The 81,630-nt window shown below is 68.1% G+C and carries 74 protein-coding genes, 2 tRNA genes and 2 rRNA genes (1 of these 78 running past the window's edge); 31 read left to right on the top strand and 47 right to left on the bottom strand.

Annotated elements, in window-relative coordinates:
• Nucleotides 1-133: 133 nt before the first annotated feature.
• Nucleotides 134-658: a hypothetical protein gene (locus tag AB4Y68_RS04755; RefSeq protein ID WP_441454362.1), complete on the bottom strand. Its 525-nt coding sequence runs from the start codon at nt 656-658 to the stop codon at nt 134-136.
• A 250-nt stretch (nt 659-908) separates the two neighbouring features.
• Here AB4Y68_RS04755 and AB4Y68_RS04760 point away from each other — a divergent pair, with 250 nt between their 5' ends.
• The 3 genes from AB4Y68_RS04760 (at nt 909) to AB4Y68_RS04770 (ending at nt 6,585) form a co-directional block, all read left to right on the top strand.
• Nucleotides 909-5,666, top strand: coding sequence for a DUF3320 domain-containing protein (locus AB4Y68_RS04760; protein ID WP_441454363.1), 4,758 nt, complete (start codon nt 909-911; stop codon nt 5,664-5,666).
• Nucleotides 5,667-5,788: 122 nt separating this feature from the next.
• Entirely contained in the window at nt 5,789-6,412 is a 624-nt protein-coding gene (locus AB4Y68_RS04765; protein WP_441454364.1) for a WYL domain-containing protein, read from the top strand.
• A gap of 61 nt (nt 6,413-6,473) precedes the next feature.
• Nucleotides 6,474-6,585, top strand: a tRNA-Arg gene (locus AB4Y68_RS04770).
• A gap of 408 nt (nt 6,586-6,993) precedes the next feature.
• On the opposite strand, the gene AB4Y68_RS04775 is transcribed toward AB4Y68_RS04770, so the two are convergent.
• Nucleotides 6,994-8,349 carry a peptidoglycan DD-metalloendopeptidase family protein gene (locus AB4Y68_RS04775; protein ID WP_441454365.1) on the bottom strand — a complete coding sequence of 452 codons (1,356 nt, stop codon included), beginning with the start codon at nt 8,347-8,349 and terminating at the stop codon, nt 6,994-6,996.
• Between the two features lie 331 nt (nt 8,350-8,680).
• Here AB4Y68_RS04775 and AB4Y68_RS04780 point away from each other — a divergent pair, with 331 nt between their 5' ends.
• From AB4Y68_RS04780 to AB4Y68_RS04820, 9 genes are all read left to right on the top strand, one after another.
• Entirely contained in the window at nt 8,681-11,869 is a 3,189-nt protein-coding gene (locus AB4Y68_RS04780; RefSeq protein WP_441454366.1) for an intermembrane phospholipid transport protein YdbH family protein, read from the top strand.
• 88 nt (nt 11,870-11,957) lie between these two features.
• Nucleotides 11,958-12,146, top strand: coding sequence for a YnbE family lipoprotein (locus AB4Y68_RS04785; protein ID WP_431566299.1), 189 nt, complete (start codon nt 11,958-11,960; stop codon nt 12,144-12,146).
• Between the two features lie 20 nt (nt 12,147-12,166).
• Entirely contained in the window at nt 12,167-12,526 is a 360-nt protein-coding gene (locus AB4Y68_RS04790; RefSeq protein ID WP_441454367.1) for a YdbL family protein, read from the top strand.
• 9 nt (nt 12,527-12,535) lie between these two features.
• Nucleotides 12,536-12,835, top strand: coding sequence for a hypothetical protein (locus AB4Y68_RS04795; RefSeq protein WP_441454368.1), 300 nt, complete (start codon nt 12,536-12,538; stop codon nt 12,833-12,835).
• Nucleotides 12,836-12,852: 17 nt separating this feature from the next.
• Nucleotides 12,853-13,305, top strand: a complete 453-nt coding sequence (locus tag AB4Y68_RS04800; RefSeq protein WP_441454369.1) for a COG3650 family protein — start codon at nt 12,853-12,855, stop codon at nt 13,303-13,305.
• 79 nt (nt 13,306-13,384) lie between these two features.
• Nucleotides 13,385-14,518 (top strand): acyltransferase family protein, encoded by a 1,134-nt coding sequence (locus AB4Y68_RS04805; protein ID WP_441454370.1) that lies wholly within the window; start codon nt 13,385-13,387, stop codon nt 14,516-14,518.
• Nucleotides 14,519-14,552: 34 nt separating this feature from the next.
• Complete coding sequence (locus AB4Y68_RS04810) at nt 14,553-15,080, top strand: CHAP domain-containing protein (RefSeq protein ID WP_441454371.1); 528 nt, start codon at nt 14,553-14,555, stop codon at nt 15,078-15,080.
• Between the two features lie 55 nt (nt 15,081-15,135).
• Nucleotides 15,136-15,996: a tryptophan 2,3-dioxygenase gene (locus AB4Y68_RS04815; protein WP_441454372.1), complete on the top strand. Its 861-nt coding sequence runs from the start codon at nt 15,136-15,138 to the stop codon at nt 15,994-15,996.
• Between the two features lie 118 nt (nt 15,997-16,114).
• Nucleotides 16,115-16,600, top strand: coding sequence for a PA2169 family four-helix-bundle protein (locus tag AB4Y68_RS04820; protein ID WP_441454373.1), 486 nt, complete (start codon nt 16,115-16,117; stop codon nt 16,598-16,600).
• A 110-nt stretch (nt 16,601-16,710) separates the two neighbouring features.
• Here AB4Y68_RS04820 and rplS read toward each other — a convergent pair whose 3' ends face one another.
• The 4 genes from rplS to AB4Y68_RS04840 all read right to left on the bottom strand — a co-directional run bounded on the left by rplS (nt 16,711) and on the right by AB4Y68_RS04840 (nt 21,497).
• The gene (gene rplS / locus AB4Y68_RS04825) at nt 16,711-17,133 is read right to left on the bottom strand and encodes a 50S ribosomal protein L19 (protein WP_431564349.1); all 423 of its coding nucleotides are present in this window, start codon (nt 17,131-17,133) and stop codon (nt 16,711-16,713) included.
• Nucleotide 17,134: 1 nt separating this feature from the next.
• Nucleotides 17,135-17,887, bottom strand: a complete 753-nt coding sequence (gene trmD, locus AB4Y68_RS04830) for a tRNA (guanosine(37)-N1)-methyltransferase TrmD (RefSeq protein WP_441454374.1) — start codon at nt 17,885-17,887, stop codon at nt 17,135-17,137.
• 38 nt (nt 17,888-17,925) lie between these two features.
• Nucleotides 17,926-19,767, bottom strand: coding sequence for a DUF885 domain-containing protein (locus AB4Y68_RS04835; RefSeq protein ID WP_441454375.1), 1,842 nt, complete (start codon nt 19,765-19,767; stop codon nt 17,926-17,928).
• Nucleotides 19,768-19,832: 65 nt separating this feature from the next.
• Entirely contained in the window at nt 19,833-21,497 is a 1,665-nt protein-coding gene (locus tag AB4Y68_RS04840) for a thiamine pyrophosphate-binding protein (protein WP_441454376.1), read from the bottom strand.
• Nucleotides 21,498-21,596: 99 nt separating this feature from the next.
• Here AB4Y68_RS04840 and AB4Y68_RS04845 point away from each other — a divergent pair, with 99 nt between their 5' ends.
• Nucleotides 21,597-21,734, top strand: coding sequence for an entericidin A/B family lipoprotein (locus AB4Y68_RS04845; RefSeq protein ID WP_441454377.1), 138 nt, complete (start codon nt 21,597-21,599; stop codon nt 21,732-21,734).
• 35 nt (nt 21,735-21,769) lie between these two features.
• Here AB4Y68_RS04845 and truA read toward each other — a convergent pair whose 3' ends face one another.
• The 6 genes from truA to AB4Y68_RS04875 all read right to left on the bottom strand — a co-directional run bounded on the left by truA (nt 21,770) and on the right by AB4Y68_RS04875 (nt 25,011).
• Nucleotides 21,770-22,519 carry a tRNA pseudouridine(38-40) synthase TruA gene (gene truA, locus AB4Y68_RS04850; protein ID WP_441454378.1) on the bottom strand — a complete coding sequence of 250 codons (750 nt, stop codon included), beginning with the start codon at nt 22,517-22,519 and terminating at the stop codon, nt 21,770-21,772.
• Entirely contained in the window at nt 22,519-23,493 is a 975-nt protein-coding gene (fmt, locus tag AB4Y68_RS04855; RefSeq protein ID WP_441454379.1) for a methionyl-tRNA formyltransferase, read from the bottom strand. Before fmt ends, truA begins: the two co-directional genes overlap by 1 nt.
• A gap of 27 nt (nt 23,494-23,520) precedes the next feature.
• On the bottom strand, nt 23,521-23,736 hold the full coding sequence (locus AB4Y68_RS04860; protein WP_441454380.1) for a hypothetical protein: 216 nt from the start codon (nt 23,734-23,736) through the stop codon (nt 23,521-23,523).
• A complete protein-coding gene (locus tag AB4Y68_RS04865) occupies nt 23,736-24,317 on the bottom strand; it encodes a peptide deformylase (RefSeq protein ID WP_441454381.1) in 582 nt (193 codons plus the stop codon). Before AB4Y68_RS04865 ends, AB4Y68_RS04860 begins: the two co-directional genes overlap by 1 nt.
• An 82-nt stretch (nt 24,318-24,399) precedes the next feature.
• Nucleotides 24,400-24,741 (bottom strand): acyl-CoA thioesterase, encoded by a 342-nt coding sequence (locus tag AB4Y68_RS04870; RefSeq protein WP_441454438.1) that lies wholly within the window; start codon nt 24,739-24,741, stop codon nt 24,400-24,402.
• 193 nt (nt 24,742-24,934) lie between these two features.
• Nucleotides 24,935-25,011 (bottom strand) — tRNA-Arg (locus tag AB4Y68_RS04875).
• 137 nt (nt 25,012-25,148) lie between these two features.
• Between AB4Y68_RS04875 and AB4Y68_RS04880 the strand changes: the two genes are divergently transcribed.
• On the top strand, nt 25,149-26,438 hold the full coding sequence (locus AB4Y68_RS04880; RefSeq protein WP_441454382.1) for a hypothetical protein: 1,290 nt from the start codon (nt 25,149-25,151) through the stop codon (nt 26,436-26,438).
• 63 nt (nt 26,439-26,501) lie between these two features.
• On the top strand, nt 26,502-26,801 hold the full coding sequence (locus AB4Y68_RS04885) for a hypothetical protein (protein WP_441454383.1): 300 nt from the start codon (nt 26,502-26,504) through the stop codon (nt 26,799-26,801).
• A gap of 19 nt (nt 26,802-26,820) precedes the next feature.
• Here the strand turns inward: AB4Y68_RS04885 and AB4Y68_RS04890 are convergent, their stop codons facing one another.
• Both AB4Y68_RS04890 and AB4Y68_RS04895 read right to left on the bottom strand, forming a co-directional pair.
• A complete protein-coding gene (locus AB4Y68_RS04890) occupies nt 26,821-28,074 on the bottom strand; it encodes an MFS transporter (RefSeq protein ID WP_441454439.1) in 1,254 nt (417 codons plus the stop codon).
• A gap of 47 nt (nt 28,075-28,121) precedes the next feature.
• Nucleotides 28,122-28,598 (bottom strand): cupin domain-containing protein, encoded by a 477-nt coding sequence (locus AB4Y68_RS04895; RefSeq protein WP_441454384.1) that lies wholly within the window; start codon nt 28,596-28,598, stop codon nt 28,122-28,124.
• 48 nt (nt 28,599-28,646) lie between these two features.
• On the opposite strand from AB4Y68_RS04895, the gene dapE reads away from it, so the two are divergent.
• The gene (gene dapE, locus AB4Y68_RS04900) at nt 28,647-29,840 is read left to right on the top strand and encodes a succinyl-diaminopimelate desuccinylase (RefSeq protein ID WP_441454385.1); all 1,194 of its coding nucleotides are present in this window, start codon (nt 28,647-28,649) and stop codon (nt 29,838-29,840) included.
• Here the strand turns inward: dapE and AB4Y68_RS04905 are convergent.
• The 3 genes from AB4Y68_RS04905 to AB4Y68_RS04915 are packed head-to-tail and all read right to left on the bottom strand — an operon-like array spanning nt 29,837 to nt 30,559.
• Nucleotides 29,837-30,040, bottom strand: coding sequence for a hypothetical protein (locus tag AB4Y68_RS04905; protein WP_441454386.1), 204 nt, complete (start codon nt 30,038-30,040; stop codon nt 29,837-29,839). The genes dapE and AB4Y68_RS04905 overlap by 4 nt on opposite strands.
• Before the next feature lie 3 nt (nt 30,041-30,043).
• Nucleotides 30,044-30,385: a RidA family protein gene (locus AB4Y68_RS04910; RefSeq protein ID WP_441454387.1), complete on the bottom strand. Its 342-nt coding sequence runs from the start codon at nt 30,383-30,385 to the stop codon at nt 30,044-30,046.
• 30 nt (nt 30,386-30,415) lie between these two features.
• Nucleotides 30,416-30,559 (bottom strand): hypothetical protein, encoded by a 144-nt coding sequence (locus tag AB4Y68_RS04915; protein WP_441454388.1) that lies wholly within the window; start codon nt 30,557-30,559, stop codon nt 30,416-30,418.
• A gap of 153 nt (nt 30,560-30,712) precedes the next feature.
• Here AB4Y68_RS04915 and AB4Y68_RS04920 point away from each other — a divergent pair, with 153 nt between their 5' ends.
• Nucleotides 30,713-31,087 (top strand): hypothetical protein, encoded by a 375-nt coding sequence (locus tag AB4Y68_RS04920; protein WP_441454389.1) that lies wholly within the window; start codon nt 30,713-30,715, stop codon nt 31,085-31,087.
• A 29-nt stretch (nt 31,088-31,116) separates the two neighbouring features.
• Nucleotides 31,117-31,548 (top strand): SRPBCC family protein, encoded by a 432-nt coding sequence (locus tag AB4Y68_RS04925; protein WP_441454390.1) that lies wholly within the window; start codon nt 31,117-31,119, stop codon nt 31,546-31,548.
• 29 nt (nt 31,549-31,577) lie between these two features.
• Here AB4Y68_RS04925 and AB4Y68_RS04930 read toward each other — a convergent pair whose 3' ends face one another.
• The 9 genes from AB4Y68_RS04930 to AB4Y68_RS04970 all read right to left on the bottom strand — a co-directional run bounded on the left by AB4Y68_RS04930 (nt 31,578) and on the right by AB4Y68_RS04970 (nt 40,857).
• A complete protein-coding gene (locus tag AB4Y68_RS04930; RefSeq protein WP_441454391.1) occupies nt 31,578-32,570 on the bottom strand; it encodes a type II secretion system F family protein in 993 nt (330 codons plus the stop codon).
• A gap of 13 nt (nt 32,571-32,583) precedes the next feature.
• A complete protein-coding gene (locus AB4Y68_RS04935) occupies nt 32,584-33,558 on the bottom strand; it encodes a type II secretion system F family protein (protein ID WP_441454392.1) in 975 nt (324 codons plus the stop codon).
• An 8-nt stretch (nt 33,559-33,566) separates the two neighbouring features.
• On the bottom strand, nt 33,567-35,141 hold the full coding sequence (locus AB4Y68_RS04940) for a CpaF family protein (protein ID WP_441454393.1): 1,575 nt from the start codon (nt 35,139-35,141) through the stop codon (nt 33,567-33,569).
• Nucleotides 35,142-35,145: 4 nt separating this feature from the next.
• Nucleotides 35,146-36,732, bottom strand: a complete 1,587-nt coding sequence (locus tag AB4Y68_RS04945; RefSeq protein WP_441454394.1) for an AAA family ATPase — start codon at nt 36,730-36,732, stop codon at nt 35,146-35,148.
• Between the two features lie 5 nt (nt 36,733-36,737).
• Nucleotides 36,738-37,430 carry a CpaD family pilus assembly protein gene (locus tag AB4Y68_RS04950; protein WP_441454395.1) on the bottom strand — a complete coding sequence of 231 codons (693 nt, stop codon included), beginning with the start codon at nt 37,428-37,430 and terminating at the stop codon, nt 36,738-36,740.
• A 5-nt stretch (nt 37,431-37,435) separates the two neighbouring features.
• A complete protein-coding gene (locus tag AB4Y68_RS04955; protein ID WP_441454396.1) occupies nt 37,436-38,977 on the bottom strand; it encodes a type II and III secretion system protein family protein in 1,542 nt (513 codons plus the stop codon).
• A gap of 11 nt (nt 38,978-38,988) precedes the next feature.
• The gene (gene cpaB, locus AB4Y68_RS04960; RefSeq protein ID WP_441454397.1) at nt 38,989-39,945 is read right to left on the bottom strand and encodes a Flp pilus assembly protein CpaB; all 957 of its coding nucleotides are present in this window, start codon (nt 39,943-39,945) and stop codon (nt 38,989-38,991) included.
• A 104-nt stretch (nt 39,946-40,049) separates the two neighbouring features.
• Nucleotides 40,050-40,562 (bottom strand): A24 family peptidase, encoded by a 513-nt coding sequence (locus tag AB4Y68_RS04965; RefSeq protein WP_441454398.1) that lies wholly within the window; start codon nt 40,560-40,562, stop codon nt 40,050-40,052.
• A 124-nt stretch (nt 40,563-40,686) separates the two neighbouring features.
• Nucleotides 40,687-40,857, bottom strand: a complete 171-nt coding sequence (locus AB4Y68_RS04970; protein WP_331033946.1) for a Flp family type IVb pilin — start codon at nt 40,855-40,857, stop codon at nt 40,687-40,689.
• Between the two features lie 287 nt (nt 40,858-41,144).
• Between AB4Y68_RS04970 and AB4Y68_RS04975 the strand changes: the two genes are divergently transcribed.
• Genes AB4Y68_RS04975 through AB4Y68_RS04985 form a run of 3 tightly spaced genes read left to right on the top strand, consistent with a single transcriptional unit; the run spans nt 41,145 to nt 42,667 of the window.
• Nucleotides 41,145-41,558, top strand: coding sequence for a pilus assembly protein N-terminal domain-containing protein (locus tag AB4Y68_RS04975; protein WP_441454399.1), 414 nt, complete (start codon nt 41,145-41,147; stop codon nt 41,556-41,558).
• Between the two features lie 3 nt (nt 41,559-41,561).
• Complete coding sequence (locus tag AB4Y68_RS04980; RefSeq protein ID WP_441454400.1) at nt 41,562-42,113, top strand: TadE/TadG family type IV pilus assembly protein; 552 nt, start codon at nt 41,562-41,564, stop codon at nt 42,111-42,113.
• Nucleotides 42,110-42,667 carry a TadE/TadG family type IV pilus assembly protein gene (locus tag AB4Y68_RS04985; RefSeq protein WP_441454401.1) on the top strand — a complete coding sequence of 186 codons (558 nt, stop codon included), beginning with the start codon at nt 42,110-42,112 and terminating at the stop codon, nt 42,665-42,667. Before AB4Y68_RS04980 ends, AB4Y68_RS04985 begins: the two co-directional genes overlap by 4 nt.
• On the opposite strand, the gene AB4Y68_RS04990 is transcribed toward AB4Y68_RS04985, so the two are convergent.
• Genes AB4Y68_RS04990 through AB4Y68_RS05005 form a run of 4 tightly spaced genes read right to left on the bottom strand, consistent with a single transcriptional unit; the run spans nt 42,664 to nt 45,748 of the window.
• Nucleotides 42,664-43,986: an anthranilate synthase component I family protein gene (locus AB4Y68_RS04990; RefSeq protein WP_441454402.1), complete on the bottom strand. Its 1,323-nt coding sequence runs from the start codon at nt 43,984-43,986 to the stop codon at nt 42,664-42,666. The two genes, AB4Y68_RS04985 and AB4Y68_RS04990, sit on opposite strands and share 4 nt — an antisense overlap.
• Entirely contained in the window at nt 43,983-44,759 is a 777-nt protein-coding gene (locus AB4Y68_RS04995; RefSeq protein ID WP_441454403.1) for a tyrosine-protein phosphatase, read from the bottom strand. Before AB4Y68_RS04995 ends, AB4Y68_RS04990 begins: the two co-directional genes overlap by 4 nt.
• 42 nt (nt 44,760-44,801) lie before the next feature.
• The gene (locus AB4Y68_RS05000) at nt 44,802-45,119 is read right to left on the bottom strand and encodes a winged helix-turn-helix domain-containing protein (RefSeq protein WP_441454404.1); all 318 of its coding nucleotides are present in this window, start codon (nt 45,117-45,119) and stop codon (nt 44,802-44,804) included.
• A gap of 2 nt (nt 45,120-45,121) precedes the next feature.
• A complete protein-coding gene (locus tag AB4Y68_RS05005; protein ID WP_441454405.1) occupies nt 45,122-45,748 on the bottom strand; it encodes a hypothetical protein in 627 nt (208 codons plus the stop codon).
• Nucleotides 45,749-45,849: 101 nt separating this feature from the next.
• Here AB4Y68_RS05005 and AB4Y68_RS05010 point away from each other — a divergent pair, with 101 nt between their 5' ends.
• Nucleotides 45,850-46,596 (top strand): SAM-dependent methyltransferase, encoded by a 747-nt coding sequence (locus tag AB4Y68_RS05010; RefSeq protein WP_441454406.1) that lies wholly within the window; start codon nt 45,850-45,852, stop codon nt 46,594-46,596.
• A gap of 78 nt (nt 46,597-46,674) precedes the next feature.
• Here the strand turns inward: AB4Y68_RS05010 and AB4Y68_RS05015 are convergent, their stop codons facing one another.
• The 3 genes from AB4Y68_RS05015 to AB4Y68_RS05025 all read right to left on the bottom strand — a co-directional run bounded on the left by AB4Y68_RS05015 (nt 46,675) and on the right by AB4Y68_RS05025 (nt 51,296).
• Nucleotides 46,675-48,120 (bottom strand): AMP nucleosidase, encoded by a 1,446-nt coding sequence (locus AB4Y68_RS05015; protein ID WP_441454407.1) that lies wholly within the window; start codon nt 48,118-48,120, stop codon nt 46,675-46,677.
• A gap of 86 nt (nt 48,121-48,206) precedes the next feature.
• Nucleotides 48,207-49,070, bottom strand: a complete 864-nt coding sequence (locus tag AB4Y68_RS05020) for an alpha/beta hydrolase (RefSeq protein ID WP_441454408.1) — start codon at nt 49,068-49,070, stop codon at nt 48,207-48,209.
• Between the two features lie 120 nt (nt 49,071-49,190).
• Entirely contained in the window at nt 49,191-51,296 is a 2,106-nt protein-coding gene (locus AB4Y68_RS05025; RefSeq protein ID WP_441454409.1) for a prolyl oligopeptidase family serine peptidase, read from the bottom strand.
• Between the two features lie 136 nt (nt 51,297-51,432).
• On the opposite strand from AB4Y68_RS05025, the gene AB4Y68_RS05030 reads away from it, so the two are divergent.
• The 7 genes from AB4Y68_RS05030 to trxA all read left to right on the top strand — a co-directional run bounded on the left by AB4Y68_RS05030 (nt 51,433) and on the right by trxA (nt 61,725).
• Nucleotides 51,433-52,272 carry a 1-acyl-sn-glycerol-3-phosphate acyltransferase gene (locus AB4Y68_RS05030; RefSeq protein WP_441454410.1) on the top strand — a complete coding sequence of 280 codons (840 nt, stop codon included), beginning with the start codon at nt 51,433-51,435 and terminating at the stop codon, nt 52,270-52,272.
• Entirely contained in the window at nt 52,269-52,772 is a 504-nt protein-coding gene (gene tsaE / locus AB4Y68_RS05035; protein WP_441454411.1) for a tRNA (adenosine(37)-N6)-threonylcarbamoyltransferase complex ATPase subunit type 1 TsaE, read from the top strand. The genes AB4Y68_RS05030 and tsaE overlap by 4 nt, the downstream gene beginning before the upstream one ends.
• Nucleotides 52,765-53,853 (top strand): N-acetylmuramate/N-acetylglucosamine kinase AmgK, encoded by a 1,089-nt coding sequence (amgK, locus tag AB4Y68_RS05040; RefSeq protein WP_441454412.1) that lies wholly within the window; start codon nt 52,765-52,767, stop codon nt 53,851-53,853. Before tsaE ends, amgK begins: the two co-directional genes overlap by 8 nt.
• Nucleotides 53,854-54,043: 190 nt before the next feature.
• A complete protein-coding gene (gene murU, locus AB4Y68_RS05045; protein WP_441454413.1) occupies nt 54,044-54,757 on the top strand; it encodes an N-acetylmuramate alpha-1-phosphate uridylyltransferase MurU in 714 nt (237 codons plus the stop codon).
• 2 nt (nt 54,758-54,759) lie between these two features.
• Nucleotides 54,760-57,837, top strand: a complete 3,078-nt coding sequence (addB, locus tag AB4Y68_RS05050; protein ID WP_441454414.1) for a double-strand break repair protein AddB — start codon at nt 54,760-54,762, stop codon at nt 57,835-57,837.
• Nucleotides 57,834-61,268: a double-strand break repair helicase AddA gene (gene addA, locus AB4Y68_RS05055; protein ID WP_441454415.1), complete on the top strand. Its 3,435-nt coding sequence runs from the start codon at nt 57,834-57,836 to the stop codon at nt 61,266-61,268. The genes addB and addA overlap by 4 nt, the downstream gene beginning before the upstream one ends.
• A gap of 124 nt (nt 61,269-61,392) precedes the next feature.
• Nucleotides 61,393-61,725, top strand: coding sequence for a thioredoxin TrxA (gene trxA, locus AB4Y68_RS05060; protein ID WP_114816818.1), 333 nt, complete (start codon nt 61,393-61,395; stop codon nt 61,723-61,725).
• 221 nt (nt 61,726-61,946) lie between these two features.
• Here trxA and AB4Y68_RS05065 read toward each other — a convergent pair whose 3' ends face one another.
• From AB4Y68_RS05065 to AB4Y68_RS05100, 8 genes are all read right to left on the bottom strand, one after another.
• Nucleotides 61,947-63,233 carry a bifunctional folylpolyglutamate synthase/dihydrofolate synthase gene (locus tag AB4Y68_RS05065; protein WP_441454416.1) on the bottom strand — a complete coding sequence of 429 codons (1,287 nt, stop codon included), beginning with the start codon at nt 63,231-63,233 and terminating at the stop codon, nt 61,947-61,949.
• An 8-nt stretch (nt 63,234-63,241) separates the two neighbouring features.
• Nucleotides 63,242-64,132: an acetyl-CoA carboxylase carboxyltransferase subunit beta gene (locus AB4Y68_RS05070; RefSeq protein WP_441454417.1), complete on the bottom strand. Its 891-nt coding sequence runs from the start codon at nt 64,130-64,132 to the stop codon at nt 63,242-63,244.
• A gap of 10 nt (nt 64,133-64,142) precedes the next feature.
• The gene (gene trpA / locus AB4Y68_RS05075; protein WP_441454418.1) at nt 64,143-64,985 is read right to left on the bottom strand and encodes a tryptophan synthase subunit alpha; all 843 of its coding nucleotides are present in this window, start codon (nt 64,983-64,985) and stop codon (nt 64,143-64,145) included.
• Entirely contained in the window at nt 64,982-65,473 is a 492-nt protein-coding gene (locus tag AB4Y68_RS05080; RefSeq protein ID WP_441454419.1) for a hypothetical protein, read from the bottom strand. Before AB4Y68_RS05080 ends, trpA begins: the two co-directional genes overlap by 4 nt.
• A 2-nt stretch (nt 65,474-65,475) precedes the next feature.
• Nucleotides 65,476-66,690, bottom strand: coding sequence for a tryptophan synthase subunit beta (gene trpB, locus AB4Y68_RS05085; RefSeq protein ID WP_441454420.1), 1,215 nt, complete (start codon nt 66,688-66,690; stop codon nt 65,476-65,478).
• Nucleotides 66,691-66,722: 32 nt separating this feature from the next.
• The gene (locus tag AB4Y68_RS05090; protein WP_441454421.1) at nt 66,723-67,361 is read right to left on the bottom strand and encodes a phosphoribosylanthranilate isomerase; all 639 of its coding nucleotides are present in this window, start codon (nt 67,359-67,361) and stop codon (nt 66,723-66,725) included.
• A gap of 158 nt (nt 67,362-67,519) precedes the next feature.
• Nucleotides 67,520-68,254, bottom strand: a complete 735-nt coding sequence (locus AB4Y68_RS05095) for a pseudouridine synthase (RefSeq protein ID WP_441454422.1) — start codon at nt 68,252-68,254, stop codon at nt 67,520-67,522.
• Nucleotides 68,255-68,393: 139 nt separating this feature from the next.
• Nucleotides 68,394-69,293 (bottom strand): class I SAM-dependent methyltransferase, encoded by a 900-nt coding sequence (locus AB4Y68_RS05100; RefSeq protein ID WP_441454440.1) that lies wholly within the window; start codon nt 69,291-69,293, stop codon nt 68,394-68,396.
• A gap of 1,122 nt (nt 69,294-70,415) precedes the next feature.
• On the opposite strand from AB4Y68_RS05100, the gene recQ reads away from it, so the two are divergent.
• Nucleotides 70,416-72,290, top strand: a complete 1,875-nt coding sequence (gene recQ / locus AB4Y68_RS05105; protein WP_441454423.1) for a DNA helicase RecQ — start codon at nt 70,416-70,418, stop codon at nt 72,288-72,290.
• Nucleotides 72,291-72,294: 4 nt separating this feature from the next.
• On the opposite strand, the gene AB4Y68_RS05110 is transcribed toward recQ, so the two are convergent.
• Nucleotides 72,295-73,173 (bottom strand): alpha/beta fold hydrolase, encoded by an 879-nt coding sequence (locus tag AB4Y68_RS05110; RefSeq protein WP_441454424.1) that lies wholly within the window; start codon nt 73,171-73,173, stop codon nt 72,295-72,297.
• 101 nt (nt 73,174-73,274) lie between these two features.
• On the opposite strand from AB4Y68_RS05110, the gene AB4Y68_RS05115 reads away from it, so the two are divergent.
• Nucleotides 73,275-73,718 (top strand): hypothetical protein, encoded by a 444-nt coding sequence (locus AB4Y68_RS05115; RefSeq protein WP_441454425.1) that lies wholly within the window; start codon nt 73,275-73,277, stop codon nt 73,716-73,718.
• A gap of 148 nt (nt 73,719-73,866) precedes the next feature.
• Here the strand turns inward: AB4Y68_RS05115 and AB4Y68_RS05120 are convergent, their stop codons facing one another.
• From AB4Y68_RS05120 to AB4Y68_RS05140, 5 genes are all read right to left on the bottom strand, one after another.
• The gene (locus AB4Y68_RS05120; RefSeq protein WP_441454426.1) at nt 73,867-75,501 is read right to left on the bottom strand and encodes an alkaline phosphatase D family protein; all 1,635 of its coding nucleotides are present in this window, start codon (nt 75,499-75,501) and stop codon (nt 73,867-73,869) included.
• Between the two features lie 118 nt (nt 75,502-75,619).
• Nucleotides 75,620-78,676, bottom strand: a complete 3,057-nt coding sequence (locus tag AB4Y68_RS05125; protein ID WP_441454427.1) for a TonB-dependent receptor — start codon at nt 78,674-78,676, stop codon at nt 75,620-75,622.
• A 121-nt stretch (nt 78,677-78,797) separates the two neighbouring features.
• Complete coding sequence (locus AB4Y68_RS05130) at nt 78,798-80,063, bottom strand: hypothetical protein (RefSeq protein ID WP_441454428.1); 1,266 nt, start codon at nt 80,061-80,063, stop codon at nt 78,798-78,800.
• A 486-nt stretch (nt 80,064-80,549) separates the two neighbouring features.
• A 5S ribosomal RNA gene (gene rrf, locus AB4Y68_RS05135) occupies nt 80,550-80,664 on the bottom strand.
• Nucleotides 80,665-80,744: 80 nt separating this feature from the next.
• Nucleotides 80,745-81,630: ribosomal RNA gene (locus tag AB4Y68_RS05140) — 23S ribosomal RNA — on the bottom strand (it continues 1,901 nt past the right edge of the window).

Consider the following 81,630-nt stretch of genomic DNA (forward strand, 5'->3'; position numbering starts at 1 on the left):
AGCAAGCAAAGAACCGAGCTTGAGACGGGCGAAGACATATCCCCCGCGTCAGTTTGCGAACGCGGCGGCTTTGACTCAAACTTGGACGTTCACGACCGATCAGTGCGAGGCGACCGTGCCTTCGAGACCAGCCCTAAAGAAGGTCCGCCATCTGCCTTTCTAGGTCAGCCTCAGCATCGGCTAGCGTCCGGGAGGCATATTCAAGCACTACTTGGGCCGCGTAGCCCTGCACAGGAACCGCCCCCACGAAGATGCTTTCGACTCCATCAGGGAGGCGGGCTCCCTCCTCAGCGTCCCAGTTGTAGCAGTAGTAGCGCTCATTGTTGTTGAGAGCGCTCATCCAATCTTGCACCTCAGACCAGATAGAGCCCTCCATGAGAAAATCGGTCTTCTTGGGTCTGCCATATTTTTGTGAGAGTTGCTCCGCGACACGATCTGCAGCTCCCCTGGTAACGGTGCCAAAGTTGTCATTTTCTATTTCAGCACCTACCCCCTTGATCCAAACAATGCCCAGACGCGGCGAAGCCCGAACGACATATCTGTTAAACAACGGGTGCGGCGCAGGCGCCTCTACAATATAGCCACCTTGGCCTAGATCGCTGAGGACCGAGAGGCTATCGAGGGGTGCGCCGAAGGCAATCCCGAAGGGCGAAAACATTGGCTTGGCTCCATCAGTATTTAATTTCGGGTCGATCGAAAGCGGTGATCAAGCAAAGAAGCGCGCCTTGGCAGCTTCTGCAAGTTAATCGACGATTGCCTTGGGCGAACGTCGCAGGACAGCTTACCGACGCCCCCGGCGCTCAGGCTGCGTAGCAGCTCCAATCACGACGGCCATGAGACGCAGACTCGCGTCCCGATCTGGAATGATTGTAGGGTTTGATCACAACAACCCTCGGGGATGCACCGACATGGCCGACGGCGACGTCATCAGCTCTATTCGCGACCGTCTGCTGAAGGAGCGCAACGCGCTTCTCGACCTGTCGACCCGCAACCGGCTGCTGAACACCCCGCTGCGGACCAAGAACAACCGCGCGATCGAAATCGTCGATGAAAAATCGGCCGAAGTCTTCCGCCTTCTGACCTCAAACAAGGCCCTCAGCTTCGTGCCCGGTGCCCAACTGAGCGAGGCGGACCGCGCCGAACTCGATCCCGACGATGACGTCACGGGCGGCATTCCGCAGCCGGAGGACGACGCGGTCGATGATCAGGGACGCGCCTCGCGTCACACGGACACGCGGCTCCAGACCCGCTTGACCTCTGAAGGCCTTCAGAAGCGGCTATTCGACGTCTGGTACGACGCCCAGACCCTGGAGCAGGAACAGGGCGTCAACATTCTTTACCTGGCGCTCGGTCTGCTGCGCTGGTTCGACAGCGACACGTCAGACGTTGCACGGCACGCCCCGCTAGTCCTTCTTCCGGTGAAACTGGAGCGCACCAGCGCCGCCGACAAGTTCAAGCTGCGCTGGAGGGACGAACCACCGTCGCCAAACCTGACACTTCAGGCCAAGATGAAGGCTGAGTTCGCCCTCACCATCGAAGACTTCAAAGACGAGGATGAGGTCGATCTGGCGGGGTACTGCGCCCGACTCGCTGAGACCGTTTCCAACAACAAGCGCTGGGAGGTCCTGCCCGACGCCATGGTGCTCGGCTTCTTCTCCTTCTCGAAATTTTTGATGTATCGGGACCTCGATCCCGACAACTGGCCCAGCGACGCGGGAATCGACACCCGCGAAATGATCAGCGCCCTACTGCGGGACGGCTTCCCGGAAAGCACCCCGCTTGTCGGCGACGACGACGCTATCGACGACATTATCCGTCCGTTGGAACTCCACCACGTCGTCGACGCCGACAGTTCACAGACCGTGGTCATCGCCGAAGCCGCTGGCGGACGCTCCCTTGTGGTGAAAGGGCCTCCCGGCACCGGCAAGTCGCAGACGATTACCAACATCATCGCCGCCGCAGTCGCGCGTGGAAAGAAGGTCCTTTTCGTTGCCGAAAAAATGGCAGCGCTGGATGTCGTGCACCGGCGGTTGCGCCAGGTCGGCCTCGGTCCGCTGACGCTGGAACTGCATTCGAACAAGGTCAACAAACGGACGGTTCTGGAGGAACTGAAACGCACCCGTGACGCTCAGCACAAGCCAGCGCGCGGCGACCTGAGCGTGATCGACAAGTTGGGCGAGACCAGCAGCGTGCTCAATACGTTCGCCCGACGTCTGCACCAGCCACTGAAACCGAGCGGTCTGACCCCCCAGTCGATTCTGGGCCTTCTGGCGCGCTCGCAAGAATCGACGGCGCCCTCGGGCTACGTGCTGACAGGCACCGATCAATGGGATCGCGAGGCCGTGGCGACACGGCGCGCGATGATTGTCGACGTCGCCGAGCGATCGCGTGCGCTTGGACCGGTCCCTGCCAACGTCTGGCGCGGCGTCCGGCGCGACGCCCTCGACCCCGTCGAACGTCAGGCGCTAGGTGACCGCATTCAAGCGCTGACTGTCTCAAAGACCGACGCAGAGCGGCACGCCGATGTCGCGACTGAGATTCTTTCGGCCCCCTCCCCCCACACAGCAGCCGACCTGCACCGATCTCTGGCGTTCCTGGCTCTCACGCCGCTGCCAGGAGGCCTGGATCGATCGGCCCTGACCTCTGCGCCTTGGAGCGATCTCGACGATCTCCAGCGCCTAATCGACGCCGGCCGCGCCTATGTCACCGCCTGGACGAGCGCCGAACAGACCTTCAACGAGGCCGGCAGGATTGCCGATCTTACCCCCATTCGCACGGCGATCGTGACCAAGGGTTCCGGTCTCCTGCGCTTCCTCGACGGGACCTACCGCGCCCAGATCGCCTTGCTGCGCTCCTACGTGACGACTGCTCTGCCGAAAACCTCTGCCGAGCGCCTGGCTCTGGTCGATCAGATGACAGCGGCCCAGAACGCCAAGGCCGCCTTCGCCGCCTCCGAACCGGCCGGGGTCGCGTTTGGCGCCACCTGGAAAGGAGAGAGATCGGACTGGAGCCAACTCGACGCCATCCTGACTTGGCGTCGCGCCCACACGGACCTGCCCCCGATTGCGTGGACGCGCCTGACTGAGGCAGCCGACATCACGCCTATCGAGAAGGCGCGTATCGGCCTGGTGAAGGCATTGCCGGACTTCGAGACGCGCCTCGGCGCCGTTTCCGCCGAGCTCGACCTTGATGTGAAGCGAGCGTTCGGCGTCAGCGCTCCCCCGGCGATCCCGCTTGCAACCCTGGCGACCCGCCTGACCGAGTGGCTGGGCGACCTTGAGGGCCTGAGCCGGTTCATCGCCTTCGCCTCGCGGGCAAGGGCGCTCTCCGACCTCGGCGCAGGAGCCCTGGTTGATGGCCTCCATGAAGGCGCTCTGGATCACAAGACGCTCGGCCCCGCCTTTGAGCGGGCCTATGCCGAAGTCCTGCGGGTCACCCTGTTTACGGCATGGCCGGAGCTGCGGGCCTTCGACGGCGACGGTCATAACAATCAGGTCGCCGCGTTCCGACAACTCGACAAGGCGCGCATTGACCTGGCGCAGGAACAGATCGTCGCCGCCCACGCCGAGGGCCGTCCGCGCGGGGCGAGTGGCATTGGACCGCTGGGTATCCTGAATGCCGAGATGGCCAAAAAGCGAGGCCACCTGCCCATCCGCGTCCTTCTGGACAAAGCTGGGCCTGCGATCCAGCAACTGAAGCCGGTCTTCATGATGAGTCCGTTGTCCGTGGCCCAGTTCCTGAAGCCCGGCGGCACTCAGTTCGACCTACTGGTCATGGATGAGGCCAGCCAGATTGAACCCGTGGACTCGCTGGGCGCCATCGCGCGCGTCAACCAGATCGTCGTCGTAGGCGACGAACGCCAGCTTCCGCCTACCGCCTTCTTCAAGAAGCTGACGGGCGAGGAAGACCCCGAGGAAAGCGACGACGGCATCACCATCCAGGCCAAGGATGCGGAGAGCATCCTCGAACTCTGCCTAGCCAAGGGCGTGCCGCACCGCATGCTGAGTTGGCACTACCGCTCCAAGCACCAGTCGCTGATCGCGGTCTCGAACCGGGAGTTCTACGAGAACAAGCTGTTCATCGTGCCCAGCCCCTATGACGCCGTCGCCGGCATGGGACTGAAGTTCAACCTGATGAAGGACTCCGCCTACGATCGAGGCGGCACGCGGACAAACGCCAAGGAGGCGAAGGCGATCGCGGAGGCGGCGATCCACCACGCGCGCACCAACCCAGAGCAGACCCTGGGGGTCGCGACGTTCTCGGTGGCCCAACGCCAGGCCGTTCTGAAGGAACTGGAACTGCTTCGTCGCGCCAACCCAGACGTCGAGGACTTCTTCAGCGGTGCATCGAACGAGCCCTTCTTCGTCAAGAACCTGGAAAACATCCAGGGCGACGAGCGCGATGTGATCTTCATCTCGGTGGGCTACGGCAAAACCGAGACGGGCTATCTGGCTCACGCCTTCGGCCCGCTCAGCGGCGAAGGCGGTGAGCGACGGCTGAACGTCCTGATCTCGCGAGCCAAGCTGCGGTGCGAGGTCTTCTGCAACTTCACCGGCGCCGACATCGATCTGGAGCGCTCCAGAGCCAGAGGCGTAGCCGCGCTGAAGCTGTTCCTGACGTTTGCCGAGACCGGCAACTTCGGCCTCGGCGAAGTGACCGGCGAGGACTTCGACAGCGAATTTGAGATTCAGGTCAGCGAACGGCTCCAAGCGCTCGGATACGATGTGAAACGCCAGATCGGCGCCTCCGGCTTCCGGGTTGATCTGGCGGTTTCGGACCCCGACAAGCCAGGCCGCTTCACCCTGGGCATCGAGTGCGACGGCGCCCAGTTCCACTCATCGCGGTCTGCTCGCGACCGAGACCGGTTGCGCCAGCAGGTTCTGGAGTCCCACGGCTGGATCATCCACCGCGTGTGGAGCGCCGACTGGTATCTGCGCCCCCAGGCTGAGTTGAAGAAGATCGAAGACGCCATCGCCGCCGCCCGAGCCGAATGGTCGGCGCGCGATGAGGATGGCTACAAACCGGCGCGTGCCGTGCCTGTGTCGTTCGAAGCCGAGCAGATCGACGACGACACGGACCTCATTACAGCGGTGATGGAGACCGGCTCTGCGTTCGTGCACGACCGCAACATGTATGTGGAAGCCGACTTCCCGGTGAACCGCAGCGTCGAACCCCATGAGACGTCGCTGGCTCAAATGGCAGCCTACGTCGTCAAGGTCGTCGAGGCCGAAGGGCCGGTCCATCTCGACGAAATCATCGCCCGGATTCGCATCCTTTGGGGCCTAGGTCGTGCTGGCTCGCGCATTCGCGCAGCGGTCGAGCGCGCCGCCTCAGCGGCGGCGCAGCACGGCCTGATCGAAGGCGAGACGTTCTACGCCATGCCGGGTCAGGCCATCGTCGTCAGAGATCGTTCGATGGTCGGGTCGCTCAGCCTTCGGAAGCCCGGAGCCCTGCCTCCAACCGAGATCGACGCAGCCCTCCAGGTGATCGTAGATGCGAATTTCGGAGCAGGCCGCGACGACCTAGTCCTTGCAGCGTCTCGCGCATTTGGATTTGCATCGACCAGCGCACAGTTGCGGGAGGTCCTGCACGAGGGGGTTGCCCGGTTGGAAGAGCGCGGCGTCTTCATCGTCAAAGGAGACTTGATCGTGAGGGCCGCAGCGTGAGTTGGTTGGGGCTGGATCACTTCGTAACCGTCAAAGCGGCCTTAGGGACACGCGCCGCCGCCGCGCGTTTCCTTAAGGTAGGAGGGCGACGTTCCGCTGCATCTGGTGAAGACAGCGACGATATGGGCACGGCGAGCGACGCAGCGGATTCGCCGCCGATCGTCTTCCACATTGTCTACGAAGACACTGCCGGCAGCGTTTCCCAGCGGATCGTCACCGTACGCAAGGTCGAGATCAGCAGAACCGGCCACATGCTGCTCTGTTTCTGCCACCTCCGACAGCGTGTGCGCCGATTTGCCCTGGACCGAGTCCAGGAGGTGTTCGACGCATCGACCGGCGAAGTTCACGCCGAGCCCAAGGCCTTTTTCCTGGGCCACCCGCTGCTGTCGCAGCCCGAAACTCATGAAGACCGGGCGTTTCGTCTCTGCTCTGATGACCTAACCATCCTCACGGCTGTCGGCGCAGCAGACGGCCGCTTCGACCCGGACGAGCAAGATCAATTGCTGATCCATGTCTTCGACCGTTACGAGGACGGCCCGCTGGATGAAGGACTGTTGAGGCGTCGCCTGTCGCTGCTCACCCCTGACCATGCCAGCTTCTACAAGTCGCTGGCCCGCATCCCTCAGACCGACACCCGTCTTCTGCGCCGATCGCTGAGGAGGATCGTTGAGTCCGATGGAATCCTCGATCCGGCCGAACTCGCGTTCGTGGACACGATCGAGGCCAGTCTCCGTCGGGAAGTCTAGGGCAGCCAGACGCTTCACCTCAACTCGCGAGAGCCGTTTGGAACACTCGAGCCCCTAGACCGCGAGCAACCGCTGCCTTTACAATCGCTCGTCACTAAGCGACTGAAAAGAAACAAATTTGCCTCAGACTACGAATCTGAGGGTCGGACGTTCGAATCGTTCCGGGCGCGCCATTTCTTCTTTCCTTGCATCAGACGTTTCATGAGGCGGACCCGCCCGGGCCCGCCTTTAGCCATGCGCGCTAGCGCCCCTTGACGGATCACGCCTTAAGATTGTTGCCTGGCAGAGGCGAGGCCTGACCATGAGGCGACTCCTGCCTTTCTGACGCCTGATCGTGATCGACGCGGCGTCGCTGAAGGCGCGACGAATTCAGGGGACGGGTCGGCGCTAGCGCCAGCGCGCGAGCCGAGCCACGCCGAGAGCGCGGCCCGCGCCACAGCCTCGGGCAATCTGGCGGACACCAGCGCGTTTTAGGTGGCCAAGGGCGGCTATGTCGCCGACGCCCGCCTCGCCCTCAAAGGACCGCTTCGGTCCCCGGCGGCGCGACGCCCAGCGCCACGCGCCATGTTCTTAAGCGGCCGTCAGCCTTCGACGGAACGCAGGCCCGACACCGAAGCCTGCTGCACCACCGGGCGGCGCTGGCCGCCGGCGGCGATGATCCGGTCGATGCGCGCCTTTTCGGCGCGGAAGGCGGCCAGATCCGAGCCCTCCAGAACGGTGCCCTCCTGGGTCTTCACGCCGGCCGGATTGATCCGCTGACCGCCGCGCCACAGTTCGTAGTGCAGGTGCGGGCCGGTCGAGGCGCCGGTCGAGCCGACATAGGCGACGATCTGGCCCTGGCTGACGCGCTGACCGGCGCGAATGCCCGAGCCGTAGCGCGACAGGTGGCCGTAGCCGCTTTCCAGACCGTTGGAATGACGGATGCGCAGCCAGTTGCCGTAGCCGCCCCAGCGACGGGCTTCGACAACCACGCCGTCGGCGGGCGCCACGATGGGCGTGCCGGTCGTCGCCGCGAAATCCATCCCCTGGTGCATCTTGCGATAGCCCGAGATGGGGTGGGTGCGGACGCCGAAATTGGAGCTGACCCGGCGGAAGCTCTGCAACGGGGTGCGCATCATGGCCGAACGGGTGTTCTTGCCGGTGGCGTCGAAATATTCCGCCGCCTTAGCGCCGGGGCGCTGATAGCGGTAGAAGGCGTGGCCCTTGAGCTCGGCGTAGAGCAGTTCGCCGGTCTCGACCGTGCGGCCCGCCTCGGTCACCGAACGGTCGAAGACCAGGGTGAATTCGTCAGAGGCCTTCACGTCGCGCTGCATGTCAAACTTGTGCGCGAACAACTGGCTGGCGCGGCGCACGACCGTCGAGGTGGCGCCCAGTTCGCGGGCGCTGGCCGACAGGGAACGCTGGACCTTGTCGTTGGCGACCACGGTTTCGTGCGTCACGTTTTCGTCGAGAGCGCGCAGGCGCAGGGCCCCGTCGAAGCTGCGCGACACGGTCAGCTGGCTGGCCGGGCCGGTGCGCATGGTCAGGCCGATCAGGCGGGCGTCGCCGCGGCCGCCGCGCGGCTTGGACACCGCCGTCTCGAATTTCAGACCGGCGCGCAGGTCCTTGAGGTCGAAGGCGCTGGCGATGGTGGCGGCGACGGCGCTGGCTTCCTCGGCGCCGATGCCGGTGCGGCGCACAGCCTGTTCGAAGGTTTCGCCGCGGCGGATTTGAACGGGGATGGCCTCGGGGGCCGTCAGACCGGCGGGCGCGCCGGCGGCGGCGTAGGCCTGGGTCTCGAGATAGGCGAACTGTTCGGACGTCAGCGCGGGAACTTCCTCGGCGCGCGCCGGTTCATAGGCTTGACCCGCCATCAGGGCGATGGCCACGGCTGCGGCCGTCGTCAGGAGATGCGGCGCGAGCCGCATGGGCTGGCGGCGCGGATCGAACTGAGCCATCGGTCCCCGGCAATCGACGACGCCTCGCAGCGCCAAACCACTCGAATCATGGATCGCGTCCAGGTCCCCCCGGAAACGCGAAGCGAGCGATATAGCCCGTCCGTCCCAACTTGGGAAGCGCGCAGGTTACAATTGGTTAACTTGGCCGGGTGAACGCTGAGTATTCCACCGTTTTCCCAGGATCTCCCGACATCAACGGCCCTTTTCTTGCCTTGCTCGACTGAACAGTGACTGAAGCGACACGCCCCAGTGTTCATGCGGCCACAACTGTTGTCCGCGAGCAATCTGTGGCGTTGTTGCCCCTCCTTCCGCCGCCGAACGCCGAGCGCCTTTGACCGACGACACTCCTGCTCCCCAGCCCCAGCCCCAGCCTCAGGCCCGCCGTCGCCCGGACTCCGTCGCCCGGACGATGCTGATCGTTCTGCTGATCGGCGTCCTGCTGCTCGTTGTCCTGGCCGCCGCCCTCTATCTGAACCGGCGCGCCGCCGCCCGCGAACTGCTGACCGACTGGCTGGACCGCAAGGGAATCGACGCGGACGTCGAGGTCGAACAGCTCGAGATGGACGGCTTCGTCGGCAAGATCGTCATCGGCGACCCGCGCAATCCTGACTTCAAGGTCGAACGCGTCGAGGTCGACTACGCCCTGGGCATGCCCTGGTCCAAGACCGGCCTGGGCGTGACCCCCAGCCGCATCCGCCTGATCCGCCCGCTGGCCAGGGCCAGTTGGACAAAGGGCCAACTGTCGTTCGGTTCGCTGGACCCCCTGATCAAGGATTTCCTGGCCAAGCCGCCGCGTCCCGACATGCCCGGCCCGCTGGTCATCGTCGAGGGCGGCCGCGCCCGCATCGACACCGAATACGGCCCGGTGCAGGTCCTGGCCGACGCCCGCGTCGACGACGGCAAGCTGATGCAGTTGTCCGCGCGCCTGCCCGCCGCCTCGCTGAAGAGCGGCGAGACCGAAGCGCGAGGCCTGAGCGCCGTCGTCGACCTGACCACCGTCGGCGACCGCGTCGCCCTAAAGATCGAGGCGGAGGCCGAGCGCTTCTCCCTGAACGGCGGCGGCGGAACGACCGCCCGGCTAAACCTGACCGGCGACCTGCCCTATCCTGACTTCAAGGCCCGTCGCGGCGACGGGCGCGCCGTCATCGTCGCCCGCCTGACCGCCGACGCCCTCAAGGCCGGCGGGATCGAGGGACGCAAGACCGAAGCCTCGCTCGACTTCGACGGCCGGACCGAAGGCTGGACCCAGACCTTCCGCGTCGACGGCAAGGGTCGGACGCGTGTTCGCGCCCAACGCCTGACGGGTCAGGGGTTGGAGGCGCGCGGCGCCGACATCGCCCTGAGCCGGGCCGACGTCACCGTGGCGCGCGGCGAACGCGGCCTGGAATGGCGGATCGCCTCTCCCGCCGCCATCACCCTCGACAGCGGAGCCTCGGGCGGGACGCGGCTGAGCCAGGCCACCCTGTCGTCCGGCGGCCTGATCGCGGGCGGTCGCGGCGACGCCTTCGAGATCGAGGGACCTCTGGCGCTGACGGCGGGACGGCTGGCCGCGGGCGACCTGACCCTGAACGACGCGCGCGGGCGGTTGGCGCTGGACGTCGTGCGCGACGGCGTGACCCGGATCACCGCCACCGGGGCGCTGGGCGCGTCGCGCGCCGCCTGGACCGTTTTCGGCGCGCCGGCGGCGGACGACCTGCCTGAACTGGCCGAGCTGAAACGGGCGCTGGGCGCCTTCGCCGTGGATGCGCCGGGGCTGAAGCTGGCCACCGGCAGCGCCGGGACGGAGCTGACCCTGACCCGCCCGATCACGGCCCGTCCGGCCAACGGCGGCGTACTGACCCTGACCCCCGCGCCGACGCCCCTGTTCGCGGCCGAGCCGGATCAGGCGGGCGGGGGCGCCCTGAGCCTTACCGCGCAGCGCGGCGGGGGCCTGCCCGAAGCCCACTTCGCCGTGCCGTCGTGGAGCCTGACGAAGGGCGGCTTCCGCGCCCGGCTGGACGGCAAGGCGGCGCTGGACTTCGGGCCGGGCCGCAACATCGCCCTGTCGACCCAGGGGGAACTGGCGTCCGGCGACGGGCGGCTGACCTATACGACCCAGGACTGCATCCCCGTCAGCGTCGAACGGCTGGAGTTGGGCGAGAACGACGTGACGGATGTGGCGGGCCGGTTCTGCCCCGCCCACGCCCCGCTGATCACGGTCGCGGACAGGAGTTGGCGCGCCGAGGGCACGCTGGCCGACGTCGCCGCCTCCGCCCCCTTCCTGGCCATGCGTTTCGCCGACGCCCAAGGCCGGCTGGTCGTGGACGGCAAGCCTTCCGGCCTGTCGATGACGGCGACCGTCGCCCGGGCCCAGGTCGCCGACACCACCGATCCTCAACGCTTCCTGCCGCTGGCCGCGACCGGCGAGGCGCGACTGGCCGGCGACGTGTGGAGCGGCGGGTTCGACCTGACCCGTCTGGGCCATGCGGTGGGCCGCGTCGACCTGCGTCACGACAGCAAGGCCGAGGCCGGCGGCGTGACCATCAGCGCGCCCGACCTGACCTTCACCGCCCAGGGGCTTCAGCCCGACGACCTCAGCCCGCTGGCGGCCGACTATCTTAAGTCGCCGGTCGAAGGCTCGGCCGCCTTCGCGGGCCGCTTCGACTGGTCCCGGACCGCCACGACCAGTTCGGGCCTGCTGACCACGCCCGGCCTCGACTTCACCAGCCCGGCCGGCAAGGTGAAGGGGCTAAAGGGCCGGGTCGAGTTCACCAGCCTGACGCCGCTGATCACCGCGCCCGATCAGGTGCTGACGGTCGATCGGCTGGAGTCGGTCACGCCCCTGACCGATCTGGCGCTGCGCTTCGCTCTGGACGAGAAGGCGCTGAATCTGTCCGGCGGCAAGATCCAGGCGGCGGGCGGCCGCATCAGCATCGAACCGCTCAGCATTCCGCTGACGCCCGGCCAGCCCTGGGGCGGGGTGATCGTGGTCGAACAGGTTCAGCTCAACGACCTGCTGAAGAGCGCCAACCTGCAGGAAAAGGCCAAGCTGGATTCCGTCGTGTCGGGCCGCCTGCCCTTCACCTACGCCCCCGATGTCGGCTGGCGCATCACGGGCGGCGTCCTGAACGCGGTCCGCCCCGGTCGTCTGTCGATCCAGCCCGAGGTCTTCGACGACCTGGAGGCCGCGGGCGCGACCGAAGGCGCCGCCGCCCTGCCGCCCAACACCATGCAGGATCTGGCCTATCAGGCGATGCAGGACCTGGCGATCAGCGACCTGAGCGCCGAGGTCAACAGTCTGGACGCAGGGCGTCTGGGCGTTCGCTTCCACATCCATGGCCGCCACGATCCGCCGGAACGCCAGCAACTGCGCCTGAGTTGGATGGACGTGATCCGCCGCGACTTCCTCAAGAAGAAGCTGCCCCTGCCCTCCGACACGCCGATCGACCTGACGCTGGACACCACCTGGAACGCCAACCAGATCGTGTCCGACCTGATGGAATACGCGCGCCGAGGCGAAACGCCCCCAATCGCCCCTTGAGATACGGCGCCGCTTTGTTCAGAACCCATTCACCCGCGGCGGCGTTAGATCGTCACGACCTTAACCGCCGCCTTCGGAGATCGGCCCCATGATCAGCAAGCGTGAGATCGCCGTCGTTCTCGGCCTCGCCGCCGTCAGCGTGGCCGCCTGCTCGCCTACGGTGAACATCAAATTCAGCGAGCCGCTGCAGATCTACGCCAAGCTGGACGCCGACATTCGCATCAAGCTCGACCAGGAACTGCAGAACCTCCTGCGCGAAAACCCCAACCTGTTCTGACCGAAAGAAAGGGGCTGAACATGAACCATCGCAAGCTCTTCGTCGCCGTCGCCGCCGTCGCCGCTCTCGGCGTGGCCGCCGGCGCCGCCGTGGCCCAGACCGCCTCGCAAAAGGCCCTGGTCGATCAGGCCAAGGCCGCCGGCGCGGTCGGCGAGCAGGCCGACGGCTATCTCGGCGTCCGCACCTCGGTGACCCCAGACACCCAGACCGCCGTCAGCGCCACCAATGCCGGCCGCCGCCAGGCCTACGCCCGCAGCGCCGCCGACGCCGGCACCACGGCCGAGGTCGCGGGCGCCCGCATGTTCGAGACCCAGCTGCTGCCGCGCATCAGCTCGGGCCAGTGGTACAAGAACGCCGCGGGCCAGTGGGTCCAGCGCTGATCTGATGCGATGAGAACGCTGCGGGTCAGGGGTCGGGCGGGACGTTTCCTGCTGGCCCTCGGCCTGGCGGCCGCCATCGCCGCCGTCGCGGTTCTGGGCTTGGCCGGATACTGGCGGCTGATCGGCGGCGGACCCATGTCCGTCCACGGCTGGATCGCCATGGGTTTCGGCGTGCTCAGCACGGTCGGCTTGGCCTGGGGACTGATGACCCTGGCCTTTCGTTCCGATCGCGAGGGCTGGGACGACCGGGTCGACAATCGACTGGACCCCGGCCGGGATGAGGCCGAAGACGACGACCTCCACTACTGATCCTCTCGGAGCCCGTCATGCGTTTCGCCCTGCTGCTCTCCGCCCTGTCGACCGCCGCCGCGCTGGCGGCCTGTTCGCAACCCGCTGGAAAAGCCCCGATCGCGCCGAAAGAGGCGCGCGCCCTGGCCGGGGTCGATCTGGACCAGCCGTTGCGCGTGCTGGGGACCGAACCCTTCTGGGCCGTCGACATCACCCCGCAGGGCTTGACCTATTCCGGCGTCGACCGCCCCGAGCAGAAGGCCGCCAACTCCGGCCCGACGCTGCAAGGGACAGTCGCGGTCTGGACGACCCAAACCGAAGCCAGGGCCCCGCTGGTCGTCACCCTGATGGCCACGGACTGTTCCGACGGCATGAGCGACCGCACCTATCCCCTGACCGCCAAGGTCGAGATCGGCGGCGAGACCCTGACCGGCTGCGCGGCCTCCAGCGCGGCGATCGAAAAGGCCGGCGAATCCGGCCGCGTCGAATAGGGCGTCTGGCGCCGAGTTTGCTCCTAAGGCCACAGGCCGCTTAACGCTTCCCAAAGCGGCGTCGTTTCATGGTGGCCGCATGACCCCGGTTCAGACGCCTATCGATCTTCGCCCGCTGACCGCCCTTCGGTTCATGGCGGCCCTTTGGGTGGCCCTCTACACCTTCTGGCCCAACCTCGACGTCGGTTTCATCCCGAACCTGACGGCCAAGGGCTATCTGGGCGTCGAGCTGTTCTTCGTCCTGTCGGGCTTCATCCTCAGCCACGTCTATCTGCACGCCTTCGCCGAGAAGCGCTTCTCCTATCGCGGCTTCCTGTGGGCGCGGATCGCGCGGGTCTATCCGCTGCATATCGTCACCCTGCTGGGCGTCATGGCCCTGGGTCTAGCGGCGACAGCCGTTGGGATGAGCATCGACGGCGGCGTCCTGAGCTGGAAGACCCTGCCCGCTCATCTGCTGATGGTCCACGCCTGGGGCTTCGCCAATTCGGCGGGCTGGAACCACCCGTCCTGGTCGATCTCGGCCGAGTGGTTCGCCTATCTGGCCTTCCCCCTGTTCGCCCTGGCCGCCTGGCCGCTGAGGAAACGGCCCTGGGTCGCCACGGCGGGCGCGGCGGTCTTCCTGATGGGGCTCTACGCGGCGTTTGAGCGTCTGGCGGGCTTCCCCCTGACCGAGGCCACCTTCCGCTGGGGCGCGCTGCGCATCGTCCCCTGCTTCACCTTTGGCTGCGCCCTCTACCTGGTCTATCGCCGCGCGCCCCTGCCGCGCGCAGGGCTGATGGCCCTCACGGCCGCCGCCGTCATGATCGCCAGCGCCTCGGTCCTGGCCTGGGACGCGATCACGGTTCTGGCCGCCGGCCTGCTGATCCTGGCCCTGGCCTCCCTGCCCAACGGCCGGGCCGGCGGGCTGGCCTCCAGGCCCGCCGTCTACCTCGGAGAGATCAGCTATTCGGTCTACATGGTCTGCGCCCCGTGGCAGATCCTGGCGGTCAATCTGGCCGCGCGCGCGACCGGAGCCGAGGACAAGCGGCTTCACGTTCTCGTGTGGCTGGGGATAGTTCTAGGCTTGATCGCCGCTGCGGCGGCCACCTATCACCTGATCGAACGCCCGGCCCGCAAGGCGCTGCGCGGGATGGCCGAACGACGCCGCGCGCCTGTGGATGAGGCGGAGAAACAGTCCGAAACGGTTCTTCAACCTTCGGACGCTATCGTCTAAGGCTTGGTCCGCGTTTTAGTCGGGAGCACGCCAGATGATGAAACGGCTCACAGCCGCCGCAGTTGCGGCGACCTTGGGATTCTTCGCCCTCGGCTCCGCGCCGGCCAAGGCCGACGACTCCTACTGGCAGTGCGTGACCTTCGCCCGCATGTTCTCGGGCATCCAGCTCTTCGGCGACGCCTGGACCTGGTGGAGCCAGGCGGTGAACAGCTTCCGCACCGGCCGCGCCCCCGAAACCGGCTCGGTTCTGGTCTTCCAGCCCAGCGGCCGGATGGACAAGGGCCACGTCGCCGTCGTTTCCGACATCCTGACCGACCGCGTCATCCGCGTGACCCACGCCAACTGGGGCGGCAGCCGCGGCAAGGTCGAGGAGAACGTCACCGTGGTCGACGTCTCCCCCTCGGGCGACTGGAGCCGGGTCAAGGTCTGGTACAATCCGATGAATGCCCTGGGCACCACCGTCTATCCGACCTATGGCTTCGTCTACAAAGGCGCGCGCGACGCCTTCGACAACGGCCGCCAGATGGCCGCCAACGCCGCCGAGGCCCGCGCCGGCAACTGAGTTTTCGGCGCCGTTCGGGCTGGCCCTCGGGGACCGATCCGGCGATAGATGGCGGATGACCGACGCCCCCGACGACATTCGCGGCCCAGATATTCGTGGAAGGGCCATCGAGACCGCCAAGCACGAGCCGACCGGCATCACCTACGCCGGCTACCTGTCGCTCGACGTGCTGCTGAGCGCCCAGCATCCGCGCTCCGACCAGCATGACGAAATGCTGTTCGTCATCATCCACCAAACCAAGGAACTGTGGCTCAAGCAGATCCTGCACGAACTGGCCCTGGCCCAGACGCTGGTGCGGTCGGGCGATCTGGTCCCAGCCTACAAGAGCCTAGCGCGGATCAGCCGCATTCAGGCGGTGATGACCCAGAGCTGGGACATCCTGGCCACGATGACCCCCTCCGACTATCTGAAATTCCGCGGCGACCTGGGGTCCAGTTCGGGTTTCCAGAGCGACCAGTTCCGTCGCCTGGAGACCATGCTGGGGCTGAAGGACCCGCGCTTCCTTCGCTTCCACGCCGAACGCCCCGAAGCCTACGCGGCGCTGCAGGCGGCCATCGAGGCCCCCAGCCTCTATGACGACGCCCTGCTGCAACTGTCGAAGGCGGGCCTGCCGGTCCCGGCCGAGGTGCTGAACCGCGACGTCAGCCAGACCTATGAGCCGTCCGAGGGCGTCGAGGCCGCCTGGCTGGAGGTCTATCGCGACACCGAGCGCTGGTGGCCCCTGTATCAGTTGGCCGAAAAGCTGGTCGATCTGGACGACGCCCTGCTGACCTGGCGGCACAAGCATGTGGTGACGGTCGAACGTATCATCGGCCGCCGTCAGGGCACGGGCGGCACCGACGGCGTCGGCTATCTGGTCGAGACGCTGAAGCGCCGCTGCTTCCCCGAACTGTGGTCGCTGCGCACCAAGCTGTAACGGGCGCGAAATCGGTTTGGACGCGTCGCGTCCAAGCTCAGATATTCGCGCCAGCATCATGGCCGCAACCTTCGCTGCGGGCGTGGGTTTATCCCAGCGTCAGCCACGGAGGCCTCTGGTGAACACCCCCAACAGCCACGACGTCAAGGTTCTGAACGCTCTGGCCGCCGGCGCCGTCGACAGCGCCGACGGCTACGCCGAGGCCGCCGCCGTAACCGAGGACGCCCGCTATCGCGACCTGTTCGCGCGCCGCAGCGAGGAACGGCGCCGGATCGCGACCGAGCTTCAGGACGCCGTGCACGGCCTGGGCGGCCAGCCGGAGGACGACAGCTCCATCCTGGCCAAGGCCCAGCGCGCCTTCACGGACATCAAACACGCCCTGGTCCGCGACGAGGCGACCGCCCTGCACTCGGTCGAGCGCGGCGAGGAGCATCTCCATGCCCGGTTCGAACACGCCCTGGCCGATGAATCCCTGTCGGCCACCACGAAGGAAACCATCCGCCGCGCCTACGCTGCGGTGAAGGTCGGCCAGGACCAGATGCAGGACCTGAGACGCAGCCTCGAAGGCCAGCACGACGCGGATAATCCGCTGTTCCCGCAGTAGCGCTCAAGCAGCAAGCCGCCGCGCGGCGCGCGCTAGCGCCCTAAAAAGAAAAAGGCCCCGGCGTTTCCGCCAGGGCCTCGATCATTTCAGCGCAGAGCCGAAGCTTGGGATTAAGCCTCGTCGCCCTTGTCGGCCGAACCGGTGACCGGAACAGCAGCACCCTTGGCCGGGCGAGCGATCTGACGCTCGGCGATCCGGGCCGACTTACCGCGACGGTCGCGCAGGTAGTAGAGCTTGGCGCGACGGACGACGCCGCGACGCTTCACTTCGATGGAGTCAATGTTCGGCGACAGGATCGGGAAGCGACGCTCCACGCCTTCACCGAAGGAAATCTTGCGGACCGTGAAGGTCTCGTTGATGCCGCCGCTGTCGCGGGCGATGCAGACGCCTTCGAACGCCTGGATGCGTTCGCGCTCGCCTTCCTTGATCTTCACGTGGACGCGCAGGGTGTCGCCCGGTTGGAAGTCAGGGATGGTCTTGCCTTCGAGCAGGCGGGCTTTTTCTTCGGCAGCGATCTGCTGGACGATGTTCATTCTATTCTCCTCGGGCTTTTGCGCCCTTTGCCTTTGATTTGGCGGAGCCAGGCTCCGCAGTCGTCTTTGCAAGATGCGCCGCCCAGAGATCCGGGCGCCGTTCCTGCGTGGTCGTTTCCCGCTGCGCCTCTCGCCATTGCGCGATCTTCTTGTGATCGCCCGACAGCAGCACCTCGGGAATATCGTGCCCCTCGAACGTCCGCGGTCGCGTGTACTGCGGGTGTTCCAGAAGACCATCCTCGAAACTCTCGGACGACAGGCTGTCTGCCGCGCCAAGCACTCCGGGGATCAGTCGTACGCACGCCTCGATCGCCACCATGGCCGCCGCCTCGCCGCCGGCGAGAACCGCGTCTCCGACGGAGACCTCCTCGAACCCGCGGGCGTCAAGCACCCGCTGGTCCACCCCCTCGAAACGACCGCAAAGCACGACGATTCCGTCGGCCTTGGCCCATTCCTTCACTCGCGCCTGCGTCAGGGGTCGACCGCGTGCGCTCATGTACAAAAGCGGCCGAGGCGGGCCCTCTAGACTATCTAAAGCCCGGGCCACCACGTCCGCTTTAAGCACCTGTCCAGGGCCGCCACCCGCGGGGGTGTCGTCCAGGAAGCCGCGCTTATCTTCGGAAAACGCCCGAATGTCCAGCGTCTGCAGGTCCCACAGCCCCTTCTCGCGCCAGGCGGTGCCGATCAGCGACACGCCGAGCGGCCCGGGAAAGGCCTCGGGGAACATGGTCAGGACGGTGGCGGTAAAGGGCATGGCGGCCCTTTACCGCTCTAAAGCCGCAAACGCGAGCCTCAGGCGCTCGGCTTGCCGCCCCCCGCTGCGATCCAGGCGTTGACCTGATCGGCCAGGACGTCCAGCGGCACCGAGCCGGAGCCGAGGACGACGGCGTGGAAGTCCTTGATGTCGAAGCGGTCGCCCAGGGTCGCCTCGGCCTTGTGGCGCAGTTCCTCGATCTTCAGCTCGCCGATCTTGTAGCTGGTCGCCTGGCCGGGGTTGGTGATGTAGCGCTCGACCTCCTTGCCGATGTCGCGTTCCGACAGCAGCGAGTTCTGGCGGAAATAGTCCATCGCCTGTTCGCGGCTCCAGCGCTTGGCGTGCAGGCCCGTGTCCGTGACCAGGCGCACCGCGCGCCACAGCTCGGTCGAGAGGCGGCCGAAGTCGGAATAGGGGTCCTGATAGAAGCCCATCTCCTTGCCCAGTTGTTCGGCGTACAGGCCCCAGCCCTCGGCGTAGGCGCCGTAGCCGCCGAAGCGACGGAAGCGCGGCAGGCCCTCGATCTCCTGGGCGTAGGCGATCTGGAAGTGATGCCCCGGCGCGCCCTCGTGATAGCTGATGCCCTCGATCTGGGGCTTCAGCACCTGGGTCATGTCGGACAGGTTGACGTAGTAGATGCCCGGGCGTGAACCGTCCGGCGCCGGGGCGTTGTAGAAGGCGATGGAGGCGGTCGCCTCGCGGAACGGCTCGACCGCGCGGACCTCCAGCGCCGCCTTGGGCAGGGTCGAGAACCACTGCGGGGCCACCGCCATGACCTGGGCGATGAAGCCGCGCGCGTCGGTCAGATACTGCTCCTTGCCCTCCGGCGTGTTGGGGTACTGGAAGCGCGGATCGGTCTTCAGGAAGACGAAGAAGTCCTGGAGCGAGCCGGTAAAGCCGATCTTGGCCTTGACGGTTTCCATCTCGGCCTGGATGCGGCCCACCTCGTCCAGACCGATCTGGTGGATCTGGTCGGCGGTCAGGTCGGTCGTGGTCGAGAGCTGCAGGCGGGCGTTGTAATAGGCCTCGCCGTTCGGCAGCCGCCAGACGCCCGCGTCGCTGTCGGCCATCGGCTGGACCTCGGCCAGGGCCGTTAGCACGGTGTCGAAGCCGCGCTTGTAGGGGCCGGTCAGGGCGGCGCGGGCCGAGGCCAGCAGTCGTTCTTTCGTCGCCTGATCGGCGTCCAGCGCCCCGACCTTCTTCTGGAAATCGGCCCAGACCGGGTTGTCGGCGCCATTGTCGAAGGGCGCGCCCGTGATCACCGCGCGGGTGTTCTCGATCGAGGGCGCGAAGACGAAGCGCGGCGAGACCACGCCCTCGGCGGCCCGCGCCTTCAGCGTCGTCGCCACCTGACCCATGTAGCGTTCGGCCTCGCCGATGCGGGCGACATAGGCCTCGGCGTCCGAGACGCTGCCGATGCGATGGTTGTTGATCAGGAAGACCGGCAGGCCGGTCGTCGGATTGCCGTTGGCCGCGAACTGGAAGTTCCAATCGCGCCACTGGTTCGACAGGCGCGCCTGCTGCACGCCGTATTCGAACAGCCGCCAGGACAGCCTGCTCTGGGCGTTCAGCTTGGCCGGGTCGAACTCGGCCTTCATCCGGGTCAGTTGCCCCTCTTGCAGCGCCAGGGCGCGCTCCGACGCCGCGTCGGACACGTCGTCCAGCTTGTCGTAGTCGGTCTTCAGGCCCAGCGACGTCATCGACTGCGGGCTGAGGGCGATCCGTTCCTGGAAGGCCTGGTCGAAGAAGGCGTTGAGACGCACGTCCTCGCTCTGGGCCTGAGCAGACGCCGACGCGGGCGCGACGGCCTGAGCCATGGCGACGGGTGCTGTGGCGCAAAGCGCCAGAACGGCGACGGACGAGATCAGAAAACGACGCATGAAACCCCCTCGGAACTGCGAGGCGACACTGTTCCCGCATAGAACGGGATGCGCAAGTTTTCCGATCAGCCGCCGCGCAGGTCCGTGATCGTCCGGCCCGGCGCGATCTGCTCGGCCTCGGTGATCAGGTGCACCAGGGCCGGACGCCCGCCGGCCGCCGCCGCGCGGGCCGCCGCCAGGGCCGCCGGGAAGTCCTCGGTCCGGTCGCAGCGCACGCCCAAGGCGCCGAAGGCCTCGGCGTACTTGACGAAGTCGGGGTTCTTCAACTCGGTGGCGATGACGCGGGTCGGGTACTCCCGCTCCTGGTGCATGCGAATGGTGCCGAAGGTGCCGTTGTCCACGACCACGACGATGACGCCGAGGCCGTACTGGGCGGCGGTGGCCATCTCGTTGGCGCTCATCATGAAGTCGCCGTCGCCGGCGATACAGACCACTTCGCGCGCCGGATCGACCGCCTTGGCCCCCAGAGCCGCCGGATAGCCGTAGCCCATGGCGCCCGAGGTCGGGGCCAGTTGGGTGCGTCTGGCCTGATGGCGATGGAAACGGTGCAGCCAGGCGGCGAAATTGCCCGCGCCATTGGTCAGGACGGCGTCTTCCGGCAGGGCCTCGGCCAGATGGGCGATGACCTCGCTCATGTTCACCGCGCTGTTCACCTCTATAGGCGAGGAGAAGGCGATAAAGTCGGCATGGGCGGCGGCGGCCTGGTCGTTCCAGGCTCGGCCCGGATCGATGCTCGACAGGGCCAGGGCCGCCAGCGAGTTGTCGGCGGCCGCAGACAGGGCGGGCGACCAGACGCGCCCCAGTTCTTCCGCTCCCGGATGAATGTGGACCAGGGTCTCGGCCGTCTTCGTCCGGTTCAGCAGGGTGTAGCCCTGGGTGGGGTTTTCGCCGAGGCGCGCGCCGACGGCGATGATCAGGTCGGCGTCCTTGATGCGCGCGACCAGTTTCGGGTTCGGGCCGAGACCGAGATCGCCCGCATATCCCGGATGGTCGTTGCGGATCAGATCCTTGCGGCGGAAGGACAGGGCGACCGGCAGGCCCAGCCGCTCGGCCCAGGCGGAGATCGCGTCGGTGGCGGCGTCGCTCCAGCCCGAGCCGCCCAGCACCAGAACCGGGCGCTCGGCCCCCGACAGGCGGTCGCGCACCTGTTCGACGAAGGCCGGGTCCAGCGCGGCCTTGGCGGCGACGACCGGGCGGACCGGCGCCGGGCCGCCCTCTTCGTGCAGGATGTCTTCGGGCAGGGCCACGACCACGGGGCCCATGCGGCCCTGCAGCGCGGTGGCGAAGGCGCGCTCGACCACCTCGACGGTGCGCTGCGGGCTTTCGATCTCCGTCGCCCACTTGGCCAGGCCGCCGAAGACTTCGCGGTAGTCCACCTCCTGGAAGGCGCCGCGTCCCCGGTCGGTCAGCGCGATCTGGCCGACGAACAGGATCATCGGCGTCGAATCCTGATGCGCCGTATGCACCCCGATCGAGGCGTGGGTCGCGCCCGGTCCGCGCGTGACCATGCAGACGCCCGGCTTGCCCGTCAGCTTGCCATAGGCCTCGGCCATGTTGGCGGCGCCGGCCTCGTGACGGCAGACGATGACCTCGATCTTGTCGCGCACGTCGGCCAGCGCGTCGAGCACAGCGAGATAGCTCTCGCCCGGCACGCAGAAGACCTTGTCGATCCCGTTCATCACCAGGGTGTCGACCAGACGGCGGGCGGCGGTTCCGAGAGCTTGCGTCATGCTTTCGCCGTTAGCAGATTGAAGGATGAATTGGCCATGCAACCTTATGGTCAAGCTTCACGTTGAAGCGGTCAAATCATCTCTCTCGGGGAAACCACCATGCGCAAGCTCATCGCCCTCGGCGTCATCGCCGCCGCCCTGGCGACCACCGCCTGCAACACCGTCGCCGGCGTCGGCCGCGACCTGCAAGCCGCCGGTCAGGCCGTGACCTCCAGCTCCAACTCGGCCCGCAACTAAAGCCGCGCCCCAGACGGCGGAGGGTGGCAGTCGGCTCAGGCCTCGGCCTCATAGGTGACGCCCGTCAGATAGAGACCGTCTGACGGCGCCACCGGGCCGCACCGCGCGCGATCCTTCGCCGCCAGCGCCTCGGCCAGATCGGTCACGGCCCAGCGGCCCAGACCGACCTCGGCCAGACTGCCCGCCATCGAGCGCACCTGACGATGCAGGAAGCTGCGGGCCTCGAACACCAGATGCACCTCTTCGCCGACCCGGCTGACGCGGGCCACATCCAGCGTCTTCACCGGGCTGGCCGACTGGCACTGGGCGTCGCGGAAGGTGGTGAAGTCGTGCAACCCCACCAGGGCCTGCGCCGCCGCCTGCATGGCCTCAGCGTCCAGCGGCTTCTTCACATGCCAGACCCGGCCCCGGTCCAACGCCGGACGGCCCGGACGGTTGAGGATGCGATACAGATACTTGCGCCCGTTGGCGGTGAAGCGGGCGTGCCAGTCGTCGCTGACGGGGGCGCAGTCCAGCACGGCCACCGCCTCGTGCATCAGATGGGCGTTCAGGGCGTTCATCACCGTCCGCGCCGGCCAGTCCCGCTCCAGATCGACGTGGCAGGTCTGGCCCGTGGCGTGGACGCCGGTGTCGGTGCGCCCGGCGGCGGCGATCCGCACGGTCTGGCCGGTGAAGGCCGCTGCCGCCGTCTCGATCGCGCCCTGCACCGTCGGCTGGCCGGTCTGCGCCTGAAAGCCGTTGTAGGCCGAGCCGTCGTATTCGACCGTGAAGCGGTAGCGGGGCATTATGCTTTGGGGCCGCGGTCAGAAGGCTCCGCCTTCTCGACCCGACGCGGCCCGCTGAGAATGGTTCCGGAAGGAACCGGGAAGCCGCGCAGCATTTCCTCGGCGGACTGCGCCGCCTTGCCGGGGCGCTGCACGCGGGTCAGGCGCACCGCGCCGGTTCCGCAGGCGACCGTCAGGGCGTCGTCCAGCACCTGACCGGGTGCGCCCTGCCCTTCGGCCAGAGCCGACATCAGCGCCTTCACGCGGACCGGCTCGCCGTCCGCCTCGACCTCGAACCAGGCCCCCGGGAAGGGCGACAGGCCGCGAATGTGGGCATCCACCTCGGCGGCGGGACGGGTCCAGTCGATGCGCGCCTCGGCGGGAGTGATCTTCCTGGCGTAGGTCGGCTCGCCGGTCTGTTCGGTCTCGGTGAAGCCGCCGCGTTCGATGGCGGCCAGGGCGCGCGGCCAGAGGGCGGCGCCGAGATGCGCCATCCGCGCGGTCAGCGAGGCGGCGGTGTCGTCGGGATAGATGTCCATGACCTCGGACAGGATGATCGCGCCCTCGTCCAGGCCTTCGCTCATCCGCATGATCTGGGCGCCGGTTTGGCGGTCGCCGGCCATGATGGCGCGCTGGATCGGGGCGGCTCCGCGCCAGCGCGGCAGCAGCGAACCGTGCAGGTTGAAGCACCCCAGACGAGGCGCCTCCAGCACCTCGGGCTTGAGAATCTGGCCGTAGGCGACGACGCAGGCGGCGTCGAGATCCAGGCTTCTGAAGGTGTCGATGGCTTCCGGCGCCTTCATGCTCTCGGGCGTGAAGACCGGCAGGCCCATGGCCTCGGCGAAGGCCTGGACCGGCGACGGCGTCAGCTTCTGCCCCCGGCCCCTGGGGCGCGGCGGCTGCGAATAGACGGCGACGATCTCGTGTCCCGAGGCAATCAGCTCGGCCAGCGACGGCACGGCGAAGTCGGGGGTTCCCATGAAGGCTAGGCGCATGGCCACGCCTTTAGCCGCTGGGGCGGCTTACTGCCAGCGCGTATAGACGCCGCCGCCCTCGTCCCACTCGCCGCCCGCATCCAGGGCGTCGTCGAAATCGAGCAGACGGTCCAACAGCAGACCCGCCACCACGCCCAGCGCGCCGACGGCGACGATGGTGGCCAGACTGGCCACGCCGACCTTCTGATTGCGGGTCAGGCGACGACGGCCGCGCGGGTCGATGATCGTGGTCTTGCGGGCCATCAGGCGGCGAGCCTCGCGTTCTTCTTGACCTTGGCGACGGCCCGTTCGCGACGCAGGCGCGACAGGTGGTCGATGAACAGAACGCCGTTCAGGTGATCCAGTTCGTGCTGGAAACAGACGGCGTAGAGACCCTCGATCTCTTCCTCGATCTGCTTGCCGGCGTAGTCCAGGTAGCGGACGCGGACGCGGCTCGGGCGTTCGACGGCGTCGAAATATTCCGGCACCGACAGGCAGCCCTCCTCGTAGGCGAACAGCTCGTCCGAGGCCCAGATCACTTCCGGATTGACGAAGTAGCGCGGGTTGCGGCGGGCCAGTTGCAGGTCTTCGCTCTCCTCGGCCTCGGGGTCTTCCGACGCGCCCTCGACCGGCTTGTCGCCCAGGTCCATGACCACGACGCGCTTCAACTCGCCGATCTGGGCGGCGGCCAGGCCGATGCCCGGCGCGTCGTACATCGTCTCCAGCATGTCATCCATGAGGGCGCGCAGATCGTCGGTGACGCCGCCCTCCACGGGCGGCGCGACGGCCTTGAGGATCGCCAGATCGGCGGCGTTATCGATGGTCAGGATGCGACGAATAGCCATGGCCCGCAGGTAGGGTGCGAGCAGCCGAACGTCAAGAATTACCGAGTGCGGCGCTTGGTCTTGGCCCCGTGCCGCACGGACCTCAGACCGGCTGCAACGGGCGCGGCTTGCGCTCGGAATCGATCGCCACATAGGTGAAGACGCCCTCGGTCACGCGGACGGACTGGACCTCGGGCTGGCCGCGCGAGCGCTTCCACGCCTCGACATGGACGCGGATCGAGGTGCGGCCGGTGTGGATGACGCGGGCGTAGATCGAGACCTCGTCGCCGACCGAGACCGGCTGGTGGAAAACCATGCCGTCCAGGGCCACGGTGGCGCAGCGGCCGTTGGCGCGCTCGAACGCCGGGGTCGCGCCGGCCAAGTCCATCTGGGCCAGCAGCCAGCCGCCGAAGATGTCGCCCTCGGGATTGGTGTCGGCGGGCATGGCGATGACGCGGCCGACCGGCTGGCCTTCGGGCAGGAGAACGGGGGCGGGGGTCTGTTCGGCGTCGGACACGATGGGGCCTTGGAGGTCTTGGGGGAGGAGCCTCCTCCCATGCGCCCGCGCCCCGGGTCAGGCAAGACCGCAGCCTGAAGGCAGCGCGCATGGCTCAAATGGCGACGATGTTTGGAGAGAATGGCGCACCCGAGAGGATTCGAACCTCTGACCCCTGCCTTCGGAGGGCAGTACTCTATCCAGCTGAGCTACGGGTGCGTCTGCGGCTCTTGGCCGGACGGCGGTGCTTACAGCATGGGGGGGGCAGCCTCAATCCCTGAATCTCCGCGCCGGTTCCCTTCTTGGCGGCGCGCCGTCGAGCGCCTAGCGTCGCGGCCTGGAGAGAGGGAGTTTCCATGCGCAACCTGACGATCGCCGCCGTGATGAGCGCGGGCCTGACCCTGCTGGCCGCCTGCGCCGCCGCGCCCAAGCCGGCGCCCGACAGTCTGGACGCCGTGGCCCGCGACTATGTCGCCCTGACCCTGGAGATCGGCGAGCGCGAGCCGGGCTATGTCGACGCCTATTACGGCCCGCCGGAATGGGCCGAGGCGGCCAAGGCCAACCCCCGCGCCCTGCCCCAGCTGGCCGAAGGCGCCGCCGCCCTGTCTCATCGGCTGGACGCCCTGCCGACCGCCGGACTGGACGCCCAGAGCCGTCAGCGCCGTGCCTATCTGCTGGCCCACGTCTCGGCGGCTTCGGCGCGTCTGCGGATGCTGGGCGGCGAGAAGATGAGCTTCGCCGACGAGGCCGAGGCCCAGTTCGGCGTGCGGCCGGAACTGCGCCCCCTGTCCAGCTATGATCCCGTGCTGGCGCGCATCGACGCCCTGATCCCCGGCGAGGGGCCGCTGGCCGATCGCGTCGCCGCCTTCCGCGCCCGCTACGTCATTCCCAAGGATCGGCTGGAGCCGGTGATGCGGGCCGCCATCAACGAGTGCAAGGCGCGCACGGTGCGCCACATGACCCTGCCCGCCAACGAGACCTTCACCCTGGAGTTCGTCACCGGCAAGCCGTGGTCGGGCTACAACTGGTACAAGGGCGCGGCCTTCAGCCTGATCCAGGTCAACACGGACCTGCCCATCTACATCGACCGCGCCGTCGATCTGGGCTGCCACGAAGGATACCCCGGCCACCACGTCTATAACGCCCTGCTGGAACAGACCTTTGTGAAACAGAAGGGCTGGGTCGAGATGAGCGTCTATCCCCTGTTCAGCCCCATGTCCTTCATCGCCGAGGGCAGCGCCAACTACGGCATCGACCTGGCCTTCCCCGGCCACGAACGGACCGCGTTCGAGGCGCGGGTCCTCTATCCGCTGGCCGGTCTGGACCCGACGACGGCCGAGGCCCAGACGCAGCTTCTGGCCCTGACGCGCGAACTGGCGCGGGCCGAGTACACCATTGCCGATGACTACCTGGCGGGCCGCATCGACCGCGAGACGGCCCTGAACCAGCTGCAGAAATACAATCTGGTCGCGCGCGACCGGGCCGCCCAGCGGCTGAGCTTCATCGAGACCTACCGCTCCTACATCATCAACTACGGCCTGGGCCGCGACATGGTGCAGGCCTGGGTCGAACGTCAGGGGTCGGATCACTGGAAGGGGATGGAGACCCTGCTGGCCAGCCAGACCCTGCCGATCGATCTGCAATAGCCAAGGCAACCCGGCCCGCACTGCTGCGTTGACCGCCAGGGTTCACATCACCGAGAGGCCGCCATGTCCATCCGCACCCTGAGCGCCGTCGCCGCCGTCGCCGTCCTGACCCTGGGCGCCGCCGCCTGCACCCAAGCCGACCAGAAGAAGGCCGAGAGCCACGCCAAGGCCGCTGGCGAGAAGGCCTCCAACGCCGCAGCTGAGACGGGCAAGGCGGTCGAAACCGGCGCCGAAAAGGCGGCGCACGCCGTCGAGACCGGCGCCGCAAAGGTCGAAAACAAGCTGGAAGGCAAACCGACCGACGCCGCCCGCGAAGGCCATGCCGGCGCGGCCCCGGCCCACCCCGCTCTGACCCGACACTGAGCCGTCCTGGCCGAAACGGTCAGGTCAGCTTGTTCGCCTTCCTCAGACTGGGGAAGGCCCTGGCCCAGATGCCGGTCGCGGCCAGCGCGCCGACGCCGCCGAACACCGCCGCCCCGATGGGGCCGAGCAGGCGCACCATGACGCCGGAATAGGCCTCGCCCAGTTCGTTGGAGGCGCCGATGAACAGCATGGAGACCGACGACACCCGGCCGCGCATGTGATCGGGCGTGGCCAGCTGGATCAGGGTCTGGCGGATATTGACGCTGATCATGTCGGCGGCCCCGCCGACGAAGAGGACAGCGCCCGACAGCCAGACGCTCTTGGACAGGCCGAAGGCCAGGGTGCAGACGCCGAACACCGCCACGGCCGCGAACATCCAACGCCCGCCGTGGCGGCGGATGGGGAAACGGCTGAGATAGAGGGCCATCAGCAGGGCCCCGACCCCGAACGAGGCGCGCAGCAGGCCGAAGCCCTGCGGCCCGACGTGCAGGATGTCGCGCGCGAAGATCGGCGTCAGCAGGGCCACGCCCGCCAGCAGCACCACGACCAGATCCAGCGAAATGGCGCCCAGAACGATCTTGGTCTTCCAGACATAGGCCAGACCTTCCTTGACCAGCTCCAGCGGCCCCACGCCCGTCTCGACGAATTTCGGCTTGCCCGAGGTGCGGATCAGCACGAAGCAGGCGATGGCGACGAAGAACAGCGCCATGGCCGAGGCGTAGGCCAAAGGCACCGCCATCCCCACGATCACCCCGCCCAGGGCCGGGCCGGCGATGGCCCCGGTCTGGAAGGCGATGGACTGGGCCGCGATGGCCGGCGGCAGAGCCTTGCGCCCCACCACCATGGGCAGGAAGGCCTGACTGGCCGGGGCGAGGAAGGCCCGCGCCGCGCCGAAGACGGCGGCCACCGCCAGCAGGCCCCACAACGGCGGCGCGCCATGGATCGCCATGGCGAGGAAGGCGAGCGCGCACAGGCTCTCGACCACGATGGACAGGGTCACGGTGTGCTTGCGGTCGCGCCGGTCGGCCATGGCCCCGGCGGGCAGGGTGAAGGCCAGCAGCGGCAGGAACTGGCACAGGCCCACCAAGCCCAGATAGAGGCTGGCCTCGGCGATCGGATGGTCACGTCGGGCGATCTCATAGACCTGCCACAACAGGGCCGAGGACTGGATCTGGATGCCCAGGACCGCCGCCACCCGGCCCAGCCACAGCAGGCGGAAATCCCGCAGCCCCCACGGGCTGGACGGACCCCCGTCATGGGTCTCGGGCGGCAAGGGCGGCTGGGGCGGAACCGTCGGGGCGGTGTCTATGCTGTCGGTCGTCACGTTCTTCGGGGCGTCTTCGGATAGGGGGTTCCGTCGCGGTGGAAGTAGCGGTCGGCGCCCTTCGGCAGGATCATGTCGATGTCGGGATAGTCGCAGGCGTCCTCGGCCGGGCGGCGCGATCCGACCTCCAGCAAGACCGCCTCACGGTCGCTGCGGTTCTCGATCTTGTGGCCGTTGGGCACGCCCGCCTTGAAGCCGGCGCAGTCGCCGGCGACCAGCACGGTCTCGCCGTCCTCTTCGACCAGAACCACCTCGCCCTCGACCACCCAGACGAACTCGTCCTCGGCGGCGTGCCAGTGACGCTGGCTGGACCAGGCCCCGGTGGGTAGGCGCAGCAGGTTGACCCCGAACTGGTCCAGACCGACCGCGTCGCCCAGCCGCCAGCGGCGGCGCGGCTTGCACGGACCGGCGAATTCGTCCGGGTATCCGGTTCCATGCCCGGTGGGCGCGGTTTCGATGTCGATCTTCGGCACGGTTCGGGCCTTCTCGCGGATGCGGGATATGCCTAAAGCATAGAGCCCATGAGCGCCGCATCACATTCCGTCATTGATCCTGTCGAACTGACCCGCGACCTGATCCGCATTCCCTCCGTCACGCCCGCCGACGAAGGGGCCATGGACGTGCTGGAGCGGACCCTGACCGGCCTCGGCTTCACCTGCCGTCGCATGGTGTTCGAGGGGCCGACGCGCGTGGGCCGCGACGCCCGGATCGAGAACCTCTACGCCCGGCGCGGCACGGCCTCGCCCAACCTCTGCTTCGCGGGCCACACCGACGTGGTGCCGACCGGCGACGTCGCCGCCTGGACCGCCGCCCCCTTCGAGGGCGAGACCCGCGACGGCGTCCTGTACGGTCGCGGCGCCGTGGACATGAAGGGCGGCATCGCCGCCTGGGTCGCCGCCGTCTCGCGCATCCTCGCGGAAGGCGACGTTCCCGGCTCCCTCTCCTTCCTGATCACCGGCGACGAGGAAGGCCCGGCCCTGCACGGCACCAAGCGGGTGGTCGAAGCCCTGATGGCCGAGGGCGAGGTCATCGACGCCTGCGTCGTCGGCGAGCCGTCGTCGGCCCACCACCTCGGCGACATGATCAAGGTCGGACGGCGCGGCTCGCTGAACACCTGGATCACCGTCCACGGCAAGCAGGGCCACGTCGCCTATCCCGACCGCGCCGCGAACCCGGCGCCGGTGATCGCCCGGCTGCTGGCTCGACTGGACGCCCACGTCCTCGACGACGGCTATCCGGAGTTTCCGCCCTCCAACCTCGAGATCACCACCATCGACGTGGGCAATCCGGCGACCAACATCATCCCGGCCGAGGCCAGGGCCCGGTTGAACATCCGTTTCAACCCGAGCCATACCGGCGACAGCCTCAGCGACTGGCTGAACCGCGAGGCGGGCGAGATGCAGGCGGCCACAGGCCTACGCATCGAACTGGAGCACCTGTGCTCGGGCGAGGCCTTCCTGACCAAACCCGGCCCCTTCGTCACGGCGGTTCAGGACGCGGTCGAGGCCGAAATCGGCCGCCGTCCCGTCGCCTCGACCACCGGCGGCACCTCGGACGCCCGCTTCATCCGCGCCCTGTGCCCGGTGCTGGAGCTGGGCCTGGTCGGCCAGACCATGCACCAGATCGACGAGCGCGTGCCCGAGGCCGAACTGCGCGCCCTGGCCGACGCCTATCAGCGAGTGATCGAGACGGTGTTGGCGCGGCTGGCGGTCTAGGCTTCGCCCGCCGCCTCCAGCCGAGCGATGCGGCGATCCATGTCGGCGACCTGATCCTTCAGCCGCTGGGCTTCCGAGGCCATGTCGACGGGCGTGCCGTCCTCATACTTCAGTTGCGCGCCCTTCTCGATCAGGTCGAGGCGGAAGAGGGCGGTGACGCGGGTCGCCTTGAACCGCTCCAGTTCGCTTTCCTTTGACATGGCTCAGCGCGCCGCCACGACGATGATCTCGACCAGATAGTCGGGCGTCGCCAGCTTCGCCTCGCTGGTGGCGCGAGCGGGCGGGTTGGCGGGATCGACCCAGGCGTCCCAGACCGCGTTCATGGCCTCAAAGTCGGCGATATCCGCCAGCCAGATGGTGGCGCTCAGAATCTTGGACTTGTCGCTTCCGGCCTGCGCCAACAGGGCGTCGATCTCGGTCAGGGCCGTGCGGGTCTGGGCTGTGACATCGTCGCCCGGCTCGCCGACCTGCCCGGCCAGATAGACGGTGTTCCCGTGGATCACGGCTTCGCTCATGCGAGGGTTGGGCTGGATGCGGGTGATCATGGGGCGCGCTCCTGAACTCGAGCGACCGCCTTAGCCCAGCATCATCTCCATCGCCAGCAGGGCGGCGGCGAAGACCGCCGCGAACGACAGGCCGAAGACCAACAGGACGCGCATGGGACGACGCCCGGAACGCCCCGGCCTGGCGGACGGCAGATTGATCGGCAGACGCGACATCGACAGACCCTCGTCAGAAGGAGAAGGATGCGCCCTCATGCCTACCCTTTGATAAACAGAAACAATCAGTTTCGTCTGGCCGTTTGTGAAGTTCCTGTGGCGCAGACCGGCGCCGCTTGTACAAGCCGTCGAGAACACCGATCCTCAGGCGGCATGAGGAAGCCGCCGAAATCTTTCAAGGTCTCGAAAACCCGCTGGAACGAGGTGGTTCTGGTGTGCCGCAAATGCTCCAAGAAGCTGGACGGCGGCTTCGGTCCCGACGGCGACCAGACGCTGAAGAAGGCGCTGCGCCGCTATCTTCACGCGGGCAAGGGGCGCAAGGCCGACCTCGCCGTCGTCGGCGCCGACTGTTTCGACGTCTGCCCCAAGAACGCCGTGGTCGCGGTCAACGCCCGTCGCCCCGAGCAACTGCTGATCGTGCCGGCCGGCGCCGACCTGTTCGAGGTCAAGGCGCGCCTGGGTCTGGACGACGGCCGCCGCCTGAAGCCGACCCTGCCGAACACCGATCCGGTCGAGACGACTTCCTAAAGTCCAAAAGCCGTGTCAGAGGCAAATCCATGGACACGACCCGTATCGAGAAGCGTATCGGCGTGCGCGCGCCGTCGGACCGCATCTGGGAGATCCTCAGCGATCTCGAGAACTGGCACCGCTGGAATCCCTACGAGACCGGCGTGACCGGCGCCCTGGCCTTCGGCGGCGGCATCAACCTGACCGAGGCCCTGCCCGGCATGGTCGAACGCCAGGTCCAGGCCCGCATCGGCGACTGGCAGCCCTATTCGCAGCTGGTCTGGGCCGAGAAGCGCGGCTGGCTGTTCAACGCCATCCGCTACTATGAGATCGAGGAACTGGACCGCGGCAGCTGCATCGTCTCCAACGGCGTCATCTTCACCGGCCTGCGCGGCGAACTGTTCCACGACAAGCACCGTCCGACGATCCGCGCCGCCTATGAAGAGATCGGCGAGGCGCTGCGCCGCGCCGCTGAGGGCTGACGCGACACGATCCGATTTTGGGCGGCGAATCAGCCGCCCTTCATCATGTCCTGAATGTTGATGATCGCCGGTCCCAGGATGACGACGAACAGCACCGGCAGGAAGAAGACGATCATCGGCACGGTCAGCTTGGCTGGCAGGGCCGCGGCCTTCTTCTCCGCGGCGGCCAGGCGCAGCTCGCGGTTTTCCTTGGCCATCACCCGCAGGGCGTTGCCCAGCGGCGTGCCGTAGGTCTCGGCCTGGGTCATGGCGGTGGCCACGGCCCGGATGCCCGGATGGTTGGTCCGCCTGGCCATGCCGTCATAGGCCATGCGCCGGTCGGGCAGGTAGGACAGTTCAGCCGACAGCAGACTCATTTCCTCTGCCAGTTCGATCGACTGGCTGCCGACTTCCTGGCTGACCTTCTGGATCGCCGCCTCGATCGACATGCCGGATTCGACGCAGATCAGCAGCAGGTCCAGCGAGTCGGGGAAGGCCGCCACGATCGACTGGCGCCGCGTGGCTATACGGTTCTGCACATAGAGGTTCGGGGCGTAGAAGCCGGCCGCCGCCGCGAACACCAGGGCGCAGAGCTTCAGCGTCAGGTTGAAGCCGAAATCATTGACCGCAAACAGGTAGAGCCCCGTCAACACCATGAAGATGAAGGGCGTGGTGAAGCGGAAGAAGTAGAAGGTGGTCAGGGGCCGCGGGCCGCGGAACCCGGCCTGGGCCATGTTCTCGGCGACCTTGGGATCTTCCAGCAGCTTGGTCAGGTTCAGGCGTTCGACGACGCGCTTCTTGAATCCCCCATCGGAGTGACGCAGCGTGCCCGCGGTCGAAGCGGCCGCCCCGCCCTTCATCGCCTGGCGCGAGCGGCGCTTCAGTTCTTCGCGGCGCTCGGCCACCGCCTTCATCCGCTTGTCCAGCCGCTCGCCGCCCATGAAGGAGCCCAGCATGGTCAGGACGCTGGCGAAGACGGCGATCCCCACGCCGATGCTCAGCAGGTTCTGCAGGTCGGTGATGAAGTGCATGAAGCTGTTCATGATCCCCTCCCCCTCAGAACTTGAACGAGATCATGCGCTTCATCATGAAGATGCCGCAGCCCATCCAGATCGCCGAACCCAGCAGCATCACCTGACCGCGCATGTCCGTGAACAACAGCATCATGTAGGCGGGGCTGGAAATCATCACCAGCATCATCACCGCCGGCGGCAACGAGCCGATGATGCCCGCCGAGGCGATGGCCTCCGACGACATGGCCTTGATCTTCTCGCCCATCATGCGTCGCGCCCGCAGAACCGCGGTGAGGTTGCCCAGGGCCTCGGCCAGGTTGCCGCCGCTCTTCTGCTGGATGGCGATGACGATGGCGAAGAACTTCAGTTCGGGAACCGGCATCCGCTCGAACATCTTGTCCAGGGCCTCGGCCAGCGTCAGCCCGACCCCCAGGCCTTCGACCAGCAGTTGAAACTCGGCGCCCAGCGGCTGCGGGCTTTCGCGGGCGATGATCTTGAAACAGTCGTGGACCGGCAGGCCGGTCTTGATGCCACGCACGAGGATGTCGACGGCATCGGGGAAGGCGAGCGAGAATTGCTTCATCCGCTTCTTGCCCTTCATCCCCACGACCAGGCGCGGCAGGCCCAGGCCCATGGCCACGCCGATGCCCAGGGAAAGCACCGGGTTGAGGTGGAGCAGCAGGGCCATCAGGGCGCCGACGACGCCCAACACGGCGCTGATGATGATGAAGGTGCGCAGGCTGATCGACAGGTCGGCCTGCTTGAGCTTGGCGCTCATGGTCATGCGGGCCTTGCGGTCGCGGCGATCGACCTCCTGCAACTGCTGCATGATCTGCTTGCGGCGCGCCTCGGGCGTATTGGTCACGGCGGCGCGCTTGTTGGACGTTTCCGCCCGCGCCGCGCCGATGGTTTTGGCGCGCTTGACCGCCTGGGCTGAGCCGTCGTCGCCGCTGACCAGGGCCCAGCCCACGCCGCCGATGGTGATGAAGGCCAGGAAGGCCGCAAGAATCGGGAGCATCGCTGTCGTTACTCCGCCGCGTCCAGCGCTTCGGCCAGTTCGCGCTCGAGGCCGTAGTAGCGCGCGCGATCCCAGAAGCGCGGACGCGCGATGCCGGTCGAACGGTGACGGCCGGTGATCTTGCCGTGGGCGTCCTCGCCGGTGATTTCGTAGACGAACAGGTCCTGGGTCACGATCACGTCGCCTTCCAGCCCCACCACCTCGGTGATGTGGGTGATGCGGCGCGAACCGTCGCGCAGACGCGCCGCCTGAACGATGACGTCGACCGAGCCGACGATCATCTCGCGGATCGTCCGCGAGGGCAGGCCATAGCCGCCCATGGTGATCATCGACTCCATCCGGCTGATGGCTTCGCGCGGGGAGTTGGCGTGCAGCGTGCCCATCGAGCCGTCGTGGCCGGTGTTCATGGCCTGCAGCAGGTCGAACGCCTCCGGCCCCCGGACCTCGCCGACGATGATGCGTTCGGGACGCATCCGCAGGCAGTTCTTGACCAGATCGCGCATGGTGATCTGGCCCTGGCCTTCCAGGTTCGGCGGGCGGGTTTCCAGACGCACGACGTGCGGCTGTTGCAACTGCAGTTCGGCGGCGTCCTCGCAGGTGATGACGCGCTCGGTCGGATCGATGAAGGCCGTCAGGGTGTTGAGCAGGGTCGTCTTGCCGGAACCCGTGCCGCCCGAAATGACCAGATTGCATCGCGAAGCGCCGATGACGCCCAGGACGCGCGCGCCCTCGGGACTGATGGAGGCGTACTCCACCAGGTTCTTCATCGTCAGCTTGTCTTTCTTGAACTTCCGGATCGTCAGCGTCGGGCCGTCGATGGCCAGGGGCGGGGCGATGACGTTGACGCGCGACCCGTCCGGCAGACGGGCGTCGCAGATGGGGCTGCTTTCGTCGACGCGACGGCCGACCTGCGACACGATCCGCTGGCAGATGTTCATCAGCTGGGTGTTGTCGCGGAAGCGGACATTGGTCAGCTGCACCTTGCCGCCGACTTCGATGAAGACCCGGCCGGCGCCGTTGACCATGATGTCGGCGATGTCGTCGCGGGCCAGCAGCGGCTCCAGCGGGCCGTAGCCGAGGACGTCGTTGACGATGTCCTGGACCAGATGCTCCTGCTCTACCACCGACATGGAGACGTTCTTGATCGCCACCAGTTCGGCGACGATGTCGCGGATTTCCTCGGACGCCGCCTTGGTGTCCAGCTGGGCCAGCTGCGACAGGTCGATGGTGTTCATGAGCGCATTGAAGATCGTCGTCTTCGTCGCGTGATAATAGTCGGACTGTTCGCGGACGATCTCGGCGACCGCCTGAGCCTTCTTCAACTGCTCCAGGCCGGGCGTGGCGCGCGGCCCCTTGGCCGGACCGCCGGGGGTCGGGACCGCCGCCTCGGGACGCGGGCGCGCGGCCAGGGCGTCCAGCCGGTCGGCGGAGGCCGAGGGCGGCGCGGCGTCGGCTTCCAGTTCCTCGATCGGAAAGGCGTCGACGGGATCAAGCGCGCGCAGGTCCGCCGCAGCCGGCTGAGGCGCCGGAGCGGGTCGCGGGGCGACCGCGACGCCGGGTTGGGCGGTGCGCTTGCCGAACATGGCCTCAGTGCTTCTTGCTGAACAGGGAGGCGAAGAGAGAGCCGCCCTTCTTGGCCGAAGCGCCGGACGGCGTCTTGCCCTTCACAGGGACCGCCGGCAGTTCGCGACGCGACACGATCTGGGCCAGGGTCTCGAACGCCTCGGCTGCCTTGCTCTTGGCCCCGGAGTCCACGATCATCTGGCCGTTGTTGGCGGCCGCGCCGAACACCTTGGCGTCGAAGGGGATGATCAGGCTCGGGTGGAGGCCCAGAGCGGCGCCAAAATCCTTGGCCGGGATTTCGGGACGGCCCGGCACGCCGACCTGATTCAGCACCAGACGCGGCGGGGCGTCGTTGGGCCGCGCCTGCCTGATCAGGTCGATCATGTTCTTGGCGTTGCGCAGAGACGCCAGATCGGGCGTCGCCACGACCACGACCTCGTCGGCCGAAATCAGGGTCTTGCGCATCCAGCCCGACCACAGGTGCGGCAGGTCCAGCACCACGAAGGGCGCCGTGGAGCGGATGCGGCTGGTCACTTCCTCGAAGGCGTCGGGTCCGATCTCCCAGTCGGTCTCCAGGCTGGCCGGCGCCGCGAACAGGCTCAGCTTGTCGGTGCAGCGGACCATCATCCGGTCCAGCAGGGTCGCGTCCAGACGGTCAGGCTGGCTCAGGGCGTCGGCGACGCCGCCCAGCGGGTCCTGATTGAAGTCCAGACCGGCGGTGCCGAAGGGCAGGTCGTAGTCGACGATGACGGTGTTGAGGCCGATCCGCTCGCTCATCGCATAGGCGGTATTGTGGGCCACGGCCGAGGCCCCGGCCCCGCCGCGCGCGCCGACAAAGGCGATCGAGCGGCCGATGAAGGGCTGGGCCGGATCGGCGAACAGGCCGCCGATGGCCGAGATCAACTGCAGCGGCTGCACTGGGGCGACCAGATATTCGCTGACGCCGCGCCGCATCAGCTCGCGGAACAGCAGGATGTCGTTGGTGGCGCCGATGATCACCACCTTGGTGCCGGCGTCGCAGACCTCGGCCAGTTGGTCGATCTCCCAGAGCAGGGTCTGGGGGTCCTTCATGCTTTCGACGACGATCAGCGGCGGCGTCGGCTCGGACTGATAAGCCTCGATGGCGGCGGCGACCCCGCCGATGCGGATCTGGGTCGTGGCGCGCGCCATGCGGCGGTCCTGACCGGCGCGCTCGGCCGACGCCAGGGTGTCCTGACGCTCGGCGAAGACGTGAACGGCGATGCGCGGGATCGACACCTCGACCCCGGCGTTCGAGGCGATCGGCAGGCTGGCCGGCTCATAGGCCGCCAGAGAAGCGGACGGGGCCGTCGGCTCGTCGATCGGATAGGCGGAGGCGAGGTCGTCAGGCGTCTTGGGGGCAGGCATGGCGGACACGACAGCGGCGACCGCCGTCTCGGTTTCGGCGACCAGACGCCCGACCGGGTTGTAGCTGTCGTCGAGGGTCGACGACCCCATCGCGGCGGGCCCATCCGGCGGTGACATGAACTGCAGCGGTTCGCCCGCCGGGCCGACGGCGGCGTCGATGAACTCGTCGTCCATGTCGAACGTGTCCAGGGCGTCGAAATCCTGAGCGGCGAGGGGCTTGGTCATGTCCATCAATCCACGGCGCGGGAAGTGCGCATCCCAGACACCAATTCTTCGCGGGCCGCAGCCGTCCGCTCGCCCTTGCCATAATGGTCGAACACCACCGACCGGCGCTGGGCGTCGGCCGGGGTCATGGCGCGCGGCGAAACGATGTCGCGGGGATCGGCGATCTGGGCCGCCAGATTGGCGGTGACGGCGCAGCCGAAGTTCGCGGCTGACTGGTTGTCGCCGGTGCGGCTGAGGCTGCCCCACCGGGTTCCGCACTGCGGCACGACGGCGTGCAGGGTCTCGAACCCGGCCAGGATCGGCGCGCGCGGGTCCGGCCCGGCGTAGCTGACGACACGGATCATGCGGGCGGGCGCGCCCGCCGCCTCCAGCGCGGCCTTGACGCGCCAGGCCGCCTCGGTCGCGACCGGATCGCCGCCGGCCGGGGCCTCGACCACCAGGGCCGGCGCGCCCTGGATGGCGAAGCGGCTGACCAGGTCGGCCAGCGCCGCCCGCTGGTTCGCCGACAGGCCCGTCTCGTGCACGGCCAGGGCGATGCGGTCCAGACCCGGCTCGACCTGAAGACTGTAGCGCGAGGCCGGGTTCAGCGGCGGCTCGCCCCCCAGGCTGGCGGGGCCGCCGACGCAACCGGCCAGAAGCACGCCGCCCAACGCCAGGGCTGACGTCAGGCACAGGATGGATTTGGCGGAACGGGTCATGACGTTCACTCGATCACATAGCCGACCGGCCCCTGCCATCCGGCGCCCGGCTGGGCGGTCGGGGCGGGCGAGCCATAGGCCTGGTTCAGTTGGCCGAAGAAGATGGTATGGGCGTCATCGGCGATGCGCAGGCCGTCGGCGGGCGTCTGCATCCGGCCCGGCGAAGTGGGGCTGACGATATAGGCTTCGACGATCACGACCAGTTCGGTCTCGCCCATCAGATAGTCGCGCGACCGGAACAACTGGCCCAGCACCGGCAGATTGGTCATCCCCGGCAGGGAATCGACCGTCTGCCGCGTCGTTTCCTGCAGCAGACCCGCGATCATCATCGAACCGCCCGAGGGGATTTCGACTGTGTTCTCGCTGCGGCGCACCGACAGGCCCGGCAGGCTGATCGACGACGGGGTGCCCGCGCCGATGGTCAGCCCGCCCTGAGGCGTCAGTTCGGACACCTCGACCTTGACCTGCAGCGAGATACGGCCGCCGCTCAGCACCACCGGCCGGAACGACAGGCCGACGCCGAAAGGCTTGTATTCGACCGAGATCTGGCCTTCGCGGTCACGGCCGGAGGGCGTGGGGAATTCGCCGCCGGCCAGGAAGCTGGCCGCCTCGCCGTTGACCGACGTCAGGTTGGGTTCGGCCAGGGTGCGGATCAGGCCAACGCGCTCGAACGCCTTGATCGTGGCGTTGCCCTTGTTCAGTCCGTCCGAGCCGGGGCCGGTGCCGGGCTGGGCGGTGTCCCAGTTCGACGGATCGCCTGGGGCGCCGCCGTGAACCGTGTGGGGGCACAGGGCGTCTGCGGGGAAGCCCCCGCCGCAGGGGGCTTGCATCTGGAAATTCTTGGTCGTGTCGCGCGACACCCCGCCGGTGATCCCGCCGAGAAGCGACCCGTTGACGCCCCAGGTGGCGGCGTTGCCCAGCAGCCACTGGGTGTCGCCGACCCGGCCGATCACCGCCTGGGTGTCAAAGCCCAGTTGCTTGATGGCGCTGCGCTGCACCTCGACCACGCGGACCTTCAGCGTCACCTGGTCGGAGCCCGTGACGCTGATCATGTTGACCACCTTCTCGGGCGCCGAGACGAAGGCGCGGGCCACTTGGGCGGCGCGCTGGGCCTCGGCCGGGCTGGCGGCGGTTCCGGTCAGGATGATGCTGTCGTTGACCGCTTCGGCGCGAACGTTCGACCCTGGCGTGACACGGCTCAGCGTGTCCTGAAGGGCGCTGGTTCCCGCGTCGACGCGCACGCGAAGGGCCAGGATGGTGCGGCCGGCGGCGTCCAGGAAGACGGCGTCGGTCTCGCCCGGGGCGATCCCGATCACGGTGATGCGGCGCGGCGAATGCAGCATGGCCTCGGCCACCAGCGGGTTCGACACGATCACGTCGCGCGCGTCGGCCGGCAGATCAACCGCGAAGGAGGTGCCGCGCGGCAGGTTGACCAACTGGGGGGCCGCGCCCGTAGAAACGGCAGCGCGAGTCTGGGCCAGCGGCGCCGAGGCGGCTCCGCCCAGAGCGATCAGGGAGGCGCAGGCCGCCGCGATCAAACGATTCATGCCTGGTTTCCTCATGGGACCGCGACCGCCTCGGCCTGGCCTTCGCGATAGACGCGCACGACGCCGCCCGCAGCGGCTGCATTTCCACGGTGGACCGCGCCCGAGACGCGGCCCGACGGTCCGGCGGTGTCGGCGTAGGAACGCAACACCAGCGACAGGTCGCCTTCGGACTTGGCCAGGGCCAGGGTCTCGGCGTCACGGCCGCTGACCTCGAGCGTGGCGGTGGCGCCGACCACGGCCTGTTCATTCTCGGCGGCGCGGGTGTTCTGGTCGACGGCCAGAACCTTGACGTTCTGCATCACGGTGGCGGCGACGAATTTCGACGTCTCGCCGCCGGTCGCGCCCGCCGGCAGCTTGACCTCGCGGGTCAGCAACACGTCGACCCGGTCGCCCGGCAGGATGAAGCCCCCGGCGGCGGTCTCGACCGTGACGCGGATGGCCATGGCCCTCATGCCCGGCTCCAGATAGGCGGCCATATAGCCGCTGTCGCCAGCGCGGACGATCTTACGGCCGACGATGGGTTCGCCGGCCAGAATGGGTTCACGGACGACCGCGCCGATATAGTCGGCCTTGGCCCCGCCGGTCGCCAGATCGGTCGCGGCGCGGGTCACGCGGGCGGCGGCGCCTTCGACCTTGGCGGCCGGTTTGGCGGCGGCGGCGGGCTTGGCCTCGGCGGGCGCCTCAGCCGAGGGCGCAGCGGGAACCGGCACGGTGCCGTCGGTGATGAAGACGGGATTGAGTTCGTCGATCGGCCAGTCTTTCCAGCTCAGGTCGCCGTCGGTCAGACGGCGTCCCGGCTCCAGATCCTTGGCCGCGACCAGGACCTTGGCCATGGGGCGGGTCTCGACGGCGGCCACGGCGCTCGCGGCCGGAGCCCCGGACGAGGACCCCATGGCGCGCACGACCAGAGCCAGGCCGACGGCCGAAACGGCGGCGATACAGATGACGGCGATCTTGGCGGGCTTCATCGACGGTCTCCGGCTTGAGCGGCGACGCGGATTCCGTTCTTCGCCCTCTGCCGTTAACGACCATGAGGCCGGCCGGTTAACGCGCCCCTAAGCCGGAGCGGGCGTCAGGCGCCGACGAAGGCCTGGACCAGAGGGCTCGACGGATAGGCCAGCAGGGCGCCGATGGCGATGGCCACGCCATAAGGAATATCGCCCTTGGGCTGCATCAGCCGCGCGACCCATCCGGGCGCGTTCAAGGCGAAGACCTGAAACTGGGCGCGAGCCGACATCAGCAGCAGGCAGAGGCCGCCGCCGGCCAGGGCCGTGAACAGCAGGAAGGGCGCGATCCCGGCAAGGCCCAGCCACAGGCTGGCCGCCGCCATCAGCTTGGCGTCCCCGCCGCCGATCCAGCGCAACGCGAACATCCCCATGCCGACGAACAGCGCCGCCACGCCGACCCCGAGCGCCTTCGCCATGTCCGTCAACGGCAGACCCGTGGCCAAGGCCGCCGGCAAGAAGCCGAGGATCAGCAGACCCGAGATCCAGTTCGGAATCTTCATCGTGGTCAGATCGTGCAGTCCCGCCACGATCACCAGCACGGGCAGGATGCTCAGCAGGACAAGAGAAAGCTCGGTCATGGCATCACCCTGCGGCGGCAACCTTTAAGGCCGGGTTTCCGCGACTTCTCGACGACGTCCAGACAAGAGAAAAGGCCGGAACGTTTCCGTTCCGACCTTGACCTTTAAACCTTGGTGTCTGGCCTTAGGCGGCCGGCAGCGAGGTTTCCACCTTGGTGAACACGCCGGCCAGTTTCGGGCCGAGGGTGGTCAGGACGGCGACGATAGCGACGGCGATCAGAGCCGCGATCAGGCCGTATTCAATGGCCGTGGCGCCGGATTCGTCGTTGGCGAAGTTCTTGATGAAGTTACGCATGAATATCTTCCTTCTGTTCTAAGCGAGCAACAGTTCCATCACCAGGGTCACCGGTTTTGCCCGCTTGACCCCCGTTTGCATGGCGACAATGCGACCAGGATCATTAAGGGCGAGTAAAATGACGAGAGCTGCTTCGCTTTTTTGATGGTTACTGAGCTGTTTACTATAGATTTATCCCAATAGCGGCGATTTCAGCGTCCCTTCAGGATTTCTTGATCTTTCAGCGCGAGGTTTCACGCCTAACGCTCGCTCGCGCGCGCCCATTCATTCATTCGGAGCCGCCGCCCATGCCCAGGACCTTCAAGAGGCCCGCCGTCGGCTGCGCCTCCGCCCTGGTCGCGCTCTGCGCCGCCGTCGCCGTACAAGCCCAGTCGCAAGGCCAGTCGCGCCCGCTGAACGTCGAGATCGACCACGCCACCCGCGTGCAGTTGAGGGCGCCGGCCGGGTCGGTCATCGTGGCCAACCCCAGGATCGCCGACGTCACCGTGGTCGACGCCAACACCCTGTTCATCACCGGCAAGGGCTATGGGGTGACCGAAATCGTCGCCGTCGACGCCATCGGCCGCCCCCTGTTCCAGAGCCAGGTCGTGGTCAGCGCCGGTTCGGCCGGCGCGGTCCGCGTCTGGCGCGGGGCCCAGGCCACGGACATGGCCTGCGGAACCAGTTGCTCGCCCAGCGTGCGGGCCGCACCGGCGCCCTGATCGATGATCGGGCCGCTTCCTCGCCGTCCTGACCGGCCGTCGCTGCTGCGGCGGCGAAAACGCGCCCGCGAAGGGTCCACGGCGGTCGAGTTCGCCATGGTCGCCCTGCCCTTCTTCATCCTGGTCTTCGGCATTCTGGAAGTGGGGATGCTGCTTCTGCTCGACGCCGTGGTCGAAACGGCGGTCTCCGACACCGGACGTCTGGTGCGGACCGGCCAGGCCCAGCAGCAGGCCCTGAAACCTGCGGAGATCAGACAGAAGCTGTGCGAACGCATGAGCGTCTTCGCCGCCGACTGTCCGTCGCGCGCATTCATCGACGTGCGCGTGGTCGACAACTTCAGCAATCCGGTCGCGCCCGATCCGCTGGCCTCGGGGGTGTTCGACCAGAGCAAGCTCACCTATCAGCCCGGCGGCCCGGGTGATCGCGTCCTGGTGCGGATCTGGTACGAACAGCCGATCGTCACCCCCTTCATCGCCCAGGCCCTGTCGCACACCACCGACCACAAGGTGCTGCTGACCACTTCCCTGGCCTTCCGCAACGAGCCCTATCAATGAGCCGCCGCCTCGTCCGCAGCGCGATCCAGCGGTTCTGGCGCGACCGGCGCGGCGTATCGGCGATCGAGTTCGCCCTGATCGCGCCGCTGATGCTGCTGATCTATTTCGGTCTGGTGGAGTGCTGCCAGGGCTATATGGCCAACCGCCGCGCCAGCCACACCGCCTCGATCGTCGCCGACCTGGTGGCCCAATCGGACGCGACCACGACCCAGGACCTGACCAGCATCTTCGCCATCGGCGACATGATCATGCGGCCGTTTCCGTCCTCGCCTCTGTCGATCCGCGTCTCCAGCGTCACCATCGACGCCAACGGCGCAGCCCGCGTCGACTGGAGCCGGGGCAACAACAAGGCCCTGACCGCCCGGGTCAAGAACTCGGTCGTCAGCGACCTGCCGCCCGGCCTGATCGAAAAGGGCGAAAGCCTGATCCTGGGCGAGACCGTGTTCAAATACACCTCCCCCTTCGCCAAGGTCATCAAGACGCCGATCGACTTCCGCCGCAGCTACTATCTACGGCCGCGGACGGTGGACAAGGTCGCCTGCTCCAACTGCTAGAGGCCGGCCAGGGCCTCCTTCAGCGCCCGGATCTTGGCGTCGGTCTCCTCGCGTTCGGCCCGGGGGTCGCTGTCGGCGACGATGCCCGCCCCCGCCAGGGCCCGCCAGCGCCAGGCCGCCCCGTCCTGCTCGAACGACGCCGTGCGGATCAGCACCGAGGCCGTCAGTTCGCCGCCCCCCGCCAACCCCAGGCCGAACAGGGAACCGCACCACGGCCCGCGCGGCGGCTCATGGCGCGCGATCACCTTCATGGCCTGATGCTTGGGCGCGCCGGTGATCGAGCCCGGCGGGAAGGTCGCCTCCAGCACCTCGGCCGCATGGACGCCCGGCGCCGCCGTCGCCGTCACCGTCGAGACCAGATGATGCACCGTCGGGTGGCTCTCGACGTCGAACAACCGCTCGACCCGCACCGAGCCGGGCGCCGCCGCCCGCGCCAGATCGTTGCGCATCAAATCGACGATCATCAGGTTCTCGGCCCGGTCCTTGGCGCTGGCGACCAGGTCTGCGGCCAATTCGGCGTCGCGCGCCGGGTCCGGGAGGCGCGGCCGCGTCCCCTTGATCGGCCGCGTCTCGATCCGGCCCGACGCAGGATCAAAGGTCAGGAACAGCTCCGGCGAGTTGGACACCAGCGCCCGCTCGCCCAACCGCCAGAAGGCGCCGTAGGCCGCGCCCCGCTCGACCGACAGCCGCAGGAAGACCTCGAACGGATCGCGCCCGGCCGACAGCCGCCCGCTCCAGGCGCGCGCGATATTGGCCTGGAACAGTTCGCCCGCCGCGATCCGCGTCGTCACCTCGGCCACGGCGGTTTCATAGACGTCAGGCGGCGCCTCGCCGTCGAAGGCGGCGGCGGGCGCTGAGGGGACCGACGGCGCGACCGCCGCCGCCAGCCAGGCCGCCGCGCGCCGCACCTGCGCCTCGGCCCCGGCGGCGTCCGCGCCCCGGCCGACGGCCCGAACCTCTCGCGCCGCATGATCGAAGGCCAGCAGGGCCGGATAGCGGGCCAGCATCAGGTCGGGCCAGATCTCGGCCCGTCGCCCCGTCGCCGGTCGCGCCCCGGCGTCATAGCTCATCAGGCCGACCACGCCGCCCCCTGCGAACGCCGGGTCGCGCAGGGCGTCGAAGAGCGCCGCGTCCTCCACCGGCCCTATCTGAACTCGATCCGGCTCGCAGGCGACGAAGGACCAGCGCCCGCCGTGCGCGGTCGCATCGCCCGCTCCGGCCAGCAGCGCCAGCGCCCCCTCGCGTCGGTTCAGTCCCGCCGCCACGGCCAGCGGCTCGCGCCACGCCAGGCGTTCGACGTGGACGACCGGCAGGCTCATGCCGTCAGCCGCGCCCGGATGCGCTCGGCCAGGGCGGCGTCCACGCCCAAGGTCTGCTCCAGATAGGCCGCGATCGACCCCTGCGCCTGCGTGATCGCGCCGAAAGCGCCGTCCAGATAGTCGGCCTCGACGCCGAGGAAGGCGACGACGGCCCCGCGCGAGGCCGGACGACCGGTCATCTCGGTCAGCTTCTTCGCAATGCCCTCGGCCCGCCCCTCCAGATCGACGGCGATATTGGTCAGCAGATAGTCGGCGATCAGGTCGTCGCGCGATACACCCAGCAGGCTGTGGGTCAGGGCCGCCAGCAGACCGGTGCGATCCTTGCCCGCCGCGCAGTGGATCAGAACCGCCCCCTCGCCCTCGGCCAGGGCGCGGAAATAGCGGCGGAACAGGTCGAGGTGGGCCGGCTCGAACGGCAGGCGGCGATAGGTGTCGGCCATAAAGGCGCGGCCCGAGATCTCGGTCAGGTCGGCGGTCTTCAGGAAGGTGACGTGGGGGGCCTCGCCGCCGTCGTCGTGGTCGCTCTCGATCACCTGACCGACCCAGTTCGCCGGTCGCCGCGAGGGCTGGTCGCGCCGTTCGCTAGGGCGGCGCAGATCGACCACCGTGGCGATGTTCAGCGCCGCCAGCCGCTCCAGGTCGGCCTCGGTCGCCCGCGCCTGATGCGCCGAGCGATAGAGCCGCCCCCGCGCCACGCGGCCCTCACCGACAGCGTAGTCGCCATAGTCGCGGAAATTATCGAGGGCCTGAAACGGCAGAAGGCGGTCGTTCATGACCGCCTTCCTTAGCCTATTCAGGTCCAGACGCTAACGGCGCTAACGGGCGCCGACCAGACCGGACATGGCGTCCAGATAGGCGACGAAGGCGTCGCGCCCCGCCTCGGTCATGGTCGCCCGCGTCAGGGGCTTGCGGCCCTGAAAGCTCTTGGAGACTTCGACGAAGCCCGCCTCCTCCAGTTTTCTCAGATGGACGGACAGATTGCCGTCCGTCGTCTGCAGCCGGGTCTTCAGTTCGTTGAAATCGGCGGTCCCGACGCCCGACAGATAGGCCATGATCCCCAGGCGCACCCGGCCGTGGATGACCTCGTCGATGCGGCCGATGTCGAAAGCGTCCACCGTATCCGAAGGGGCCATGGTCAGATCACCTCCGACGGTTCCTGACGCACCAGCAGGACGCCGGGCAGCAGGGCGAACAGGAACAGTCCCGCCGCATAGGCCAGCCACATCAACGGACTGCCGCTCAGGAAGGCGATCAGGGGCGCCGCGATCCAGCAGGCGATGGCCAGCTTCCACTGCCATTTCTGGTCGCTCATGGTCGCCGACACCGCCCAGCCCGAACCGTAGAGGGCGAAGATCAGCGAGGGGAAGATCAGCGACGGGATCGCGCTGTGTGTCTTCCAGCCGATCACCGCCATCGACAGCGACATGACGAAGACCCCCAGACCGACCCCCATCCATCCAGCGCTGGCGGCGCGATTGGCCGCCGATTTCGCTCCGGGCTTATAGCAGGACCTGCGAATCTGCCACATTAGCACGGCGAAGAAGGCCAGCATGGCCCCGCCCCACAGGATCGCATAGGCGACAGGCGCGACAGCGATGATCCCGCTGTCGATGCCGTAGGCGAAGATCGAGGCCAGACCGAAGATCAGGCCGGCGGAAATCAGGATCGACCCGCCCAGCAACGGGGCCTGCCGCCCCTCCTGGGCCAGGGCCTTCATATAGGCGATGTCGTCGTGGACGGACTGCACTTGGTCGCGGGTCATGGCGTCTCTCCCTGCCTGTTGATGGGACAGTGAGCCAAGAACTTTATGTTGTAAAGTTCTTTTTCTGAGACAGGCCGCGCGACCCATTCTAGGCCTTGGCCATGCGCGTCGCCTTTCATCACATCGCCTATCAACCGCTGGCCGTCTGCAACGCCCTGTCTATGGACCGACTGGAGGCGACCGTGCGGCGCGCCGGCCTTGCGCCGGACGCCACCGTCATGGACGTCGGCTGCGCCTATGGCGAGGTGTCCATCCGTCTCGCCCGCGCCTTCGACGCGCGCGTGACGGCGGTCGAACTGGACCCGGTCATGGCCGAGGGGGCAGAGGCGCGCATCCAGGCCGCAGGCCTGTCGGACCGGATCCGGGTGCGGCGCGAAACCTCGGCCCAGGCCCTGGCCGCCCTCCCCGCTCTCGACCTGATCGTCGCCATCGGCTCGACGGAACCGGCGGGCAAGGGCCTGCGCGAGCCCGCCGCCGTCTTCGCGGCCCTGACCGAGCATCTGACGACGGGCGGCGCGCTGCTGTGGGGCGACCTGTTCTGGAAGGACGAACCGCCCGCGCCCCTGCGCCAGCTGGTCGAGACCGGCGGCTACTACGTCAGCCACGACGCCCTGCAAGCCGCCGCCCGCGCGGCGGGGCTGGAGGTCGTCTCGGCAGAGATCAGCGACGAAACCGAATGGGCGACCTATCGCACGGCGATGGAAAGGGCGATCGCCGACTGGCTGGACGCTCATCCGGACCACCCGGACGCCCCCTCGGTCTCGGCGACCGCGGCACGGGTAAAGCTGATGTTCGACTTCGGCGCGCCGCATCTGGGCTTCGGTCTCTACCTGTTCCGGAAGGGCTGACGCCTTTCCCTCCCCATGAAGGGGAGGGAGAACCGCGCTCAGACCGGCCTCAAGTAGCGCGAAGCGCGGTAGGCCTGCTTACCGGAAAGGCGGCTCGTCGAAGGCGCGCAGCTTGCGCGAGTGCAGCTTGGCGCCCTCGGCCCGCAGCAGGTCGACCGCCTGGATGCCGATCTGCAGGTGTTCCGAAATCGAGCCTTCGTAGAAGCGATTGGCCTGGCCCGGCAGTTTGATCTCGCCGTGCAGCGGCTTGTCCGAGACACACAGCAGCGTCCCGTAGGGCACGCGGAAGCGGTAGCCCTGGGCCGCGATCGTGGCCGATTCCATGTCGATGGCCACGGCCCGGCTCTGGTTGAAGCGCAGGGCCGACTTGGAATAGCGCAACTCCCAGTTGCGGTCGTCGGTGGTGACGACGGTGCCGGTGCGCAGCCGCTTCTTGACCTCTTCGCCCGGCGCGCCGGACACCTGTTTGGTGGCGTCGTAGAGGGCGCGTTGCACCTCGGCGATGTTCGGGATCGGAATGTCCGACGGCAGGACGGCGTCCAGCACATGGTCGTCGCGCAGATAGGCATGAGCCAGGACATAGTCGCCGATAGTCTGGCTGGCGCGCAGGCCGCCGCAGTGGCCGATCATCATCCAGGCGTGCGGCCGGGTGACGGCCAGGTGGTCACAGATGGTCTTGGCGTTCGACGGCCCCACCCCGATGTTGACCAGGGTGATGCCCGTCCCGCCCGGCGCCGTCAGGTGGTAGGCGGGCATTTGATGTCGGCGCCAGGCCGCGTCCATGATGGCGACCTCCGGATTGGGCGTGTCGCGGGTGATGACCACGCCGCCGGCGCAGGACAGGGTCTCATAGGCGCTGTTCGGGTCGGCCAGTTGGGCGCAGGCCCAGCGCACGAACTCGTCGACGTAGCGGTGATAGTTGGTGAACAGGACGTAGCTCTGAACGTCCTCGACCGGCGTGCCTGTGTAGTGACGCAGCCGCGCCAGCGAGAAGTCGGTGCGCAGGCCGTCGAACTGGGCCAGGGGGAAGTCCTCGCCCGGCTCGAACAGGCCGTCCGAGATCTCGTCGCCGATATGGGCCAGATCCGTGGTCGGGAACCAGCGGGCGATGGAGGCCGTCATGGTGCCGTCCAGCGCCACGCCCGAACCGTCCAGCACATAGGGGAAGGGAATCTCCTGATCCGACGGCTCGACCGTCAGGGTCGCGCCGTATTCGGCGACCAGCAGGCTCAGCTGCTCCAGCAGATAGGGCCGGAACAGGTCGGGACGGGTGATGGTGGTCGTATAGACGCCGGTGCGCGACAGGCGGGCGAAGGCGCGCGTCGCCAGATCCTGCGGACGGTCGCCGAACCAGCTGACGGTCAGTCGGGGATAGGCGAACAGGCCGGCGGCCCTGGCTTCGGGATCGGCGCGCTCGCCGGTCTCGATAAAACGCTTCACTGCGCTGCGCAGATTGGCGACGGATTGATTGTAGAGGGTTTCGAGGCGGTCCAGCGCCGCCTGGGGGGTCATCTTGTCTGTCATGACTTCCTCTAGCGGAAAAGCGTGACCTTGGCGAGACGGGCGAAACACGAGGACACGACTGTTGACCGCAAGCGCGGCGGACGTCCTCAGCCCAGTTCGCGACGGAAGAAGGCCGCCACGTCGTCCAGCACCGGCGCCTTTTTCCTGAACAACGGCGAGAAGGTCGCGATCAGGTCGGCGTGGTCGAGCCCGGGATAGAGCTTGGCTTCCGCCCTGCCGCCGACGGCCCTCATCCGGTCGTTCAGGATGGTCGTGTCCTCGGCATGAACCACCGTGTCGGCCGCCCCATGCCCCAGCCACAGCGGCGGAGCGTCGGCGCGAACAAACGTCACGGGCTGGGTCAGGGTCGGATCGGACGCCCGGCCAAAGGCGGCCTTCGAGGCGGGCACGTCGAACGGCAGGAAGTCATAAGGCCCCGCCAGCCCCGCCGCCGCCCGGATCAGGTCGGGGCGCTCGACGGCGGCCATGTAGCGCCGGTCCAGCGCGATCATCATGGCCAGATGCGCCCCCGCCGAATGGCCCAGCACGCCCAGCCGCCCGGCGTCCCCGCCATACTGCGCCGCCAGATCGCCGGCGCGCGCGGTCGCCGCCGCCGCATCCTCGATGAAGGCGGGGAAATGGACCTGCGGCACGACCCGGTAGTCGGGCAGGAAGACCACGAAGCCGCGGGCCGCCAGCGCCTGGGCCGCCCAGCCATAGACGGCCTTCGACCCCGCATCCCAGCCTCCGCCGTAGAAGAAGACCACCGTCGGCGGGCTCATCCCTCCTATGGCGGCCCCCGCCGGCGCATAGATGTCCATCGTCTGGCGTGGATCCTCGCCGTAGCGAACGCCCGAGGCGATCTTTCCCGCACCCCGGTCGCGCGGTCCCAGCGCATTCAGCGCCGACAATGGCGAACAGGCGGCGGCGACAGCGCCGATCAGGGGAGCGAACAGGCCTCTTCGGGTCATGCCCCACTACGCCCCAGCCCCCGTCCTGGATCAAGGCGAAGCTTCATCCCGCGCCAACCACGCATGAAAAAGGGGCGCGGCCTTGGCTGGCCGCGCCCCTCGTTCGTTTCGCCCTTGGCCCTACTTGGCCAGATGCTTGTCCAGCCAGCCGAACACCTCATTGTGCCATTGCAGGCTATTGGCGGGCTTCAGCACCCAGTGGTTCTCGTTGGGGAAGAAGACCAGACGGCTCTCGATCCCGCGCCGCTGCAGGGCGGTGAAGGTCGACAGGCCCTGGGCCGTCGGGATGCGGTAGTCGAGGTCGCCCTGAACCACCAGCATCGGCGTCTTCCAGTTCTGGACATGGTTGGCCGGGTTGAACTTCTGATAGCCCTCCGGGTTCTCCCAAGGCGTGCCGCCGTACTCCCACTCGGTGAACCACAGCTCCTCGCTCGAATAGCCCATGCCGAAGGTGTCGAAGACGCCGTCGTGGTTGACCAGGCATTTGAACGCGTCGGACCAGTTGCCGGCGATCCAGTTGATCATGTAGCCGCCGTACGACGCGCCGAGCGCACAGGCGTTCTGACCGTCAAGGAAGCCGTACTTGGCCTGGGCTGCAGCCCAGCCCTTCTGCAGATCTTCCAGCGGGCGGTCGCCCCAGTGCTGGCTGATCGCGTCGGTGAATTCCTGGCCGTAGCCGGTCGAGCCGTGGAAATCGATCATCACCACCGCATAGCCCGCGCCGGCATAGGTCTCGGGGTTCCAGCGGTAGGACCAGGAGTTGCCGAACGACCCCTGCGGCCCGCCATGGATCAGGAAGGCGACGGGATATTTCTGACCTTCGACATAGTCGGCCGGCTTGATGACGTAGCCATGGACCGTCTCATTGTTCCAGCCGGGGAAGCTGAACTGCTCGGCCGCGCCGAAGGCCTTGGACGCCAGCTGCGGGTTCACGTTGGTCAGGCGACGCGGCATCTCGCGACCGCGATAGGTCTTGAAGAAGAGGTCGGCGGGCGAGGTCAGGGTGTCCTGCGCGTAGACGAAGCCCGACGGCGTCTGGGCGAAGGCGCCGACGTGGCCCTCGCCCGTGATCGGAACCACCACGCCGTTGCGCGTGTCGATGGCGAACAGGCGGGTCTGACCGACGTCGCCGGCCGTGGTGTAGAGGGTCTTGCCGTCCTTCGACCATTGCAGGGCATCGGCCGAACGGTCCCAGTTGGCCGCGATCTGGCGCGTCTGGCCGGTGGCTGTGTCGCGCAGGAAGATCGAATACTTGTCCGCCTCGAAGCCCGGGCGGGCCATGGCGCGATAGGCCAGGGTCTTGCCGTCCGGCGAGAAGACCGGGCCGGTGTCCCAGGCGGGGTTGGCCTCGGTCAGATTGGTCAGTTGACCCGGCGCCGAGACGGCGACGCTGTAGAGGTCGAAGTTCGTGCTCCACGGTTCGCTGTTCCCGGCCTTGCGCGCGGAGAAGACCAGCGACCGGCCGTCGGGGGCAAAGACGAACTCGCTCTCGTCGCCGAACGGCTTGGAGGGGGTGTCGCCGTCGAAGCCCTTGGTCACCCAGACCGGAGCGCCGCCCGCCTTGCCGTCCGCGCCGATGGCCTGAACGAACAGGTGGTTCTGGGTGTGGTCGCTCCACGTATCCCAGTGACGCACGAACATGCGGTCATAGACCTGACCGGTCGACTTGACCTCGGCGGCGGCCTTGGCGCGCTCGACCGAGGCGTTCAGGTCGGGCGCTTCGGGATAGACGGCCAGCGACACGGCCACCGCATCGCCCGCATTGTTGACGCGATAGGCGTTGACGTCGGTCGGCAGGCTGGTGACCTGGGTCGCCGTCGCGCCCTTGTCGGCCGAGACCCAGACCTGGCTCGAACCCGAACGGCCCGACAGGAAGTAGAGCTTGCCGTCCGCGCCCCAGCGCGCGGTGTTGGCGCCGCCCTCGGAAATCGCCAACTTCTGCGGCTGGCCCTCGCCTTTCAGGCTCAGGATGTAGAGGGCGCTGGCGCGCTTGTTGGCCGCCACGTCAGTCTGGGTCAGGGAATAGACCACCCAATCGCCGTCCGGCGAGACCTGAGGATCGCCCAGCCGGTTGGCCGAGATCATGTCCTGATAGGTGAAGGCTTTCGACGCCTGGATCGAAGCCGCCGCCGGGGCGACGGGCGCCTCGGCCAGCGCCGGCAGGGCCGAGGCCGTGAGCAGGGCGACGGCGCTGAGGCCGCTCAGAAGATGGGGCAGGTGGCGCATGGGCGATGATCCTCTCGGGCTTCGCGAAATTCTTGGCCGCAGGCGTAGCACCGGCGACGCTCGCGTCAAACCCGGCATCCGCGAGGATGGTCACGACCGCTTGCCGCCATCGTCGGGAGCGGCGACAAGCAGGGGCATGAGTCCCTCTTCCCCTCATATCGTCGACGTCCTGATCGCCGAGCGCGCGCCGCGCCTGACCCGTTCGGCCGCCTGGCCGATGGTGCGGCCGCTGCTGTATCGGCTGCTCGACTATAACCGGGCCCGCGCCATGGCCGACGCCATAGGGCCGCTGTCGGGTCAGGCGGCGCTGGACCATGTCTCGACCCTGCTGGCGCTGAAGACGACGACGCTGAACCTCGACCGCCTGCCCCGGACCGGGCGCTGTCTGGTGGTGTGCAACCATCCGACCGGGATCGCCGACGGGTTAGCCGTGCACGACGCCATCCGCACGGTGCGCGACGACGTCATCTATTTCGCCAACGCCGACGCCCTGCGCGTCTCGCCGCGCCTGGCCGAGAGCGTCATCCCGGTCGAATGGGTCACGGCCAAACGCACCCGCGCGAAAACCCGCGCCACCCTGCTCGCGGCCAAGGCCGCCTTCGAGGCTGAACGCTGCGTCGTCATGTTCCCCGCCGGGCGACTGGCCCGCGTCGACGCCCAGGGCCGGCTGACCGATCCCGAATGGGCCGCGACGGCGGCGTCGCTGGCGCGCAAATACGAAGCCCCCGTCGTCCCGATCCACGTCGCCGGGCCGACCAGCCGCCTGTTCCACCTGTTCGACCGCTTCTCTCAGGAACTGCGCGACATCACCCTCTTCCACGAGCTGCTCAACAAGCAGGGGCGCGCGTTCGACCTCAGCGTCGGCCTGCCCATCGCGCCCGAGACGCTCGACATCGACGCCGCCAAGGCCACCGAGGCGCTGAAGGCCTTTGTCGAGCGCACCCTGGCCGCCGATCCCGACGCGGTGTTCGCATGACGACCTTCATTCTCGACGACGCCGACGCTACAACCCGTCTGGGTCAGGCCATCGCCCCCCTGCTGGCGCCCGGAGAATCCGTCCTGCTCTACGGCCCGCTGGGCATGGGCAAGTCGACCCTGGCGCGCGGCCTGATCCGCGCCCTGACTTCGCCCGACGAGGATGTGCCGTCGCCGACCTTCACTCTGGTGCAATTCTATGAGAGCGACCCGCCCATCGCCCATTTCGACCTCTATCGCCTGAGCCGCCCCGAGGAGGCCTTCGAGATCGGCCTCGACGAGGCGCTGGATGAAGGCTGCGCCCTAATCGAATGGCCCGAACGCCTGGGCGAGGACCCGGGCCGGATGCTGGGACCGGACCGGCTGGTCATCGAGATTTCGGAACCCTCCCCTCAAGCAGCCGTCCTCCGCGAGGGCGGCGATAGGGGTCTCGCTGGAAGAGTTGCGACCGTATCTGGCGCAGGGGCGTGGGAAGCGAAACTGAAGGAACTCCATGTCTGACCGCGAAGCTCTCCGTCTCGACTTCCTGCGCTCGGCTGGTCTGGCCGAGGCCGCCCGCGCGCCCCTGCCCGGCGACGCCTCGACGCGCCGCTATGAGCGCCTGACCACGCCCTCCGGCGCCACCCTGATGCTGATGGATCAGGCCCCCGCCGCCGAGAGCCCGCCCTGCGATCCGTCGTGGACGCCGGAACAGCGCCACGCCCACGGCTGGAACGCCGTCGCCCGCCTGTCCGCCGGCCGCATCGAGGCCTTCGCCGCCGTCGCCGCCCACCTGAAGTCCCTAGGCCTGTCCGCCCCCGAGATCGTCGCCGTCGACGCCCCGAACGGCCTGGCCGTGATCGAGGATTTCGGCGACGCCCTGTTCGCGAACGTCATCAACGAGGGCGCCGAGGAGGCCCCGCTCTACCGCGCCGCCGTCGAGGCCCTGGCCGTCCTCCACGCCGCCCCGACGCCCGAGGTCCTGACCGGCTTGGCCGGCGACTGGCCCCTGCTGACCTATGACCAGACGGCGCTTCAGGGCGGCGCCGACCTGTTCGTCGACTGGCTGCCGAAACTGGTGCCGTCGCTGGCCTTCGACAACGCCGCCGTCGCCGAATGGCGCGATGTCTGGGCCCCGATCACGGCGGCGGGCGAGGGGGGCGCGACCGTCATGGCCCACCGCGACTATCACGCCGAGAACCTGATCCGTCTGGACGGCCAGGCCGGCGCCGCCTCGGTCGGCCTGATCGACTTCCAGGACGCGGTGAAGGCCCATCCGTCGTGGGACCTCCACTCCCTGCTGCAGGACGCCCGCCGCGACGTCTCGCCCGAGTTGGAAGCCCTGGCTCTGGACCACTACTTCGCCCTGCGGCCCGAGACCGACCGCGAAGCCTTCATGGCGGCCTACGCCGGTCTGGCGGCGCTGAACGAGGCGCGCATTCTCGGCATCTTCGCCCGCCTGATCGCCCGCGACGCCAAGCCGAAATACGCCGCCTTCATGCCCCGCATGTGGGCCCACCTGAACGCCAACCTGAAGGCGCCCGGCCTCGAGCCCGTCGCCGTCTGGATGGACCGCCACGTGCCGGAGGATGTGCGGCGATGACCTCTCCCTGCCGCTCCCTTCTCCCCTCGGGGGAGAAGGTGGGCCGCGCAGCGGCTCGGATGAGGGGGCGCGTTCCGCCGGTCTCGTCCTTGACGTCGAGCGGCGCGCCCGTCGCCGCCCGCCCCCTCATCCGTCATGCTGCGCATGACACCTTCTCCCCCGAGGGGAGAAGGGTTTCGGGAGCCGCCGCATGACCAATCCCACCACCGCCATGGTCCTCGCCGCAGGGCTCGGCACGCGGATGCGGCCCCTGACCCACGACCGGCCCAAGGCCTTGGTCGAGGTCGGCGGCAAAGCCCTGATCGACCATGTCCTTGACCGGCTGGCCGAGGCGGGCGTTGAGCGCGCCGTGGTCAACGTCCACTGGTTCGCCGACCGGCTGGAGAGCCATCTCAAGGCCCGCGCCCGTCCCGAAATCCTCATCTCCGACGAGCGCGCCGAACTGCTGGAGACCGGCGGCGGCCTGAAGAAGGCCCGCCCCCTGCTCGGCGACGAGCCCGTCTTCGTGGCCAATATCGACAGCGTCTGGATCGACCGGGGCGATGCTCTGCGCGACCTGATCCGCCTGTGGGACCCCGAGCGCATGGACGCCGCCCTGCTGCTGTCCCGGCGCGAAGGCGCCATCGGCTTCGAGGGGGGCGGCGACTTCTTCCTGGCCGACGACGGCCGACTGACCTTCCGGGGCGAGGCCGCCAGCGCCCCCTTCGCCTACATGGGCGTCCATATCACCCGCCCCGGCTACGCCGACGCCGGCCCCGACGGTCCCTTTTCGCTCAGCCCCCTGTGGCGGCAATCCGCCGCCGAGGGCCGCCTGTTCGGCTGCGTGCTGGACGGCGACTGGATGCACGTCGGCGACCCGCAGGCGCGCGACGAGGCCGAAGCCCGGCTGAAAGCAGAGGCCTGACCATGTCGGGGGGCCGCTTCGATCCGTTCGCCGGAACCGGGCCGCGCTGGCGCGCCGTGCCCGCCTGGCGGCCCTTCCTCGAAGACCTCGCGGCGGGGGTGCTCGACTGGCTGGGCGATCAGACGCCCGAGACCCTGACCGACGCCACCATCCTGCTGCCCAACCGCCGCGCCGCCCGCGCCTTCTCCTCGGCGCTGGGCCGGTTGGCCGGCGACCGCCCTGTCCTGCTGCCCCAGGTGCGCCCGCTCGGCGATCTGGAAGAGGACGAGCCGCCCTTCGCCCCCGGCGAACTGGGTCTGGACCTGCCCCCCGCCATCGCCCCCCTGACCCGCCGTTTCGAAATGGCGCGGATGATCGTCGAAGAGTTTGAGCCGGGACTGAAGCCCCTGCGGGCGCTCGAGATGGCCGACGCCCTCGGCGGCTTCCTCGATTCCTGTCAACTCGAAGAAGTCTCCGACCTGTCGCGCATCGCCGGCCTGGCCGAACAGGACTTGGCCGAACACTGGCAGGACAGCGCCCGCTTCCTCGGCCTCGCCGTCGAGGCCTGGCCCAAGCGGCTGGAAGCCCTCGGCCTCGTCGATTCCGCCTGGCGTCGCGCTGCGCTGCTGCGCCGTCTGGCCGAGGCCTGGGACGCGCGCCCGCCGTCGCAACCGGTGATCGCCGCCGGTTCGACCGGCACCGTCCCCGCCGCCGCCGACGTTCTGGCCGCCGTGGCGCGGGCGCCGCAAGGCGTGGTCGTCCTGCCTGGTCTCGACCTCGATCTGGCCGACGGCGTCTGGGACCGCATCGATGACCAGCATCCGCAGGCCGCGCTGAAGGCCCTGCTGAAGCGCGCCGAGGTGTCGCGCGATCAGGTCCGCCCCTGGTTCCGGCCCGCCGTCGAACCGCGTCTGGAAGCGCGCGGTCTGGCCCGCCAGCGCCTGATCAACGAGGCCCTGCGCCCCGCCGAGGCCACCGACGACTGGCGCGCCGAGATCGCCCGCCTGCGCGCCGACGCCGCCGAGGCGGGCCAGGCCGCCGACCCCATCGCCGAGGGCCTCAAAGGCCTGTCCGCCCTCTCCGTCCGCGCCGAGGAAGAAGCCGCCACGGCCATCGCCCTCTTGATGCGCGAGACGCTGGAACGGCCCGGCGAGACCTGCGCCCTCGTCACGCCCGATCTGGACCTGTCGCGACGGGTCGAGGCGCGACTGGCGCGCTGGGGCATCATCCCCGACGCCTCGACCGGCGCCCCCCTGTCGCGGATGAGCGCGGGGGTTCTAGTCGACCTCGCCGCCCGCTTCATCGAGACGCCGCTGAAGCCCCGGACCCTGCTGGGCCTGATCAAGCATCCGCTGACGCGGCTGGACCTCGACGGCGCCAGCCCGTCGGACGCCGCCTCGGCGCTGGAAGAACACGCCCTGCGCGGCCCCCGTCCGCGCGACTGGGCCGAGGTGCAGAAGCGCCTGCTGAAGGCGGCCGAACCGGGTCGCGGCGGACAGCCCCTGCCCGAATGGAAGGCCGCCCGTCTGTCCGGCGCCCGCGCCCTGGCCGCGCGTCTGGAGACGCTGGCCGCCGAGGCCCTGTCTGCCTTCACCCCGACCGCCGCCCCCGACGCCGCCGCCCGCGCCCTGACCGCCCTGATCGAGGCCCTGGCCGGTCAGAACGCCTGGGCTGGCCCCGACGGCGAGGCCGCCGCCTCGCTGCTGTCCGCCCTGATCGACGGCGGCGGCTCGCTGGGCGCGGTCAGCCGCGCCGACTTCGCCGCCCTGACCGCCGGTCTGCTGGGCGAGGAGACGATCCGCACGGGCGGCGCCACCCATCCGCGCCTGCGCATTCTCGGCGCCATCGAGGCCCGCCTGACCCGCGCCGACCGCATGATCCTGGCCGGGCTGGAGGAAGGCGTCTGGCCCCGGCCGGCCCCGGTCGATCCCTTCCTGTCGCGGCCCATGCGTAAGACCCTGGGCCTGCCCACGCCCGAGCGGCGTCTGGGCCAGACGGCCCAGGACTTCGTCCAGGCCGCCTGCGCCGACGAAGCCATTCTGATCCATTGCGAGCGACGCGGCGGCCAGCCCGCCGTGCGCTCGCGCTGGCTATGGCGGCTCGAAATGCTGACGCGCGGCGCCGACGCCCCGGCCACGCCGGTCGCCATTCCCAAGCCCGAAGGTCTGGCCGACTGGACCCGCGCGCTGGACGCCCCGCCGCCCGGCGCCGCCCGTTTCGCCCCGCGTCCCATGCCGCGTCCGCCGGTCGATCGCCGTCCGCGCAGCCTCTATGTCACCCGCATCGAGCGCTGGGTGCGCGACCCCTACGCCATCTACGCCCAGTGGGTGCTGGGCCTGAACATCATGGACCGCCCCGGCGCCTCGGCCGAGGCGATGGCGCGCGGCAATGCGGTGCACAAGGCCATCGAGCGCATGACCCTGATGTGGCCCCATGTCCTGCCCGACGACTGCGAGGCCCAGATCGAGGCGTTGCTGATCGAGGAGCTGACCGCCCACGGCTTTGAAGACGCCGCCATGGCGCGCGAGACGCCGCTGGCGCGCAACTGCGCTCGCTGGCTGGCCGGGTTCGAGGCCGAGCGCCGGGCGCGCGGCGTCACCCTGCTGATCGAACAACAGGGGACGATGACCTTCGACGCCCCCGCCGGCCCCTTCACCATGAAGGCCTATGCCGACCGCATCGAGGTGGGCGCGACCGGCGCCGCCATCATGGACTTCAAGACCGGGGGCGTGCCTTCGGGCAAGCAGGTCAAGGCGGGCTTTGCGCCCCAGTTGACCCTGACCGCCGCCATCCTGGCCGACGGCGGCTTCAAGGACACCAACGGGCCGGTGCCGGCGGACGAACTGACCTATGTCCGCGTCGTCGGGCGCAAGAAGGCGGGCGAAGTCGCGGTGCGCGCCTCCGGCCCCGAAGCCGCCGCCCTCGGCGAAGCGGCCCTCGAAGGACTGAAGAAGCGAGTGGCCCGCTTCGACCATCCCGACACCCCCTACGTCTCCTGGGCCGCGCCCCAGTTCATGGGCAATTACGGCGGCAACTACGACCATCTGGCCCGCGTCTGGGAATGGCACGTCGTCGGCGGCGAAGAAGGCGACAGCGAATGAACATCGCCACTCCGCAGATGCGACCCGATCCCCAGATCCGCGCCGCCGATCCGGCCCTGTCGGTCTTCGTCACCGCCAACGCCGGCTCGGGCAAGACCACCACCCTGGTCAGCCGGGTGGCGCGCCTGCTGCTGGGCGGGGCCGGGGCCTCGGCCATCCTGTGCGTGACCTACACCAAGGCCGCCGCCGCCGAGATGCAGGCCCGCCTGTTCGAGACCCTGGGCAAGTGGGCCGTGATGGACGACGCCGCCCTGTCCGCCGAACTGGCCAAGCTGGACGCCAGCGATCCCGCTGGCCTCAACCCCGCCCGCCTGTCCGAGGCGCGCCGCCTGTTCGCCCGCGCGCTGGAGACGCCGGGCGGGCTGAAGATCCAGACCATCCACGCCTTCTGCGAAAAGCTGCTGCGCCGCTTTCCCATCGAGGCCGGCGTCTCGCCGCGCTTCACCGTGCTGGAGAACGAGGCCGCCATCGCCCTCAGCCACGCCGCGCGCGAGGAACTGGCCCGCGCCGCGCTCAGGGACCCGGACGGTCCGGTGGGTCAGGCCTACAGCCATTTCGCCGTCGAACTGGACTGGGGCCGGTTCGAGAGCCTGCTGGCCATGATCGAGGCCAAACGCGCCGACCTGACCGACTATGTCGCCCGCGTCGGCGACGGCTCAGCCCCCGGCCCGCACGCCCTGACCGGCGCCGATCCCGACCAGACGCCCGACGAGATCGAGGCCGACTTCATCCGCTGGCTGGACCGGGGCGAGGTCCGCCGCATGGCCGAGCTGATGGCGACCGGCGGCAAGACCGACAAGGACCGCGCCGCCGAACTGATCCACGCCCTCGAGCACGAGTGGAGCTTCCACGGCCTCGGCGTCGTCTTCCTCACCGGCACGGGATCGCCGCGCAAGTCGATGGCGACCAAGCAGGCCCCGCCCGACGCCGGCGGCTGGCTGACCGATCTGCAGGACAAGTATCTGGCCACGCTGGACGTGGTGCGCGCGGCCAAGGTCGCCGCCGACACCGTCAGGCTGCTGACCCTCGCCGTGGCCCACGCCGCCTTCTACGAGGCGGCCAAGGCCGAGCGCGGGGCGTTGGACTTCTCCGATCTGGTGGCCAAGACGGTCGACCTGCTGACCACGCGCTCGACCGCCGCCTGGGTCCTTTACAAGCTGGACGGCGGCATCGACCACGTCCTGATCGACGAGGCCCAGGACACCGCGCCAGAACAGTGGGCGATCATGCGCGCCCTGACCGGCGAGTTCTTCTCGGGCGAAGAGACCGACCGCACCGTCTTCGCCGTCGGCGATCAGAAGCAGTCGATCTACTCCTTCCAGGGTGCCCGCCCGGAACGGCTGCTCCAAGAGTCTCAGGCCTATGACAACCTGGTCACCGCCTCCGGCGCCGCCTTCGAGGGCGTCGATCTGGAGAAGTCCTACCGCTCGACCGAGGACGTCCTAGCCTTCGTCGACCACGCCTTCGCCGATCCCGAACGCACCCGCGCCCTGGTGGGCGAAGCGGGCGACATCCCCCGTCACCTGCCCGCCCGCGTCGGTCAGCGCGGCAGCGTCGACCTCTGGCCCCTGTTCATGGACGAGGCCCCGCCCGAGCGCGACGCCTGGGACGATCCGGTCGATCAGGAAGGCGTGTCGGGCGCGAGGAAGCGCATGGCGGCCGCCCTGGCCCAGGAGATCAGACGTCAGGTCGAGACCGGCGCCACCGTCTATGACCGCACGACCCGCCAGCCCCGCGCCAGCGGCTATGGCGACTTCCTCATTCTGGTGCGCCGCCGCGACGCCACCTTCGAGGAGATCATCCGCGCCCTGAAGACGGCGGGCGTGCCCGTCGCCGGCGCCGACCGACTGAAACTCAGCAGCCATATCGTCTTTGACGACCTGATCGCCCTGGCCCGGTTTGCGCTCTTCCCCGGCGACGACCTGTCGCTGGCCGAGGTGCTGCGCAGCCCCTTCTGCGACGTGGACGAGGCCTCGCTCTATGACCTGGCCGGGCGCGAGAAGCGTCAGGGTCTGTGGCGTGAACTGAAGCAGCGGGCCGAGGAGCGCCCCGAATGGCGCCGGGCGCTGGAGTTGTGCCTGGCCGCCCGCGCGGTGCGCGACCACGACCCGTTCGGCTTCTTCTCGACCCTGCTCAACCGAGTGGACGACACGGGCGTTTCGGGCCGCGCCCGCGTCCTGACACGGCTGGGCCGCGAGGCCGAGGAGGCCATCGACGAGACGCTGAATCAGGTGCTGGCCGCCGAGAACCGGGGCGGGGTCGATCTGGAGACCTGCCTCGCCCTGCTGGAGGCCGCCGATGTCGAGGTGAAGCGCGAACTGGAAGGCCCGCGCGGCGAGGTCCGCGTCATGACCGTCCACGGCGCCAAGGGGCTGGAGGCGCCCGTCGTCATCCTGCCCGACACCACGATGAAGGCGAAGGCCCAGGGGCCGACCCTGATGCCGGTGGCCACCGACGACGGCGAGGCCTGGCTGATGTGTCCGGGGTCGTCGAAGGAAGACTGCGCCGCGTCGAAAGCCGCCCGCGACGCGCGCGAGGCTCGCGTCGGCGACGAATCCCTGCGCCTGCTCTACGTCGCCCTGACCCGCGCCCGCGACCGGGTCATCGTCATGGGCCGAGGCTCCAAGCGGTCGCCCGAGCCGGGCGACTGGTGGTCGGTCATCGAGGAGACCTTCAACCGCCTCGGCGACGAGGTCCGCACCCTGGACAGCAATGTCCGCCGCTACGGCGTCGATCTCGACGTCCTGCCCGCCGTCAGCGCCGCTGCTGAGCATCGCCCCGAGGCCCCCGACTGGACCCGCACGACGCCCGTCCGCGACGCCGCCGCTCGCTTCGCCTCGCCGTCCCAGATGCAGGAGCAGAAACGCATCCCGGCGCCCTCGCCCCTGGCGCGCGGCGAAGGCCCCGGCGCCGGTCTCGGCCGCTTCCGGCGCGGCGACCTGATCCACCGTCTGCTGGAACGCCTGCCCGATATCGCCAGCGGAGACCGCCCCGACGCCGCCGCCCGGATGCTGGCCCGCGAACGCGACCTGTCCGACGATCAGCGGGCCGAGATGATCGGCGCCGCCTTCGCCGTGCTGGACGATGCGCGGTTCGCGCCCGTCTTCGGCGAGGGCTCTCGCGCCGAGGTGGCCCTGACCGGCTCCTCGCCCGACCTGCCCGCTGGCGTCTCCATCTCGGGCCGGATCGACCGGCTGGTGGTCACGCCGGAACGGGTGCTGGTGGTCGACTTCAAATCCAACCGTCCGGCCCCGGATCAGGTCGAGGACGCCGACCCGGCCTATGTGCTGCAGATGGCCGTCTATACAGCGGTGCTGAAGCGGCTCTATCCCGACCGCGCGGTCGAGGCGGCCCTGGTCTGGACCGACGGGCCCAAGCTGATGGCCGTGCCGCAAGGCCTGATGGACGACGCTCTTTCAAATGCGCGTTGATTTGTGCGGGAATCGCACCCACATCTGCCACTGAACGCTGAGCGCATACTCAGCGCGCAACTCATTTTGCGCTCAAGCAGCGAGGCCCCGCGGGCCGAGCGTAGCGCCCCTAAGGAGACTTAAAATGGCGACTGTCAAAGTCACCGACGAAAGCTTCGACGCCGACGTCCTGAAATCCTCGACCCCCGTCCTGGTGGACTTCTGGGCCGAGTGGTGCGGCCCCTGCAAGCAGATCGGCCCGGCGCTGGAACAGATCGCCGACGAACTGTCGGGCAAGGTGACGATCGCCAAGATCAACATCGACGACAGCCCCATGACCCCGTCCAAGATGGGCGTGAAGGGCATCCCGACCCTGATGCTGTTCAAGGACGGTCAACTGGCCTCGATGAAGGTCGGCGCCATGCCCAAGGGCAAGATCGTCGAATGGCTGGCCGAAGCCGGCGTCAAGGCGGACTGATCCGTCTCAGCGGATGAAATCAGGCGGCGGCGCCGAAAGGCCGGCCGCCTTTTTCATGCGTGAAACAAAGCCCTCCCCCTCGAGGGGGGAGGGTTGGGTGGGGGTGGAGGCAGACCGTGTTCGATGAAGCCTCTGGAGGCGGCGTCTCATGCGCCTCGCCGCCCAACGTCGCGCCCTCACCCCCATCCCCGACCCTTCCCCCCTCGAGGGGGAAGGGAGAATCATTGAGGCCAGGTCTCGGGACTGGCGCCCAGCACCTCGCCGGCCAGATACAGCGAGCCGCAGATGACCACCCGTCCGGCGCCCAGCGCCAGCGCCCGGTCCAGCGCCTCGTCCACCGAACCCGCCGGCATGGCGCCGAAGCCGCGCCCTTGCGCCACCGCAGCCAAGGCCGCCGGATCGGCCGCGGCGCCGTCGAAGCCGACGGTGAAGACCTGAGCGTCGGTCCCCTTCAGCGCCTCGAAGAAGCCGCCCGCGTCCTTGTTGGCCAGCATGGCGACGATCAGGGCCAGAGGGCGCGGCGCCCGCGCCTGCCGCTCGGCCAGGGTCCGGGCCAGGGCGCGTCCGGCGTGGGGGTTATGCCCGCCGTCCAGCCACAGTTCGGCGTCCGCCTTCTGCGCCTTTTCGGCATAGGGGCCGGCGGTTAGCCGCTGCATTCGCGCGGGCCAGCGCACGGATTTCAGCCCCTCGGCGACGGCGGCCGCGGGCAGGTCCAGTTCGAGGGCGGCGGCGATGGCCACGCCCGCATTGTCGAACTGATGCGGCCCGCTCAGCGCTGGGGCCGGCAGGTCGAGGAAGCGTTCCTGATCCTGATAGACCAGGCCCCCGCGCTCGGCCCAGGCGTCGAAATCCACGCCCATGACGGTCAGCGGCGAGCCGACCTCGGCCGCGCGCCGCGCGATCACCGCCATGACCGCTTCGGACTGGCGGGCGATGACGCCCCGCGCTCCCGCCTTCAGGATGCCCGCCTTCTCGGCGGCGACGCCTTCCAGCACCGTACCGAGGAACTCGGCGTGGTCCAGGTCGATGGGGGTGATGACGCTGAGCAGCGGCCGGTCGATGACGTTGGTCGCGTCCAGCAGTCCGCCCAATCCGACCTCGATGATGGCCAGGTCGGCGGGCGCCTCGCTCATGGCCAGGAAGGCGGCGGCGGTCGTGCTTTCGAACACGGTGGCCTGGCCTCCCGTCTCGGCCATGGCGGCCTCGACCCGGTCCAGCACTTCGTTCAACGTCTCGTCGCTGATCAGCGTCCCGGCCAGACGAATGCGCTCGTTGAAGCGCACCAGATGCGGCGAGGTGTAGGCGTGAACCCGCAAGCCCGCCGCCTCGGCGATGGCGCGGATCAGGGCGACGGTCGAGCCCTTGCCGTTGGTGCCGGCGACATGGACCACCGGCGGCAGCCGATCCTGCGGGTTGCCCAGCGCCGCGCACAGGGCCCGCATCCGGTCCAGCGACAGGTCGATGCGCTGCGGATGGCGGGCCAGAAGGCGCTGCGAAATCGGATCCATGAAGGCGCTTACGCCGCCTTGCGCTTGCCGCCCATCAGCATGGACATGATCTGGCCCAGCGTCGTCGGCAGCTCGCCGCGCGCCACGACCTTGTCGACCATGCCCTTGCCCTGCAGATATTCGGCGCGCTGGAAGCCCGGCGGCAGTTTCTCGCGGATGGTGGTCTCAATCACGCGCGGACCGGCGAACCCGATCAGGGCGCCCGGCTCGGCCAGATGCACGTCGCCTAGCATGGCGTAGGAAGCGGTCACGCCCCCCGTGGTCGGGTCGGTCAGGACGACGATATAGGGCAGTTGCGCCGCCTTCACTTCCTGCACGGCCAGGGTGGTGCGGGCCATCTGCATCAGGCTCAACGCGCCTTCCTGCATCCGCGCGCCGCCGGCGGCGGTGAAGCAGACGAAGGGCACGCCGCGCTTCACGGCTTCACGGGCGGCGGCGACAAAGGCCTCGCCCGCCGCCATGCCCAGCGACCCGCCCATGAAGGTGAAGTCCTGCACGATGACGACCGCGGCCACGCCGTCGATCTGGCCGAAGCCGATGGCCATGGTGTCCTTGCGGCCGGCCGCCTTGCGCGCCGCCGACAGGCGATCGCGATAGGGCTTGCCGTCCGAGAATTTCAGCGGGTCTTCCGGCACGTCGGGCGTGTCGATGGCCTCGAACTGGCCGCCGTCGAAGGTGGCTTTCAGGCGCGTCGGCGCATTGATCCGCATGTGACGGCCGGACGGCGTGACCCACAGGGCCGCCTCCAGGTCCGAGCGGAACAGCATCTCGCCGCTGTCCGGATCCTTGACCCACAGATTGTCGGGCGTGTCGCGCCGGCTGACGATCTTGCGCACGCCGGGAGCGAAGCGGGACAGCCAGCCGCCGCGCGGCTTGTTCTCGGGATTTTTGTCGACCATGAGCGCGCCTTTAGACGGTTTCCGCGACTGACGCACTAGCCCGGGCGGTTTTCACCGCATCGGCCAGAGCCTTCACTCGAGCCAGAACGCGGGGGACGGCGGGTTCGTTCGCCGCGAGGGCGGCGGCGACTTCATCGACGAAGACCGAGCCGGCCACCACCGCATCGGCCACGCGGGCGATCTCGGCGGCGCGCTCGGGCGTCTTGACGCCGAAACCGACGGCGACCGGCAGGTTGGCGGCCTTCCTCACCCGTTCGACGGCGGGGGCGACGGAGGCGGCCTGCGCCTCCTTCACCCCGGTCACGCCCGCGACCGAGACGTAATAGACAAAGCCCGAGGTGCCGCGCGCGATGACCTTCAGCCGGTCGTCGTCCGAGGTCGGCGTGGCCAGACGGATCAGCGAGACCTCGGCGGCGTCCAGGGCGGCGGCCAGAGGCCCCGCCTCTTCCGGCGGACAGTCGACCACGATCAGGCCGTCCACGCCCGAAGCCGCCGCGTCGCGCGCGAAGACCTCGTAGCCATAGCTCTCGACCGGGTTGAGGTAGCCCATCAGGATGACCGGGGTGGCGTCGTCGCCCTTGCGGAAGTCGGCCACCAGGTCGAGCGTGCCGCGCAGGGTCATCCCCGCCTGCAATCCGCGCAGCGCCGCGCGCTGGATCGGCGGCCCCTCGGCCATAGGGTCCGAGAAGGCCAGACCCAGTTCGATCAGATCGGCCCCGGCGGCGGGCAAGCCTTTGAGGATTTCCAGCGCCTCGTCCCGGCTGGGATCGCCGGTCATGACATAGGGAATAAAGCCGGCCCGGCCCTCGGCCTTCAGCTTGGCGAAGCGGGCGTCGATGCGAGCGGTCGTCACTGGGGCGTCGCTCCCGCAGCCGCCGCCGGCTGACCGGCGCAGACGTTGCCGGGGATGGTGGCGAAGCCGAGGTAGCCCGGCGTTTCCGGCGCCGAGGGGCGCGCGGTGTCATAGAAGGCCACCATCTGCATCCCGTCGCAGACGCCGCCGTCCTTGCGCTTGATCAGGACGACGCGATTGTCGTCGCCGTCCGCGACCAGCCAGCCCTGGCTTTCGAAATGAGCGATATAGGTCTCGGCCAGAGCGCCGACGCCGGCGAGCGGCGCGGTGACGCAGAAGGCGCGACCGTTCAGTCCATGCAGGTTGCCGCAGTCCGGCGCCGGCTGGGCGGCGCCCAGCAGGGGCGTGTCGGCGGCGGGCGCGCCCTGCGGTCCGGGGGCGGCAGCCCGCGCCGCGGGCGCCGGAGCAGCCGGCGCCGCCTGGGTCTTAGCCATCGTCAGGGTCGGCGACATGGCGACGGCCAGGGCCGCGATCAGAAGGGTCTTCATGCTCAAAGCTCCACGCCCAGGTGTTTGGCCACGGTGAAAATGTCCTTGTCGCCCCGGCCCGACAGGACCAGCACGACGTCGCCGTCCTTGCCCACGTCCAGCGCGATCTCGCCGATGCGGGCCAGGGCGTGCGAAGGCTCCAGCGCCGGGATGATGCCCTCCAGCTTGGACAGCATCCGGAAGGCGTCCAGCGCCTCGTCGTCGGTGGCCGACAGGTATTCGCCACGGCCGAGGTCGTTCAGCCAAGCGTGCTCGGGCCCGATGCCCGGATAGTCGAGCCCGGCCGAGATGGAGTGGCCCTCCAGAATCTGGCCGTCGGCGTCCTGCAACAGATAGGTGCGGTTGCCGTGCAGCACGCCGGGACGACCGCCCTTCAGGCTGGCGGCGTGTTCCGGCGTGTCCAGACCGTGGCCCGCCGCCTCGACGCCGATCAGGCGCACGCCCTCGTCCTCGATGAAGGGGTGCATGGCGCCGATGGCGTTGGAGCCGCCCCCGATGCAGGCCACCACCGCTTGGGGAAGATGCCCGATCTGGGCCAGCGACTGGCGCTTGATCTCCTTGCCGATGACCGACTGGAAGTCGCGCACCATGGCCGGATAGGGGGCCGGGCCCGCCGCCGTGCCGATGATGTAATAGGTGTCCTCGACGTTGGTGACCCAGTCACGCATCGCCTCGTTCATGGCGTCCTTCAGCGTCGCCGCCCCCGCCGTCACCGCCGCGACCTCGGCCCCCAGCAGCTTCATGCGGAAGACGTTGGGCTGCTGCCGCTCGACGTCCACCGCGCCCATATAGACGGTGCAGGGCAGGCCGAAGCGGGCGCAGACGGTGGCCGAGGCCACGCCGTGCTGACCGGCGCCGGTCTCGGCGATGATCCGCGTCTTGCCCATGCGGCGGGCCAGCAGAATCTGGCCCATGCAGTTGTTGATCTTGTGCGCGCCCGTGTGGTTCAGGTCCTCGCGCTTCAGCCAGATCTTGGCCCCGCCGAAGTGATCGGTCAGCCGCTCGGCGAAATAGAGCGGGCTCTCGCGACCGACGTAGTGGGTCAGGAATCCGTCCAGCTCGGCCTGGAAGCTCGGGTCGGCCTTGGCCGCGTCATAGGCCGCCTGAAGCTCATGGATCAGAGGCATCAGGGTTTCGGGCACGAAGCGGCCGCCATAGGGGCCGAAGCGGCCCTCGGCGTCAGGCCAGGCGTAGGTATTGGACAGGTTTGCGTTCACGAGCGGCAGTCTTTCGCGGGAAGGCGACGAAATCAGGACCGGGATACGGCCTTTAGAAAGGCGTCGATCCGGCCACGGTCCTTAACACCCGGCGCGCTTTCGACGCCAGAGGACACGTCGACCAGCGTTGCGCCGGAAATCCGCACTGCCTCGGCGACATTGTCGGGGCTCAGGCCTCCGGCCAGGAACCAGGGCTTGTCGAAGCGGCGACCCGCCAGCATCGACCAGTCGAACGAGGCCCCCACCCCGCCCGGCAGGTCCGAGCCCGCCGGCGGCTTGGCGTCGAACATCAGATAATCGACATACGGAGCCCAGTCGGCGGCGGCGTCGAAATCGGCCGCCTCGCGGATCGACAGGGCCTTAATGGTCCCCGCCCCCGTCAGCCGCCGCACCTCGGCCGCGCGCTCGGGCGTTTCATGGCCGTGCAGCTGGATCAGGTCGGGCCGCAGGATCAGCCCCACCTCGGTCAGCAGGGCGTCGTCGGGATCGACCAGAACCGCCACGATCTTGGCCCGTTTCCGCGCCCGATCGAACAGGGTGGCGGCGTGCAACGGCGGAATGTGGCGGGGGCTCTTTTCAAACACCACCGCCCCGACAAAGGCCGCGCCGCCTTGCAGCGCCGCCTCCAGCGTCTCGGGCGTCGTCAATCCGCAGATCTTGGCGAGGGTCATGAGAGGGAGGTGCGCGAGCGAAGAGGCGAGGTCAAGACGACAACCTCACTTCCCGCTTATCCCGGCGGACGCCGGGATCCAGTGAGAGCCTCACCTGCGACGCTTGCAGCCAAAGTACTGGGCCCCGGCGTCCGCCGGGGTGAGCGGATATGAAGGGTTCAGGCGAAGATCAGCTCGACCTCTTCCGGCGTCAGCAGCCGCCACTCGCCCGGCGCCAGATCATCCGGCAGGATCAGCCCGCCCATCCGCTCGCGGTGCAGGGCCTCGACGTGGTTGCCGGCGGCGGCGAACATGCGGCGCACCTGATGATAGCGGCCCTCGGTCACGGTCAGCAGGGCCTCGGTCGGCGACACCACCTCGAGGATGGCTGGCGACAGCGGCTTGTCCTCGCCTTCCAGCACCAAATCGCCCGAGGCGAACAGCGCCCCCTCGGTGCCGACCAGCGGTCGCGCCAGCGTCGCGCGATAGACCTTGGCCACATGGCGTTTCGGCGAAATCACCCGGTGCAGCAGGTCGCCGTCGTCGGTCAGCAGCAGCAGGCCCGATGTCTGCTTGTCCAGCCGCCCGATGGTCGAGATGGCCGGGTCGCGACGCTTCCACCGATCCGGCAGAATGTCATAGACCAGAGACCCGTCTTCCTTGCGCGAACAGGTCATGCCCAAGGGCTTGTTCAGCAGCATGACCAACCCCTGAACCGGGTCCAGCGGCTCGCCGTCGATCTCCATCCGGCTCGGCAGGTCGGGCGTCACCGGAATGCGTTTGGACACATCCGTCAGGTCCACGCCGTCCAGCACGATCCCGCCCGCCTTGCCCATGCGCGCCATCTCGGCCCGCGAGCCGTAGCCCATGGAGCCGAGCAGCTTGTCGACGCGGCTTGTCGGGATTTTCTTCACCGTTGCTCACCCACAGCCGTCATCCTCGGGCCTGTCCCGAGGATCCATAGACTCGACGTCTCCGACAGCACGCCCCCATCAACCCCCTGCGCGTCTGGATCCTCGGGACAAGCCCGAGGATGGCGCAAGAGAGACAGGTTCACTTCACCGCCTCAAAAATCTTGTAACCGCCCTTGTCGAGCAGCGGCTTGACCCGCTTGAAGGTCGCGTTCAGTTCGGCCTCATAGGGAAGGTGCCGGTTGGCGACCAGCCACAGCACGCCGCCGGTCTTCAGCAGGGCCGCCGCCTGACGGATGAAGTTCTGGCCCAGACGCCGATCCTCGGTCCCGCCGTCATGGAAGGGCGGATTGCTGACGATGAAGTTCAGCTCGCCCGCTGTCTCCAGGGTGCGCACATCGGCCCATTCAAAGCCCACGCGCGGGTCCTCGACATTCTTCTTGGCCGCCGCCAGCGCGCGCCGGTCGATGTCGATCAGACGCAGGCTCGTCACCGCCGGCGAACGCAGCGCCACCAGCGACAGCGCTCCGAAGCCGCAGCCCAGGTCCGCGCCCGCGCCCTTCAGCGGCGGCATGACCCCGGCCAGCAGGGCCGTGCCGGGATCGACCCGGTCCCAGGCGAAGACGCCCGGCTGCGACCAGGCGTCCAGACCCTCGATCTGTTGCAGGGCGCCGGCGGCGATGGCCGCATCCAGCCCCTCGATCATCTCGGGGCGGGTGACGATGCAGCGGCGATGGTGCGCCTTGGCCGTCTCGCCGACTTCCAGACCGAAGTCCTTCAGCTCCTTGCCCAGACGCGAGCCGCCCTTGCTCTTGTGCGCCATGACGTCCAGCCGTCCGCCGACCTTCAGCGCCCGCAGCGCCATCGCCAGGGTATAGCGCCGCTCCACCACGCCCGGCGGGGCGTAGATCATCGCCTCGTCCACCGAACCGGGAGCGAGGTCTTCCAGCGCGGTCGAGCCGGGAATGATGGGCGAGGTCTGCACGGCCCCGGTCGGCACATCGAACACCGCCGGCGGGCGGCCATAGAGAATAGTGGTCATGCGGCGCTCCTTAGCGGCTTTCCGCGCCGAGGCGTAGGCCCCCGCCGCGACCACCATGCTCATGCCCTCGTCCGTCACCCCTTGCGGGAGAAGGTGGGCCCAAAGGGTTCGGATGAGGGGTCTCGCATGCTCCACCTCCCGCTCATCCCGGCGGACGCCGGGATCCAGTGCGAGCTCCGGACGCCCGCCCCTGGGCAAAGGACTGGACCCCGGCGTCCGTCGGGGTGAGCGGAGTTTGGCGGCAGCACGCACAACCACCCCGCCCAATCCCTGAAAACCCAAGGGATCGCGCCGTCCCATCCCCCATCACCTCGCCTCACCCCCAACCTGCGCCATGCTTTCCCTGTCTCGTCGCAAGGGAGGGCTCGCTCGGCCGGCGAACCGAAGCGGCGGCGGGAGCGGAGAGAACGGGGGTCTTGTCGGACTGTTCGTCCTCCGTCGCGCGCGCCGGTCAAGGGAGGACCCAGCGGAAGGCGGCGACGGATCAGGCGGGCAGTTCAGGAGTGAGAGACGAAGCAGGCGCGAACGCGCTTCTTCCTATCGTGGTCTCAAGTAGCCCGAAGGGCGATAGACCACACTCCATTCATGACGCCGCTGGGGCCTAGCGACGGGGCGTTCGACCCGTCCGCCATAGAGGCTCCGGTCAGGGTCGAGGGGGTTACTCGGACCGTTCCAGGACCGCGTCGTCGCGCGGCCTGCCCGTCATGGGCGCCGGGGGTAGCCGCTAACAACGGCGCCTGCCCCGAGCTCATGTCCAACTCTTCGCGCGGGGCGCAGCGTCTTCGTCGAAACGGTAAAACTCATCTGTCTCCGGGCGAAGGCCCGGCGCCCCGCCCAGCCCTCCACCGCCCGCGATCTCGCGAGGCGGGCGTCGGCGCTCAAGCAGCCCGAAGGGCGGTAGCGCACCCAAGATGTTTCCTTCTCCCCTTGCGGGAGAAGGTGGCGGCCGCAGGCCGACGGATGAGGGGTCTCGCGACAGTGGAGGAAGGCGAACAGTCAAACTCAGCGCAACCCCTCATTCGACCTCGCTCCGCTCGGCCACCTTCTCCCGCAAGGGGAGAAGGAACACGCCCTCCCCGGATTAGGATGACACCCCGGAACGAATACGGCACAACCCGGCCCATGCTCGCAGACCCCCGCCGTTCCGCCCCGCCCGTTTCCCAGACTCTGGACGGCGCCCGCGAGGTTCTGGGCCGGGTCTGGGGTCATGCCGATTTTCGCGGGCTGCAATCCCATGTCGTGGCCGAGGTTCTGGCCGGGCGCGACGTCATGGCCGTCCTGCCGACCGGCGGCGGCAAGAGCGTCTGCTATCAGATTCCCGCCATCCTGCGCCCGGGCGTCGGTCTGGTGGTGTCGCCGCTGATCGCCCTGATGACCGATCAGGTCGAGGCCCTGAAACAGCAGGGCGTGGCCGCCGCCCGTCTGGATTCCGGCGTGGGCATGGACGAACGCTCGGCCATCTGGCGCGCCGCCCGATCCGGCGAACTGGACCTGCTCTACGTCTCGCCGGAAGGCCTGGCTTCGGGGTCGATGCTGGAGCGGCTGTCGGAGTTGCAGCTCAGCCTGATCGCCATCGACGAGGCCCACTGCGTGTCTCAGTGGGGTCACGACTTCCGTCCCGACTACCGCACCCTGGGTCGTCTGGCCGAGGTCTTCCCCGGCGTGCCGCGCATCGCCGTCACCGCCACCGCCGACGCCCGCACCCGCGACGACATCCTGGCCTCGCTGCGGCTGGGCGAGGCCCGCGTCTTCGTCGACAGTTTCGCCCGCCCGAACCTGCAGTTGTCGGCCGAGCGCAAGATCAACGGCTCGCGCGCCCGCACCGACGCCGCCGTGGTCGAACTGGTCCGCGAACGGCGCGGCAAGTCGGGCGTCGTCTATTGCGGCAGCCGCGACGGCTGCGAACGTGTGGCGCAAACTCTGCGCGACGCCGGGACCAACGCCATCGCCTATCACGCCGGCTTCGACGCCCGCGAGCGCGACCAGCGGCTGGCCCGCTTCCTGGCCGAGGACGGCGCCGTCATGGTCGCCACCATCGCCTTCGGCATGGGGGTCGACAAGCCCGACGTCCGCTTCGTCATCCACGCCGATCCGCCGGGGTCTCTGGAAGCTTACTGGCAGGAGATCGGCCGCGCCGGACGCGACGGCGAACCGGCCGAGGGCATCACCCTCTACGGTCCCTCCGACATCGCCTGGTCCCTGCGTCGCCTCGAAGGCCGGCCGATGGCCGAGGAGATCAAACAGGTCCAGACGCGCAAGGTCCGCCAGTTGTTCGCCATGCTGGACGGCGCCGTCTGCCGGCCCCAGGCCGTGCGCCGCTACTTCGGCGAACAGGACGCCCAGCCGTGCGGCGTCTGCGACATCTGCGGCGACCCGCCCGCCACCTTCGACGCCGTCGTCCCGGCGCAAAAAGCCCTGGCGGCGGTGCAACGCCTCGGCGAACGCTTCGGCCGCACCCGCGTCGTCGACCACCTGCTGGGCAAGACCAAGGACGTCCAGAACTGGGAGGCGAACCTGTCCACCTGGGGCATCGGCGCCGACCTGTCGCTGACCGCCTGGCGCGACGTCATCGACCACCTGCTGTTCGAGGGCCTGCTGGTCGAAGACCCGAACGAGGGCAAGCCCATCATCCGGCTGGGCGATCCCGAGGCCGTCCGCGCCGTCTATCGCGGCGAGCGTCCCATTCAGGTGCGCAAGGCCCCAGTGCGCGTCGTCGAGGCCGAACGCCCGCGCCGCAACGCCGGCCGCAACCTGGCCGTCGAGGCGTTGGACGCCGACGTCCGCGCCCGCTTCGAGGTCCTGCGCGCCTGGCGCCGCGACCGCGCCGCCGAGCAGCACGTCCCGCCCTACGTCATCTTCCAGGACAAGACCCTGGTCGAGATCGCTCTCAGCGAGCCGCGCGACCTCAATGCGCTCGGCCGCATCTCCGGCGTCGGCGCCGGCAAGCTGGAACGCTACGGCAAGGGCGTGCTCGAGGCCTTGCGCGCGGCGGATTGAGCCTTCAGCGCAGGAACCGCTCCACCGCCGCCTGGAAGCGCCGCGGCTGGTCGATCATGACCATGTGCTCGGCGCCCTCGATCCGTTCGAACTCGGCCGGATGCGGCAGCGAGCGGTAGCCGGCGCGGAACAGGCCGTCGATCTGGCTGCGCGGACTGCGGTCGTCGGCGCTCCAGCCATAGACGACGGTGACCGGCGCGGTGATCGAGGGCAGGCGCGAGCGCAGGTCCACGGTCATCACCTCGTACAGGCCTTGCGCCAGGGTGCGCCGGTCGCCGCCCTGCCAGCCCAGGGTGCCGAACAGGCTGTCGCTGGCGCCGCCCATCTCGATTCCCAGGCTGCTCGCCTGGGTCCGCAGAGCGTCATCCCCCAGCAGCAACAGCCCCTGATAGGCCAGCCGCGCCAAAGGCTCGACGTCGCCCGTGGTCGCCCCGGCGCTGATCAGGGAAGGGAAGAAGGGCGAGGCGTCCACCACCATGACTCGGCCGATGCGCGGCCCGGCGTCGGCCGCCACCCGCAAGGCGATCTGGCCGCCCATCGAGTGCCCGATCAAGGCCGGCCTGGTCAGCCCCTCCTCGGCGATATAGCGCCGGATCTCCGCCGCCGTCGGCCCGCTGACCAAGCCCGATGCATTGGCCTCGGCCCGCACGTCGCCGAACCCCCTCACTGTCACCAGATGCACCCGGTAGCGCCCCTCGAGCGCCGCGGCGGTGCGCGCCCAGACGGCCGAGGTCGATGCCAGACCCGGGATCAGGATCACGTCCGGTCCCGCGCCTCGCACCTCGACCACGATCCGTTCGGATTGAAACCCGACCGCAGGCTCGCTCCACGCCGTCGCTGGAAGACAGATCAGCAGAAGCAGGCTCAGAAGGAGGCGTTTCATGGCGACCACGCTAACGCCTGATCGCGACAATTGGTCGACCTTCGCCAGTTGAAATTGCACCGGTTCGGGTGTGATATCCGGCCATCCTGGGGAGGATTGAAATGAAGCCTATTATCCTGAGCGCCATTCTGGCCGCCGGCATCACTCTCGCGGGCACCGCCGCCGCCGAAGAATGGAACGTCTTCTCGCGCAGCGCCCGCACCATGTATCTCGCCGACGTCGGCGGCATAAGCGTCCTTGGCGACGACACCACGATCCGCATCGCCCGCGTGCCGCTCGAAGGCGCCCCGGGCGATTACAGCCACACCACAGAGGATCTGGCTCTGCGCTGCGCCACCAAGAAGTCCCGCGTCGTCCTGGAACTTGAATACGGTCCCAACGGCGTCGAGACCGACCGCATCGAAAGCCAGGAAGCGGCTTGGGAAGACATCCCGCCCAACAGCCTGACCTCCTTCGCACAGACCATCGCCTGCGACGGGGCCCGCGCCAACGGCCGCAACCCTGCCTCGATCAAGGACTTCATCGACGGCGGTCGTGGCAAGTAACGCCGCAGCCCGTCATCACCGATTCAAGGCTTGAGACGTTCGCCCAAGTTCGACGGGGCCGGAACGCGAAAACCCCAGGGCTTGCGCCCCGGGGTTTTCAGTATTGGATGCGAGAGCAGGGTTTGGTCGATACCTCACACGCCGTCGCTCAGGCGAGGAAGCGGCGCCGGCCGCGCTCGACCGACATCCGGTGAACGCCCGCTAGGGCCGTGCTGCGCGACTTGATGGTCTGCATGAAGACCCATTCGCCGCCGACCTTTTCGGGGGTCACGTCGATCACCATATAGCCGCGCCCGCTGGTCTGGGCCCAGGCCATCTCGGGATTGGCGGCGGTGAACGACAGGGCGGCGACTTCGGGCGCCACGCCGAGTTGCTTCTCGATGCCGTTGGAGGTGACGGCGTGGCCGGCGAACTCCACGCCCGCAGGTCGCCCGTCCTCGACCAGTGAATAGGCCCAGGCGTTGTGACTGTCGCCCGACAGCATCACCAGATCGGCGTCGGCCTCCTGCGCCGCGCTGAGGAAGCGAGAGCGCGCCGCCGGATAGCCGTCCCAGCGGTCCATCCACATCGGCAGGTCCGCCCGCGCCGCCCGCGCGCCATCCGCAAAGGACCGAACGGTCTTTTCGCTCGCATCCGGGCGCAGCCAGCTGACGGCGTCCTGCGGCATCACGGTTCGGCCGAGGATGGCGCCCATGCCGACGATCTGCCAGGCCGTCGTCCTGGCATTGTGCTTGAGCGCCTGCGCCAGCCAGCTTTCCTGCGTCGAGCCGAGCATGGTGGCCGAAGGATCGCGCCAGGGGCCATCGCGGAAAGCCTGCAGAGCCGCGTCGGTGCCGGCCCGGAACGCCCCGGCGATGTCGGCCTGTCGCGTCCGCCCGATCAGGCGCGATTCCGTGCGGTAGAGGGTGGCGAGCGCGCCGATCGAGTAGGCCTTCCACGGCTCCTCGGAAATCGGCATCCACTCCAGATAGGCCTGGGTGGCTGCGGCCCGCCGCACGTTCCAGTCGCCTTCCGACTGGGACTGGTGGTTCTGCGCCCCGCCTTCCCAACTGTCATTGCTGGCCTCGTGATCGTCCCACAGGCTGATCATCGGGGCCGCCTGGTGCAGCTTCTGCAGGTCGTCGTCGGCGCGATAGCAGGCCAGACGCAGGCGATAGTCCGCCAGCGCGATCATCTCGTGGTCATGCGCGGGCAGAAGGTCCCGTCCGGCGATCAGGTCGTCCGGCGCGTAAGAACCCAGGCCGTACTCATAGACGTAGTCGCCCACGTGGAGCCACAGATCCACGTCGTCGCGCGCCGCCGCATGGGCATAGGCGTTGAACCAGCCCATCGGCATGTTGGAACAGGAGAACAGGCCCAGACGGAACCGGTCCACCTGGCCCACCGGCAAGGTCTTGGTGCGTCCTGTCTCTGATCGGGCGCCGTCGGGGGCGATGAAGCGATACCAATAGACCGTGCCGGGGTTCAGCCCGTCCAGGGTGATCTTGACCGTCCAGTCCCGATAGGGGCCGGTGCGCACGGTGCCCCGCGACACGACCTGATTGAAGTCGCGGTCCAGCGCGATCTCGGCGTCCAGACGGACTTCATCAGCGCTGGTCGCCGGCACGTAGCGCGTCCACAGCAGCATGGACTCCGGGCCCGGTTCGCCGCTGGCCACATTGTGGGTGAAGCCCGTAGCGCCTAGCATTTCCGCCGCCAGACCGGCGCCGGCGGGCAAGGCGAGCGCCGCGAGGCCCAGGCTGCCGCCCAGCACTAGTCGCCGCCGATCAAGTAGCAGAGCCATGACATGTCCTTGGATGTGCTGGCCGACCCGGTGGGCCGGCCCTGTTCAGCCTGCCGCGACCGCGCCGTCGCAGGACGACGCGGCCACAACCAGCGTTCTGGCGCTCAAGCGCTCGGGATCAGAAGACGCCCTTGATCCCGACGTTCCACATCGAGCCGTACACGGTGTACTGCTGAACACGCTCGCTCACGTTCGAGTAGATGACGTCGGGCGAGTTGAAGATGTTCCGGCCCGCCATCATCACTTCGAAGCGGTCGTTCAGCTTGTAGCTGACGCTGACGTTCCACAGCTCACGGGACGCGTGATAGAGGATGCCGTTGTTCGCGGTCGTCTCGGTGTTGTTCAGGCCGCTGACACGATATTTCGCCTGCCAGTTGCCGTTCAGCTGGAAGTCGAACGGGCCGTAGTTGTAACGAACGCCCCAGTTGGCCGCCTGCTTGGGCGTGCTCTGGCGCTCGCCGTCCGGGTCGATATGGGTCAGCGAGCCATGCAGACCCAGCCCCCTCAAGGCGCCGGGCAGGAAGGTGAGTTGCTGGTTGTACTCGAGGACCGCGCCCTTGTTGGTGCTGGTCCCGTCCAGGTTCTGGGCGCTGCGGAAGGTGTAGCCCGCGTATTCTGCAGGATCGAACCCGACGTCCTCCGGATTGACCGTGATGCCGGTGACCTGCATGTCCTTCATGTCCAGTTGATAGACGGACAGGCCGACGATCCCGGCCGAAGGCAGATAGTACTGCAGGCTGGCGTAGTACTTGGTCGAGTGCTCGGGCTTCAGCTCCGGGTTCGGCACGGTGACGATCATGGTGTCGTCGTTCACCGACACCACCCCGCCGAGATTGCCATAGTCAGGGCGCAGGATGGATTGGCTGAAGGAAAGCTGGCCGACCAGATTATCGGTGAAGTCGTACTTGACCCCGCCGCTCAGGAACCAGTCGTCGTATTCGCCTTGGCGTTCGGACGATTCGCCGTTGTGGTACTGATAGAGAAGCCCCTCGACCGTGCTCACGGACAAACCAGCCGCGGTCACCTCCTTGACCGGACGGATGACAGCGATCTTGGCGGTCGTTTCGGTCTTCTCGTAGCGCAACCCCAGATCGAAGCGCGCCTGGCCCGCATCGGCCTGAGCCTCGAAGTAGGCGGCGGTGATGTCTTCGTGAACCTGTTTGTCGTTGTCGAGACGACGCTTCAGGTTGCCCACCATGTCCGGCACGAAGTATCCGGGGTTTTTCTTGTAGAGATCATGGGTGGCGTAGTTGCTGTCGGCGCGCCAGTTCTGGGCGTTCATGTTCCCGGCGTCGAAGCCGATGATCTCGAACTTGTAGTTCTGCGTCCAGGGCACCACCGCCTCCGGGGCCTTCTGCGAGAGATCTCCGGTCGGACCGACGTACTGGAACTGCTGGAACGAGCCTTCGTTGGTCCGCCAGTCGTTGGTGCGGGCGCTCGCGCCGCCCATCAGGGCGAAGTAGACGTCGCCGAGGCTGAACTTCTTCTTCAGGTCCAGGTTGACCGAATACATCTCATTGACGGCGTCGGACTCGGAGGTCCGGATATTATTGCCGATGTCGTCGTCGCGGTTGAAGCTGGTGGGATCGCCCCAGGGACGGCCAGCGGTCTGGGCCAGGGCCCAGGTGTTCGACTCCGATGAATCACGATCCAGGGTGAAGCCGATCCGGGTCAGATAGCTGTCCGTGCGCTGGAAGAAGCCCTTGCTCCGGTCCCGGAAGTTGAACTCGGAACTGGAATAGCTGGCGCGAAGCGCCGCCTCCCACGTCTCGCCTTTGTATTCCAGCTTGGGCGCGAGCAGATAGGCGGGCGTCCCGGCATAGCGGTGCGAATACTGGGTATGCAGGCGGGTATTCGTCCCGTTGGGGTTCACGGTGATATGGGTCGGCGTGGAGTCCGCCGTGGCCTGCGAGACGGTCGGCGTGCCGAAGATCAGATAGGTGTACTGATTGAAATATTCGACATCGTAGAACGAGTAGTTGCTTCTCAGAGAGAAGACTAGGTCGTCGGTGATCTTGTAGTCCACGGCCAGATTGGCGGCCGTACGGCTGGTCAGTTTCGGGCCCGGACGCCACATGACCTGATAGGGCATGACCCGGCCGTCCGGCAGGTAGGACCAGTCCGTCTGGATGCGGTCCTGCTGCACATAGTTGGCGTTGTAGCTGCCGCTCAGCGCGACCCCGAGGCGACCGTCGAGGAAGACGTCGGCATAGCTGAACTGTCCCGACGGATAGATGCTGGCGTGCTTCTGGTCGTCGGGCATGTAGTGCCGCGAGAGCTGGGAATCCGAGGTGCCGACGCCGCCCAGCTGGAAGCGGAGCTGACGATCAGCCAGTTGGAAGGCGTATTTGCTGCGCAGATTGATGCTGCCGCCCGGCGCGTCGGCGTCCATGCTGGCCAGCAGGGTGTGGTTCAGTTCGATCGCCTCGACGCCGGTGATCGACATCTGTTCGAAGGAGTTCTGACGCCCCGAGTTGTTGTTGGAGGTCGCCGTGGCCATGCGGGCGCCGTCCATGGTGAAGGTCGAGTATTTCGGCGGCAGGCCGCCGATACGCACGGCCGTGGCGTCCACCTCGGTATAGTCCAGCGAGAGACCCGGCATGGACTTCATGAACTCGCCGACGTCGCCCATGGTCAGGGCGCCGAAGTTGTCGGCCGGGACCACGTTCTTGGCGTTCATGGAGGCGCGACGCTCCATCAGGGCCTTGGCCTGCCCCCCGCGCGCGGCGGTGACCACGATGTCCTCGACCGCCGCCGCTTCCCCGCCGGAGGCGGCGTAGATAGGTGCCTTCAGTTCGATGTCCAGCACCGCCGTCTGTCCCGCGGCGACCGCGGCCGTGACCCGCGCCTCCTGCAGGCCGGCGTAGCGCACCAGGACCGTGACCTCGCCCGCCGGCACGCCGCTCAGACGGAAGGCGCCGCCGTCCTCGGAATAGGCCACGATCGTCGTGCCTTCGACGCGAACCTCGGCGTTGCGCAGATATTCGCCGCTGGCGGTGTCGAACACCCGCCCGCGCACCGCGCCCGAGGCCGCAGCGGGCGCCTGAACCACCGCCGCCTGAGCCTGCGCCGCCTGAGGCAACTGCACGGCGAAGGCGGTCACTAGGAGCGGGCAGAGAAGCAGCGCGCGCGGGCTGACGCTGGTCAGTTTATGCAGGCGACGATTGGGGGTCATGACAAGCTTACTTCGTTGGATTGAACAAGAAAAAATGGTCACTAGGGATCGACAGCGCCCCTCGCGTCAGGCGCGGGACTTCAGCCGATGAAGGTTCTGGGATGAGCGTCGATGCCGCGCTTCACGGCGCGTCGGCATTCCCCAGGATCTGGAGACGTTCCGTCTGGCTGACCGGCGCGAAGGGTGCCTGCGGATTGCCCGTCCAGCGCATCAGGGTGAGATCGGCGGTCTGTCGGCCTTTTCCGCCGGCGTTTTCCGCCAGATAGAACAGGCCGTGGCCCAGGGGCTCGAGACCGACATCGGCCTTTTGATTCCAGCCTCGAACGCCCGTGTCAGAATCGCGCAAACCGTCGTCGGCCAGGCCCAACAGCAGGCCCTGCGCCCAGCCCTCGCCGTCCGCATCCGGCACGCCGATCAGGTCGCCCATAACAGGCTGTTCGCGGGCCTCGACGGCGAACAGAAGATAGTTGGGAAAGGCGTCCTTGCGGCCCTTATAGACGCCCATGAACCAGCGCTGCTGGGCCTCGTCGTAGGCTAGGTTCTGCACGCCGTAGGTCGTATTGCCGGTGCGGACGAAATATTGGCCCTCAGCAGACGCGGGTCCGTTCCGGTGGGGCGCAGCCTCGGACAGCGGACTGGCGTAGCGGCTCCAGTCCGCGATGTCGTACTGCAGCAGCACCTGATGGTCATTGTCGGCCCGCGCGGTGTCGCCGTACACGCCATAGGCGACGGTCAGGCGCAACGGACCATCCACGCGACCGAAGGCGGGGCCGAACGCCACCCCGTCGATGCCGGACGCGCCATAGCGATGGTCGAGCGAGGCGGCGTGGTCGCCGTCGAAGCGCCCGTCTCCGTTCACATCGGCCGCATAGTCTCTGGCGACGTCGGGCAGATAGACGGTGCGGAAGATCTCGGTCCGGCTCGCCTCCACCCCGACACGGTCGAGCTGGGCGACATCAATGACCGCGACGTAGAAGGCCTGGTCCGCCTTGTATTCCAGCGAGCCGTAGATCCTGCCGTCGGCGGGGTTGAAGGCCAGATCGCCGAGGTGGCCTGTCCAGCCAACCAGGGTTCCAACCAGCTTCCCATTGAAGTCGTACTTGGCGAGCAGGTTGGTGAAGGAATAGTAGATGTAGCCGCCCTGCACATCGACCGCGACGCCCTGCACATGACCGGAATCCCAGACGCCTCCGTTCTGGGTCAGCGGCAGCCGCGCCAGAGCCGAAGCGTCCGGCTCGGCCTCAGACCCGCTGGAAAGAAAGCCGAATTCGTTGCCTGCCTTTGGCGCCTCGTCGGCGCGGGCCGGGTCGGCGGCGGCGGCCGGCGCGAGGGGCAGCCCCGCGAGCAAAAAGAGCCCAACGGCGCGCGATCGCATACTGAACTTCATGCCCCCCCCCGTGCGTTCCAACACAAGGGAGGCGGTTAAGCTTCAACTATGATCGACAGCGCACGCTTTCATCACGTCCTCAAAAAACTAAAGTGACATCACCTTGTCGAATACGTGCCCCTCGGAGAGATATTCTAGAGCAGGGCCTGGTTAAACGCCTCACATTGCCGACCGTCGACGAGTCGCACGTCGGCCTCAAAGGCAGGAGATTCGGCGAAAGACCTTGCGGAGGTTCCAGGACGTGAACCGTGACGGCCCCATTCCGGAGGACGCGCCTAACGCTAGGCTGAACCGACGAAGCAATCCAAGGCCTTCCAGCTGAAGGTGCAGGGCAGCTTGGCGGCGCTGCTGGCGCGGGGCGGGGCCCAGAACGCGAAAACCCCCACGGCGTGAGCAGTGGGGGTTTTCGTTAAACTTGGGTGCGGGAGCAGGATTTGAACCTGCGACCTTCAGGTTATGAGGAAGACTTTTTTATGTATCTGGTAGACCCCGCGGCGACCTACTCTCCCGCGCCTTGAGACGAAGTACCATTGGCTCTGGAGGGCTTAACGACCGAGTTCGGAATGGGATCGGGTGTGGAACCTCCGACATAGCCACGGGGTCAACCAGACACATAAAAAAGAGAAGACATCGTCGCGTATTGTATATCGGCAAGTAAAACCGAATGAGTTTTGCTGAGAAACGATCAAGCCGATCGGATTATTAGTACCAGTAAGCTTCACACGTCACCGCGCTTCCACACCTGGCCTATCAACGTGGTAGTCTTCCACGATCCTCAGCGAAGCCTTGTTTTGAGGTTAGTTTCCCGCTTAGATGCTTTCAGCGGTTATCTATTCCATACTTAGCTACCCTGCTGCGCGGCTGGCGCCACGACAGGTCCACCAGAGGTATGTCCATCCCGGTCCTCTCGTACTAGGGACAGATCCTCTCAAGCTTCGAACACCCACGGCAGATAGGGACCAAACTGTCTCACGACGTTCTGAACCCAGCTCACGTACCACTTTAAATGGCGAACAGCCATACCCTTGGGACCTGCTCCAGCCCCAGGATGTGATGAGCCGACATCGAGGTGCCAAACTTTGCCGTCGATATGGACTCTTGGGCAAAATCAGCCTGTTATCCCTAGAGTACCTTTTATCCGTTGAGCGATGGCCCTTCCACGCGGGACCACCGGATCACTATGGCCGACTTTCGTCTCTGCTCGACTTGTCAGTCTCGCAGTCAGGCGAGCTTATGCCATTGCACTCGACGACCGATTTCCGACCGGTCTGAGCTCACCATCGCGCGCCTCCGTTACACTTTGGGAGGCGACCGCCCCAGTCAAACTACCCACCACGCCATGTCCCGGATCCGGATAACGGATCTCGGTTAGACGTCAACGACAGTAAGGGTGGTATTTCAAGGATGGCTCCACCAGAGCTGGCGCCCCGGTTTCATAGCCTCCCACCTATCCTACACATACGGTCGCTAACGCCAAGGCGAAGCTATAGTAAAGGTTCATAGGGTCTTTCCGTCTGACCGCGGGAACCCCGCATCTTCACGGGGAATTCAATTTCACTGAGCCTGT

The sequence above is a fragment of the Brevundimonas sp. 2YAF1 genome (genome assembly GCF_052114745.1).
GTDB lineage: Bacteria > Pseudomonadota > Alphaproteobacteria > Caulobacterales > Caulobacteraceae > Brevundimonas.

Coding starts and splice junctions, on each gene's coding strand:
- AB4Y68_RS04800 (WP_441454369.1), top strand. CDS start 12,853: ATGCGTTTCGCCCTGCTGCTCTCCGCCCTGTCGACCGCCGCCGCGCTG.
- trmD (WP_441454374.1), bottom strand. CDS start 17,887: ATGCCCTTTACCGCCACCGTCCTGACCATGTTCCCCGAGGCCTTTCCC.
- AB4Y68_RS04805 (WP_441454370.1), top strand. CDS start 13,385: ATGACCCCGGTTCAGACGCCTATCGATCTTCGCCCGCTGACCGCCCTT.
- AB4Y68_RS05080 (WP_441454419.1), bottom strand. CDS start 65,473: ATGAAGACCCTTCTGATCGCGGCCCTGGCCGTCGCCATGTCGCCGACC.
- addA (WP_441454415.1), top strand. CDS start 57,834: ATGAACATCGCCACTCCGCAGATGCGACCCGATCCCCAGATCCGCGCC.
- AB4Y68_RS04940 (WP_441454393.1), bottom strand. CDS start 35,141: ATGTTCGGCAAGCGCACCGCCCAACCCGGCGTCGCGGTCGCCCCGCGA.
- murU (WP_441454413.1), top strand. CDS start 54,044: ATGACCAATCCCACCACCGCCATGGTCCTCGCCGCAGGGCTCGGCACG.
- AB4Y68_RS04755 (WP_441454362.1), bottom strand. CDS start 658: ATGTTTTCGCCCTTCGGGATTGCCTTCGGCGCACCCCTCGATAGCCTC.
- AB4Y68_RS04845 (WP_441454377.1), top strand. CDS start 21,597: ATGCGCAAGCTCATCGCCCTCGGCGTCATCGCCGCCGCCCTGGCGACC.
- addB (WP_441454414.1), top strand. CDS start 54,760: ATGTCGGGGGGCCGCTTCGATCCGTTCGCCGGAACCGGGCCGCGCTGG.
- AB4Y68_RS04950 (WP_441454395.1), bottom strand. CDS start 37,430: ATGACCCGTTCCGCCAAATCCATCCTGTGCCTGACGTCAGCCCTGGCG.
- AB4Y68_RS04965 (WP_441454398.1), bottom strand. CDS start 40,562: ATGACCGAGCTTTCTCTTGTCCTGCTGAGCATCCTGCCCGTGCTGGTG.
- AB4Y68_RS04815 (WP_441454372.1), top strand. CDS start 15,136: ATGACCGACGCCCCCGACGACATTCGCGGCCCAGATATTCGTGGAAGG.
- AB4Y68_RS04785 (WP_431566299.1), top strand. CDS start 11,958: ATGATCAGCAAGCGTGAGATCGCCGTCGTTCTCGGCCTCGCCGCCGTC.
- AB4Y68_RS04870 (WP_441454438.1), bottom strand. CDS start 24,741: ATGCCCGCCGACACCAATCCCGAGGGCGACATCTTCGGCGGCTGGCTG.
- AB4Y68_RS04835 (WP_441454375.1), bottom strand. CDS start 19,767: ATGCGTCGTTTTCTGATCTCGTCCGTCGCCGTTCTGGCGCTTTGCGCC.
- AB4Y68_RS04955 (WP_441454396.1), bottom strand. CDS start 38,977: ATGAATCGTTTGATCGCGGCGGCCTGCGCCTCCCTGATCGCTCTGGGC.
- AB4Y68_RS04980 (WP_441454400.1), top strand. CDS start 41,562: ATGATCGGGCCGCTTCCTCGCCGTCCTGACCGGCCGTCGCTGCTGCGG.
- AB4Y68_RS05030 (WP_441454410.1), top strand. CDS start 51,433: ATGAGTCCCTCTTCCCCTCATATCGTCGACGTCCTGATCGCCGAGCGC.
- AB4Y68_RS05090 (WP_441454421.1), bottom strand. CDS start 67,361: ATGACCCTCGCCAAGATCTGCGGATTGACGACGCCCGAGACGCTGGAG.
- AB4Y68_RS04880 (WP_441454382.1), top strand. CDS start 25,149: ATGCGCAACCTGACGATCGCCGCCGTGATGAGCGCGGGCCTGACCCTG.
- AB4Y68_RS04990 (WP_441454402.1), bottom strand. CDS start 43,986: ATGAGCCTGCCGGTCGTCCACGTCGAACGCCTGGCGTGGCGCGAGCCG.
- AB4Y68_RS04930 (WP_441454391.1), bottom strand. CDS start 32,570: ATGAACAGCTTCATGCACTTCATCACCGACCTGCAGAACCTGCTGAGC.
- tsaE (WP_441454411.1), top strand. CDS start 52,269: ATGACGACCTTCATTCTCGACGACGCCGACGCTACAACCCGTCTGGGT.
- AB4Y68_RS05065 (WP_441454416.1), bottom strand. CDS start 63,233: ATGGATCCGATTTCGCAGCGCCTTCTGGCCCGCCATCCGCAGCGCATC.
- AB4Y68_RS05110 (WP_441454424.1), bottom strand. CDS start 73,173: ATGAAACGCCTCCTTCTGAGCCTGCTTCTGCTGATCTGTCTTCCAGCG.
- AB4Y68_RS04975 (WP_441454399.1), top strand. CDS start 41,145: ATGCCCAGGACCTTCAAGAGGCCCGCCGTCGGCTGCGCCTCCGCCCTG.
- truA (WP_441454378.1), bottom strand. CDS start 22,519: ATGCCCCGCTACCGCTTCACGGTCGAATACGACGGCTCGGCCTACAAC.
- AB4Y68_RS04915 (WP_441454388.1), bottom strand. CDS start 30,559: ATGTCGCGTCTGCCGATCAATCTGCCGTCCGCCAGGCCGGGGCGTTCC.
- AB4Y68_RS05100 (WP_441454440.1), bottom strand. CDS start 69,293: ATGACCACTATTCTCTATGGCCGCCCGCCGGCGGTGTTCGATGTGCCG.
- AB4Y68_RS04945 (WP_441454394.1), bottom strand. CDS start 36,732: ATGACCAAGCCCCTCGCCGCTCAGGATTTCGACGCCCTGGACACGTTC.
- AB4Y68_RS04935 (WP_441454392.1), bottom strand. CDS start 33,558: ATGCTCCCGATTCTTGCGGCCTTCCTGGCCTTCATCACCATCGGCGGC.
- fmt (WP_441454379.1), bottom strand. CDS start 23,493: ATGCGCCTAGCCTTCATGGGAACCCCCGACTTCGCCGTGCCGTCGCTG.
- AB4Y68_RS05070 (WP_441454417.1), bottom strand. CDS start 64,132: ATGGTCGACAAAAATCCCGAGAACAAGCCGCGCGGCGGCTGGCTGTCC.
- AB4Y68_RS04860 (WP_441454380.1), bottom strand. CDS start 23,736: ATGGCCCGCAAGACCACGATCATCGACCCGCGCGGCCGTCGTCGCCTG.
- AB4Y68_RS05005 (WP_441454405.1), bottom strand. CDS start 45,748: ATGACCCGCGACCAAGTGCAGTCCGTCCACGACGACATCGCCTATATG.
- AB4Y68_RS04970 (WP_331033946.1), bottom strand. CDS start 40,857: ATGCGTAACTTCATCAAGAACTTCGCCAACGACGAATCCGGCGCCACG.
- cpaB (WP_441454397.1), bottom strand. CDS start 39,945: ATGAAGCCCGCCAAGATCGCCGTCATCTGTATCGCCGCCGTTTCGGCC.
- AB4Y68_RS04790 (WP_441454367.1), top strand. CDS start 12,167: ATGAACCATCGCAAGCTCTTCGTCGCCGTCGCCGCCGTCGCCGCTCTC.
- amgK (WP_441454412.1), top strand. CDS start 52,765: ATGTCTGACCGCGAAGCTCTCCGTCTCGACTTCCTGCGCTCGGCTGGT.
- AB4Y68_RS04795 (WP_441454368.1), top strand. CDS start 12,536: ATGAGAACGCTGCGGGTCAGGGGTCGGGCGGGACGTTTCCTGCTGGCC.
- AB4Y68_RS05125 (WP_441454427.1), bottom strand. CDS start 78,676: ATGACCCCCAATCGTCGCCTGCATAAACTGACCAGCGTCAGCCCGCGC.
- AB4Y68_RS04985 (WP_441454401.1), top strand. CDS start 42,110: ATGAGCCGCCGCCTCGTCCGCAGCGCGATCCAGCGGTTCTGGCGCGAC.
- recQ (WP_441454423.1), top strand. CDS start 70,416: ATGCTCGCAGACCCCCGCCGTTCCGCCCCGCCCGTTTCCCAGACTCTG.
- AB4Y68_RS04995 (WP_441454403.1), bottom strand. CDS start 44,759: ATGAACGACCGCCTTCTGCCGTTTCAGGCCCTCGATAATTTCCGCGAC.
- trxA (WP_114816818.1), top strand. CDS start 61,393: ATGGCGACTGTCAAAGTCACCGACGAAAGCTTCGACGCCGACGTCCTG.
- AB4Y68_RS04840 (WP_441454376.1), bottom strand. CDS start 21,497: ATGACGCAAGCTCTCGGAACCGCCGCCCGCCGTCTGGTCGACACCCTG.
- AB4Y68_RS04910 (WP_441454387.1), bottom strand. CDS start 30,385: ATGATCACCCGCATCCAGCCCAACCCTCGCATGAGCGAAGCCGTGATC.
- AB4Y68_RS05015 (WP_441454407.1), bottom strand. CDS start 48,120: ATGACAGACAAGATGACCCCCCAGGCGGCGCTGGACCGCCTCGAAACC.
- AB4Y68_RS04905 (WP_441454386.1), bottom strand. CDS start 30,040: ATGTCAAAGGAAAGCGAACTGGAGCGGTTCAAGGCGACCCGCGTCACC.
- dapE (WP_441454385.1), top strand. CDS start 28,647: ATGAGCGCCGCATCACATTCCGTCATTGATCCTGTCGAACTGACCCGC.
- AB4Y68_RS04775 (WP_441454365.1), bottom strand. CDS start 8,349: ATGGCTCAGTTCGATCCGCGCCGCCAGCCCATGCGGCTCGCGCCGCAT.
- rplS (WP_431564349.1), bottom strand. CDS start 17,133: ATGAACATCGTCCAGCAGATCGCTGCCGAAGAAAAAGCCCGCCTGCTC.
- AB4Y68_RS04925 (WP_441454390.1), top strand. CDS start 31,117: ATGGACACGACCCGTATCGAGAAGCGTATCGGCGTGCGCGCGCCGTCG.
- AB4Y68_RS04885 (WP_441454383.1), top strand. CDS start 26,502: ATGTCCATCCGCACCCTGAGCGCCGTCGCCGCCGTCGCCGTCCTGACC.
- AB4Y68_RS05000 (WP_441454404.1), bottom strand. CDS start 45,119: ATGGCCCCTTCGGATACGGTGGACGCTTTCGACATCGGCCGCATCGAC.
- AB4Y68_RS04920 (WP_441454389.1), top strand. CDS start 30,713: ATGAGGAAGCCGCCGAAATCTTTCAAGGTCTCGAAAACCCGCTGGAAC.
- AB4Y68_RS05115 (WP_441454425.1), top strand. CDS start 73,275: ATGAAGCCTATTATCCTGAGCGCCATTCTGGCCGCCGGCATCACTCTC.
- AB4Y68_RS05120 (WP_441454426.1), bottom strand. CDS start 75,501: ATGGCTCTGCTACTTGATCGGCGGCGACTAGTGCTGGGCGGCAGCCTG.
- AB4Y68_RS04865 (WP_441454381.1), bottom strand. CDS start 24,317: ATGGCTATTCGTCGCATCCTGACCATCGATAACGCCGCCGATCTGGCG.
- AB4Y68_RS05020 (WP_441454408.1), bottom strand. CDS start 49,070: ATGACCCGAAGAGGCCTGTTCGCTCCCCTGATCGGCGCTGTCGCCGCC.
- AB4Y68_RS04810 (WP_441454371.1), top strand. CDS start 14,553: ATGATGAAACGGCTCACAGCCGCCGCAGTTGCGGCGACCTTGGGATTC.
- AB4Y68_RS05025 (WP_441454409.1), bottom strand. CDS start 51,296: ATGCGCCACCTGCCCCATCTTCTGAGCGGCCTCAGCGCCGTCGCCCTG.
- AB4Y68_RS04760 (WP_441454363.1), top strand. CDS start 909: ATGGCCGACGGCGACGTCATCAGCTCTATTCGCGACCGTCTGCTGAAG.
- AB4Y68_RS04765 (WP_441454364.1), top strand. CDS start 5,789: ATGGGCACGGCGAGCGACGCAGCGGATTCGCCGCCGATCGTCTTCCAC.
- AB4Y68_RS05130 (WP_441454428.1), bottom strand. CDS start 80,063: ATGAAGTTCAGTATGCGATCGCGCGCCGTTGGGCTCTTTTTGCTCGCG.
- AB4Y68_RS05010 (WP_441454406.1), top strand. CDS start 45,850: ATGCGCGTCGCCTTTCATCACATCGCCTATCAACCGCTGGCCGTCTGC.